Here is a 111,275-nt window from a genome sequence, read left to right as displayed (position 1 = left end):
CCCAAGGCCAAGAAGGGCAAGCTGAAGGTGCCGATCCACCCGATCTGCCACAAGACGATCCACGCCAACTTCACCAACAACGAACTGGCGCGGATCGGCGATGATGTGACGATCATTCGCGGCCATCCGGCGATCGCCAAATTCGTCGCCTGGATCGCGAACAAGCCCGCCGATTTCGACGCGCCGACGCGGTAAGTGCCTTAACTCTTTGATGGTAAGGGGCCATCATGGACCGAAATTCACTTCCGCGTATCCACGTGCTTGGCGCGCCGCTGGTTGAAGCGTCGATCGAATTGCTCGCCGATGATGGCACTGACCTTGCCGCGCAGCTGCGCGGGTGCACGCCGACGTTGGCGCTCGGTCGGAATGACCGGCAGTTCAGCATGGATTTCTGGCCACATCTCGAGGTGCAGGGTGATGGGCTCTTCACCTCGAACCAGCATGGAAATTGGCGGGCGCCGCAAGGGCACATCAGCCTTGGCGGACCCGCTTCGGCGATGCCATCCTTTATCAGCAGCTGGACCAGTACATCCGACCGCGTGACCATCGCGAGCGAGAACGAACTCCTGGTTTCGGTTGCGCTTCGGGACACGCCCTACGTCAGCGTAGAGGGCGGTTCGCTGTACCTTTCCGGCCGTGCTGTCGAAATCGCCTACGACTTTTCGGAGCATGGCCTGACGATCGGACTGTCTGCCCGGCTTTCAGCCAATGATCGCGTGCACAAGGGCAGCGTCGAGCTCGGCGCGCAGTTGCGGGTGCAATGCCTTGTGCCTGACAACGCGCTGCCGTTTCTTGGCTTTTCATCTCGCAAAGCGCAGGCGACTACGGTCGAGATCGAGGGCTGGCAGCCTCGCCAGACAAGCATCGGCGATCTTGCGACAACCGGCAGTGGGATCGCCGCGCGCGGCACCCTTGACTGGAATAACCCCCAAAGCCGGCATCCCAGCCCGACCGGCCCATGGGTGTCGTGTGGCATCGAGAAACACAGCATGTCGCTCAAGCCGGTCAAGCGGGTTGCCCGGCTGGCGACGGGCTTGGCGCGGTATGCGGGGGCAGAAGGTATTCTCGAATTGATGATCGGCGCGGCCCATTTCGAGGCTGCGCTGAACAACCGAGGCCGTGCGCGAATGGCCTTCACTGGCCCCGGCATCGGCTTTGTCGACGGGGTGACGACCTGGCCAATGGAACAGGGCGGGCCAAAACCCCAGGCATTCGAACGGCTGGTGATCGACCTGGAGAAGGCGGCTGCGGGCTTGCGCATCGTGGGCGAAGGCTTGGTCGGGCCGGGCGGTGATCTCGGAACCGACGTCCACTTTGACCTGATGATCCCCGCACTATGGCTGAGGCTCAAAGGCTATCGGTTCTAGATCCCGCTCGGCCCCGATGTCAGAAGGGGCCGCACTGCCCCTTCGCCGCCATCGCCAAGGCACCGATGCGCCAGGACAGCCTTACGCGTCCTGCATCCGGGCGACTTCGCCGCCAGCTGCGACATAATCGCGTTCCCACTGCTCGAACTCGCTGCGGCTCAGGAGATAGCGTTCGCGTGCTTCGTGGAAGCTGATCGCCTGTTCGCGCACCGCCCGCACGACATCGTCCTTCCGCGCCTTCGACCAGTGGACGCGGTGGCTCTGGGGCAAGCCGTAACGCTTGATCGCGTCGGCAATCGAGATGTCTCTGGGATAGGCCATTGCTCAGCTCCTCGTGTGTGCTCGTCATCGCCCCCGATGGGCTGAATCTTGACGGGCAGGCTTAACGAGGGGCTGAGGGACATGGTTAAATCAGCGTTGAGGACCTCTCCCGTGCGCTGCGCGCGACGAGTTGAGCGCAAAGTGTCGGCTTGTTTTACAGGTAGTTGCGTTGACTTTTGGCACTAACGCAAACGGGGCGATTCCCGCGAAGGAATCGCCCCGTCTGTGTGCCTTGCGGGCGCCTTTTCTAAAGGCGCGTCACTTGCTCCGGGCGTCCATCAGACGCTGCATCAGATAGATGAACTGGAGCGCCTGAAGCTTCGCGCGCTGGTCGTTGTCGACCCCGCCCGAATGGCCGCCGGTGGTATCCTCGAAGTAGTAATAGGGCTGGCCCAGTTCCTTGAGCCGTGCCGCCCCCTTGCGCGCGTGCGCGGGGTGGGTGCGGTCGTCGGCGGTCGAGGCCCACAGGAACGGCGCGGGATACTCAACCCCCGCGACGATCTTCTGGTAGGGCGAATAGCCCTCGATCCACTTGCGCTGTTCGGGAATGCGCGGATCGCCATATTCGCCGATCCACGAAGCCCCGCGCCCGATCAGGTGATAGCGCAGCATATCGAACAGCGGGATCTGGACGATCGCCGCGCCCAGCAGGTCGGGCCGCTGGGTGAAGAAGGTGCCGACCAGCAGCCCCCCTTGCGAGCCGCCCTGGATGCCGAGGTGCTGCGGCGAAGTGAAGCCGCGCTTGACCAGATCCTCGCCGACCGCGATGAAATCGTCCCAGGTGCGCTGCTTGTTCTCGCGGATCGCGGTCTGGTGCCAGTTCGGCCCGAACTCGCCGCCGCCGCGCAGGTTGGCGAGGACATAGGCGCCGCCCTTTTCGACCCACAGCTTGCCGGTCGAACCGAGATAGGCGGGCAGGCGGGGGACCTGGAAGCCGCCATAGCCGGTCAGCAGCGTGGCGGTGGAGCCATCGGCCTTCATCCCCTTGGGCTTGACGATGAAGTAGGGGATCTTGGTCCCGTCCTTGCTCACCGCCTCGTGCTGTTCGACATCCATGCCCGCCGGATCGAAATAGGCCGGGCTGGTCTTGAGTACCGCCGGCGCCGTCGTGCCATCGGTGTAATAGAGCGTGGTCGGCTCGAGGAAGCCGCTCACGGTGTACATGATCTGGTCGGTTTCGTCAGACGAGGCGGCGATGCCGATCGTCGCATTGTCGGGCAGCGGCACTTGCTTGGATGCCCACTTGCCATCGGCGAAGTTGAACTTCAGCACCTTGCCCACGACGTTGTCGAGCAGCGACACATAGAGCCCGCCTGCGGTAACCGTGCTGCCCTGCTTGGTCTGGCGGTAGCCCGGCGCCCACACCAGCGCCTTCTTGGCGCCGTTGGGGTCCTTCTTCCATTCCGCCAGATTGACCGCGACGAGGCTGTCGGCGGGGAAGGTCTGGTCGCCGACCGTCCAGTCGACATCGGGCGAGAACAGCATGTGCCCGTCGACGATGCCGACCGGGTTCGCCTTGGTGGGAAGCTCGAGCTGGAGCCACTGGCCGTCCTTCCAGACATACCACAGCCGCTCGTGGAAGCTGATCCCGCGATAGGCGATGCGCGCGTGGATCACGCTGTCATTGTCGCGCAGCAGCGCCGCGCCGGACGAGACGTCCTTGGCATCGCCGCGGAAGATTTCCGGCGCATCGGCAATGGCGGTGCCGCGCTTCCATTCGCGAGTGGTGAAGGGGTATTCGCTCTCGGTCAGCGTTCCTTCGCCGAAGTCGCGGCTGACGAGCAGGGTGTTCTCGTCCACCCACTCGATGCCGCCCTGGCTCTTGCTGCCCAGCACAAAGCCGCCTTCGACGAATTGCTTCTTCGCCATGTCGAATTCGCGCATGATGGTGGCATCCTCGCCGCCGTCCGAGAGCGCGATCATGCACTTGTTCATCGCCGGGGGCAGGCAGGACGAGCCCTGATAGACCCACTCCTTGCCCTCCGCCTTGGCGAGCGCATCGACATCGAGGATCACTTCCCATTCCGGCTTGTCGGTGCGGTAGCTTTCAAGCGTGGTGCGGCGCAGAATGCCCTTGGGGTTCGTCTTGTCCTGCCAGAAATTATACAGGCCGTCGGGGCGGAAGCTGACGAAGGGGATGCGGTCGTTGCTGTCGAAGATCGCCAGCGCTTCGGCCTTGAGCTGCGCGTAACGCGGATCGGCCTCGAACGCGGCGAGGGTGCGCGCGTTCTCCTTGGCCACCCAGTCGAGCGCCTCGGGGCTGCGGGCTTCTTCAAGGAAGATGTACGGATCCTGCTCGGGGCCGGGGACGCCGTCGCCGGGGGCTTCCTGCGCCGAAGCGCCGGTTGTTGATGCGATTGTCATTGCGAGAGCCAGTGCGAATGTGGAGACAAGTTTCAAGCGTCCTCTCCTCAAGGAAGTGCAGGCCGGTGTTGTGGCGAGCGGGACGCGGAAAGGGAAGGGGATTCAAACAAAAAGGGCGGACCAATGGCCCGCCCTCTTGTGTTTCTCATTGTCGAAAACGTCAGCCTTCGACGTGCTCGGCGAGCACGGTGAGGCCCTTTTCGTTGACCTCGGCAAAGCCGCCGCGCACCTGGATCACTTCCGGCGCGCCGGTGGCGCTGGTGTAGACCTGCACCGCACCGTCGCGGATGGTGCTCATGAAGGGCGCATGGCCTTCCAGCACGCCGAATTCGCCTTCGGTGCCGGGGACGACCACCATGTGGACGTCTTCCGAACGGACGAGCTTGGCAGGCGTGACGAGTTCGAAGTGGAGGGGCATGATGACTTAAGCCTCTTCAGCCATCTTCTTGGCCTTCTCGACCACCTGGTCGATCCCGCCGACCATGTAGAAGGCCTGCTCCGGCAGATGGTCGTATTCACCATCGACCACCGCCTTGAAGCTCTTCACGGTGTCTTCGATCTGCACGAAGCAGCCGGGGATGCCGGTGAACACTTCGGCGACGTGGAACGGCTGGCTGAGGAACTTCTGCAGCTTGCGCGCGCGGGCGACGGTCAGCTTGTCCTCTTCCGACAGTTCGTCCATCCCGAGAATGGCGATGATGTCCTGCAGCGACTTGTACTTCTGCAGGGTTTCCTGAACGCGGCGAGCGGTTTCGTAGTGCTCTGCACCCACGACGCGCGGTTCGAGAACGCGGCTGGTCGAGTCCAGCGGGTCCACCGCCGGGTAGATGCCGAGTTCCGAAATCGCACGGCTCAGCGTGGTCGTCGCGTCAAGGTGTGCGAACGAGGTCGCCGGCGCCGGGTCGGTAAGGTCGTCCGCGGGCACGTAGATCGCCTGCACCGAGGTAATCGAGCCCTTGGTGGTCGAGGTGATGCGCTCCTGCAGCTTGCCCATGTCGGTGGCGAGGGTCGGCTGGTAGCCCACCGCCGAAGGAATACGGCCGAGCAGCGCCGACACTTCCGAACCCGCTTGGGTGAAGCGGAAGATGTTGTCGACGAAGAACAGCACGTCCTGGCCTTCCACGTCGCGGAAGTATTCCGCCATGGTCAGGCCCGACAGAGCGACGCGGGCACGGGCGCCCGGGGGCTCGTTCATCTGGCCGAACACGAGCGCCACCTTGGAGCCTTCCGAGGTCGCATTGCCATCGGCGTCCTTGGCGATAACGCCGGCGTCGAGGAATTCGTGGTAAAGGTCGTTCCCCTCGCGGGTACGCTCACCCACGCCGGCGAACACCGACACGCCGCCGTGGCCCTTGGCGATGTTGTTGATCAGTTCCTGGATCAGCACGGTCTTGCCGACGCCCGCGCCGCCGAACAGGCCGATCTTGCCGCCCTTCGCGTAAGGCGCGAGGAGGTCGATCACCTTGATGCCGGTTACAAGGATCGCCGCTTCGGTCGACTGATCGACGAAGGCCGGAGCTTCGGCATGGATCGGGGCGGTGGTTTCCGCGCCGATCGGACCACGCTCGTCGATCGCTTCGCCGACGACGTTCATGATGCGGCCCAGAACCTTCGGGCCGACCGGCACCGAGATCTGCGCGCCGGTGTTGATCACTTCGCTACCGCGGGTCAGGCCCTCGGTCGCGTCCATCGCGATCGTGCGAACGGTGCTTTCGCCGAGGTGCTGGGCGACTTCGAGCACCAGCGTCTTGTCGCCGTTCTTGGTTTCAAGCGCGGTGAGGATCGCCGGCAGTTCGCCTTCGAACTGCACGTCGACGACGGCGCCGATGACCTGCGAAATGGTGCCGTTGGTGGTCTGGTTGAGCACCGGGGCAGGCGCCTTCTTGCGGGTGGTGGTCTTGGCTGCGGTTGCCATGTCTTGTTCCTTAGCCTTCGATTAGAGCGCTTCTGCGCCCGTGTTTAAGTTGTTGCTACAGCGCTTCCGCGCCAGCAATGATTTCAATGAGTTCGGTGGTGATCGCGGCCTGACGGCTGCGGTTGTACTGGATGGTCAGCTTCTGGATCAGCTCGCCCGCGTTGCGCGTGGCGTTGTCCATCGCGGTCATCGAGGCGCCCTGTTCGGAAGCCTCACGCTCGAGCAGCGCGCCGAACAGCTGGGTGCGCACGTAGCGCGGCAGCAGCTCTTCGAGGATTTCCTCTTCGCCCGGCTCGTAATCGACCACGGCATCGGCCGAAGCCGCCTTGTCGGGGGCGGGGACGGGGATCAGCTGATTGATCGTCGGATCCTGCGCCAGCGCCGACTTGAAGGTCGGGTAGATCAGGTGCGCAACGTCAAATTTGCCAGCCTCGAACATCGCGATGAGCTCGTTCGTGATCGCTTCGGCCTCGGTGAAACCCGGGGTCTTGACGGCGCTGGTGTCGAAGCCCTCGCCGATCAGGTTCGGGAATTCGCGCTTCAGCGGCGCGCGGCCCTTCTTGCCGACGAGGTAGAATTCGACCGTCTTGCCAGCCGCCTGCAACTCGCGCGCCTTGAGCTTGGCAGCCTTGACGAGGTTCGAGTTGAGACCGCCACACAGCCCCTTGTCGGTGTTGACCACGACGAGGAGGTTGCGCTTGTCACTGCCCGTACCGGCCAGCAGCTTGGGCGCGGAATCACCCGACACCTTGCTTGCCAGCGAGGCCATCACCGCAGCAAGGCGCGAGGCGTAGGGCCGGCCGGCCTCGGCCGCAGCCTGGGCACGGCGCAGCTTGGCCGCCGCGACCATCTGCTTGGCCTTGGTGATCTTCTGGGTCGACTTGACCGAGTTGATCCGGCCCTTGAGTTCCTTGAGTGAGGGCACGTCAGGGCGTCCTTACGCGAACTGCTTGGCGAAAGCTTCGAGCGCGGCCTTGGTCTTGTCAGCCACGTCGCCTTCGAACTTCTTCGAGGTGCGGATCTCGGCCAGCACGGCACCGTGTTCGCGGCGCATGTAGTCGAGCATCTGGCTCTCGTAGTCGTTGACGCGGTTGACCGGGATCGCGTCGAGGAAGCCGTTGGTGCCGGCATAGATCGACACGGTCTGCTCTTCGAACGGCATCGGCGAGAACTGCTTCTGCTTCAGCAGCTCGGTCAGGCGCGCACCGCGGTTGAGCAGCTTCTGCGTCGCGGCGTCGAGGTCCGAGCCGAACTGCGCGAAGGCCGCCATTTCGCGGTACTGAGCGAGGTCGAGCTTCATCGAACCCGAGACCTTCTTCATCGCCTTGGTCTGGGCGGCACCGCCGACGCGGCTCACCGAGAGACCGACGTTAATCGCCGGACGGATGCCCTGGTAGAACAGGCCGGTTTCGAGGAAGATCTGGCCGTCGGTGATCGAGATCACGTTGGTCGGAATATAGGCCGACACGTCGCCCGCCTGGGTTTCGATGATCGGCAGCGCGGTGAGCGAGCCGTGGCCGTTTTCCTCGTTCATTTTCGCAGCGCGCTCGAGCAGGCGGCTGTGGAGATAGAACACGTCGCCCGGGTAGGCTTCGCGGCCCGGAGGACGACGCAGCAGCAGCGACATCTGACGATAGGCGACGGCCTGCTTCGAAAGGTCGTCGTACACGATCACGGCGTGCATGCCGTTGTCGCGGAAGTATTCGCCCATCGCGCAGCCGGTGTAGGGCGCGAGGTACTGGAGCGGAGCGGGCTCCGAAGCGGTCGCGGCGACGACGATCGAATATTCCATCGCGCCGTTTTCTTCGAGCTGCTTCACGATCTGGGCAACGGTCGAACGCTTCTGGCCGACCGCGACGTAGACGCAGTAGAGCTTCTTCTTCTCGTCGTCGCCCGCGTTGACGTCCTTCTGGTTGATAAAGGTGTCGATGGCGACGGCGGTCTTGCCGGTCTGGCGGTCACCGATGATCAGCTCGCGCTGGCCGCGGCCGACGGGAACGAGCGCGTCAACCGCCTTGAGGCCGGTCTGCACGGGCTCCGACACGGATTCGCGCGGGATGATGCCCGGTGCCTTCACTTCGACGCGGCTGCGCTTTTCGGCGACGATCGGGCCCTTGCCGTCGATCGGGTTGCCGAGCGCGTCGACCACGCGGCCGAGCAGGCCCTTGCCGACCGGCACGTCCACGATGGTGCCGGTGCGCTTGACGACATCGCCTTCCTTGATTTCGGAGTCCGAGCCGAAGATCACGACGCCGACATTGTCGGCTTCGAGGTTGAGCGCCATGCCCTGCACCCCGTTGGCGAATTCGACCATTTCACCGGCCTGCACCTGATCGAGGCCGTGGATACGGGCGATCCCGTCACCCACCGACAGCACGGTGCCGGTTTCGCTGACTTCGGCCTCGGTGCCGAAATTGGCGATCTGGTCCTTGATGACCTTCGAGATTTCTGCGGCGCGGATTTCCATGGTTCTTCCTTTAAGCCTTCATGGCCTGGGCAAGCGAGTTGAGACGGGTGCGGATCGAGGCATCGATGCGGGTCGATCCGATGGTAACGACAAGGCCGCCGAGCAGGTCGGGATCGACCTTGGCGGAAAGCATGACCGTGCGCCCTTCGCGTGCGGTCAGCTTGGTCTTCAATGCGGCGATCTGGTCGTCGCTGAGCGGGTGCGCGCTGGTGACAGTGGCGGTCACTTCGCCGCGCTGGGCAGCGGCGATCGCCTTGAAGGCGGCGATGGTCGCCGGCAGCTTGGCAAGGCGGCGGTTGCTGGCCAGCACACCGAGGAAATTGGAAGTGAGGTCCGAAAGCTTGAGCTTCTTGGCCACGGCCGCCATCGCCTTGCCGGCAACGTCGCGGCCCAGCTGCGGATTGGTGGTCAGCGCCACAAGATCGCCCGATTCGTTCAGGGCAGCGCCCAGCGTCTCGAGGTCCTTTTCGACCGCGGTCACCTTGCCGGTTTCGGCAGCGAGATCGAACAGGGCCGAGGCATAGCGTCCAGCCAGGCTAGCCTTGATACCGGCGGAAATATCCACGCGCTTGCAATCCTCTCGGAAGCTAAAAAGGGTAATGCTTGGGCCTTGGGAGTGGGGCGAGCGCAAGGGCTGCCCTCAAGGTTGGCGCGCGCCTAGCAATTGATTCCCGCCAGCGCAAGCCGCTGGGCGGGATTTGTGCAGGTGCGAGAAGAAAGTCGGTCAGTGCCGGGCCGTGCTCGGCGCTTCCCGGGCGGCTTGCGAGGCCTGATAATCAAGATAGCGAAGCACCATCCGGCCACCGGCAAGCAGCACCAGCACCGCGGCGACCAGCACGAGCCACCTTTTAGCGCTCACCGCGCGTCGACCCTGGCAGAGCAGCTGTAGACCAGCCGTTCGTTGGGGCGATCGGGCAGGCCTGCGATCAGTGCCGATTGCTGCTCGCCCAGCGTGCGTGCACCATCGCTCACCCCGCAGGACGGCGGCGTGTAGGCGGCGCGGGCCTCGCGCGCGGCGGATAGAGCGGTCTGGCCCAACAGATAGCGGTCGGTGCGCAGGGTGCGGGTCTCGGGATCATAGGTGTTGACCGCGACCGCGGCATCATCCTGCGCGGCGAACACCCGCTGCCATTCGCCGCCTTGTCCAAGGCCATATTGCGTGCGCCCGTTGACGCAGCCGTCCGCCGTCCACTCGAAGGCGACATCATCGGTGCGGGCCGAAGTGACGCGGCTGCGTTCGGGCACCAGCGTGCAGATAAGCGCACCCTCGGCGGCGAGCGAGGGGTTGGCGCTGTCGGTGCTGCCCGGCGCTGCGCGGCCTTCGGCCTCGGCGACCGCGGCAGCAACCCGGTCCTCGATCGCGTCGAGGCCGGGGCGGGTGACCCAGAGAAGGATCGCCGCGAGCAGCGATATGCCCGCCAGCGCGGCGGCGATTCCGGCGTGCTTGCGGCGCTGCCTATCTCCGCGCCACACGGCAGCGGCATAGGCCCCGCCAACTGCGCCGAGCAGGGCGATCAGTGCGAGGGCCATCGCATTCTCACGCTCGCCCAGCACGTCCATCTGCGCCTTGAGTCGCGCGGTCTCGCGCACTTCGCGCAAGCTTTCGGCCCGTTCCGCCATGCGCTGGCGGGCGGCGCTCTGTTCGGCTTCGAGCCGCTGGCGTTCCTCGGCGTTCAACTCGTCGATCGAGCGGCAGGGCAGGGCGTTGGTGACGGGCTCCACCCCGTTGCTGCGCAGGAACGGCAGCAGTTCGCGCAAGGAGACGGCGAAGTAGAACTCCGCATCGCCGCTCGCCGAATCCGCGCTGAAGCTGTTGACCCCGATCACCCGTCCGCAGGGATCAAGCAGCGGCCCGCCCGAATTGCCGCGTGCAATGGGTGCGGTGTGGAGGATCGTGTCGAACTGCCGGCTGGGCCGCTCGCCCGACAGGAATCCGCGTGATTTTACAGGCGGCTGTGCGCGGAAAATATCATTGATACCAAGGCCTTGGGCAAGATCGACGTTCATCGGATAGCCCACGGCCGACACCTCGCCGAGATTTCCGCTCACCCCCGATGCGAGCGCCAGCGGCGGCAGGCGCAGGCTCCCCCGCGCAATCTCCAGCAGCGCCAGATCGTTGCGCGGGGACACTGCGATTACCCGCGCAAACGCCCCGCCATCACCTTCGCTCGGCACGATCCCGATCCGCAGCGTATCGTCCTGCAACGCCTCGGTGACGACATGGGCGTTGGTGACGATGCGGGTGGGGCTGACGGCAAAGCCGGTGCCGTGGCTGATCGGCGCAGGATCGCCGCCGTCCTCGCCGATGATCACCACCCGCACCACGCCGCGCGCGGCGGCCTCGACATCGCCGGGATCGGCGGCGGCGGGGGCGCTGGGTAAGGCGAGGACGATGAGGACGAGAGCAATGAGGCGACGCAACATGGCGCGGGTTATAACCACTTTTCGCGGCCATGCGACATTGAACGCAAACTCCGGGGGTGCAGGCTGGGGGCAGGTGTGGCAAATTGTTCCACGTGGAACATTTTCAGAACATCACCGATGACGATCGCTGGCGGATCGCACAGGCCAAGGACCGGCGGTTCGACGGCGCGTTTGTCACCGGCGTTCATTCGACCGGCATCTATTGTCGCCCCTCGTGCCCGGCGCGGATGCCGCTGCGCAAGAATGTGCGCTTCTACGCAACCTCGAAAGATGCTGAAGAAGCGGGATTAAGGCCTTGTAAACGCTGCTCTCCCAACACGCAAAGCGCCGAGGAGGCCTGCGTGCTCGCCGCGATTGCCGCGATCCGGGCCGAGGTGGAGGCGGGCGGCACGATGACGCTCGAGGCGCTGTCCGATCTCACCGGCTATGCCCCCACGCACTTCCAACGGCTGTTCAAACGCACGGTCGGCATGAGTCCCGCCGCCTTTGCCAGAGCACTGCGCGAAGAGCGGGTGCGCGAGGCGCTGAGCCGTGGCTTGAACGTGACCGAAGCCCTGTCTAGCGCGGGCTACGGGGGGTCTAAACAGTTCTACGAAAGCACGAAAGGCAGGCTGGGCATGAACCCGAGTGACTGGAGCAAAGGCGGCGCGGGCCGCGTGGTCAACTGGGCAGTGCTGCCGACCTCGCTCGGGCCGATGCTGGTCGCCGCGACCGACAAGGGCGTGTGCTGCCTCGCCTTCGGAGAGGGCGAGCCGGAACTCGCCGCACGCTTCCCCAAGGCGCAGCTGGTGCCCGCCGGCGAGGATTTCCGCGCGCTGTTCGCGGCGGTGGTGGAGGCAGTGGAACAACCCGGCCCGGGCAGCGCCGCGATCCCGCTCGACGTGAAGGGCACCGCCTTCCAGCAACGCGTATGGGAAGAACTCCGCCGCATCCCGCACGGCGAAACCAGGTCGTATGGCGAGTTGGCAGCGGCGCTCGGCAATCCCAAAGCGAGCCGCGCGGTAGGCGGGGCGAACGGGGCGAACAATGTCGCGGTGCTGATCCCCTGCCACAGGGTGATCGCGGCGGATGGCACGCTGGGCGGCTATGCCTACGGGCTGGAGATCAAGGCGGAGTTGTTGCGGCGGGAGGGGGTTTGAGGGGTAAGTTGCTTTGATCGCAAGGTCTTGGCATTACTGCTTGAATGACCGAAATCGAACGCAGCAAGTGGCCGCCGCCCGAAGATGATGCGATGTTGCCCTGGTATAAGGGCGTGTTCGATGCGGGCTTTATCGCGCTGCATCCCTTCTTCACGGTCGAGGGTCTTGACCCTTCCGCCTGTGTTCACGGCACGATGGTGTTCGCCCGCTCGGAGATGCCTGAAGGCGCAAGCCTTCTCGAATGGATGGACGAAGAGGGGGCTGCGCGGCGTGAGGGCAAGGAGGTGCAGAGCGGTTCCATGCCGGGTATTGCAAAAGGATTCGGCCGCCCGATCGGTTGGGGCAAAATCCTCGCCACGCTCGGGATGAATGATCACTGCATGCTCGATTGTGCATTGCGCACTGACATCAAGGGCCTGCGCAAGGAATTTGCAGATGAAGTCGCGGCCCGAAGGCTGACGGACTATTGTGCTCGTGAGAAGATTTTTCTCCCCACCGAAGGCGTGATCCAGCCGCTGATGGAAGCCTCGCTGATCGCCATGCTGCGCCGCGCAGGGATTAGCGAGGTGATCCTCTCTAACGAGTTTGGCGATGAAGAAAGGCTGATGCCACTTGACGCGCTGGAGGACGAGGAACCGTGGGATTTGCGGGATGACCTTCCCAAATGGGGCGTACGCCGGATCATCGCGCCCGACCGCTCGCTGCTGGTTTGGGTGCACTGGGACAGCTTTTATACCGCAATCTTCGGTACCCGGGCGCGGCTGGAAGCTGCGCGACCAGAAGAAGGCTTCGAGGGCTTCTGGTGCACGCCAGCCACGACGACCTATTGGCTGCTCGAGGAGGCTGTACCGCTGGCAGGCGGAAGGGTCTGAAGAAGCGGGACCCCGGGTCAAGCCCGGGGCGACGTTGTCAATCCAGCTTCGGCGGCATCCCCGGTTCGCATTTCGCCATTGCGGCCTGATAGGCGGGCCGTTCGCCGATGCGCTTCAGGTAGGCCTTGAGGTTCGGCAGGTGGTCGATGCTCATGCCGCTCATTGCGCGGCTGGTGGTGAGCTGGAAGCCCATCATGATGTCCGCCGTAGTGAGCTGCGAACCGCCGAAATAGTCCGCTTCGCCCAGCCGCTTTTCGACGATCGCCCAGCCTTTGGCCACACGGTCGGCGACGAAGGGCGGCAGTTCGGTCGCGCCCATGAACTGCGCCACCAGCGCCATCATGCCGTTGGTCATGAAGGTCGCGTTGGCCCAGTGGTAGTAGAACAGGTGGTCGGCAAAGTCGGGATGGTCCACTCCCGGCACCAGCGCCGTGCCGGGCGCATACTTCGCCACGATGTAATCCATGATCGCGCCGCTTTCGCCCAGCACCAGATCGCCATCGGTGATGACGGGCGCAATGCCCATCGGGTGCAGCGCCTTGTATTCATCAGGAGCCAGACGATTATCGGTGCGGCGGGTGTAGAGCTTGAGGTCGTATGCGATCCCCAGCTCCTCGGCGAGCCAGACGATGCGTTCGGATTGCGACAGGCGCAGGTGGTGGATGGTCAGCATGGCTCTCTCCCCTCAGTGTGTCGCGCCCATCCTTCACGCGCAGGCACGAGAGAGTCGAGGAATTTTTCGGCGCTTTCCAGATATTCACGCTGCTTGGCCGCGCCCATGCGGTCCCAGGTGGCATAGATGCGGCCGATGCGGTGGTTGCTTTCGAGCGCCAAGCGGTTGGCATCCATGAAGTGCCAGTAGAGCGGGTTGAAGGGGCAGGCGTTCGGCCCCGTCTTCTGCGCGACCTTGTAGCGGCAGCCGCCGCAGTAGTTCGACATCTTGTTGATGTAGTTGCCGGACGCCGCATAGGGCTTGGTCGCCAGCCGGCCGCCATCGGCATAGAGCACCATGCCCGCCACATTGGGCAGCTCGACCCATTCGAAGGCATCGGCGTACACCGCGAGATACCAGTCGGCGACTGCCCGCGGATCGATCCCGGCGATCAGGCAGAAATTGCCGAGTACCATCAGCCGCTGGATGTGGTGCGCGTGGGCATCCTCGCGGGTGGTGCGGATGCAATCGGCAAGGCAGCGCATGTCGGTCTCGCCGGTCCAGAAGAAGTCGGGCAGCGGGCGGTGGGCCTTGAGTTCATTGGCTTCGGCCAGTCCCGGCATCTGGTGCCAGTAGAACCCGCGCACATATTCGCGCCAGCCGATGATCTGGCGGATGAACCCCTCGACCGAATTCAAGGGTGCGCGGCCGGCGCGGTATTCGGCCTCGGCGCGTTGGCACAGTTCGAGCGGGGTGAGCAGACCGATATTGAGGCTGGTCGATAGCATCGAGTGGTAGAGGTCGTCCTCTCTATGCAGCATCGCGTCCTGATAGGGGCCGAACAGGGCGAGGCGTCGGGCGAAGAAGGCCTCGGCGGCCTCCAGCGCCTCGGCGCGGGTGACGGGCCAGCCGAAGGGTTCAAGATCGCCGAAGTGATCGGGGAAGCGCGCCCCCACCAGCGCGATCACTTCCTGCGTGATGGCATCGGGGGTGAACTTCGGCGTCGGCGGTGCCTTGAGGCCTTCCTTCGGCGGTTCGCGGTTTTCAGCATCGAGGTTCCACACGCCGCTGGTGGGCTTGTCGCCCTCCATCAGGAGGCCTGTCTTGCGGCGCATCTCGCGGTAGAAATACTCCATCGTCAGGTGCTTGCGCCCGTCGGCAAAGGCGCGGAAGTCGGCGTGGGTGGCGATGAAGCGGGTGTCAGCGAGGATGCTGACAGGGCAGGGGAAGCGGCCCTCCCATTCGCACATCGCCTGAGCAACACGCCATTCACCGCTTTCGGTGACGCGCACTTCGGACGGGGCATGGCGTTCCACCGCGCGGGCGACTTCACCGGTGAAGCTGCCGGTGTTAGCCGGATCGTCCAGCCGCACGTAATCGACCTGCCAGCCCTCGGCGCGCAGCTCTTCGGCGAAGTGGCGCATCGCGGCGAAGATCAGCACGATCTTTTGCTTGTGGTGCTTCACGTAAGTCGCCTCGTCCCACACCTCCATCATCAGGATGCGGGTGTTTTCGGGGGTGAGGCCGTCAAGGCTGGAGAGGCTGCGCGACAATTGATCGCCGAGGATCGGCACGAGAACGGGGCGGGTCATGGGTGGGTTACGCCGGGCACCCCGGTTTGGTTTCGTCAGACGAAGGAATAGGGATCGATATCCACGCCCACCCTTACGCCGGGGGCGAATTGCACAGCTCCGATCCAGTCGCGCAAGGCGGCTTGCAGATTGGCGCTGCGCTTGGCGTTGACGAGGAAGCGGTAGCGGTAGCGTCCGCGCAGCAGCGCCAGCGGGGCAGGGGCAGGGCCGAGGATCTGGACATCGGGCAGGCGCGGGCGCTTGTCGCCCAATCGTGCGGCAGCCTCGCGCGCTTCCTTCTCGTCCTCGGAGGAGAGGATGATCGCCGCCCAGCGCCCGAACGGCGGAGCATTGGCATCGCGGCGCGCGGCGGTTTCGGCTGCGTAGAACCCGTCGCGGTCACCATCCGCCAGCGCGGCGATCACGGGGGCATCGGGGTGGCGGGTCTGGATCAGCACCTCGCCCGGCTTGGCCCCGCGCCCCGCACGGCCCGCGACCTGCGCGATTTGCGAGAAGGTGCGCTCGCCCGCGCGCAGATCGCCGCCCTCGAGGCCCAGATCGGCATCGACCACGCCCACCAACGTGAGATCGGGGAAGTGGAAGCCCTTGGTCACCAGCTGCGTGCCGATGATGATGTCGATGGCTTTGCCTTCCGCCTGCGCGATGAACTCCGCCGCGCGGTCGGGGGTGTTTAGGGTGTCCGAGGTTGCCACCGCCACGCGCGCTTCGGGAAACAGCTCGGCGACTTCGGCCGCGATCCGTTCCACGCCGGGGCCGCAGGCCACCAGACAATCGCTCTCCCCGCATTCGGGGCAGGCATCGGGCACTCGCGTTTCGAACCCGCAATGATGGCAGGCGAGGCGGGCGGAGAGGCGATGCTCGACCAGCCATGCGCTGCACGAGGGGCATTTGAAGCGGTGCCCGCAATTCCTGCAAAGCGTCAGCGGCGCATAGCCGCGGCGATTGAGGAACAGCAGCGATTGCTCGCCCTTTTCCAGCCGGTCGCGCAGGGCATCGATCAGCGGCCCAGCGAGCCAGCGCTGGCTCCCCGGCTTTTCTTGCGTAAGGTTGATGAGCCGCACGCTCGGCAGGCTCGCCCCGCCGAAACGGCTCGGCAGGTCGAGCTTCTCGTAAACCCCCTGCGTCGCCATGTGCAGGCTTTCAAGCGCGGGGGTGGCGCTGGCGAGCACCACCGGCACGCCTTCGAACCGCGCGCGCATCACCGCCACGTCGCGGGCGTTGTAGCGCACCCCGTCATCCTGCTTGAAGCTGATCTCGTGCGCTTCATCGACCACGATCAGCCCGAGATTGTCATAGGGCAGGAACAGCGCCGAACGCGCGCCGACCACGACCTGCGCGGAACCATCGGCAATCGCCCGCCATGCGCGGCGGCGCTCGGTCGATTTCAATGAGGAATGCCACAGCACCGGCGCCGCCCCGAAGCGCGCGGCAAAGCGGCTGAGGAAGTTCTCGGTCAACGCGATTTCTGGGAGCAGGACGAGCACCTGTCGCCCCATCCTGAGAGCTTCAGCGACAGGCTCGAAATAGGTTTCGGTCTTGCCCGAACCGGTCACCCCGTCGAGCAGGAAGGGGGCAAAGGCGCGCGCCTCAACCGCCGCCACCAGCCGCGCGGCGACGGCGGATTGTTCGGGAGAGAGGCCGGGCTGGTCGTGATCGGGATCGGCGGACGGGTAGGGGCGATCGATGTTGACCGTCACCGGCTCGATTACCCCCTGATTGACGAGCCCGCGCAGCACCCCTTCGGAAACGCCCGCGATCCCCGACAGTTCGCGCATCGTGCCCTGTTCGCCCTCGAGCGCCTCGATTGCGGCAAGGCGCTGGGCGGTCATGCGTTCGGGGATGCCGCCCGAGAGGCGATATTCGGTCATCACCGCCGGGCCGCCCAAGGCTCCGCCGCTCGCCAGCGTCATGCGGGCAACGCTGGCGAGGGCTGCGCAGTAATAGTCGGCGGTCCATTCGATCAGGCGGCGCAGCGGGGCCGGGATCGGCGGCACGGGCAGCACTTCAAGGATCGGGCGCAGCCGCTCGAAGGCGATTTCCTCGCCCGGCAGGCGGCCCTCGTCCCACACGATGCCGGTCACCTTGCGCGGCCCCAGCGGGGCGATCACCACGCTTCCCGCAGGCGCGTCCACTCCCTCGGGCAGCCGGTAATCCAGCGGGCCGAGCGCGGCGTTGAGGACAAGCAGGCGGATGCGGTTCATCGTAGCGCCATATGGGGGGCGGCATGATGATCGGGCAAGCTTGGAGACCCCAAAAAGATGTCCGCAATCACCACCTTCACGCCCACCCGCCGCGCGCTGCTGACCGGAGCCGCAGGAGCGGCCACGCTGGCGTTGCTGCCCGGATGCGCGAGCACCGGCGGGTTCAGCATGGTCGAAGCGGTGCGCCGTCTGCTGCTGCGCGCCTCGGAAAACGCCTTTGCCCGCCTGACCGAACCCGGCGGGTTCTGGGACGAGCAGGTCGCGCGGATCGGGCTGGAGAATTTCCTCGGCGCGCGGGGCAACACACTCTCGCGCATCCTCACCTCCTCGCTGTTCAAGGACCGGCTGGAGGAGCGATTCGCTACCTTCGCGATTGATGCGAGCTATCGCGCCGCGCCGGTCGTGACCGAGGCGGTCGAGGTAATCGGCTTTGCCAACGCGCTCGAACTGGTGCGCGGCGGGCCTTCGGCAGCGAGCACCTTCCTGCGCGGGGAGATGGGCACGGCGCTGCTCGATGCGATGGTGCCGCAGCTGGGCGATGCGATCCGGTTGGCGGATGATCCGCTGGTCGGGCAGGCGATTGCGGCGCTCACCGGCGTCGATGTCTCCAGCGTCGCCAGCCGCATCGGGCGCGAGGTCGATGATGCGATCTGGGGCGAGATTGCCCGCGAGGAAGCCGCGATCCGCGCCGATCCGGGCAAGACCCGCGATCCGGTACTGATCGGGGTGTTCGGGCTGGGCAGCCGGGTCTGACGTGGCTTAGAAGCGGTAGGTCAGCACGGCTTGCGGCAGGTGGGTGTAACGCGCCGGTCGATCGCCGCGCGGAAACGCCAGCAGCCAGTAATTGGCCCCGATCTCGAGCTTGTCGTTGAGCTTGTAAGCCACGCCTGTGAGCGCGCGCCACTGGTCGGTCGATGCGCCCTGGCCATTGTTGCGCCCTTGCAGCGTCCCGAACCATTCGCCGCCCAGCGTCGCTCGCCAGCTTTCGCCGAGCGGCTGGGTATATTGCAGCCGTTGGCGTAGTCGCAGCTCGACCCGGTCGGCGCCGTCGAAGAAGCGCTCTTCCATCCGCGTGCGCGCCTCGAATCGGCCAAGCGTGACGATGATCTGCTGGTGCGGGCGAATTTCGGTGTCGCCCCCGGCATCAAGCACCATCGCCCCGCCGCCGATCCGCAGGTGCTTGGCCACGGTCTGATCGATATTGAAGCGGAAGGTCTGCTGCTCGTCGCCGCGGGCCTCCTCGCGCCAGCGCTGCGAGGCATCGATCGTCAGCCGCGTGCCGTCGGCGATATCGCCTGTCGCGTTCACCACCAGCCAGAATTGTGTGTCTTCGTCACTGGCCCGCGCTTTCGACGGTTGCCAAGCCGCAACGAGGGCGGCAAGCAGCAGCGCGAAACGCATCGACATTCGTGTCATGCTTGCCTCATGGCCATGTGCACCTGCGCTGGCTACCTGAAAAATACGGGAGTGAACCCATGAAATTCTTCGTCGACACCGCCGAGATCGAGCCGATCCGCGAACTCGCTGCCACCGGCCTGCTCGACGGGGTGACGACCAATCCCTCGCTGATCGCCAAGTCGGGGCGCGACTTCATGGAAGTGACGCGCGAAATCTGCGGGATCGTCGATGGACCGGTCAGCGCCGAAGTGGTCGCACTCGATCATGTCACGATGATGAAAGAGGCCGAAGTGCTCCGCAAGATCGCGGACAATGTCTGCATCAAGGTGCCGCTGACGGTCGATGGCCTCAAGACCTGCAAGGCGCTCACCAGCGATGGCACGATGGTCAATGTCACCCTGTGCTTCTCGGCCAACCAGGCGCTGCTCGCGGCCAAGGCGGGCGCGACCTTCATCTCGCCCTTCGTCGGCCGGCACGATGACAACGGCTTCGACGGGATGGACCTGATCGAGGACATTCGCCTGATCTACGACAACTACAACTTCGCCACCGAAATCCTCGTGGCGAGCGTGCGTCACACCACCCACGTGCTGCAAGCCGCCAAGATCGGCGCCGACGTGATGACCGCGCCGCCTGCCGTGATCCACGCGCTGTTCAAGCACGTGCTGACCGACAAGGGCATCGAAGGCTTCATGGCCGACTGGGCCAAGACCGGCCAGAGCATCCTTTAAGCCCGAGCTGGTGATCTCCTGCGCAAGCAGGAGTCCATGGATCGGGACCCCTCAATGCGCTCCTGCTTTCGCAGGAGCGCACAAGTTGCTAGCGAGAGCAGGTAATGGCCGACCAGTCCCCGCTCGATCTGTTCAAGCAGGCGCTTACCGGCGCATCGCGGGCGATTGCGCGCGATCCGGAGGTCGAGGTTGCGTGGAGCGCGGATGTGCCGGGGAGCGCGGGCAACCGCTTCCGCGTGCCGCTGCCGGGGCGCGATCTGCCCGCCGAACAGGTGACCGAGGCGCGCGGCTTTGCCGATTCGTTTGCGCTGAAGCTGCGGCACCACGACGCGGCGCTCCACGCCAAATCCGCGCCGCCCGAACCGATCGCGCGCGCCTGCTATGATGCGATCGAGCAGGTGCGTTACGAGGCGCTGGGCGCGAACCGCTTCGGCGGGATCAAGGCCAATCTCGACGCCGCGACCGAGATGCGCACCGCATCCGACAAGATCGTGCGGGCGCAGAATTCCTCCGAAGTGCCCTTGCAGACTGCGCTTGCCCTGCTGGTGCGCGAGGCGCTGACCGGCGAGGCCGTGCCGGCCCGCGCGCAGGGCGGGATCGAGCTGGTGCGCGACTTCCTGGAGGAGAAGGTCGGCGGCGATTTTGCGGGCCTTGCCGAGAAGATCGGCGATCAGGAAGCCTTCCAGAAGCTCGCGCTCGATATGCTGCGTGAACTCGATCTCACCCGCCCGACCGACGCGCCGGACGAAAGCGATTCCGACGACGCGGACGACGAGGAAGGCCCCGACGACAGCGAGGGCGAGGACGAAAACCAATCCGAAGGCGATCCGCAATCGGCCGAGATGGCGGGCGACATGGCCGAAGGCGAGGGCGAGGGCGAGCAATCCTCCGACACCCAGACCGACAGCGAAATGTCCGAAGGCGAACCGGGCGAGGACGGCGATGCCACCAACGCGCCCGTCCGTCCCAACCGCCCGCAGGCCGAAGTCCCCGCGAGCATCGACTACAAGGCCTTCACCACCCGCTTCGACGAGGAAGTCGCCGCGCCCGACCTGTGCGACGCGGAGGAACTCGATCGCCTGCGCGCCTATCTCGATAGCCAACTGACCGGCCTTCAGGGCGTGGTGACGCGCCTTGCCAACCGGCTCCAGCGCCGCCTGATGGCGCAGCAGAACCGCAGCTGGGATTTCGACCAGGAAGAAGGCGTGCTCGATGCCGCTCGGCTGGCCCGCGTGATCATCTCGCCCGGCACGGCGCTCTCCTACAAGGTCGAGCGCGACGTCGAGTTCAAGGACACGATCGTCACCCTGTTGATCGACAATTCGGGCTCAATGCGCGGGCGGCCGATCTCCATCGCCGCAATCAGCGCCGACATTCTCGCGCGCACGCTCGAACGCTGCGGCGTCAAGACCGAGATCCTCGGCTTCACCACCCGCGCGTGGAAGGGCGGGCAGAGCCGCGAGGCGTGGCTCGCCGATGGCAAGCCGCAGAACCCGGGGCGCCTCAACGACCTGCGCCACATCATCTACAAGCAGGCCGACGAGCCGTGGCGCCGCGCGCGCCGCAATCTCGGGTTGATGATGCGCGAGGGGCTGCTGAAGGAAAACATCGACGGCGAGGCGCTGATCTGGGCGCACAGCCGCCTGCTCTACCGCCCCGAGGAACGCCGCATTCTGATGGTGATCAGCGACGGCGCGCCGGTGGACGATTCGACTTTGTCGGTGAACTCGGCGGGTTATCTCGAGGCGCACCTGCGCAGCGTGATCGAGTGGATCGAAAAGGTCTCCCCCGTCCAGCTGGTCGCCATCGGCATCGGGCATGATGTGACGCGGTATTACCGCCGCGCGGTAACGATTATGGACGTGGAACAGCTTGGCGGTACGATCATGGAGCAGCTCGCCGAACTGTTCGAGGACGAGAAGGGCGTGAAGGCGAAGCGCTGATCCCCGATCGCCTTCGCATTAGCCATTGACGCGGGCGCGCACTTGGTTGAAATCCTGCGGCTAACAGCTCTGGAGGGGGTGTCGCTTGTTCTCATTGGCTCTGGCCTTGCTGTTGCAGCAGGCCCCCGCGACCGCTGCGGCGGACCAGGTTCCGCCGCCCGCTGAGGCTTTGGCCGAGACCGTCACCGCCACGCTCGATGCAGACGCGCCCGCCGCGCCTGTGCCCGCCATTACCCTGCCAGCCGCCACGTCGATCAAGATTGCTCTCGAAGCGCAGGTCGGATCGAAGGTCAGCCAGACCGGCCAGAGCTTCCCGATCCGCCTGGTCGAGCCAGTGGTGGTCGATGGCGTTGAAGTGCTGCCCGCCGGGCTCAAGGGCGAGGGGCAGGTGGTCCACGCCAAGAAAGGCGGGATGGCAGGTTCTGCCGGCGAGTTGGTGCTCGCCGCGCGTTACCTTGATTTCCACGGCCGCCGGATCGAACTTCGCAGCTTCAAGTTTCTCGAAGCGGAGGATCAGGCCTCCACCAAAGGCAAGGACAATGTGGGTCTCGCATCGGCGACCAACGCAGTGATCGGGCCGCTCGGCTTCCTGATCGGCGGAGGCAACACGCTGATCGAGCCGGGCACGATTGCCACGGCCAAAACGCGCAATGTCGAGGTCTTCACCCTGCCGGAAGGCGCAGCGGTTCAGGCTCCGGCGGCAGCAACAGTTCCTGAAGAACCCAAAGCAGGGGAGAGTATGCAATGAAGAAGTTTCTGGTCGCAGCGGCTGTCGCGATTGCCGCGCCGGTCGCCATGATGGGCACCGCGCCTGCTGCCCTCGCGCAGGCCGAAGGCGAGTACAAGATCCCGACCCCGCCCGCTGGTAAGGGCCAGGTGATCTTCTACCGCACCGGCGGCCTCAGCGGTGCGGCGCTCGGCTGTGCGGTGTTCGATGTCGGCGCGACCGACAAGCTCAGCTCGCTCGGCGCGGGCCGCTATTTCGTGCTGGTGTCCGATCCGGGTCCGCGCAGCTTCACCGTGAAGTCGCTCGAAACCAAGGACGCGCTCGCGCTCGAGATCGAAGAAGGTGAAACCCAGTTCGTGCGCTGCAAGATCAAGTCGGGCTTCATGTCGGGCCGCGCCGATATCGCGCCGAGCACCGAGGCCGAGTTCCGGGGCAAGTACAAGAGCCCCAAGCTGGTCGATGCCGATGACATGTCGGAAGCCGTGAAGGCCACCAACTACCCCTGACACCGCGCCACGCGCGATCAAAAAACTCGGGGCCGCTGGCGATTTTGTCGCTTGCGGCCCCGATGCTTTGGACGGCAAGACGTCGCCCACATTCCTTTTTGCAGAGATCCTCCCATGAACGTTACCGAAGCCGTCACCACCCGCCGCTCGATCCGCGCCTTTCTCGACACGCCGGTGGATCTCGAAACCATCACCCGCGTGATGGACAAGGCGCGCTGGGCAGCGTCGGGCTGCAATTACCAGCCGTGGGAAGCGAGCATCGTCACCGGCCAGCCGCTCAAGGACTTGCAGGCGAAGATCATCGCCAACGGCCCCGGTGCCGCCGAATATGACTGGGCCGCGCCCGGGCAGGAAGAGGCCTACAAGGCGCGGCTCGACGGGGTTTCGGCCGGCATGTTCGGCGCGATGGGCATTGCGCGCGATGACGGTGCGGGCCGCATGGCGGCGATGGCCAAGAACACCACCAGCTTCGATGCGCCCGCGGTGCTGTTCGTCTATTTCCCGCGCCTGATGAAGGAACCGCAGTGGTCCGATGTCGGCATGTGGCTCCAGACCGTCGCCCTGCTGCTGCGCGAAGAGGGACTGGATAGCTGCTTCCAGGAGTTCATGGCGCTCTACGCCAACACTATCCGCGACTTCCTCGGCCTCGATCACGAACGTTACATGTTCTTCTGCGGCATGGCGATCGGCTACCGCGATCCGGACGCGCCGGTGAACAACTTCGAACGCCAGCGTGTGCCGCTCGCCGAGCAGGTCAAGTTCATCGGGTTCGAGTGAGGCGGCTTGCGCTCGGGTGATGGATTGGGGCAAAGGCCCCGACCATGACTGACGCGCCTCTCAAACTGTTCAACTCGCTCACCCGCTCGCTCGAGGTGTTCGAGCCCGTCCATGCCGGCGAGGCGCGCGTCTACACCTGCGGGCCGACCGTCTATAACTACCCCCACATCGGCAATATGCGCGCCTATGTCTTCGCCGATGTGCTGGGGCGCACGTTGAGCTGGAAGGGCCTGAAGCTCACCCACGTGATCAACATCACCGATGTGGGCCACCTGACCGACGATGCCGATGCGGGTGAGGACAAGATGGAAAAGATGGCTGCCGAACGCGCGCAGTCGATCTGGGACATCGCCGAGCATTACAAGCAGGCCTACTGGGCCGACGTGAAGGCCCTCAACATCCGCCAGCCCGCGCAGTGGACGGTTGCCACCGACTACGTCCCGCAGATGATCACCTTTGCCAAGGGCATTGCCGACAAGCACTGCTACGAGCTTGAGAGCGGCCTCTATTTCGATGTCTCGACCGTGGCCGATTACGGCCGTTTGGCCCGCGCCAACACCGAAGAGGGTGAGGGGCGCATCGAGGCGGTCGAGGGCAAGCGCAACGCGGCCGACTTCGCGATCTGGCGCAAGACCCCGGCGGGCGAGACCCGGCAGATGGAATGGGACTCCCCGTGGGGCAAGGGCGCGCCCGGCTGGCATCTCGAATGCTCGGTGATGAGCGGCGAGGTGCTCGGCTTCCCGTTCGATATCCACACCGGCGGGATCGACCACCGCGAAATCCACCACCCCAACGAGATCGCGCAGAACCAGGCGCATTGCTGCACAAATGGCTTGGACGATCCGCGCAATTCGGGTGCGAAGATCTGGATGCACAACAACTTCCTCGTCGAACGATCGGGGAAGATGTCGAAGTCGTCGGGCGAGTTCCTGCGGCTGCAATTGCTGATCGACAAGGGCTACCACCCGCTGGCCTATCGCCTGATGTGCCTTCAGGCGCACTACCGCAGCGAGCTTGAGTTCTCGTGGGAGGGCTTGCAGGCAGCACTGACGCGGTTGAAGCGGATGGTGATGGCGGTTGAGAGTTCGGCTCGGACCCTTCAGCAAATCTCAGTCGATGAAATGCAGTTGCTTGGCCGGGAAGAATTGTTTGAAAGGCTTGAAGATCGAACGCGCCAGTGTCTCGAGCGTTTTGAAGCCGCAATCTCGGATGATCTTAACACGGCCGAGGCTTTGGTCGCCTTTGAGGCTGCGATTGGAATCAAGGGAGCAGCGTTTGTCGATACCATAGTAGCGTCGGCAATACTCATGGACTCCGTCCTCGGCCTCAACCTCCTGAGCCTCACCCGCGCCGACCTACGCATCCGCCCCAAGTCTGCCACCATCACCGAGGACGAAATCGAAGCCGCGCTCGCCCGCCGCAAGGGGGCACGGGCGGCCAAGGACTTCGCAGCCTCCGATGCGATCCGCGACGAACTCACCGCCCAAGGCGTCGAGGTGATGGACGGCGACCCGCTCGGCTGGGAGTGGAAGCTCGGCTAGCCCTTACGTCTCCCCGGGCTTGACCCGGGGCCCCGCTGCCTTCAACCGCAACACAAAAGAAGCGGGGCCCCGGATCAAGTCCGGGGTGACGATAAAGGGGGAAGTATCCATGACCATCCTCGCCATTTCCGGGCTGATCCGCCCGATGCTCGAAAGCCGTCTGCCGGAAGGGCTCGACGTGCGCTGGTTCATGACCCACGAGGAGGCGATGGAGGCCGTTGCCGAGGCCGAGATTGGCTGGTTCGACATGAACGACAAGGAGGCGATGGCCGAAACGCTGCGCGCCGCCAAGAAGCTCAAGTGGCTCAATTCGATCTACGCCGGCCTCGACTTCATGCCCATGGACGTGCTGATCGAGCGCGGGATCACCGTCACCAACGGCGCGGGGATCAATGCGATCACCATCGCCGAATATGTGGTGATGGGCATGCTCAACATCGCCAAGGGCTACCGCGATGTGGTGCGCGCGCAGGATCGCCGCGAGTGGTTGTTCGACAGCCCCGGCAAGGTCGAGCTCGCCGGAACAAAGGCGCTGCTCTTGGGCTATGGCGCGATCGGCAAGCTGATCGAGCCGCGCCTCAAGGCCTTCGATGTCGAGGTCAGCGTGGTGCGCCGTTCACCTGGCGACAACACGCTCGGCCCCGATGAATGGCGCGCGCGGCTGGGGGAGTTCGACTGGGTGATCCTCGCCGTGCCCGCCACGCCCGAGACGGAAGGCATGATCGGCGCGGCGGAACTGGCGGCGATGAAATCGGACGCCGTGATCGTCAACATCGCGCGCGGATCGGTGATCGATCAGCCCGCGTTGGTGGAGGCGCTCGAAAGGAAGGCGATCGGCGGGGCGTTTCTCGACGTCACCACGCCTGAGCCGCTCCCCGCCGACCACCCGCTGTGGGGCCTCGATAACGCGCATATCTCGATGCACCTGTCCGGCCGCGCGCAGAGCAAGATGTTCATCCGCTCCGGCGACCGCTTCCTCGACAATCTGGGCAAGTATCTGCGCGGGGAGCCGGTCGGCCCGGTGTTCGACCCACGACTGGGTTACTGAGCGCGGGGCGGGGAGAGGGCTTACCCCTCGTCGAGCAGCAGCAGCACCGCGGTCACCTCTAGCCGCTCCATCGCGCCGAAGCGGTGGTCGACCTTGGTCACGGTGGCATCGGCGACCAGCTGGCCGGGGATCGCGAATTCGTGATCGGGTAGGCGCTCGATCAGGGCCTCGCCGCCGGTGACCGCGTCAATCCCGCAGAACTCCAGCACGACCTCGTGGCGGGTGCCCGAGAAGGTGATCGAGGCCCAGGCCTTCTCTTCGTGCGAGAGCAACGTGCCGAACCCGCCCGTCAGCCCCATCAGCGCCGCGCGCACGCGGTCGGCAGTGGTGCGGCGCTGGCGGAAGGCGGCTCCGGCGGCGGACTTCACTTCGATCTGGTCGGAATCGGCGAACAGGTGGGCGAAGGGGTCGCGTAAAGACTCGGTCAGCATCATGCGGCCTCCTTCTGCGCGGCGGCATCGCGGTCGGCATAGCCCTGCATCCATGCGCGGGTGCGCAGCTCGGTATCGGGGCGGGGGATGCGCCCCATCCGGAGGTCGAGCACGAAGCGCGGGTCATGGGCAGCGAGCCGCCCGAATTTGGTGGCGGGCATGGCGTGGTCCCGCAGGAAGGTTTCGATCGTCCGAAGCAGCATGGTTTGCGTCCCTGTTGGTGCTCAAAGGATGGGCGGCGGTGGTATTCGGCATCGGGCGAATCGCCTGATGTTCCTGAAATGTTCCAGCTTTTTTCGAGCTTGTCTAGGAAAACTCCTTCGTGTAGGAAGTAACCATGAAGGAAACCCAACAGATGACGCTTGAAACCCTGTCCGGCCCGCGTGCGCGGCTGCTCGAATTGTCGCAGAAGCGGGGGGTGAGTCTCTCGGCGCTGTCCGATCTGCTCGGGCGTAACCCGTCCTATCTTCAGCAGTTCATCCGCAAGGGCAGCCCGCGCAAGCTGGAGGAGCAGGACCGCGCGACGCTTGCGCGCTTTTTCGGGGTGGGCGAGGAGGAACTGCGCGACGTTAAGGATAATTCCTATACTGCGCCGATTAAGCCGCGCGAATCGGGCGAGTGGGTCGATGTTCCGCGGCTCGATCTCGGCGCCTCGGCGGGGCCGGGGCGGGTGGCGGGGGATGAAGCCGCGTTCGACACCTTCCGCTTCTCGCGCCGCTGGCTCGCCGAACAGGGGCTGGAGCGCGCGCAGCTATCCGCGATCACGGTCGAGGGGGATTCGATGGAGCCGCTGCTCAACAATGGCGACGAAATCCTCGTCGATTGCAGCCCGCGCGCCTTCCGCGACGGCATCCACGTGGTGCGGCTCGGCGATACGCTGATGGTGAAGCGCGTCGCCAGCATGGGGGCAGGGCGGCTGGCGCTGCTATCCCAGAACCTCGCCTACCCGCCGGTGGAGGTGGCGGCCGAGGAAGTGGCGATCATCGGGCGGGTTGTGTGGAAGGGAGGGAGGATTTAAGCCCACCATCATGACCGACACCGCCACCCCCCAACTCCCCATGCGCGCCGCGATCATCCCGGTGACGCCCCTTCAGCAGAATTGCTCGCTGATCTGGTGCACCAAGACGATGAAAGGCGCGCTGGTCGATCCTGGCGGGGATCTCGACAAGCTTAAGGCGGGCGTCGCCAAGGCGGGCGTGACGCTCGAAAAGCTGCTCGTCACTCACGGGCATCTCGACCATTGCGGGCAGACGGGCATGCTGGCGGACGAGTTGGGCCTCCCCATCGAAGGCCCGCACGAGGATGACCGCTTCTGGATCGATCAGCTCGATGATGATGGCCCGCGCTATGGCATGGTCGCCAAGAGCTTCACCCCGACCCGCTGGCTCAAGCATGGCGACACGGTGACGGTGGGCGAACTCACGCTCGACGTGATCCACTGCCCCGGCCACACGCCGGGCCACGTGGTGTTCTACCACGCGCCCAGCCGCTTCGCGATTGTCGGCGACGTGCTGTTCCAGGGCAGCATCGGCCGCACCGACTTCCCGAAGGGCAATCACCAAGATTTGATCGATTCGATCACCCAGCGCCTCTGGCCTCTCGGCGAGGATGTGATGTTCATCCCCGGCCACGGGCCCACCAGCACCTTCGGCCGCGAGCGCAAGACCAATGCGTTCGTAAGCGACTACATTCTTTCCTGATTGCGAACGCGCCTCCGCGCGTTCGTCCTCGGTGCTGTTTCGATCCCTGCGGGATCGAACACCTGCGGCTCGGCCGCGTGGCCTCGCGGCCCGCCCGTTGGCGGGCCGAATAGCGCCATTGGTCTAAGGGTTACATCACCCCCGCAGCCACCAGCGCGGCGACAACCGCGAGGCCGAGCTGGGTGAGCATCGTCACGATCGTGCCGATCATCCGCCCGACCTGCGCCTTGCCGCCGTCCATGCCGAAGCCGTGGCCGATGCGGCCGAGGAAATAGACCGCCGCCACATAGGCCAGCCACCAGCTGCCTTTGCCGGCCAGCTCGATCGCGGCGATCAGGATCAGCACGAAGGCGGTGTTCTCGACGAAGTTGAGCTGCGCGCGCATCCGGCGCTGGAGCCGCTCGCTCCCGCCATCGCCGACGCTGATCTGGAGCGCGGTGCGCAATGCGCCGATGCGGATCCCCAGCCAGATGTTGAGCACGGCGGCAGCCGCCGCAGCGGCGAGCGTAACAGGAAGCACGGTCATGAATGAGATCCCCTCGTTTGTATGGCCCCATTGCTAGGGCCGCGCCGCGCGGGTTGCAACGCGCGAATTTTCCGCTATAGCGCGCGCCTTCCCGCCGCTGCTGGCCAAGGAATGCGCGCACCTGCTGCTGCTTGTGCGCTCCTCTTCCTTGCCGTAAGGGCGGCCTTCGAGAATCAAAGCGCCGGTGGCGCATGTCAGTTATTTGAGGAAATGGTGCCGCCATGGCTGTCCCCAAGAGAAAAGTATCGCCTTCCCGTCGCGGCATGCGTCGTTCGCACGATGCGCTGAAGGTTGAAGCCTTCGGTGAATGCTCGAACTGCGGTGAGCTGAAGCGCCCCCACAACATCTGCGGCCACTGCGGCCACTACAACGGGCGTCAGGTTGTTGCCGTCGGCTGATTGCCGGTGGCCCACTCGATAATCCGGAGAAGCGCATCATGAGCCTCCCGCGTATCGCCGTTGACGCGATGGGCGGCGATGAAGGCGTGCGCGTCATGATCGAAGGCGCGGCGCTGGCGCGGCGCGATCACGACAAGTTCAAGTTCCTGCTGGTTGGCGATAGCGCGCGGATCGAAGCCGCGCTTGAAAGCCATCCCAACCTCAGGGCGGCATCCGAAATCCTGCACTGCGACGATGTGGTGGGCGGCGACGAGCTGCCCAGCAAGGCGATCCGCCGTGCCAAGACCACCAGCATGGGCCTTGCGGTCAATGCGGTGAAGACCGGCGACGCCGGCGCGGCTGTCAGTGCAGGCAATACCGGCGCGCTGATGGCGATGAGCAAGCTGGCGCTGCGCACCATGCCGGGGATCGATCGCCCGGCGCTCGCTGCGATTATGCCGACCTTGCAAGCCCATGACGTCGTGATGCTCGACCTCGGCGCCAATACCGAGGCGGATGCGCGCAACCTCGTCCAGTATGCGGTGATGGGCGCGGCCTATTCGCGCATCGTCAACGGCTTCGACAGGCCGGTGGTGCGGCTGCTCAATATCGGCACCGAAGAGATCAAGGGCACCGAAGAGCTGCGCGATGCCGCCGCGATGCTCACCGCGGCCTCGGCCAATGGCGGGCTGGCGCTGCAATTCGACGGCTTCGTAGAAAGCGACAAGATCAACCGCGGCGAAACCCATGTGGTGGTGACCGACGGTTTTTCGGGCAATATCGCGCTCAAGGCGATCGAAGGCTCGGCGCGCTTTGTTACCGACCTGCTGCGTCAGGCCTTCACCTCCTCGCTGCGTTCGAAGATCGGGTTTCTGGTCTCACGCCCCGCGACCGAGCTGCTCAAGCACCACCTCGATCCGAACAATCACAACGGCGCAGTGTTCCTCGGCCTTAACGGCGTGGTGGTGAAGAGCCATGGCAGCGCCAATGCCAAGGGCGTCGCCCATGCCGTCGCGGTGACCGCGCGCCTGCTCGAAAACGAGCTGACCCAGCGGATCGCGCATGACCTTTCGCAGCTGGGCGCCGATACGCTCAAGCAGAACGGCCGCGCCAAGCCCGCGGAAGAACGCCGGGGCGGCCAAGTGAACGGATCGCGCATCATCGGCACGGGCTCGGCCCTGCCGCGCCGCATCGTCACCAATGACGAGCTGGCCAAAACGGTCGACACCTCGGACGAATGGATCATCGCGCGCACCGGCATCCGCCAGCGCCATATCGCCGGGCCGGACGAAACCACCGCGACGCTCGCCACCGCCGCCGCCCGCGCGGCGCTTGAAGATGCGGGAGTGGACGCGGCCTCGATCGGGCTGATCGTGCTCGCCACCGCTACGCCCGACAATACCTTCCCCGCCACGGCGACCAAGGTGCAGGCCGCGCTCGGCTGCACCGGCGGGATCGCCTTCGATGTCGCGGCGGTGTGTTCGGGCTTCCTCTATGCGCTCGCCACTGCCGATTCGCTGCTGCGGACCGGCATGGCCAAGCGCGCGCTGGTGATCGGCGCGGAAACCTTCAGCCGCATTCTCGACTGGGAAGACCGCACCACCTGCGTGCTGTTCGGCGACGGAGCCGGCGCGGTGGTGCTTGAAGCCCCCACAGGCGAGGCGAGCGGCAAGGATGCCCCCGGCATTCTCGGCACGCGCCTGCACGCCGATGGGACCTGCCATGATCTGCTCTATGTCGATGGCGGCCCATCGACCACGCAGACCGTCGGCCATGTACGGATGCGCGGGCAGGAAGTGTTCCGCCACGCGGTGGTCAATCTCGCCGACGTGCTCAAGGAAGTGCTTGAAGTCACCGGTGTCGCGGTCGAGGAGATCGACTGGGTGGTGCCGCATCAGGCCAATGCCCGCATCCTTGATGCGACCGCACGCAAGCTCGGCATTTCGCCCGACAAGGTGGTCGTCACCGTGCAGGACCACGCCAACACCTCGGCCGCATCTGTGCCGCTGGCGCTCGATATCGCGCGCAAGGACGGGCGGATCAAGGCGGGCGATCTGGTGATGCTGGAGGCGATGGGTGGCGGATTTACCTGGGGCGCGAGCCTGATCCGCCTGTGACACTTGCACCCCGCGCCTAACATAATTGCTTAAAACTCAACAATGCGGGTGGCATCGCATTGCAAAAGCGCCGGAAAATCGTAAGCTGAACGCCTTCGTACGGGTCGCACCGCGAAGGAGAAACCGCATGATGCGTTCGGTAGGCACACTGACCCGCGCTGATTTGGCAGAAACCATCAATCGAAAGATGGGCTTCAGCAGGGCAGAATCGCTCGAAATGGTGGAAGCCATTCTCGGCAAGATGAGTGACGCGCTCGCCCGGGGCGAGAATGTCAAGATTTCGGGCTTCGGCAGCTTCGTGCTGCGCGACAAGAACGAACGGATCGGCCGCAACCCGAAAACGGGTGTGGAAGTGCCGATCACCCCGCGCCGGGTGATGACGTTCCGCGCGAGCCAGCTGCTCAAGGAGCGGATCGCTAAAGGCTAACCAGCAAAGGTGAGGTTTGATGACCGGGTTCGATGACGGCAAGGACGAGGGCGCGCTGCGCACCATCGGCGAAGTCAGCGAGGCGCTCGGCATCAAACCTCACGTGCTGCGATACTGGGAAGCGCAGTTCCCGCTGCTGAAACCGCTCAAGCGCAGCGGCGGGCGGCGCTATTACCGCGCCAGCGACGTTGCGCTGGTGGAAACCATCGACCGGCTGGTGAACCGCGAAGGCTATACCCTCAAGGGCGCCGAGGCGGTGCTGCGCGCGGCAGCCAAATCCGATCTCGACCGGCGGCGGCTTGACCGGCGCAGCGGTGACCGCAGGGCGGACGCCGAAAGCGAAGGCCCAGGCGTGCGGTTGCTGGTGAACGACGGGCCGGACATGGCCGAAACCATCCAGGCTCTGAAAGCGATCCGCAGCCGGCTGGCCGCCGCGCTCGACGCCTGATCGCTACTCCGCGGCGAGCAGAGCCGCTTCACCCAGATCGACGCTGACAAGGCGCGAGACGCCGCGTTCGGCCATCGTCACCCCGAACAGGCGGTGCATCCGGCTCATCGTCACCGCGTTGTGGGTGACGATCAGGTAGCGGGTGGTGGTGGTGCGCACCATCGAATCGAGCAGATCGCAGAAGCGTTCGACGTTGGCATCGTCGAGCGGGGCGTCGACTTCGTCGAGCACGCAGATCGGCGCAGGATTTGTGAGGAACAGCGCGAAGATCAGCGCCGTCGCCGTCAGCGCCTGTTCGCCGCCCGATAGCAGCGAGAGCGATTGCAGCCGCTTGCCTGGCGGTTGGGCGTAGATTTCGAGACCGGCTTCGAGCGGATCGTCGCTGTCGACCAGCGCAAGGTGCGCTTGCCCGCCTTCGAACAGCCGGGTGAAAAGCACGCGGAAATGCCCGTCGACTTCCTCGAAGGCGGCACGCAGCCGTTCGCGCCCCTCGCGGTTCAGGCTGCCGATCGACCCGCGCAGCCGCGCAATCGCTTCGACCAGTTCGGCCTGTTCCTGCGCGCTGGTGCCGTGTTCGCCCTCGATCCGGGCGAGCTCGTCAGCCGCGACGAGGTTGACCGGCCCGATCCGTTCGCGCGCAGCGGTGAGGCGTTCAAGCTCGGCGGATTCGTCGCTGGCGAGGGCGAGGTCGCCTTCGTCAAAGCCGAACTTCTCGCCCAGCAGCGGCGGCGGGCACTGGAAGCGTTCGCCCGAAACGCGCGCCATTTCGGTGCGGCGCTGCTCCTCGTTCTCGGCCCGCGCGACCAGACTGGCGCGGCGTTCGCGGGCCTGGGCGAGGGTTTCGGTGCGGGCGGCGAGCGCGGCGTCGGCAGCGCGCTGGCGCGCCTCGGCCTCGCGCATCACACCTTCGGCTTCGGCAAGCTCGGCAGCAAGGCGGCTGCGGGTGGCCTCGCCCGCTTCGATTTCGGCGGTCAGCGCGGCGGGCTTGGCGGCGTGGATAGCGCGTTCTTCCTCGATTTCGGCGAGGCGGCGGCTGGTTTCGGCCATGCGGCGTTCGGCATCGCTCGATCGCGCCTGCCATCCGGCGTGGTCGGCGGACTGGGCGGCGAGCCGCTCGCGCGCCACGGCCAGCGCCTGATCCTGCGCGGCGAGTTCAGCGAGCGCAGCCTGCACCCCGGCGCGGGCGGCTTCGTTCTTGGCCTGCGCGGCCTCCAGCGACGCGCGCCCGGCATCGCGGGCAGGCAGACGTTCGCGGGCCTCGCGCGCGGCGGTGACATCACCGGCGGCGGCGGCGATCTGGGTCTCGATTTCCTCGCTGCTGGCGGCCAGTTCGGCGAGGCGGGCGGCCAGGCGTTCCTTCGCGGCTTCGGCCTGATCGAGCCGGCGCAGCGCCTGGCGTTCGGCCTCGATTGCGCCCGCGATGCTGCGTTCCTGCGCGATGAGCGCGGTTTGCAGCGCGGCAAGCTCCTCGCGCACGGCCTTGTCCTCGGCCTCGGCGCGGGCGGCGGCTTCGCGTAAGGGTGGAAGCGCGGCGTCGAGTTCGGCAAAGCGGTTCGCGGCTTCGAGCTGGGCGGCTTCCGCCGCACCTTCGCCGCGGGCGACGAACCCGTCCCAGCGGCGCAAGTGTCCGGCGCGGGTAACCAGCCATTCGCCGGGGGCGAGGGCGCGGCCATCATCCGTCTCGGCACAATGCACCAGCGCGAGGCGGGCAGCGAGTTCGGCGGGGCAATCCTTGAGGTGTGAAAGCAGACTGTCCGCGACTGGCTTGGGCGCGGCGGCCCCCGTCCAGAACCGCCCGTCCTGCGGGCTGGCAGGCGCACCGAGCGGTGACTTGCCATCGCGGCCCAGCACGGCGGCGAGCGCGCGTTCGTAACCCGGCGCGACGCTCACCTTGTCAAGCGCGGTCGCCATGCCCTGCCGCCCTGCTTCGCGTCGGCTGCGGGCCTCGCGGTCGCGGGCGAGGGCGGTGTGTTCGCGCTCGATCCCGGCCAGTTCGGCGCGGGCGGCGGCGAGCGCCGTGGCAGCCTCGTCACGCGCGGTCTGCAATTCGCCCTTGCGCGCCTGATCGGCGGCGAGCTTTTCGCGCAAACCGGAGAGCGTTTTCGCCGCATCATCAGCGGCGGTGCGCGCGGCGATGACTTCGGCCTCGGCATCGCCGCTTGCTGCAAGCTCTGCGCGGGCGCGGGCGAGGCGCGCGGCTTCGGCTTCGATCCGGGCGAGCCGCGCCTCGGCCTGTTCGACCGCTGCTTCGGCAACGCGCCATTCTGCTTCCACGCCGGCATGATCGGCGGTCGCCTTGGCGAGCGCGAGTTCGGCGGCGCGGTGCGCGCGTTCGCGGTCTTCGGCCTTTTCGGCAAGCGCAGGGCGCGCGGCTTCGGCGGTGCTGACCGCTTCGCGGCTGGCGGCCAGTTCGGTCGTCAACCGCGCCAGCGCCTCGACTGCGGCCGAGGTCAAGCGGTCGGCATCGGCGCGGTCTTCTTCCAGCCGCTGCTGTTGGCGCGCAAGATCGGTGAGGCGGGTTTCGGCGGCTTCCAGCTTTTCGGCGAGCGCGGCCATGCGGTGCCCGTGCGCGCTGGCATCGTCGCGGCGGTCGGCGAGTTCGTCGCGCGCATCGGCGAGCGCTTGCGCGGCGGCGGCCTGTTCGGCCTGCGCCTGAGCAACCTCGGCCTGGGTCGCGGCGACCTGTTCCTCGGCCGCACCGGCAGCGGCGCGCGCTTCCTTGGCGGCCGCCGCAGCCTCGCGCCAGCGGGCGAACAGCAGGCGGGCTTCGGCGCCCTGAATCTTGTGGGTGAGTTCGGTGTAGCGTTCGGCCTGCTTGGCCTGCCGCTTGAGCGTGGCGATCTGCGCGTCGAGCCCCGCCATCAGGTCTTCGAGCCGCGCAAGGTTCGCCTCGGCCCCGCGCAGCTTGCTCTCGGCATCCTTGCGGCGGACGTGAAGGCCCGCGATCCCGGCGGCTTCTTCGAGCATCGCGCGGCGTTCGGCGGGCTTGGCGGCGATCACCTGCGCGATCTTGCCCTGACTGACGAGCGCAGGCGAATGCGCGCCGGTTGCGGCATCGGCGAAGGTGAGTGCCACATCCTTGGCGCGCACGTCGCGCCCGTTGACGCGGTAGGCGCTGCCCGCGCCGCGCTCGATCCGGCGGGTGACGACCAGCTCCTCGCCGCCGTCATCCTCGGCGTGGAGCACGACTTCGGCAAAGTCGCGCGGGGGGCGGGTGGAGGTGCCCGCGAAGATCACATCCTCCATCCCGCCCGAGCGCATCGACTTGGCCGAGGTTTCCCCCATGACCCAGCGAATCGCTTCGAGCAGATTGGATTTGCCGCAGCCGTTGGGGCCGACGACGCCGGTCAGCCCCGGCTCGATACGCAAGTCCGCCGGTTCGACGAAGCTCTTGAAACCGCTGAGCTTGAGCCGGTGGATCTGCATCGGGTCGGGTATCCGCCCCCGTTACGCCTCAGCGCGCGCCGGCGCGCTGGAGCGCCGGCTCGAGCTGCGACCACGAACCGCCTTCGACCTTGCGCCCGTTGAGCATGAAGGTCGGCGTCTGGTTGATCCCATCGCTCGAATAGCCTTCCGACAGCTTGGCGAGGCGTTCCAGCGAAGCGAAGTCGGCCATGCAGGTGCGCGCCTGATCTTCGCTGATCCCGCGCGCGGCAAAGAATTCGTAGAGACCGGTCAGCTCGCCGAACTTCACGAAGCGTTCGTTTTCGGGCAGGCCGTTGGTGCTGGCGAGGGCGGCCTGATTGGCGAAAGCGCGGTCCTGGATCGGGCCGAGGTTGGCCCAGACCTGATCGGCCAGCGGCAGCGCGGCTTCGGGGGTCGAACAGCCGATCAGACGGGTCAGCGCCAGATCGAGCGGGCCGTGGATCAGGAAGCTGCGGAACTCGAAGCTCACGCGGCCCGAAGCGACATACTTCTCCATCAGCGGCGGCACGCCTTCTGCGGCAAAGCGCGCGCAGGCGGGGCAGGTGAGCGAGCCATATTCGACCAGCTTGAGCGGCGCATCGGGGTTGCCGACCAGATAGCCGCCTTCCTCGGTCGTGACGACTTTCTGGGTCCAGCTCGTCCCGGCCGGGGCAGCGACCATCGGCAGCGGCTCGCCGCGCGCGGTATCGCCGCTGGCGGCATCATCACCGCAAGCGGCCAGCGCCAGCGGGGCAAGGGCAAGCAGGGAAAGCTTTGTCAGGCGGGCAAAAGTCATCGATGCGGTTCCTTGGGGGGATTCAAGAGAGCGAAGATAGCCGCGCGCGCGCCGTTGCAGCAAGGGCGGCGCGGCGGCTGTGAACAACTGATCTACTGGGTGGTGCCGAGCGTCGGCGCGGCGGCGGCCTGGGCGAGTTTCTCGCTCAGCACCGGGTAGAGCGCTTCCCAGCTGTGAACCTCGCTGAGCAGCTTGCCGTCGAGCGCGAAGCTGGGGGTGCCGGGCACCCCGAAATCGGTGTAATCGGCGCGGCTATTGTCCATCAGCTTGCGCGCGGCGGCATCGTCGGAGACGCAGGCGTCAAGCTCGGCCTGCGATTGCCCGCGCTTGACCAGCATCTCGGTGAGGCCGAGCGCGCTGGCGACGTTCATCCGCGAAGCCTTGTCGCCGCGGCCCCAGATCGCGCGCTGGCTTTCGGGCGCGGCGCGGGCCTTGCCGAACCATTCGGCCTGAGTGAGCATCAGCGTCTGGTGGCGGCCCTTGAAGCCCGCCGGATCGCCGCAACCGGCGAGCAGCGACAGCGTGAGATCGAGCGCGTTGCGGATCACCGGGCGCACTTCGAGGCTGACCGTGCCGGGCATCAGCGCGGTCAGTTCCAGCGCCGGTTCGCCGCGCGCGGTGAAATCGGCACAGTGCGGGCAGGTGTAGCTGATGAACTCGATCAGCTTGCGGTCGGCATCGGGGTTGCCGATCAGATGCCCGCGCTCGGTGCGCGCAATCGTGGTCTGCCAGTTGCCGGGATTGTCCTTGGGCTTGAACGCGCTGCCGGGCGAGGCAAGGCTCTGCTGGCCGGATGCGGCTCCGGCACCCAGCGCGAGTGCGGCAGCGGCGGTGGCGGCAAGGATAAGCGGCTTGATCATGTGGGGTCGTCTTCCCGTCGGGGTTTTGATTCACTGTTGCCGAGGCTGCGGGCGAGCGATTCGAGCACGGTCCGCAGTTCGGGATCGCCGATATCGCGCAAGCTTTCGCCCAATTCCAGCGGGATCGGCTTCAAGGACGGCGGCGGTTTCGCAGGGCGATTATCCGCCGGTGCCTGAACCACGCCTTGCCGCAATTTGACGCGGGCGACGGCGTTGTAACCGAAGAAGCGGTTCACCCGCTCGATGATCTCGGGGATGACCTGGGTAATCAGCGGGGCATGGGCGGGCACGACCACCAGTTGCAGGATGCCCTCTGCCTTTTCGCCGGGGGGGAAGCGGATCGCCTCGGGGCTGCACACGCGGGCGTGCTGGGGGCCGACGATCTCGGGCCAGCGGGTGACGACCGAGGACTGCACGAAGCCGAAACGGCGGAAGGCGGTGCGCCCGATTTCGGGCATCAGATCACCGATCGCGCGCGCGCCCTTGCCGCGCGGGCGGGTATAAGGTTTCGGGGTCTTGGAGGTGTCGCTTCCCATATGTCCGCCCGCCATGCCATAGGCCGCGCGTGACTGCCAGCATCTCCGACCAATTGCTCACCTGGTACGACCAGCACGCCCGCGATCTGCCGTGGCGGCTGGCACCGGGCGCGGCGCTGCCCGAGGATCCGGCGTGGCCCTATCGCGTGTGGCTGTCCGAAGTGATGCTGCAACAGACCACCGTGGCGGCGGTGAAGCCCTATTTCGCCAAGTTCACCGAAACCTGGCCCACGGTCGAAGCGCTTGCCGCTGCGCCCGAGGATGCGATCATGGCGGCATGGGCGGGGCTGGGCTATTACTCGCGGGCGCGCAATCTGGTGAAATGCGCGAAGGCCGTGGCGGAGCGGGGCGGGTTTCCCTCCACCGAGGCAGAACTCCGCGCGCTTCCGGGGCTGGGCGATTACACCGCCGCCGCGATCGCCGCGATTGCCTTTGGCGAGCGGGCGGTGGTGGTCGATGCCAATGTCGAGCGGGTGGTGGCGCGCCTGTTCGCGATCGCCGAGCCTTTGCCGGGCGCGCGCAAGGCCATCCGTGCGGCTGCTGACACGATCACGCCGCAGCAGCGCGCGGGCGATTTCGCGCAGGCCATGATGGACTTGGGCGCGCAGATCTGCACCAGCCGCGCCCCGCGCTGCCTCATCTGCCCGCTCTCCGGGCCATGCGCGGGCCGCAAGGCAGGCGAGCCTGAACGCCTGCCGGTCAAGCCTGCCAAGAAGGCCGTGCCCGAGCGGCGCGGGACGGCGTTCTGGATCACGCGCGGATCGGAGGTCTGGCTTGTCACCCGTCCCGGCACCGGAATGCTCGGCGGAATGCGCGCGTTGCCCGATGACGGCTGGAGCGCGCGCGAAGACGGATCGGGCGAGGTGCCGCTGGCGGGCGAATGGCGCGAATTGGGCGCGGTGCGCCACGGCTTCACCCACGCCAGCCTGACCCTGCGGGTGATCGCGCTGGAAACAGCCGATGCGCCCGAGGGCGAGGGCCAGTGGTGGCCGGTCGAACGGATTGCCGAGGCGGGGCTGGCGACCCTGTTCCTCAAGGCCGCGCAGCTTGCGCTGGCGTCAGACTAGAAAAACCCGCCGCCGAGCATCAGCCGCACCGCAGCGATCAGCAGTACCACCAGACAGAAATTGCGCCCGCCGTCCTTCGACGACAGCGCCCCGATGATGACGCCGACCACGATCAGCGGCAGGGCAAACCAGTTGGCCCAGCCGAGCAGCGGGAGTTGTGCGGGGAAGACGATGACCAGGCTGACAAGGCCGATCAGATAGGCGAGCACGTTCAGCATGTGTGTTATATAAGTAGCACACCTGCATTTTGCAAGCGTTCAGGTGCTTGGCCCGATTGACCCTTGCGCGCGCCTGCCGCACACAACCGCGCGCACCATTCCGGAGATTCTGCCTCATGCCGACCACGACCGCCCTCGATATGTCCGTCCTTTCGCGCCGTGCGCTGCTGCGCGGCAGTGCGCTGCTGGCGGGCGGGGCTGCGCTTTCGGGCCTGCCGTTCGGGCAGATGCTGCGCGCACATTCGGTGGACGAAAGCTGGCCCCATGTCGCCGCGCTGGCCAACCGCTATCTGAGCGAACGTAAGGTCGCCAACCTGCTGATGACCTTCGGCTGGGGGCAGGAGGACATGGCGCACACCGTGGGCGGCGGCACCCTGTCGCTCGCGCGGCCCGCGCCGGTCGACATGGATTCGCTGTTCCGCATCTATTCGATGTCGAAGCCGATCACCGGCATGGCGACGATGATCCTGATCGACGAGGGCAAGCTCGGCCTCGATCAGCCGCTCGGCGATATCCTGCCCGCGTTCCGCCAGATGCAGGTGCTGGTCGATCCTGCCGGCTCGCTCGACGATACCGTGCCCGCCAACCAGCCGATCACCATTCGCCAGCTGCTCACCCACACCTCGGGGCTGGGCTACCAGATCATCAGCAAGGGCCCGCTCCAGCAGGCCTATAACGAGCTTGGCCTCGTCGGCGGACGGGTCAGCCGCATGCCGATCCCGGGCTTCCCCAAGGTGACCCCTGCACCGGGCCTCGCCGTCTGGGCCGACCGGCTGGCGACCTTGCCGCTTATGTATCAACCGGCGACCAAGTGGAGCTATTCCTGCTCGATCGACCTGCTTGGCCGGGTGATCGAAGTCGCCAGCGGGATGGAGTTCGAGGCGTTCCTCAAGGCGCGCATCTTTGACCCCTGCGGCATGACCAGCACGTGGTTCCAGGTCCCCTCTAGCGAGGCGCATCGCCTGACCGACAATTACGGCATCGTCGGTGGCAATCCCTTCCCGCTCGATCCCGGCCCCAGCTCGATCTACACCGATCCGCCCGAAGTGCCGGCCGGCGGCGGCGGGCTGGTGTCGAGCCCCAAGGACTACGACCGCTTCCTGCGAATGCTGCTCGGATATGGCCGGATCGACGGCAAGTTCGTGATGAGCGAGGAGGCCGTGCGCGTCGGCACGTCGAACCTGCTCCCGGCCAGCGTCGATACTTCGGGCAGCTGGATCGCGGGCGAAGGCCACGGCGCGGGCGGGCGTTCGACCGGCAGCACCTTCGGCTGGGGCGGCGCGGCGGGCACGCTGGCGGCGGTCGATTTCGACCTTGGGCTCAGAACCGGGCTCTTCACCCAGTATATGCCGGCCGAAGCCTACCCGATCCGCGATGAATTCCTCGCCGCGATCGACGCCGATCTCAAGGCTCTGCGCGACAAGAAGAAGGCGGCCTGATGCACGCCCCCGCCGCCACTGGGCCGGTGATGGCCTTCGCCGGATCGCCGCTCGACCGGGCGGATCATATCCGTGTCGATGACGAGGCTCTGGCGGGCCTGATGAACTGGCGCGCCAAGGTGCTGGTGCTCGACGGCCTGCTCCCCGGCGTGGACTATATGGGTGGCCTCGTCTGGGGCAGCCTTGCCGATGTGCCGGAGAATGCCGAGCTGGTGTTCCTTGGCATGATGGACGGCAAGGCGCATTTCGTCCCCGTTCCGGGCGAGGGCGCGGAAGGCCCGGCTTACGCCATGCCGCGCGCGTGGCAGCTGATGACCCAGCTTTCGCCGCCCGATCTCGCGATCTACGGCGGGGCGCGCAGCCTTGCCGACTGGCACGCGCGCCACCGCTTTTGCGCGCGCTGCGGATCGAAGACGAAGCTGGTCAAGGGCGGGTGGCAGCGGCATTGCGATGCGTGCGGCGCCGACCACTTCCCGCGCACCGATCCGGTGACGATCATGCTGGTCGAGCATGACGGCAAGCTGCTGCTTGGCCGCCAGCCGCGCTTTCCGCCCAAGATGTATTCTGCGCTCGCCGGCTTCGTCGAACCGGGCGAGACCATCGAGGAAGCCGTGGCCCGCGAGATCCACGAGGAAGCGGGCGTGCGGGTGCGCGATGTGAAATACATCGCCAGCCAGCCGTGGCCCTTCCCGAGCCAGCTGATGATCGGCTGCACCAGCGTGGCGGATGATCCGACGCTCAACATCGACACCACCGAACTGGAAGACGCGCGCTGGTTCACCCGCGAGGAGCTGGAAGCGGCGCGCGCGGCGGGCGAGGCGGGGACGGACCTGCTCTACTTCCCGCGCCCCTTCGCGATTGCGCATCACCTCGTGACATGGTGGCTCGACCGATGACCCAGAACCTCGCCATCGACATCTATTCCGATGTCATGTGCCCGTGGTGCCTGATCGGCTACGGCCAGCTGACCAAGGCATTGAAGGAGCTGGAAGGCGAGATTGCCGCCGAAATCCGCTGGCGTCCGTTCGAGCTGAACCCGCAAATGCCGCTGGAGGGCGAGGAGCAGGAAGCCCACCTCCAGCGCAAATATGGCCGCCCCGCAGAAGAAGGCGCGCGGATTCGCGGGCATATGAAGGCGATTGCCGATGGGGCGGGCGTTTCGCTGTCGTGGGAAGGTGAGGGCGAAGCTCCGCCTGCGATGATGTGGAACACGCGCGACTGCCACAAGCTGCTGACCTTCGCGCTGATCGAGGCCGGGCCGCAGGTGCAGACCGCCTTAAAGCTCGCGCTGTTCCGCGCGCACTTCAACGAACGCCGCAATCTGGGTGATCGCGCTGTGCTGCTCGATATCGCCGCCGGTGTCGGCCTGCACCGCGAGGCAGCCAAGGCGGCGCTTGATGATCCTGAACTCGAAGCCCGCGTGCTCGCCGAGGAGGCGCAGGCGTGGGACATGAACATCTCCGGCGTTCCCGCGATGATCGTGGAGAACAAGTTCCTGATTCCCGGCGCACAGTCACCCGAGGTCTACGTCAACGCGCTGCGGCGGGTGGCGGAAAAGACGCGGGCGGCGGGCTAAACCAGCCCCAGCCGCTCCAGCTTCATTGCCAACTTGCCGGGGAGCGCATCGCCGATATCCTCGCCCTCGGCCACATCCTTCGCAGCCTTTTCGTCGGTGAGGTAGCGCCAACCCTGATGGGCGCGCTTGGGGACCTGGTGGACGCGGATCAGGCGCGGCTCCAGCACGATGTCCCAGCGGCCGTCATCGGTCTTTTCGAACCCGAGGATGGTCGAGCGCGCGACAATCGCGTGGTTGATGATCCAGAACAGCGATCCGCCGACGCATTCCTCGTGCCGCGTCGGGCGGTTGCGGGTGGTGAGGCAGATGTCCCCGCGCCCCTCATACCATCCGGCCAATTGGTCATAGCTTTTCGCCCCGAAGGCGATCTTGGTCAGGTGAAGCGGCATGGCGCGGCTTTCCGGCACCCGCCTGCGAGAGTCAACGGCTGAGGTATTCGTCGAGCGTCAGATGCAGCTGCCGGATGCGGGCTTCCTGATAGTTCCCGAGTGTCTGCGCCCCTTTGCGCGAGGCCTTGGCCCCGTCGCGCTGGAGGGCGAGGTTGTCGGTATCCTGATCGAGGATCTCGGCGAGCGCGAAGCCGGGGACGGTGGTGTAGCTGTCCTCGATGCCAAGCCGGATCGGCGTGGCAGGGGCAGGGCGCTCGCCATTGGCGGGGAGCGGCTGGAGCACGAGGATTTCGTGAAGGCATTCGTCCGGCCCCAGCGGACGGAAGCGGTAGCACAGGCGGATGCCGATGCCGGGGAAGAAGAAGGCATTGGGGAAGAGGAAATACTCGATCGAATCCATCATCTCGGTGGTGGAAACGCCCGACAGATCGGTGCCGAAGGCCGCGCCCAGTTCCTCGCGCAGAAGGCGGGCGTGTTCGGCGCGGGCGTTGGCGCCTTCGGGCAGGGCGGCGGGATCGCGGCCGAGCTTGCCGAACAACGTGGCCTCGCTCACCTCCTGCCGGAGATGCGGGCTGGGAAAGCCGATTGCGTGGATGAAGCGCGACACGTGCTTGCCGAAAATGTCGTATTGCGCGTTGGCGTCAGCCGCGGTGTAGACCGCCTGCGCGTGGGTTTCGAGCACGTGGAAGGCCTCGAGGAAGGCCTCCATCGCCATCTTCCAGTTGGCGGGCAGCACCTTTTCGGTGTGCATCGCCACGTAGCGGTCATCCATCGGCCAGAGCTTGAAGTGTTCGGGGATGATTTCGAGCTGCTCGGCGAGCGGCGGGGGGTTTTCGCCCATGTGGATGAACACGAACCCGCCCCAGGTGTCGCAGGCGACTTCGTCGAGGCCGAAGGTCTCGTCGCTGATGTGGGGGAAGTCCCAGCGGCAGGGCACTTCGCGCAAAGTGCCGTCAAGGTTCCAGCTCATCCCGTGGAACGGGCAGCGGATATTGGCACGGCGCACCCCGCGCGAGCCTTCGGACGCGAACTTCATCCCCCGGTGCGGGCAGGAATTGACGAAGGCGCGGATTGCCATGTCCGCCCCGCGCACCACCAGCACCGAATGGTGGCCGACATCGTAGACGTAGCGGTCGCCCGGACCCGGAATATGCTCCTCGCGGCAGGCCCATTGCCATACGTTGGGCCACAGGCGCTCCATCTCCAGATCGTGGAACGCCGGATCGGTGTAGCGCGCGAAGGGCAGGTCTTCATCGCCGAGGAAGGTGTAGGCCTGCGCGCGCATCGGGGCAGGGGGATTGTCCCCGTCGGCATCGAGGATGTCCTGCATCGACGGGCCGGGGCAGCGTGCCTCTCCGGGGGCGAGTGCGGGATCGGCGGGGGCGGTCAGATCGGGCTTGCTCATGCTTGCATCGCCTTACGGTCATAGAGCGGGTCGGCGGGCTTGCGCTGGCCGAGGATGAAGGGCGCAGCCTCCAGCATCGCGTCGGATGCCGGATCATCGCGCAGCCAGTCGACCAGTTCGGAGCGGTAGGCGATCTTCCACACACCCCCGCGCCGTTCGTAGCGATCGACATAGCGGCCCGCGATCACGAGGTCGCGCGCCGCGCCCGCCTCGTCATGCACGCGGTGGTAGGCCTGATAATAGACCTCGCCATAGGCCTCGTCGTCCGAGGTGAAGTCGATCAGATGCTGGCCGAGCATGTGCTGGTTGCGGACATGATCCTTGAGCGCCGCCATACAGAAGTCGGCGAAGTCCGACGGACTGCCGCTGAAGATGCCATATTCGCACCGCGCCTCGGGCCAGAACTGGCTGACCAGCAGCTCGCCGTCCAGCCGGTCGAGCCCGCGCATGTAGAGCGCGGCGAGATCGATGATCGCGAAGCGGTCGTCCGCCCCCGCCATCACGCGATGCTCAAGCCGCCGTCGACGATGAACGGCGCGCCGGTGGCGAACTTGCTTTCGTCGCTGGCGAGATAGACCACCAGATGCGCGATATCATCGACTTCGCCCATCCGGCCGATGGGTTGCGCCACCGAGAAGGCGGCGCGGGTCGCATCGGGATCGGGCGTGCCGGCGATCACGCTTTCCACGTTGGGCGTCAGGATCGTGCCCGGCTGCACCGAATTGACCCGCACCCCGTTCTGCTCGCGCGCGCAATAGAGCGCGATGCTCTTGGTCAGCGTCACCACCGCCGCCTTGGCGCTGTTATAGGCGGCCAGATCGGGCGAGACCTTGTTGCCTGCCGCAGAGGAGAAGTTGACGATCGACCCGCCGCCGCTCTTCGCCATCAGCGGGATCGCTGCCTTGCAGCCCATGAAGATCGAATCGACATCGACCGTGTAGCAGCGCTTGAAATCTTCAGGGCTGATGTCGGCGATGGAGCCGAACACGGTGATCGCGGCATTGTTGACCAGCACGTCGAGCCGCCCGTGGGTGGCCTCGACCTCGGCGATCACCTCCTGCCAGCGCGCCCAGTCGGTCACGTCCTGGTGGATATAGCCGCAGCCGAGCTCTGCCGCCGTGGCGCGGCCCGCCGCTTCATCGATATCGGTGATGATGACAGTCGCACCCTCGGCCAGCAGCGCCTTGGTTGCCGCCTTGCCGAGGCCCATCGCCCCGCCGGTCAGCAACACCACCTTGCCCGAAACCCGTCCTGCCATCGCTCTCTCCCTTGTGTTTGGGAGAGGGCTATCAGCCGGTCAGACCCATCGCCACTGCCAAACCTAAGAAGGCAAAGAAGCCCATCGAATCCGTGATCATGGTCACGAACACGGATGAAGCCACTGCCGGGTCCTGATCCAGCCGTTCGAAGATTACCGGCACCAGCACGCCCGCGAGGCCCGCGACGGCAATGTTGATCACCATTGCCATGGCAATCACCACGCCCATCATCGGGCTGAACAGGAACCCAGCCGCAAGGCCGATCAGCAGGGCGACCGTGCCGCCATTGAGCAGCGCCACGCGGAACTCGCGCCACAGGATGCGGCGGGTGTTCGATCGGGTGAGCTGGTTGGTTGCGATCGCGCGTACGGCCACCGCCATGGTCTGCGTGCCGGCGTTGCCGCCAATGCTGGCGACGATCGGCATCAGCACGGCGAGTGCCACCAGCTCTTCGATCGCCGCCCCGAAGAAGGCGATGATCGAGGAGGCGACCACCGCCGTCCCCAGGTTTGCGATCAGCCAGCGCACGCGCGCGGTATAGGCTTCGCGGATCGGCTCGTTGATGTCGCCGTCGCCCGCGCCGGACAGCAGCAGCGCGTCCTCGCCCGCTTCTTCGGAGATAATGTGGACGATATCGTCCACCGTCATCTGCCCGACCAGCCGCCCGCTTTCGTCCACCACCGCAGCCGAGATCAGCGCGTATTTCTGGAACATCAGCGCCGCTTCTTCCTGATCCATCGTTACCGGGATCAGGGTCTGGTCGCGCTTCATCACGTCGGTCAGCTTGACGTTGCGCGGGGTCGTGAGGATCCACGACAGCGCGCAGGTGCCGACCGGATGGTGGCGCTCGTCGATCACGAAGACTTCGAAGAAATCGTGTTCGAGATCGCCTTCCTCGCGCAGGAAATCGATCAGATTGCCGACCGTCAGATGCTCGGGCACCGCGACGAAATGCCGGCTCATCAATCGGCCAGCGGTTTCTTCCGGATAGGCCAGCGCCGAGGCAACCGCCTCGCGGGTTTCGGGCTCCAGCTCGGCGATCACCGCGCGCTGGTCGGCCTCGTCCAAATCCTCGATCAGCTGCACCGCATCGTCGGTGTCGAGCTGTTCGGCGATGGTGGCGACGGCCTGCGCGGGCAGGGCCTCCATCAGATCTTCGCGGACGTAATCGTTGAGTTCGGCGATGACGTCGCTGGTCATCAGATCGCTGATCGCGCGGGCAAGCTGCGCGCGTTCGGAGCGTTCGAGCAGTTCGATCAGGTCGGCGATGTCGGCGGCGTGGAGCGGTTCGACAAGGTCGTAAACCGCGCCCTTGTCGCCCGCTTCCAGCGCATCGTGCACCGCGCTGACGAAGGACGGCTTGAGCCGGTTTTCCTCGTCGTGGCGTTCATCGTCGACGCGGTCATCCGGACGCACCTCGACCTCTGCCGCTTCGGCAGTCAGCAGGTCTTCATCGAGGATGCGATCGTCGGCCATGATGAGGCGTTTAGGCGGGGAGGGGTGAAAAGCAAGGCTGGAGGGTGACAGGCCTGCTTGGCACGCTATAGAACGCGCCAAATTCCCTCAGGAGATACACAAAATGGCCGAAACCCTCACCTTCACCCTCGATACCGGCGATGGCGAACCCAAGGACGTCGTGATCAAGCTGCGCCCGGACGTTGCCCCCGGCCACGTCGCGCGCATCACCGAGCTGGCGCAGGAAGGCTTCTACGACGGCGTGATCTTCCACCGCGTGATCGCCGGCTTCATGGCGCAGGGCGGCGATCCGACCGGCACCGGCATGGGCGGCAGCGACAAGCCCGACCTTGCAGCCGAATTCAACGCCGAGCCGCACGTCGAAGGCACCTGCTCGATGGCCCGCGCGCAGAACCCGAACAGCGCCAACTCGCAGTTTTTCATCTGCCTCGACGACGCGCGCTTCCTCGACAAGCAGTATACCGTGTGGGGCAATGTGATCAGCGGCATGGAACACGTCCACGCCATCCCCAAGGGCGAACCGCCGCGTGCACCGGGCAAGATCGTCAAGGCGACGGTGGCCTAATTTCTCAGGGGCCTAAATGCGTGATGTGGTGGTTTCTAGGCCGGTTCAGACCCGGCCTTGACCCCCTCTAGACCCCCCTTAGACCCCTGCTAGACCCCCTTTAGGCCAATGTTCCACGTGGAACATTGGCCTTTTCGCGCCCGCACAGGCCGATTGAATGCAGTTCCCAAGGGCGCTATGGGCGGCCCCCTCATGAAACCCTCCGCGCCTCCCCAAACCTATCGGGTCAAGAGCTTCGGCTGCCAGATGAACGTCTATGACGGCGAGCGCATGGCCGAGCTGCTGGGCGAGCGCGGCATCCAGCCTGCGCCGGAAGGTGAAGAGGCGGACCTCGTCATCCTCAACACCTGCCACATCCGCGAAAAGGCGGCGGAAAAGGTCTATTCGGACATCGGCCGGCTGGTCGCTGCGGGCAAGGAGAAGGGCAAGGCTCCGCTGATTGCCGTCGCCGGCTGCGTCGCGCAGGCCGAGGGCGAAGAGATCATGGCGCGCGCGCCTGCGGTGAGCATCGTGGTCGGCCCGCAGGCCTATCACCGCCTGCCGGAAATGCTTGATAAGGCAGCCAAAGGCGAGCGCGCGACCGATACCGACATGCCCGCCATTGCCAAGTTCGATGCGCTCCCCCAGCGCAAGAAGCGCGGGCCGAGCGCCTTCCTGACGGTGCAGGAAGGCTGCGACAAGTTCTGCACCTATTGCGTCGTCCCCTATACCCGCGGCGCGGAAATCTCGCGGCCTTTCAGCCATCTGTTGGCCGAGGCACACAAGCTGGTCGAAGCGGGCGCGAAGGAGATCACGCTGCTCGGCCAGAACGTCAATGCGTGGAGCGGCGAGGATGACAAGGGCCGCAAGACGGGCCTCGCGGGCCTCATCCATGCGCTCGCCAGGATCGATGGCCTTGCGCGCATCCGCTACACCACCAGCCACCCCAACGACATGGACGATGCCCTGATCGCCGCACATGGCGAGGTGGACAAGCTGATGCCTTACCTGCACCTGCCCGTGCAGGCCGGAAACGACCGTATTCTCAAGGCGATGAACCGCCAGCACACCGCGGACAGCTATCTGAAACTGATCGAAAAATTCCGCGCCGCGCGCCCCGATATCGCGCTGTCGGGCGACTTCATCGTCGGCTTCCCGGGCGAGACCGAGGCGGAGTTTCAGGACACCCTCAGCATCGTCGATGAAGTCCGCTACGCCGCGTGCTTCAGCTTCAAATACTCCCCGCGCCCAGGCACCCCGGCCGCGACCATGGACGGCCAGATCGCAGCCGAGGTTATGGACGATCGCCTCCGGCGTCTCCAGCAGCGCATCGGCCATCACCAATACGCCTTCAACCAGGCGAGCATCGGCAAGACCTGTCAGGTCCTCGTCGAACGCACCGGTCGCCACCCCGGCCAATGGCTCGGCAAATCGCCGTGGCTGCAATCGGTGTGGTTCGAAGCGCCTGCTGCAATCGGCGATCTGGTTGAGGTCACCCTCGCCGAGGCCGGCCCCAACTCGCTCAAGGGTCTGGTGCGCGAGACGATGACAGTCTGACGACTATCCACCGTCATTGCGTCGCACCCGGCTTGCTATCCGTCCCGCCCCGCTTACCTTCGCGACTCAAGGGCTAGGGATCGTCCTTCGGCCTGCAAGCAAAGGAACCTATGGGCCGACGACCCTCTCGTGCCGCACACCCGGCGCTCTCGCCCGATCCGCGTGGTATTCCCAACACCCGGCGCGCTCGTGTTGACCTGACGTTCGAGAACCAGGCCCTGCTCGGCCCCTTGTTCGGACAGTTCGACGCCAATCTGGTGCAGGTCGAGAACCGGCTCGGGGTATTCATCCACGCGCGTGGGCATCAGGTGGTGATCGAGGGGCCGGAAGACGACGTCGCCCGCGCCCGCGAAACCTTGAAGACCATGTACGACCGGCTCGCCCGCGGCGAAGCGCTCGATAGCGGGGCGGTCGAAAGCCTCATCGCCATGTCGGCCGAACCCACGCTCGAAGGGATCATCTCGGGCGACGAGGGCGCGCCGCCGATCATGATCCGCACGCGCAAGAAAACCATCGTCCCGCGCTCGGCGACGCAGATCGAATATATGCGCAGCCTGGCCAAGGATGACATCATTTTCGCGCTTGGCCCGGCTGGCACGGGCAAGACCTATATCGCGGTGGCGCAGGCGGTCAGCCAGCTCATCAGCGGCAGCGTGCAGCGCCTGATCCTCTCGCGTCCGGCGGTGGAAGCGGGGGAAAAGCTCGGCTTCCTACCCGGCGACATGAAAGAGAAGGTCGATCCCTATCTGCGCCCGCTCTATGACGCGCTCAACGACTGCATGCCGCCCGAGCAGGTCGAGCGGCGGCTGGCGAACGGCGAAATCGAGATCGCGCCGATTGCCTTCATGCGCGGGCGCACGCTGGCCGACAGCTTCATCATCCTCGACGAGGCACAGAACACCACGCGCGAGCAGATGAAGATGTTCCTCACGCGCTTCGGCCAGAACAGCCGGATGGTGATCTGCGGCGACCCGCGGCAGGTCGACATTCCTGGCGGGCCGAACATGAGTGGATTGAACGATGCCGTGCAGCGGTTGGAAGGTGTCGAAGGCTTCGGCACCATCCGCTTCACCGCCGCCGACGTGGTGCGCCACCCGATCGTGGGCCGGATCGTCGAGGCTTACGAGGGCGAGGGGGCATAAGTTCGGGCTGAGCCATGGGCATTTTCAGCAAATTGTTCGGAAAGAAGCCACATGATCCGGCGCAAGCTTTGATCGATTGGCTTGATACACATCCGCATGTCTGTCGCCGGACCGTGGCCAGCAATTTTGGAGCACAAGACCCGTTCGGCGCGCGCGTCCTAACATGGATCGTAACACGTCCCGATTGTGATCGCGGGACCGCGGCCGAAGCCTTCTGGAAGTCCATGGCGTTTGGCGCGGTCAAAGAAATGTCGAGTCACCGCGAGGATCCAGCAGCAGCGACCCCGTCGCTTGATTTGATTTCGCTGATTAGCGAGCATTGGCGACAAGGCCGCTATGGCCCCGCACAGTTTGGTTGCGAAACTGAAGACTATTGGCAGGAATTCTGCAAGGATCTCCGCAGGTTTCGCTGCAAAGCGAGGGATTTCGATCTGCCTGACGGGATACGTGACCCGATTTCCGGCGAACGATTTTATCAGCAGCGTCCCGTTGATCATCACGAAGGAGACATCTTGGATGATCTGGTCGGAGACGTCTGGGTTTGCGACCGAGCCATCCAGGTGCCCGAATATGGCCTGCCGGCACGAAAGGCGAGGTTGGGTTATTGACCGCAAGAGCTTGCATGGGCCGCAATCCGGGACCAAGCCACCCCTTATGCAACTCGATATCGACATCGAAGATTGGCCCGAAGGCGATTGGGACGCTTTGGCGACCCGCGCGGCGGCTGCGGCAGGGGAGGGCGAGCGGCTGCTCGCCAACCCGCGCCTCGTCGCCAGCGTGCTGTTCACCTCGGACGATGAAGTCCACGCGCTCAATCGCGAATGGCGGCAGCGCGACAAGCCGACCAATGTGCTCTCTTTCCCGATGCTGGAGCGCGAGGAACTCGAAGACCTCACTCCAGATGGCCCGCCCGAAATGCTCGGCGATATCGCGCTTGCCTATGCAACCTGCGCCCGCGAGGCGGCGGAAAAGGGCGTCACGCTTGAGGCCCATGCGACCCATCTGATCGTCCACGGGCTCCTCCACCTTGCCGGTCACGACCATGTCGACAGCGACGAACAGGCCGAGGCGATGGAGGCGCTGGAGACCGCGATACTTGCCAAACTGGGCATCGCTGACCCATATGGCGATGGAAACCACTAGGAGCCCAATCGAAGGCCATGGCCGATTCCCATTCCTCCGCGCCTCAATCGGGAGACGCGGACAGTAGCAGCGGGCTTTGGCCTGCCTTGCGCAAAATGCTCGGGCTCGAAGGGGCGCGCTCCCTTCGCGAACAGCTCGAGGAAGCCATCGACGAGCACGAGGACGAAAACAGCGCTTCGGGCAGCGAGGATAGCGCTGCGGCTGGCGGCGATCTGTCGCGGGCCGAGCGCGAGATGCTGCGCAATCTGCTCCATTTCTCCGAACATGATGCCGATGACGTGGCCGTGCCGCGCGGCGAGATCATCGCGGTCGAAGCCTCGATCAGCTGGGAGGAGATGGTCGCCGCCTTCTCCGAACACGGCCATTCGCGCATGCCGGTCTACCGCGAGACGCTCGATTCCGTGATCGGGATGATCCACATCAAGGATGTGTTCCCGTTCCTCGCCAATGGCACCCTGCCGCCCGAGGACTGGACGACACTGATGCGCCAGCCGCTCTACGTGCCGCAGGCGCGCGGTGCGCTCGATGTGCTGGCCGACATGCGCGCCAACCGCGTGCACCTTGCGATCGTCCTCGACGAATTTTCCGGCACTGACGGCCTCATCACGATCGAGGATTTGGTCGAAGAGATCGTCGGCGAGATCGAGGACGAGCATGACGAAGCCCCCGAAGCGCTGATCGTGCCGATCGGCGAGGGCATGTGGGATTGCGACGCGCGTGCTGAGCTCGACGACGTCGCCGAACTGGTCGATCCGCGCCTCGCCGAAGTCGAGGAAGCGGTCGATACGCTGGGCGGCCTGGCCTTTGTGCTGGCCGAGGCGGTGCCTGCGGTCGGCACGGTGCTCGAACACCCGAGCGGCTGGCGGATCGAAGTGACAGCGGGCGATGAAACCCACGTGACCCGCCTGCGTCTGCACCCGCCGACGCCGGAAGAGGACGTGCAGTAGCTGCAACGCCACAAGCAGGGGCGCATTTTTTCTTCGATTTTTTGCATCCAAAATGCTTTTGGCGCGTATCTCCCGCGACCAAGGAGTTTTGCCATGCCTGTTCGTCGCCTGCCCCCTCTGCGCGCGCTTGAAGCGTTCATGCGAACCGTGCGTCTCGGCTCGGCCCGCGCGGCGGCGGAGGAGATCGGCCTCAGCCCTTCGGCCCTGTCGCGGCGGATCAGCAATCTCGAAGAGTTCGTCGGTAAGAAGCTGTTCACCCGCGCCCGCCAGTCGATGCAACTGACCGACGAAGGGCAGGCGTTCTACGAAGCGGTGAACCCGCACATGGAGGCGCTCGCCCGCGCGGTGGAAAGCCAGTCGGACAATATCGCGCTGCTGCGCCTGCGCCTCGGCGTGCTGCCGATGTTCGGCAGCCAGCGCCTGTTTCCGCGTCTCGGCGAGCTGCGCAAGCGCCACCCGCTGCTGCACATCGATATCGACACTGCGCCGCATCTCGAAGACCGGGTGGGCGATACGCTCGACGCCGCGATCATCCTGTCACGCGGGCCGGCGAGCGGGCTGCATGCAGTGCGGCTCGACCACAATCTCGTCCACGCGATTTGTTCGAAGGACACGGCCCGCGCCATCGGCCCCGACATCACCCCAGAGGCGATGACCAAGCAGACCTTCCTGATCCACAACGAGCTGCCCGAAAGCTTCGTCGCCTGGAAGAAGGCCAATGGGCTCGAGCAGATGGACCCGGCGGCGATCGACCATTACGATTCGGGCGCACTGATGCTTGAAGCTGCCGCGCAGGGGCTGGGCATCGCGATCATGCACGATGATCACCTGCGCCGCGCCAACGACAACCGCCTCACCAATCTCCCCGGACCACCGGTGGAGAGCCCCTATAGCTACTGGTTCGTATGCAAGCCCGTCGCGCTGGAAAGCCGCCCGGTGCGGATCTTCCACGACTGGCTGGTGCGCGCTGGGCTTTAATCCGCCGCCTGATCCTCGACCTTGGGTTCGTAGCGCACCGGGCCAACGGCGTGCGCGAAGGGACGCAGCGGCTTGCCGAGGATCTCGACCAGCGCTTCCTCGATCCGGCGGCGCGATTCCTGGCCGATTTTCTTGCGGCCCGGAAACTCCTCGGGCGAGAAAGGCTCGAGGAAATGTAGCCGCAGCTTGAAGCTGCCCGGACGTGAAAGCACACGCTTGGCGTTGTTGATTCCGCTCTCGACCCCGATCCATCCGATCCATTCGGCCACGGGGCCGTAATCCAGGATCACCGGCTGCACCAGCACGCTCGGCGGGGGCGGTTCGAGCACCGAGAGCATCGAAGTCTTGAACGGCAGCAGCGATTGCCCGTCGGTGGTGGTGCCTTCTGGGAACACCGTCACCGACCAGTTATCGACCAGCGCATCCTTCAGCGCATTGATCTGCTCGGCCACGCCCATGCGGTGTTCGCGCTTGACGAAGACGGTGCGGTTGAGGCTTGCAAGCCAGCCGACCACCGGGGCATCGGCCAGTTCGGCCTTTGCGACAAAGGCGGTGCCGCTTGCGCCTGCCAGCGCGAGGATGTCGACCCACGAAAGGTGGTTGGCGACGTAAAACACATCGCGTTTCAGGTGCGTGCCGATCACCTCGACCCGCGCCCCGCAGACCCTCGCGGCATAGCGCAGGAACAGCATCGGGAAGGGCGAGCCATAGGCGAACACCCGGTAGAGGTAGTGCAGCGGCACGAAGATCGCGATCAGCGCCACCAGCGCCAGCGCCCGCGTGATCAGGTACGCCCATCCGATTGCGGTCAGCGGCGTGCTTTCGCCCCGCGCTGCTGCCTCGCGCAGTTCGGCGTCAGTCATTGCGCGACAGGCGCACGCCGTAGAGTTCCATGCGGTGATCGACCAGCCGGTAGCCCAGCCGCTCGGCAATCTGGCGTTGCAATGCCTCGACTTCCGGATCGACGAATTCGACGACCTTGCCGGTTTCGACATCGATCAGGTGATCGTGGTGCGCTTCGGGCACGGGTTCGTAGCGCGAGCGGCCATCGCCGAAATCGTGGCGATCGAGGATGCCGGCCTCTTCGAACAGGCGCACGGTGCGATAGACGGTCGCAATCGAGATGCGCGGGTCGACCGCAGCGGCACGGCTGTGCAGCAGTTCGACATCGGGGTGATCGTCGCTTTCCGACAGCACCTTCGCGATCACCCGGCGCTGTTCGGTGATCCTGAGGCCTTTCTCGGCGCAAAGTTGTTCGAGATCGATCTTCTGGGTCAAGGATAGCTCCATCGCCACACGCGCGCCCGCCACGGGATACGACGTCATTACAGCAAAGCAGCCTCATCCCTACAGGGACGAGGCTGCTTGCTCAAGCGGGCCGACCGCCCTCTCAACAGGCGAACGGCGCGCCGGGATCAGGCCTTCTTGGCGCGGCCCTTGCGGACGACGGTGCCGGGCTTGCGGCCCAGACCGATCTTCTTGGCAAGATCGCGGCGCGTTTCGGCGTAGTTGGGGGCAACCATCGGATAGTCGGCCGGCAGGCCCCAGCGGGCGCGGTAATCTTCGGGCGACATGTCGTAATTGGTGCGCAGGTAGCGCTTGAGCATCTTGAGCTTCTTGCCGTCTTCAAGGCACACGATGTAATCCGGCTTCACCGAATTGCGGATAGCCACCGCCGGCTGCGGCTTGGCTTCCTCGACCACGACCGTCTCGCCAAGATTGGCGAGGGCGTTGTAGACGTTGGTGATAAGGCCAGGAAGATCGGCGACTGCCACATCATTGTTGCTGACGTGCGCAGCGACAATATCGCTGGTCAGCGTAATAAGCGTTTCTTTCATTTCGAATTCCGGTTGTTGCATGCGAGCCTCGGTTTCGTCGTTCATTGTGCGACGGTTATTGGCCCTTGGGGCAAAGCCGGGGAAATGGCAACTCGTTTGCTTCGCAATGAACCAGTCGTGTGGCGACCGGTTTCAAATCAAATCGTGCGACCGAAAGTAATCGCATCGATTCTTTCGCCATTTTCCATGCGATAATAGTTACGCCGCTCGCCAATCGGTTCGAAGCCGAACTTCAGATAGAGGTGGATCGCCGGATTGCCGCGCCGCATTTCGAGGAAGATGCGGGTGATACCGCGGCCGCGCGCGGCGGCGAACAGGTGTTCGATCAGGGCTGCACCGATCCCGCGCCGCCGTGCCTCCGGGGCGACCGCGATGAGCAGCAACTCCTCTTCGTCGAGCACGTGGCGGCTGAGGACGAAGCCGGCCGGGATCGCTGCGGGGTCTTCATCGGGGATCAGACGGCCTTCGGCATCGATCACCAGTGCCTGCGTGCTGGGCATGGTCAACGCATCGCTGACCTGTCGCCGGTTCCACGCCTCGCCATAGGCCGGGTCAAAGGCGGCAGTCATCACCGCCATGATCCGGTCGATGGTGTCGGCGCGCGCTGTCATGCCTGGTTACGCTCGGCCATCGGGGTGGCATCGGCACCGCGGCCATAAATCGGCGCGAGGTCGCGGGTGAGAAGTTGCTCGGGCACCAGTCGCACCAGCGCGGCATCGGGAAGCAGCGCGATGGCTGTCCGGTCACCACCGAGCATTCCGGTAAATTCCTCCGCGCGGTTGCCGGCAATCACCGCCTGTGCTCCCGCGGTCTGCGCCTGTGCCGGGGTGAGCGAGCGCAGGGCGTTGCCGGGCTTCGCGTCCTCAAAATCCTGCACGAACCATTCGCCGTGGCCGCCGTTCATGCACACGGTGATCGCACTGGCGGGATGCTGCGCGCGGGCCATCGCCGCCACCAGATCAAGGGTCGGGTAGCCGAGCACCTCGGTGCCCCACGCAAAGCCGAGCGCGCGCGCCGTGGCTAGGCCGATCCGCACGCCGGTGAAGCTGCCCGGGCCGAGCGAGACCAGAATGCGATCCGCGCGTCCCTTCCCCGGCAGCGCGCCGATCATCGGCACCAGCGCCTCGGCATGGCCGCGACCGATCACGCGGTGATCATGCGCGATCAGCCCATTGCCCTCGACAAGGGCGATGCTGCACGCTTCGTAGGCGGTTTCGATGGCAAGGGTCCGCATCGCGTCCGCCCTGCCTCAGTGCGGGGGCGGGTGCAAGCGCGATGCGCGCGTCAGGCGATGCGGTTGAAGCGGTCGAAATCGGGGCGGGGCGAGCGATCGAAGATGCTCGCCGGATCACCATAGCCGACCGAGCAGATGAAATTGACCCGGTGGCGCGGCTCATCGGCAAAGAAGGCAGCGTTGACGGCGGCAGGATCAAAGCCCGACATCGGCCCGCAATCCAGCCCCAGCGCGCGCGCGGCGAGCATCAGATAGGCGCCTTGCAGCGAGGAGTTGCGGAACGCCCCTTCCTCACGCCCGGCTTCGTTGCCTTCGAACCAGCTCTTGGCATCGGTATGCGGGAACAGCCAGGGCAGTTCCTCGTGAAAATCGATGTCGTAGCCGATCACCGCGGTGACGGGCGCACCGAGCACCTTGGCCTTGTTGCCTTCCATGACGCAGGCGGCAAGCTTCGCCTTGGCGTCTGCCGATTTGACCCACACGATCCGCGCGGGCTGCATATTGGCCGAGGTCGGGGCCATCTTCACGAGGTTCCAGATGGCGTGCAGCTGTTCGTCCGACACCGGCTTGTCGAGCCAACCGTTGTAGCTGCGTGCCTCGGTGAACAGTTGCGCCAGCGCCTCGGGCGAGAGCGTGTGGTCATGAAATTGCATGGTCATGCGGCGCGCACTTCGGTCACTTCGGGGACGTAGTGCTTGAGCAGGCCTTCGATGCCGTGCTTGAGCGTGGCGGTGCTCGACGGGCAGCCCGAGCACGAGCCTTGCAGAGTCAGATAGACCACGCCGTCGCGGAAGCCGCGATAGGCGATATCACCGCCGTCACCCGCCACGGCAGGGCGTACGCGGGTTTCGAGCAATTCGTTGATCGCGGCGATGACTTCGGCGTCCTCGGGGCGTTCTTCGACCGCAAGGTCTTCCTCGGGCGGGGGAACGGCGATGCCGCTCGCGGTGCCGGGAGTGAACAGCGGCGCTTCGGAAACGAAGTGATCGAGCAGGATGGCGATCACCTGCGGCTTCAAGGCGCTCCAGTCGGCACCCGGCGCAGCGGTGACGCTGACGAAGTCCGCGCCGAAGAACACGTTCACGACCTCGCCCGTGTCGAAGATCGCCTGCGCGAGCGGGCTCGCTTCGGCTGCCTCGGGGGTGGCGAATTCGCGGGTGCCGGCGGCCATCACGGTCTGGCCCGGCAGGAACTTGAGCGCCGCAGGATTGGGCGTGGTTTCGGTTTCGATGAACATGACAGTCCATCTAGGGGTCGGGGACGCAAGCGACAAGGGCGCAATGCCTGCGCCCAACCATTCACTATCGCTTCAGACTTAGCCGCCCTATAAGCCGCGTTATGACGTTGTTCTCCCGCGCTGGCCGCACGCTCGTAGTCCTTCTCGCCCCTGCTGTGCTGCTGCAGCCGGTGCTCGCCCAGCAGGCGACAACGCCGAGGCCAGCGGCTGCCGCACCGGCAGAGGCACCGATCCCGACACCGCGTGCGCTGCAAAGCAAGGAAGAGGCCTGGCTCTATCGCGGCTCGGATGTTCCGGTCGATGAGCAATGGTTGTTCGGTCAGATGAAGAACGGCCTGCGCTACGCCGTGCGTCGCAACGGTGTGCCGCCGCGTCAGGTGGCGATCCGGGTGCGGATCGATGCCGGATCGATGTACGAAACCGACAGCGAACAGGGCTACGCGCACCTGCTCGAACATATGCTGTTCCGCGAGAGCAAGTATCTCGGGCAGGCCGAAGCGATTTCCGCGTGGCAGCGGCTCGGCGCCACGTTCGGTAGCGATGCCAATGCCGAGACCAGCCCGACCCACACCGTCTACAAGCTCGACATTCCCAATATCGACCGCGCCAAGCTGTCGGAGAGCTTCAAGCTGCTTTCAGGCATGATCCGCGAGCCGGTGATCAATGATTCCAATGTCGCTGCCGAACGCCCGATCGTGCTCGCTGAAAAGCGTGAGCGCGGCGGCGCGGGCGAGCGCATGGCGGATCTGACCCGCAAGACCTTCTTTGCCGGTCAGCGCCTTGCCGTGCGCAATCCGATCGGCACCGACGAGACGCTCAAGGCAGCGAGCGGCAAGGCGGTCAAGGCGTTTTACGATCGCTGGTATCGTCCGGAAAACACCGTGATTGTCGTCGCAGGCGATGCCGATCCGATGGTGCTGGCCGGCCTTGTCGAACAGTGGTTCGGCGACTGGAAGGGCACCGGCAAGCCCGGCGTTGCGCCCGGCTTCGGCGATCCCGTCGCCCCCGCTGGCGCGCCTGTTTCGGCTGGCCCTGCCGCACCGATTGGCGAGTTGGCGGTAGGGGTCGAAACCGATCTGCCGCGCAGCCTGACCTATGCGGTGATGCGCCCATGGCGGCCGGTCAATGATACGATTGCCTATAACGAGGGCTTGCTGATCGATGCGGTGGCGCAGGCGATCATCAACCGGCGGCTCGAATCCCGCGCCCGCGGCGGCGGCAGCTTCCTCTACGCGCAGGTCCAGCAGGATGATGTCTCGCGCTCGACCGATGCAACCTTCGTTACCTTTGCGCCGCTCACCGGCGACTGGCAGGCCGCGCTGGCCGATGTCCGCGCAGTGATTGCCGATGCGCTCGCCAACCCGCCGACGCAGGAGGAAATCGACCGCGAGGTGGCCGAGTTCGATGTCGTCTTCGCCAATCAGGTCGAACAGGAAAGCGTTCAGGCCGGCCCGACCCTTGCCGACAACCTCGTCAATGCGGTCGATATCCGCGAGACTGTTGCCGCGCCCGATGTGGTGCTCGGGGTGTTCCGGGGCATGAAGGGACGGCTCAATCCGAAGGAAGTGCTGGCCCGCACTCAGGTCCTGTTCGAAGGCACGGTGACGCGCGCGGTCTATGTCACGCCGACGGCGGGCGAGGCCGATGTGCCGGCGCTGCGGATGGCGCTGACCAAGGAGGCCGTGGTCGATGGCAGCGCCCGGCTTGCCGCGCAGAGCATTTCCTTTGCCGATCTTCCGCCCGTCGGTGCGCCCGGCACTGTTGCAGCGGCGCGGCCGATCGGCGTGCTCGAAGTCGAGCAGATCGAATTCGCCAACGGGGTGAAGGCGCTGCTGTGGGCCAATGACGCCGAGCCCGGCCGTGTCACCGTGCGCGTGCGCTTCGGCGCCGGCCACCGCGCGTTCGACAAGGACAATGCGGTCTACGCCCAGTTGGGCGAGGCGGCACTGGTCGGCTCGGGCATTGGCGAACTTGGCCAGAACGAGATCGACCGGCTGGCGACCGGGCGCAAGCTCGGCTTCGACTTCGGGATCGATGATGCGGTGTTCACGCTCACCGCGCAGACACGGTCGGAAGACGTCAACGATCAGCTCTACCTGTTCGCCGCCAAGCTCGGGATGCCGCGCTGGGACAAGGATCCGGTGCTGCGCGCCAAGGCCGCAGCCGAACTGGCCTACAAGACCTATTCGACCAGCCCCGGCGGGGTACTCAACCGCGATCTCGAATATCTCGTGACCGGCGGCGAGCAGCGCTTTGCCACGCCTGATCCGGCTGCGCTGGCCGCAGCGACGCCCGAAGGCTTCCGCCAGGCATGGGAACCGCTGCTCAAGCAAGGGCCGGTCGAGGTTCTGGTGTTCGGCGAATTCGACAAGGCAGCCGTGGCCGAACAGCTGCGCCTGACCTTCGGCGCGCTTGCCCCGCGCGAGCCGATCCCCTCGAAGATCGCCGCGCGCGTGCCCGGCTTTGCGCCTGCTGCTGACAAGCCTGCGGTGGTGACCCACCGCGGCGATGCCAACCAGGCCGCCGCCGTGGTCGCCTGGCCGAGCGGGGGCGGGGTCGCGAGCCTGCGGGAGAGCCGCCAACTCGAAATCCTCACGCAGCTGTTCAACAACCGCCTTCTCGATGCCCTGCGCGAGCGGGCCGGGGCAAGCTATTCGCCGCAGGTCTTCTCGAGCTGGCCGACCGATCTTGCCAGCGGCGGGCGCATCACGGCCCTCGCGCAGCTCGAGCCGGAATTCGTGCCGGTCTTCTTTGCCGAGGCGGACCGCATCGCAAAGGATCTCGCGGCCAATCCGCCGACGGCAGACGAGTTGGCGCGGGTGACCGAGCCATTGGCGCAGATGATCCGCCGCGCATCGACCGGCAACCAGTTCTGGCTCTATAACCTCGAAGGCGCGACCAGCGATCCGCAGCGTGTGGCGCTGCTGCGAACTCTGCTCGCGGACTATTCGCAGACCAGCCCGCAGGCGATGCAGCTTCTTGCCGATCGCTATTTCGCCAAGAGCGCGCCGTTCCGTCTGGCGGTCATTCCTGAAGGCCAGACCCTCGCGCAGTTGCCCAGCGGAGGGGCAGCCTCCATGCTTGGCGCAGGGCGGTGAACGCGACGGACTGATCGGCGCGGCCGCTGAGAGTGGCCGGGAAATAAAGTTGTGCTGCGCGGCATTGCCGCTTTACAATTCAATCGCGCCTCCTGTAGCGGGCGCCCCCGCGCCTTTCGCGCGCGGATCGTGGAATGAAAGAGTGTGATCGTGGCTGAGACCTGGACCCCGGAAAGCTGGAAGGCCTTCGAAGCGCGCCACCTGCCGCATTACGAGGATGCGGCCGAGCTGGCCGATGCCGAAAAGACCCTGTCCTCCTATCCGCCGCTCGTGTTCGCGGGCGAGGCGCGGGCGCTTAAGGCTGATCTGGCGGATGTCGCGAACGGCCACGGCTTCCTGCTCCAGGGCGGGGATTGCGCGGAAAGCTTTGCCGAATTCCACCCCAATAACATCCGCGATACCTTCCGCGTGATCCTGCAGATGGCGGTCGTGATGACCTTTGCCAGCAAGCGTCCGGTTGTGAAGGTCGGGCGGATGGCCGGCCAGTTCGCCAAGCCGCGCTCCTCGCCGACCGAGACCATCGGCGATGTCACCCTGCCGAGCTACCTGGGCGACAATATCAACGGGATCGAGTTCGATCCGGTCAGCCGTCGCAATGATCCGGCGCGGATGGTGCGCGCCTATTCGCAGGCTGCCGCGACGCTCAACCTGCTGCGCGCCTTTGCCGGCGGCGGCTATGCCAACCTGCGGCAGGTGCATCAGTGGACGCTCGACTTCATGGGCCGTACCCCGTGGGCCGAGAAGTTCAGCGAGATGGCCGACCGCATCGGCGAAGCGCTCGATTTCATGGAGGCCTGCGGGGTCGATCCCGGCACCGTGCCGCAGTTGAAGGGCACCAGCTTCTACACCAGCCACGAGAGCCTGCTCCTGCCCTACGAGCAGGCGATGACCCGTCGGGATTCGCTCACCGGCGATTGGTATGCGACCAGCGCCCACATGCTGTGGATCGGCGATCGCACCCGCTTCCTCGGCAGCGCGCATATCGAATTCGCGCGCGGGATCGGCAATCCGCTCGGCATGAAGTGCGGGCCGAGCCTCGAGCCGGACGCGCTGCTGCGGCTGCTCGACGACCTCAACCCGAATCGCGAGGCCGGGCGCATCACGCTCATCAGCCGCTACGGCCATGACAAGGTCGAGGACGGCCTGCCCAAGCTGGTGCGCGCGGTGCAGCGCGAAGGGCATCCGGTGGTGTGGAGCTGCGACCCGATGCACGGCAACGTCGTGAAGTCCGATACCGGCTTCAAGACGCGGCCGTTCGACCGCATCCTGCGCGAGGTGAAGGGCTTCTTTGCGGTCCACCGCGCCGAAGGCTCGCATCCCGGCGGCATCCATATCGAGATGACCGGGCAGGACGTGACCGAGTGCGTCGGCGGGGCTGTGGCGATTACCGAGGAGCGTCTTGGCGACCGCTATCACACCCATTGCGACCCGCGCCTCAATGCCGAACAGTCGCTCGAGCTGGCGTTCCTCGTGGCGGAAATGCTCAACGAGGCGGCTGGTGTCCGCGCCGACGAGGTCAAAGCCAACGCCGCGTGAATGGCGCGACTCGCGTTCCAGCCGGTTGATTTTTCGAAAGCGGGGCGCGCAGCAAACGTCTTTCCTGTGTAACGCCAGGCGGGCATTGTGCGAATGTCCGTCCGTGGCGGCGAGGGAGGGCGAACATGCATCGCAGCGAACAATACGAGCCGGAACGCCCTCGCAGTGCCGGCGGCTTGGCGGATAACTTTCGCAGCACCCGTGCGCTGACCGAAGCGCTCGTCGCCCCTCTCAGCGATGCGGACGCCACGCTGCAATCGATGGAGGACGCGAGTCCCGCCAAGTGGCATCTGGCGCACACCACGTGGTTCTGGGAAACCTTCCTGCTGCGCGAACACCTGCACGGCTACCGGCTGCATGATGACCGCTGGCCGTTCCTGTTCAATTCCTATTACGAGGCCGAGGGTGCACGCATCGCCAGAGCGTCGCGGGGTGTGCTGTCGCGCCCAAAGCTGGAAGAGGTGCTCGAATGGCGTGCGGCGGTCGATGACGCCATGACGCCGTTGCTCGATGATCCGGCGCTGGCGGGTCTCGTCGCGCTCGGCGTCGCGCATGAGCAGCAGCACATCGAATTGCTGCTGACCGATATCAAGCACGCGCTGTTCTGCAATCCGCTCGGTCCGGCGATGTGGGAGGGGCGTGCGCCTGCCCGGACCGCTCCGGCAGCGATGGGCTGGCACGCGCATCCCGGCGGGATTGCGCTGATCGGGCATGACAGCACCGGTTTCGCCTTCGACAATGAAGGTCCGCGCCACCGCGTATTGCTCGAACCCTTTGCGCTGGCAGACCGGCTGGTGACCAATGGCGAGTGGGAGGCTTTCATCGCCGATGGCGGGTATCGCAATCCGCGCCTGTGGCTTGCCGATGGCTGGGCCTGGGTGCAGCGCGAGGGGATCGACGCGCCGCTTTACTGGCGGGAGGGCGAGCATTTCACTCACCAGGGTTGGCAGGCGCGCGATCCGAACGTTCCTGTGGCCCATATTTCCTATTACGAAGCCGATGCTTACGCGACATGGGCTGGCGCGCGCCTACCGACCGAATTCGAGTGGGAAGCGATTGCGGCGAGCCATGATCCTGCGGCTGGCAATCAGCTTGATGGCGCTGCGCCGCCGCTTCCGCACGGCGGGACGGACCTATTCGGTGATTGCTGGCAATTCACCCGCTCGGCCTATCTTCCCTACCCCGGTTTCCGCGTCGCCGAGGGCGCGGTGGGCGAATATAATGGCAAGTTCATGAGCGGTCAGGTGGTGCTGCGCGGCGCGTCCTGCGCGACCGTGAGAGGCCACTCACGCCCCTCCTATAGGAACTTCTTCTATCCCAACCAGCGCTGGCAATTCACCGGCCTGCGGCTGGCCAAGGACGCCTGAAATGCCGTCTAACCCGGGTCTAAGGCTGGTCGAGAGGGACGCTAGCGGGGTCGACCTCGCATTTCGCGCTGATGTGCTGTTGGGCCTTTCGCAAATCCAAAAGGCGGTGCCTGCGCGCTGGTTCTACGATGATGCCGGATCGCGGCTGTTCGAGGATATTACCCGGCTCCCCGAATACTATCTGACCCGCGCCGAGACCGAGATCCTCAGCAGCCGCTCCGCCGAAATCGCCGATCTGATCGGACGGGGGCGCGCGGTGGTGGAGTTCGGTTCGGGATCGTCGGTCAAGACCCCGCTGCTGCTCTCGGCCATTGCGCCCTCGGCCTACGTTCCGCTCGATATCGCGGGCGATTTCCTGCGCGCCTCCTCGGCAGCGCTGGCGGCAAAGTTTCCCGGCCTGCCTGTCCATCCGGTCGAGGCTGATTTCATGCGGCGGGTCGAATTGCCTGGAGATGTCGCCGACCTGCCCAAGCTCGGCTTCTTCCCCGGCTCGACCATCGGCAACATGATCGCCGGCACCGCAACCGATCTGCTGCGCTCGATGCGCGCCACGCTGGGCGAGGGCGCGCTGCTGCTGATCGGGATGGATCAGGTCAAGGACGAGGGCATGCTGCTCGCCGCCTATGACGATGCCGAAGGCGTGACGGCGCAGTTCAACCTCAACTTGCTGGCGCGTATCAACCGCGAGCTTGATGGCGACATTCCGCTTGCCGCCTTCGCCCACGAGGCGCGCTGGAACGATGCCTTTGCGCGGATCGAGATGCATCTCGTCGCGCGTGAGGACATCGCCTTCAGCGTCGGCGGCGCGCGCTTTGCGATGCGTGCCGGCGAGAGCATCCACACCGAGAACAGCCACAAGTTCACCAAGCGCTCCGCCCAGCTGCTGCTGGCGGCAGGCGGATGGGAGCCACGCGCCCGCTGGACCGATGAGGCGCGCCAGTTCGCGGTCTATCTCGCCGAAGCGGCGCCTGTGCGCTCGGCGCCTTGAAACCTCTGCTTGCCCCGTGCGTTGGCGCGGGATGGACGGACAATACGACATTTGCATTATCGGCGGCGGCATGGCGGGGCTCTCCGCAGCGACTGCTCTCGCCCCCACCGGACAGCGCATTATCGTGCTCGACAAGGGCCGCGGTCCCGGCGGGCGCATGGCCGCAAGGCGGGTGGAGATCGCAGGACAGCAGGTGAGCTTCGATCACGGCGCGCAATACTTCACCGCGCGCGATCCCGCCTTCTGGGCGGAGGTTGCGCGATGGGAATCGGCGGGCGTTGCATCGCGCTGGTCGGCGGCGGGCGATGATGCATGGGTCGGCACGCCCGGGATGAACGCCTGCGTCAAGGCGATGGCCGGGGGCCTAGACGTGCGCTGGGGCCTGCGCGCCGAGCGGTTGGTGCGCGAAAGCGGGCGCTGGCGCATTGAAACGGGCGAAGAGAGCTTCACCGCCAGCACCGTGCTGGTCGCAGTCCCTGCCGAGCAGGCTGCCGTGCTGCTGGCCGATGCCGCGCCTGATCTCGCTTCGCTTGCGGGGAGTATCCAATCCGCGCCGTGCTGGGCGGTGATGGCGGGCTTTGCCGCACGCCTGCCGATTGCAGACACCTTCCGCCCCGAGAGCGGCCCCGTCAGCTGGGCGGCGCGCAATTCGGCCAAGCCGGGGCGTAGCGGCACGGAGACCTGGGTGATCCACGCCAGTCCGGCGCGCAGCCGCGAATTGATCGACCTGCCCAAGGAAGAAGCCGCGCAGGTGCTGCTGGCCGATTTCTTTGGTGCTACCGGCGCTGCGCCCGCAACGCCTGTGCACCTCGATGCGCACCGCTGGCTCTATGCCCAGCCTGTCGCCCACAGGGGCGAGGGCGCGCGGTTTGATGCGGCGCTCGGTATCGGGATCGCGGGTGATTACCTCCACAGCCCGCGGGTCGAGGGCGCGTGGCTCTCAGGTCAAGCGCTTGCTCAGGCCGTGCTTCAGGAGCGGCTTGCCAGCACGTCGTAGTGGTGTCCGCGCCCGTATTTGGTGAAGCAGGTGAAACCTGCGCCGCGGAGCAGCGCCTCGATTTCCGCTGCGCTCGCCCAGCGGTCGTCGACCTCGTAGAAGATCGCTTCGACCCGCGCGAAGTTCGCCGTCTTGGCGAGTTCGGCGATCACCACCGCCTCAAGCCCCTCGACATCGATCTTGACGAACATTGGAAGTTCGCCCGCCAGCAGCGGATCGAGCACGGGCGCGTCGATCGTGTGGATCGTCACCCCGCCGCTTGCCGCCTTGCCGCCCTCGCGTCCGGCGAGGGTCGCGGTGCCGGTGTGATCGGCAGCGACGTTGATCGTCACTTCGCCCACGCTGTCGGCGATAGCGAGCAGGTGGAGCGCAGTGCGCGCCGCCCCGCCATTCAGCGCCACGTTGGCTGCCAGCCGCGCATGGGTAGTGGGTACGGGCTCGAACGCGATGATCTGGCGGCAGTGCGGGTTCTGCGCCGCGATCAGGCTATAGAGCCCCTGATTGGCGCCGATATCGACGAACACAAAGTCGTCACGCCGCCGCAGCAGCAGATCGGACAGATCGCGGCCATAGGTGCCGAAGATGCAATAGCGGAAGGTGGTGTCCTGCCAGTTGGGCACCATCAGCACGCCATAGGCCGATCGCACCGCCGCCTCGCCGCGGCCTGCATAGACCGGCGAAAGCGCTGCCGCCTTGAGCTTGCGCGCGGTCTTCACCACGCCGTAACGCCAGAAATCTGCAAGACTAGCCAAGGGTGGCCCTTCCTTCGAGAAACGCGCTGATCGCATCGGCCGCCCGCTCGGCCGAGGGACGGTCCGAAATCGAGAAGGTGGCATCGATCAGCGCCTGCTGTGTGGGCGCATAGTCGGAATGTGCGGCGATGGCAGCATCAATCGCATCGAGCAGCCCGTCGGCGCTGGTCAGCACAGGGCCGGCGCGCCAGTGCAGGTAGTTGGGATCGTCCTGCCATTCGACGCCGTGGCTGTTGAGGAACAGGCACGGGCGCGGCGCGCGAAGGAATTCGTAGATCTGGCTGCTGACATCGCCGAGATAGATATCGGCGCGGTTGGTGTAGCTCATGTCGCTGCTGGCACCGCTGCCGGTATCGAAATGGATGCGCGGCTCGCCCGCGAATTCCGGCCCCGGCGGCGTGACCCGCGCGAGGCTCGGCGGATCGAGTGTCACCACCCATTTGCGTTCAAACAGCATCACGTGCGGCGCGAAGATCAGGTTGTAGCGATCCTGCTGACGGAACGCCTCCAGCACCGCCGCACCGTGCTTGAACCAGCTCGACAGCTTGGGCGAGGGGTGGGGGTTGTAGATTACCGTCGGCCGTTCGGGCGCGGGGAAGCGGTCGTCAAAGCGGTTGTCGGCGCATAGATCGAACTTCGGATAGCCCACCAACGCGATCTGATCGGGCTTGAGACCGGCCTCGGCGATCAGCCGATCGCGGATCTTGGGGCCGGAAACGAGCACCAGATCGAACAAGGCACTTTCGGGATTGAATCCGATCGCCCGGTCGCCCGCGCCGTGGCGGGTGTGGATCAGCTTGAGATTGTCGAGGCCATAACGGCTCTTGAGCAGCAGCGTGGTCTTTTCCGAAACCACCACGGCATCGAACCCGCGGAAGAAATCGAGGTTGTCGCGGTAGAGCAGCAGCTTGGAGGCCGGCACCAGTGCCTCGAGCGTGCCCGCCAGCATCTGCGAGAGGCCGCTTTTGAGGCCGAGTTTGACCAGTTCCACCTTCGCCAGCTGCGCAGGCTTGGCCTGCCGCTCGATCTCGGCGCGGATCGCGTCCTTGGCGTAGGCGAGCACGATGCGGTGCTCCCCGCGCTCCGCCAGCGCCAGCGCGATCGGCAGCGAGTGTGCCAGCTGGTGCGTCTGGTCGTGATTAAACAGGAAGCAGATGCGCTTCATGCCGCGCTCCAATCGACCTGCGACCAGCGTGGATCGGGCTTTGCATAGCGGCCCACCAGCACGCCGGTATCGGCAAAGTTCAGGATCGGCGCGTCGCTCGCGTGGTCGGTATAGGCGGTGAGGTGAACGTCGGCGCGGGCTAGGCCCTCGGCGGCAAGCCACGCTTCGATCCGGCCCACTTTGATGCTGCCGTAGTTGTTCTCGCCGTCGATCGCGCTGAGCAGGTGGCCCTCTGCGCTACGCTGGTGGCGGGTGGCGATGCAGGCGTGAAGGCCGAGCGCCTCTGCCATCGCTTCGGCATAGATTTCGGGCGCGGCGGTCACCAGCACCAGTGTCACTCCGGCCTCGCGGTCGGCCGCGATCTGCGCGCGTGCGCCCGGCTGGATGTTGCGGACAAGCTGGCGGGCGAGGAAGCGGTCGATCCGCGGTTGCAGCGCGGGGCTGCGGACCACGCGGCCCACCAGCAGGGTAAGGCCGAACTGCTTGAGCGGTTTGCGCCCATAGAGCTTCGCCTTGTAGCCGAGCATGGCGAGGATCCACAGCGGCACGCCCAGCAATCGCAGCGGATTGCCGCTCGCCGCCATGTGGACGAGGAACGGCGTGAAGGTCGGCGCGCGGGTCACCGTCCGGTCGAGATCGTAGAGGGCGATGCGCCGCACGTGGCTCAGCCTCGTTCCGCCAGCAGCCGTTCGGCCAGCGTATGATCCTCGGGCTTGTCGACATCGACACCCATGCGCCCGTCCGACAGCAGCACCGGCGCGACGCCCGCCCCGAGCTTTGCCCCGGCGGCGGCGAGCGCTGCACGAACGCTCATCCGCTTCAGCAGCAGCTTGACCATCAGCACCGGGCCAAAATGCGCGGCGAGGCGAAACACCGATTTGCGGTCTTGCTCGACCCGCTCCCAAAACTTGAGCGCATTGGCGGCGGCCGGGCCGGTGAGGGCGAAGAGGTTGGCTCCGGTGAAGGCACCGTCGCGGAAGGTCAGCCAAGTGCGGCGATTGGGGCCGACGGCCGCTTCCAGCCGCCCGCGTTCGACCAACGCGACGCTGACATCGCTGGCACCCGTTCCGGCGATGAATTCGCGGATCGTTGCGGGGGTGAGCATCACATTGTCGGCGGTCGTCACCAGCACCGGCAGGCCGACCGCCGGATCGTTGACGGCATCAAGCACCGATCCGCTGATGGTGCGCCCGGAAACCCGCGCGATGATCCGCGGGTCTGCGGTGGTCCATGCCAGCGCGGGATCGGCCAGCAGTGCGGGGGCATCCTGCGCCAGCACGATGATTCGTGCGATTTCCGGTGTATCGGCCAGCGCGCGCAGCACGCGGCCCAGCATCGGGGTGCCTGCGACCGGGATCAGCGCCTTGGCCTCGCGCCCGAAGTGCGCTGCGAGCCGGTCAACGCCGGGGCGCTGACCGGCCAGCACCAGCGCGGTCCAGCCGGGCGGAACATTGGTCATTGCGGAGCGAAACCTCGCAGGGCGGGACGGGGAGGGCGGGGCGCCCTCTGTCCCCATGCCGCCCCCGTTTGTCAAGAAAGCCCTGACGCGGTTACGCGGCCATCGGCGCGGGGCAATAGTGCTTCAGGTAATCGCCGTGACCCGGCATGTTCTGCACCATGAAGCGGATCGACTTTTCCATCTCGTCGATCTCCTGCCGCGTCTTGCCCGGCTCCAGCGTGTCGGCCATCGGGTTGTGGCCATCCATGTGGATGCCCTGACCCATCATCACTGCCGCCCAGCTGGTCTCGGTAAAGAGCTCGTCCTCCTCGCGGAAGATCTGGCCGTTGGCTTTGAAGATCTCGATCTTCTCGGTCAGCGTCACCGGCACTTCCATCGTGCGCACGTAATTCCAGAAATCGGAATCCGTGCGCTGTGTGGCGTTGTAGTGCAGGATCAGGAAGTCGCGGATGCGCGCATATTCGCGGCCCGTCAGGCGGTTGAAGGCATCTTCCTGCGCCTGCGTGATCCCGTCCAGCGACAGCAGCGACACGAGCTTGTCGATCCCGGTGTTGATGAGGTGGATCGAGGTCGATTCGAGCGGCTCCATGAACCCGGCGGCAAGGCCTAGCGCGACGACGTTCTTGTTCCAAAACTTCTTGCGGCGCCCGGTCACGAAGCGCAGGAAATTGGGCTCGGCCTGCGGCTTGCCGGCGATGTTGCCGAGCAGAATATCGAGCGCTTCCTGATCTTCCATGAAGCTTGAGCAGTAGACGTGGCCGTTGCCATTCCGGTGTTGCAGCGGCACCTGCCACTGCCAGCCGGCACGGTGCGCAGTGGCGCGGGTGAAAGGCGGGGGCGGGCTGCCATCCTCGCGCTGGCACGGCAAGGCGACCGCGCGGTTGCACGGCAGATAGTTGCTCCAGTCGTCATAGCCGGTCTTGAGCGCCTGTTCGATCAAGAGGCCGCGGAAGCCCGAGCAATCGATAAACAGATCGCCCGAGAACTCGCGCCCGTCGTCAAGCGTTACCCCGGTGACGAAGCCGCTCTCGCCATCGAGCGCGACGTCCTGCACCTTGCCTTCGTGGCGCACCACGCCGCGCGTTTCGGCATAGCGCCGCAGATAGGCGGCATAGCGCCCGGCATCGAGATGGTAGGCATAGTTGACCGGCGGCAGATCGGCGCCCTTGTAATCTTCGGTGCGGGCGAACTTGCCGAAATAAGCGGCCATCGTCTCGACGTTGAACACCTGGATCGGACGCTTGTCGCCCGCGCGTGCCATCGCATGCCAGATGTGGTGGAAGGAAATGCCGCCCATCGTGTAGCCATAGGCGCCGAAGGGGTGGATGTAGCTGTCGCCGATCTTGCCCCAGTTTTCGAACTGGATGCCGAGCTTGAAGGTGCCGCCGACCTCGGCAAGCATCTCGCGCTCGTTGATCCCGAGCAGTTGGTTGAAGCCGATGAAGGGGGGAATCGTCGCTTCGCCGACCCCGACCGTTCCGATCGCTTCGGATTCGATCAGGATGATTTCCACAGGCCTGCCGGTCTTGAGGCGCGACAATGCCGCTCCCGCCATCCACCCGGCCGTACCGCCGCCGACGATTACTATGCGTTGAATTGCCACGTTTTCCTCGATCCCTGCTGCGCCTGTTGCGGCGTCGTAAGCGGGATTTTCCAGTCCCGCCGAGTGTTGCCAGAATGCAATATGAACCGCAGATTACAAGTCTTGAGAACGCTCTCAAGATGAGTTACAACCCTGCTGGCACCCCTAGTGGACGGTAACAAAGTGCCATGGGGTCAGGGGAGGTTTGAAACATCATGAAATACGCAAGCGTTGCGCCGCGTCGGCGGCTGTTCGCTCTCGGTACCGCTTCGGCGATCGCCATTTCGGCGGCCACCGCGGCGCCCGCCTTCGCGCAGGACGCGCAGGCGGACGAGGATCAGGCTGCTGCGCCTGCTTCGGCCGAAGAGGAAATCGTCGTCACCGGCTTCCGCGCCTCGCTGCAGACGGCGCAGAGCATCAAGCGCCGGGCGGACACCGTCGTCGACGTGGTGACCGCTGAAGATATCGGCGCGCTGCCCGATCGTTCGGTTGCCGAGACGCTCCAGCGTATCCCCGGCGTCAACATCGGGCGCTTCGAAAAGACCTCTGACCCGACCCGCTTCTCGGTCGAGGGCACGGGTGTCATCATCCGCGGTTTGGACTATGTCAGCTCGCAGCTTAACGGGCGCGACATCTTCTCGGCCAATGGTGGTCGTGCGCTGAGCTTCGAAGACGTGTCGCCCGAACTCGTCGGCCGCGTCGAGACCTACAAGAACATCACCGCCGACCAGATCGAAGGCCACATCGCTGGTCTCGTCAACCTGGTCACGCGCAAGCCGCTCGACCGCCGCGGTTTCCGCATCGCGGGTTCGGTCGAAGCGAACTATGGCGATCTGCGTCAGGAATGGTCGCCTACCTATAACATCCTCGCGTCGGATACCTTTGAAACGGGGCAGGGCACTTTTGGCCTGCAGCTGAGCTATTCGAAGTCGAAGCTGAAGAGCCGCACCGATGCCTCGCAGCTGGTCGACTATTGCTATCGTCCGGCTGATCTGAGCGCCGGTTGCGCGCGTATTTTCAACCTTAACTCGGGCGGGTTCGGCGATGTGCCCAACTTCACGCCGGAGAACTTCCCGCCGCCGAACTCGGTCCTTGTGCCGCAATTCGCCAACGTGCGTTCGACCACGCTCGATCGTGATCGCGAGGCCTTCTCGGCCGTCGGTCAGTTCGAGACGCTCGATGGCAACCTTTTGATGACGGTCGAATATCTGCGTTCGGAAACGACGTTCGCCACCGAAGAGTTCGCGCTGCTCGGCCGTATCGACGATGGCGTTTCGACCAACCAGCCGCGCCCGGGCACGAGCTACGAGTTCGACGAGAACGGCAACTTCGTGAGCGGCATTCTGACGCAAAGCGTTGGCAATGCCTACGCCAACCCGTTCGGTCGCGGCGGTATCCCGATGGATACGCTGCGCTTCCTGCGCGAAGCCAATTCCGTCACGGAAGACATCTCGTTCGACGCGCAGATGAACTTCACCGATCGCTTCCGCGGCAAGATCGAGGTGCAGAGCCTCAACTCCAACCTGAGCCGCGATTCGGTGTTCGGTGCCATGAGCACCTGGGCCGACATCGCCATCGACCTGTCGGGCAATACGCCGGACATCGAGTTTCTGGCTCCGGTCGGCGCGCCTGCCGATTACTTCTCCAGCGGGTTTAGCACCTATTACTGGTTCGGCCTCGACAGCCGCGAGAAGAACGACGGTGAGCTGTTCAGCTTCTCCGGCAACCTCGAATACGACCTCAGCGACGAGGGCTTCTTCCGCAAGGTGGAAATCGGTGGCCGCTGGGCAAATCGCGACCGCGTCAACCGCAACACCAACTTCAGCACCTGGGGCAACCTTTCGGCGCCGTGGGCGGGCCGTGCAGGGTGCTTGCCCTGGGGCGAAGGTCCGGGCTGTTTCCAGGGGCCGGGGCCTTATGTTCCCGATTGGTCGGGTTTCACCCCCGGCCGGTTCTACACCGGTCTGCCGGGTCAGGAATTCGCGATCGCAGGCGGGGTGTTCACCGATGAAGTTCCGGGTGCGTCTGCCTATCGCACACCGTTTGCCGACAACTTCCAGCGCGGCGAAGCGGGCACCCCGATCGCGGGTGGTGGTGCTTGGTTCTACGGCGGCGATGACTTCCTTCAGGAATACCTGTCCGGCGTGACCGATCAGCAGTGGGACCAGATCACGGGCTTGGGCCTGTCGCCGGAACGCTTCAACCTCGGCGTCAACGGCCGCACCCGCACCCTGCTCGACGGTACGACCGTGCAGTGCGATCCGTTCTGCCCGGGAGAAATTTCGGACGTTACCGAGGTGACTTCGGCCGCCTATGCGCGTCTCGATTTCGGTACCGACTTCGGTGGTGGTGCCTCGCTCGCGGGGAACATCGGCCTGCGTTACGTCCGGACGACTGTCAGCAACAATTCGCTGGTGGCGTACCCTGACCCGGCACGGTTCGACGCGACGACCAACGGTGGTAACGGCGATGGCGTGGTGCAGGTGTCGGAAATCACGGCTGTCTGCCAAGCTCCGGGCGTCCCGCAACAGGTCTTCTGCGACCTTACCGGTGCGCGTCTTGCCGAATTTGCGGCTTTGCACACCGGCGAGCTCATCAACGACCGGCGCGACATCAACTTCGATCACTTCCTGCCGTCCTTCAACGTCCGTTACGACAATGGTAGCGGGATCGTTATTCGCGGTGCGGTGTCGAAGGGGATCAGCCGTCCCGACCTGAACCTGTTCAACGCAGGCGGGGTGCTGGGCTTCAGCGGCCGCGTGACCGATGGGCCGCTGTTGTCGATCGCCACTGGCAATCGCAACCTCAAGCCCGTCGAAGCGTGGAACTACGATCTCAGCTTCGAATGGTATTTCGCCAACGTTGGCCAGCTCAGCCTCGCGCTGTTTGCCAAGGATATCTCGGGGAGAATTACCAACGGGACCGGCTTGGTTAATTACACCACGCCCGGCGGCACCTCGCAGGATGTGATCATCAATGGTCCGGCCAACGACCTCTCGGGCACGCTCAAGGGCCTCGAGTTCGGTTATCAGCAGACCTATGACTTCCTGCCGGGCATGCTCAGCGGGCTCGGTACTGCGGTCACCTACACCTACATTGATGCCGGTGGTTTCCCGAACCCGAACATCTCGGGCATCGGTTCGCCGTCGGTCAATTCGACCGGCCGGCCGCTCAATAACGGTCCGTTCGCCGGTCAGCTGCCGCTCCAGGGCACGTCAAAGCACACGCTCAATGCGACCCTGTTCTATGAAAAGGGTCCGCTGTCGGTACGTGCAGCCTACAACTGGCGCAGCGCCTTCCTCGTGACGCAGCGGGACGACCTGTTCCCGTTCTCGCCGATCTTCCAGGAAGCCGGTGGTCAGCTTGACGGGACGATCTTCTACAACGTGACCCCCAACATCAAGCTGGGCGTGCAGGGCGTGAACCTGCTCGACGAAACTACCCAGCTGTCGACGGTGGTGGACTACGAGGGGACGCGCCCGATCAGCGCGGTGTTCCGCAACGATCGCCGCTACACCTTCATTGCCCGCTTCGCTTTCTAAGAGGGCAACAACATGACAATGGCAGGGCTGCTGTGGGCGGAAACGCTGACAGCGGCCCTGCTGCTTTATGGCGGGCGGCTGTCGCAAGAAAACAGCACCAAGGGGCTTGCCGCGGCAAATTTTCCCGCGCAATTCGCAATTGACTGGATGAGGGTTTATCGCTGCGGGAGCGATCCGGAAAAGGGTCGCGCTTGCATGCGCTGAACGGGACGGAATGGACGGGCAATGGCGCGGGTGCGCAAGACAGTCACGATCAGGGACGTGGCAGATGACGCGGGGGTTTCCCTCCAGACGGTAAGCCGGGTGGTGAACGGCGGCCCCAACGTGCGCCCGCAGGTGCGCGACAAGGTGCGCGCGTCGATCGAACGGCTGGGCTATGTTCCCTCGCTCGCCGCGCAACGGATGAGCGGATCGCGCTCCTATATCATCCTCGCCATCAACGACCGCGAACGCACGCTCGAAGACTGGCGTGAGCGGCGCGGCACAGACTGGGTCGACCAGATGCTGCTCGGCGGGATCCTAACCTGCAACAAGCACGGCTATCGCATGATGGTCGAATTGGTTGATACCCACTCCGATCACGTCGAGCGTGAATTAGGTGCCGCGATTTCGGCACTCCAGCCCGATGGGGTTATCCTGACCCCGCCGCACTCGGAAAACCGCCTGATCACGCAGCTGCTGGCCGACCGGGGCATTCCCTTCGCGCGGATCGGATCGAACGCGCCGGGGCCGGGGATCCCGCTCACGATGGGTGACGAGGGCGCGGCGCACTTGGCCACCAACCATCTGATCGCGCTTGGCCACCGGCGGATCGGGATGATTGCCGGGCCGGACCAATACAGCCTGAGCGGCTGGCGGATCGAGGGCTGGAAGCGCGCGATGGCCGAACATGGCCTGCCCACCGAAGGACTGCTCGAAAACGGAGATTTCGGTTACGATTCAGGTGCTAAGGCCGCACGCGCACTGCTGGATCTCCATCCGAAATGCACCGCGATTATCGCCAGCAGCGACCAGATGACGCTCGCGGCGCTCGAGGTGGCACGCGAGCGCGGTTTGAGGGTGCCCGAGGATCTCTCGCTGATCTCGTTCGATAACACGCCGATCGTGCGCTTCTCGCAGCCGCCGCTGACCGCGATAGACCAGCCGATTGCCGAAACCGTCTCGCGTGCGGTCGAGCATCTGATTGCGCGCGCCGAAGACGATAAGGGGCAGGCGGTAATCGAGGTGTCCGCTGGCCTGGTCGAACGCGCCTCCACGGCACCTGCACCGGCATCGGGCGCGGCTTGAACGGGGACGCGGCCGCACCGGCGGAGCCTCAGCCGGTCTGGTTCTTGGTGCTTTTCGCACTGGCCGCCGCCGGGGGCGCGGTCGCCTATGTGCCCCTGCTGACAGTGCTGATGCCCCAGCGGATCGTCCAGCTACAGGGCGGCGAGGATGTCGCAGCCTTGGCGCAGGTCACCTTCCTCGGTGCCGTCGCCGCGAGCCTCGCCAATATCGCTGCCGGCATACTCAGTGATCGCAGCAAGCGCCGCCGTCCGTGGATCGTGGCGGGCCTGATTGCGTCGTGCCTTCTGCTGCTGGCCGTGGGCGAGGCACGGTCGGTGAGCGAATTGGTGCTGCTGATCATGGCTTGGCAAGTGGCGCTCAACCTGATGCTCTCGCCGCTGATGGCATGGGCAGGAGATTGCTTCCCCGATAGCCAGAAGGGCGTGCTGGGCGGGGCTTTGGCGCTGGCACCGGCGCTGGGGGCGCTGGCGGGCTCGCTTGTGACCTTCGCGGGGCTAGTCAGTCCGCAAGCGCGGCTAGGGCTGGTGGCGCTGCTGGTGTGCGCGCTGGTGCTGCCTGCGGTTGTGTTCGGTGGAGGGCGCATACGCCCGGCGCTGATGCAGGCCACCGATCGCGCTGCAACTCCGGTGGCACGCCAGGACCGGGTGGTGATGCGGATGTGGGCGGCGCGCCTGCTGGTTCAGGTGGCCGAGGGGGGCATGTTTGCCTTCCTGCTCTACTGGCTGCGCTCGCTGGAACCGGGTTACCCGGAAAACGGCGCAGCCAATATCTTTAGCGCGGTGCTGGTCTGCGCGGTGCCGCTTTCGCTGCTGCTGGGGCGTTGGTCGGACCGGCATGGTCGTCCCGTGCAGCCGTTGACCGGTGCGGCGCTGCTATGTGCGGCGGGCTTGCTGACGATGGCGGCGGCGGGCTCGCTCGGCTGGGCGATTGCCGGCTATGTCCTGTTTGCAAGCGCAGCCGCGATCTTCCTGTCGCTCCATTCCGGCCAGACCCTGCGCGTCCTGCCCGCGCCGCAACACCGCGGGCGCGATCTTGGCGTGTTCAACCTCACCAACACCGTGCCGGGCATGGTGATGCCATGGCTGACGGTTATGCTTGTGCCCACGTTCGGCTATGCCGCACTGTTCGTGCTGTTCGCCGCGCTGTCGATTGCCAGCGCGGGTTTGCTGGCAAGTTCCGGGCGCCGCGTTTGAACTCTGCTAGGCGCTTGCCAAAGCGGGCGGGGAACGGCATAGTTGATAACGTTCTCAATAATACAGCAGCGATGGTCTTGGGAGGGACTGACCTGATGAAGCGACAATGGCTCGGGCGGCTGGCCTGTGGTGCTGGATTGGCTGCGTTGCTGGCGGGATGCGCCGCTACGCCTCCAGTGCAATCGGGAAGTGCCGCGCCGCTTGTCTCTCCAACGGCAAATTCGCCTGAGGCGCTGCTTGCGCGCATGAGCGTCGAGCGCAAGGTCGCGCAGATCATCCAGCCCGATATCGGTTCGATCACCCCGGCGGACGTGCGTGAATACCGGTTCGGTACGATCCTCAACGGCGGCAATTCCGGCCCCTTCGGCAATGACAAGGGCCCGGCAACCGACTGGCTCAAGCTGGCGGACGAATACTGGGAAGCCTCGACTACGCCGCTCGCCGATGGTGAGCCGGTGATCCCCGCGATCTGGGCGACCGATGCGGTCCACGGCCATGCCAATGTGCCGGGCGCGACTGTCTTCCCGCACAACATCGCGCTCGGCGCGACGGGGGATGCCGATCTCATCCGCCGTATCGGCGTGGCCACCGCGGTCGAGATCGAGGTGACCGGCCTTGATTGGACCTTCGCCCCGACCGTTGCTGTCGCCCGCGACGACCGCTGGGGCCGCACCTACGAGAGCTATTCGGAAAACCCCGCGCTGGTGACCAAGCTCGGCGCGGCCATGATCGAGGGGCTGCAAGGCCGGCCGGGCGAACCCGGCTATCTCGGCCCCGGTAAGGTGGCCGCCACCGCCAAGCACTATTTCGGCGACGGCGGCACGGCGCAGGGCGTTGATCAGGGCGACGTAAACGGCGACATCAAGGAGCTGATGTCCATTCACGCAGCACCCTATCCGGCCGCGATCGACGCCGGGGTGGTGAGCGTGATGGCGAGCTTCAATTCGATCAACGGGGTCAAGATGCACGGCAACAAGCCGCTGCTGACCGACGAGCTGCGCGGCAACCTCGGCTTCAAGGGCGTGGTCGTGGGCGACTGGAACGCGCATGGCCAGATCCCCGGGTGCAGCAATGGCGATTGCCCGCAAGCGCTGATGGCGGGGCTCGATATCTACATGGTGCCCGAGGACTGGAAGGCGCTCTACGCCTCGCTGGTACGCCAGGTGAAGGACGGCACGATCCCGATGGCCCGCCTCGACGAAGCGGTGCTGCGCGTGCTGCGGATGAAGCAGGCGCTGGGCATCCTCGATGGCGAGGTGAAGCCCTCGGCCCGCGCCAATGGTGGCAAGTGGAACCTGCTCGGCTCGCCCGAACACCGCGCGCTCGCCCGCGAGGCGGTGGCGAAATCGCAGGTCATCCTCAAGAACGCTGGCATCCTCCCGCTGAAGGCGGGCGCGCGGATCGAGGTGGCGGGGCGTGCTGCCGACAACATTCCGCAGCAGGCCGGCGGTTGGTCGGTTACCTGGCAGGGCGGCGGCGATCTGACTGCGGCCGATTTCCCCGGCGCAACCTCGATCTGGAGCGGCATTGCTGCGGCCGCCAAGGCAGCGGGCAGCGAAGCCGTGCTTGCGCCCGAGGGTAATGCAACGAGCAAGCCTGATGTCGCGATCGTTGTCTTCGGCGAGCAGCCCTATGCCGAATTCGTCGGCGACCGGAAGGATCTCGCCTTCCGTGACGAAGAGGGGCTGAACCTCCTCAAATCCTACCGCGCGCGCGGGGTGCCGACTGTGGCGGTGTTCCTTTCGGGCCGCCCGCTATGGGTCAACCGCGAGCTCAACGCTGCCGATGCCTTTGTCGCCTCATGGCTGCCGGGGAGCGAGGGGGCAGGGGTGGCCGACGTGCTGTTCGGCGCGGCGCAGCCGACCGGGCGCCTGTCCTTCAGCTGGCCCAAGACCTGCGAGGGCGCGCCGCTCAATGGGCCGGACGGGGCGCTGTTCCCGCTCGGATACGGCCTCGGCTTTGCCGCGCCCCGCATCGCCCTCCCGCCGCTCGACGAAACCTGCGCGGCGCTGACCCACGATACCGGCGCGGTGTGGTTTGCCAGCGGCAAGCTCGGCGCGCGAGTGCAGGCGGTGGCGGACAACGCGCTGCTCCCCGATCTGCGTGGCAACGGCAACGGCATCGTTGTCACCGGCGTTGACCGCAAGGCACAGGAAGACGCGCGTCGGATTGCCTTTGGTCCCGGCGCCAAGATCACCCTGAGCGGCCCGGAAAGCGGTGCCGCTTGGCGGATCGCCTATCAGGTCAATGCGCGGCCCGCAGGCCCCGTCTCCGTGACGGCAGGCGGCAAGGCGGTCGACATCACGCTGGGCCTCTCGGTCGCCGAGGGCAAGGGCTGGCGCGAAATGGTGCTCACGCCCGCGTGCCTTGGCAGCGCAGGCGGCAAGCTGACCTTTGCTTCGACCGCACCCTTCGCCTTTCAGATCAGCGAGATCACCCGCGACGAAGCCGCGGCGAGCGCGGAGTGCTCCTTCTAAGGCGTGACGATATCGAAGCCGTGCGGCAGCGGATCGAGGTTATCGACCAGCGTTTGCAGGGCGACCAGATCGCCCTCGATCGTGACGCCCGGCATCTTCGCCACGGTATCGACCGGCAGCTTGACGAACAGCAGCGCGAGCAGCGCACGGCGCGGACCGCGGATCGAGACGGCGGGCTTGGCGGGCAGCACACCCGCCCGCCCGATCATGACCTGTTCACCGACTTCGAGCGTTGCAGTCTCGCCTCGGTCGGGCAAATCGATGGCGATGCTGAAATTGCGCGCGCTGGCGCGTTCGGGTGCGAAGCGGGTCGCGGCGGAATCGAGCAGTTCCTGTGTCGATAGCGCGGCGATCATGTCGTTGCTCTGCGCTGCGTTGCGGTCCACCCGCCCGTTGCGCAGCTCGTAGGCCGCGGCAAGGAACTGATTGCGCCAGATCGCGCTTTCGGACTGATAGCCCTGCTGTTCGTAGGACTGGGCGAGCATCGCTTTGGCCTTGGCGTTGCCGGGTTCGGCAAAGACCAGCATCTGCAACAGGTCGGACGACCAGCGATAGTCGCCCCGGCTCAACGCATTCTCCGCCAGCGCGAGGGTGCGTTCGGTACCACCCATCGCCTCGACCAGTTTGGTCGCGCGCTCGACTGGCGGATAGGCGTGAAGATTCGCCGGCACGGCATCATACCAGCCGAGATAGAACTGGTAGATCGCCTTGGCGTTGTGGCTGATCGTCCCGTAATATCCGCGCGTCGACCATTCTTCGAAGTTGCCCGGAGGGGGTGACTTTTCGAGCGCCTCGGCAATCTCCGCCATCGTCTCGCCGCGGTTCATGCGCCGCACGGTTTGGTCGTGCAGCCAGCGGTAATTGTCGCGCTGGGCGGTGAGCCACGCGGTCCCCGCTTCGCGCCCGAACACCGGCCAGCAATGGCTCGAGATCACCGCGTCGCTCTGCGGGGCATAGCGGAGTGCTGCTTCATCGAGATAATGCGCCCAGGCCCGCGCATCGCGCACCTTGGCCCCGCGCGGGGTGAGGATGTTGTGCAAGCTACAGGTCGCGATCTCGGCGGCGAGGAAGGTCCTTTCCGGCTGAACGAAGACATTGAATTCGGCCGGGGCCTCGGTGCCAGAGACGATCTGGAATTCGAGTGTCACACCGTCCACGAGGCGCGTCTCGCCCGTGGCAGCGATAGTGTCTGTGGGCGGGATCAGTGACAGCGAGCCGGCAGAAAGCCCCATGCCAATGCCGCTGCCCATCTGTCCGGTTACCCCCGGGGTAAGACCGGTGCCGAACTGGTAGGCGGCACGCCGCATCATCGCGCCGCCCGCCATCACGTTTTCCGATGTCGCTTCTTCCATGAAGCCTTCTGGTGCGATCACTGCGACCTTGCCGGTCTTGACCGCCTCTTCATCGGTCACGCCCTTCACGCCGCCGAAATGGTCGCCGTGGCTGTGCGAATAGATTACCGCGCTGACCGGACGGGTGCCGAGCGTGGTGTTGACGAGATCCATCGCCGCCTTGGCTGCCTCGACACTGGTGAGCGGGTCGATCACGATCCAGCCCGTCGCGCCGCGGATCACCGTCATGTTCGACACGTCAAAGCCGCGCACCTGCCAGACGTTCTTCGTCACCTCGAACAACCCGTGGCGCTTCAGGTGGGTCATGTGCCGCCACAGACTGGGATTCACCGTATCGGGCGCAGGGCCAGTGACGAAGGCATAGGCATCGAGGTTCCAGACCGGCTTGCCGTTGGTGTCCTTGATCATCGGGTCTTTGCGGGTGGCGAGAAAGCCGCGCGCCGAATCGGCCGCATCGCGGGTGCCTTCTTGGGGCAGATTGCGTGAGGTGACGAGCTGTTCGAACCGGGTTGGCGCGCTCGCCGGATCCTGCGCAAGGGCAGCAGCACTGATCACAGCCAGCGCGGCGCTGGCACTCCATCGGGCCAATTTCATGATGTCTCTTCCCTCCGTCTCCCAAGGCAAGTGATGCCTCGCGAGGTGCAAGGTTGCAAGCACGGGCATGCGAACTGACGTGGCAAAATTGTCTGGATCTCACCCGGTGCAAATGGCCCTCCGCAGTCGGGAGGCGGGTCGTTCGCTTCTTGAAATCATGGTCCAGCTTGCCAAGCAAGCAGGCCAGAGGCAGAGCACGCCGCCATTAACGCTTGCAATGTGATTTGCGAAAAACGCAAAGCTCGGGAGCCTTTTGGTGTTTTTGCGCGTTGTGGTGATAAATGCGACCGCTTCCGGTCGGTCAGAAAGGGTCGATATATGCCAAGTCGCAAGATCGTCGCGAACGAACTGGCCCATGTACTGCGCCAGATTTCGCACCCTGATCGCATCCGGCTGTTGCTCAAGCTGCAGGCGGGCGAGCAGACGGTGAACGAGCTTGGCGACATGCTTGAGATCTCTCCCACCCGCGTCTCGCAACACCTTGGCGTGCTTCGCGCAATCGCGCTGGTGGAGACCCGCACCCTCGGACAAAAGCGCGTCTACCGCCTTGCACAGCCTGAACTGGCGATATGGCTGATCGAAGGGATCGATTTCATCGCCCATCGTCTCAGCCGGGCAAGCGCGGTCGATATCGAACAGGCCAAGCGCCTGTGGGTTGCCGAAGGGGCCGAACCGGCCATCTGAGCCGGAATTTAGCTGCCCTGATAAGGGATTTTCCTTAGGCCTCGTCGAAAGAGTTTCTCGCCTCCGCCGTGCGATCAGCACTGCCATTGCAGTGGTGACGAGAGCACGTTGGGGAATGTTGAAGCGCGTCGCAGTGTCTGACCTCCAGATCGGCATGTTCGTGCACAAGATGGAGGGTAACTGGTTTTCGCATCCGTTCTGGAAGGCGCGGTTCCTGATCGAGGATCACGAACGGCTTGTGGCGCTGCGTTCAAGCGCGCTCGATGGCGTGGTGATCGATGTGTCGAAGGGCGCCGACGTTGCCGCACCGCGCAAGCCAGCACAGCGCGAAACACATTCAGACGATCAAGGCACAGGCGAGGGCGATGCGCGTATCCGCAAGATCGCCGAACGCGTTGCAAGCCAGTGTGATCCGGTCACCGCCGACGTCGAAGTGCCCGCTGCCCAGGCTATCGCCGCGCGGGCAGGCAAGGTGCTGCAGAACACCTTTGTCGCTATGCGACTAGGCAAGGCGATCAATGTGCGGGCGGTGCAACCTGTGGTGGCCGACATTCTCGATTCGGTGCGCCGCAATCCGCAGGCCTTCAGCGGCTTGATGCGCTGCAAGCTCAGGAACGAGCTGATCTACCAGCACGCACTCGCGGTCAGCGCGTTGATGGTCGCGCTTGCCAGGCAGATGAAGCTGCCGCACGCCGAGGTAATGGATGCAGGGCTTGCGGGCTTGCTGCTCGATATCGGCACCAGCTACCTGCCCCAGCATCTCGAGACGGTTGGGGGCGATTATCGTACCCTCGAACCGCATGTCTGGCAGCAGCACGTGGTGCTGGGTTACCGCGCGCTCTACAATGACGGCACCTTGTCCGATGCCGTGGTCCGGGCCTGCCTCGAACATCACGAGCGGATCGACGGCGGAGGTTTTCCGAGCGGCCTGACAGGCGCGGAATTGTCGACAATGGGGCGCATGGCGGCGATCTCCGATACCTTCGACTTCATGCTCACCCGAAGCGGCACCACCGAGGCTCTCGATCCGGCGCGTGCGGTGCAGCGGATGAAGCAGATGGAGGGTGCATTCGATCCCGAGATCCTGCGCGCCTTCATTGAAGCGGTGGGGCTCTTCCCGGTTGGCTCATTCGTCGAGTTACGCAGCGGCAAGATCGCGATGGTCATCGATGAGGACCCGCACCATCCCGACAAGCCGGTTGTGCAGGCGTTCTTCTCGACGATCACCGGCGAGCGGATCAAGCCGCAACGGATCGAGCTCGCGCACGCGGGCGAACGCGAGACGATCATGGGGATTGCCGATTTGACGGGGTATAACCTGCCCGAGCCCGATCACCTGCGCGATCTGGTGTTCCTGTCGAGCTACAAGCTCGCCACCTGACGGGGGCAGCCAGACGTGGGCATTTTGCGGATGTCGGAAGAAATCTGGCTGGGGCGGAAGGATTCGAACCTTCGCATGGCGGTACCAAAAACCGCTGCCTTACCGCTTGGCTACGCCCCAGCAAGAGCCGCGCTCTATAGCGGCTGATTCCACCTTGTGAAGGGGGCGAACGCGCCGTCCGCGCCCCTTTTTTGTCTCCTCAGCCGAGCCGCTTGCCAGCGAAGTCCGCGGCCGAGTGGCGCTCTTTCAGCTGGGTGTCTTCATCGCCCCACACCTTGTTGACGATCCGTCCGCGCTGCACCGCCGGGCGCGCGTTGATTTCCGCGACCCAGCGCGCGACGTTCTGGTATTCGTCGATGCTGAGGAAGGTCTTGGCATCGTTGTAGATGTTCCCTTCGGTAAAGGGCGCAAGCCAGGGGAAGTTGGCGATATCGGCCAAAGTGTATTCGTCGCCTGCGAGGAAGCGTGACTGCGCGAGGCGCTGGTCGGCAACATCGAAAATGCGCTTGGTTTCCATCGCATAGCGGTTGATCGCATATTCGTATTTCTCGGGCGCATAGGCGTAGAAATGGCCGAACCCGCCGCCGATGAAGGGGCCGCTCGCGACCTGCCAGAACACCCAGCTCAGCACCTCTGCGCGCGCGGCTGGATCGGTGGGCAGGAACATCCCGAACTTTTCCGCCAGATGGACAAGGATCGCGCCGCTTTCGAACACGCGGAAGGGCGCCAGGCCGCTCTGGTCGAGCAGGGCGGGGATCTTCGAATTGGGGTTCACATCCACAAAGCCGCTGGTGAACTGCTCGCCCGCGCCGATGTTGATTGTCCAGGCATCATACTCCGCGCCCGTGTGCCCGGCTTCGATCAGTTCCTCGAGCATGATCGTCACCTTCACCCCGTTGGGCGTGGCGAGCGAATAGAGCTGGAAGGGATTTGCGCCCACCGGCAGCGCCTTCTCCTCGCGCGCGCCTGCGGTCGGACGGTTGATGGTGGCAAAGCGCCCGCCCGAAACGGTGTCGGCGCTCCAGACCTTCGGGGGCGTATAGGGGGCATCGGCCATTGGTGCAGCTCCGTGTGTGGTACTGTCATCAATTGGAGCCTTGCCAGCGCCCGCGCAAGCGCCGCGCGGGATGGAATGGCTAGGCCCCCGCCAAGCAGGACTTTTTCGGGCACTGCTAGGAACGGAAAGGATTAGCCGCTAGAGGCAATGCCAGAGCATCCCGGAGCGCGTAGCAAGCACCATGAGCGAGACATCGCATCCCTTCTACGACATGCACGAACACGGCTTCGTGCGCGTGGCGACCGCGACACCCGCGAGCCGCCCGGCCGATGTCGCCTTCAACACCGCAGGCGTGCTGGCCGAGGCGCACAAGGCGCACGCGGCAAACGTCGATCTGGTGGTCTTCCCCGAACTGACGCTGTCCTCCTATGCGATCGACGATCTGCTGCTCCAGAACGCGCTGATCGAGCGGGTCGAGCAGGCGCTCGCCGAAGTCGTGGCTGCTTCGGCAGAGCTTCATCCGGTGCTGGTTGTCGGGGCCCCGCTGCGCCGTGCGGACAAGCTTTACAATTGCGCGGTGGTGATCGCGCATGGGCAGATTCTGGGCGTCGTTCCCAAGAGCTTCCTGCCCAATTACCGCGAGTTCTACGAGAAGCGCCACTTCGCCCATGGGCGCGGGTGCACCGATCTGTGGATCGGCGTGGCGGGCGAGGAAGCGCCGTTCGGCACCGATCTCGTCTTTGCCGCTGCGAACCTGCCCGGCTTCCGCTTCGGGGTCGAACTCTGCGAGGATTTCTGGGCGCCGATCCCGCCGGGGATGACTGCCGCGCTCGCCGGTGCGCTGATCCTGTGTAACCTTTCCGCCTCGCCCGTCACCATCGGCCGCGCGGATGATCGCCACCTCCATTGCCGCTCATCTGCGGCGCGGGCGATTGCGGCTTACGTCTATTCGGCCAGCGGGCACGGGGAGAGCACCACCGATCTCGCATGGGACGGGCAGGGCGTGATCTACGAGATCGGCGATCTGATGGCCCAATCGGCGCGGTTCGACCGTACGGGCGAGCTGTGCGTGGTCGATATCGATACCGAACGCCTCGCTGCCGAGCGCCAGCGAAACCAGACCTTCGCTGATGCCGCCGAGTGGGCAGGGCGGCCGGAAGACAGCTACCGCAAGGTGGTGTTCGAACACGCCTACGCAGAAGGCGACATTGGCCTCGTCCGCCCGGTCGCGCGCTTCCCCTTCGTGCCTGACCGGCCCGAGAAGCTCGACGAGGATTGCTACGAAGCGTTCAACATCCAGGTCGATGCGCTGATGCGCCGGATCGAATCGACGCGGGCCAAGAGCCTCGTGATCGGCATTTCGGGAGGACTCGACAGCACCCATGCGCTGATCGTTGCGGCCAAGGCCTGCGACCGGCTCGGCCTGCCGCGCACCACCATCCGCGGCTACACCATGCCCGGTTTCGGCACTTCGGACGGCACGAAGAGCAACGCGCACAAGCTGATGGCCGCCATGGGCATTACCGCCGGCGAGATCGACATTCGTCCCGCCGCGCAAAAGATGCTCGAGGATATCGGCCATGCCTTCGCTGCGGGCGAGCCGGTGCATGATGTGACCTTCGAGAACGTGCAGGCCGGCCTCAGAACCGATTACCTGTTCCGCCTCGCCGGCCAGCATTCGGGCTTTGTGGTCGGCACGGGCGACCTTTCCGAGCTGGCGCTCGGCTGGTGCACCTATGGCGTGGGCGACCACATGAGCCATTACGGGGTCAATGCAGGCGTTCCCAAGACGCTGATCCAGTATCTGATCCGCTGGACCATCGCGACCGGCCAGTTCGACGAGGCTTGCGCCGAGGTGCTGGGGGCAATCCTCGATACCGAGATTTCGCCCGAGCTGGTGCCGCCGGGCGCCGACGGGCAGATGCAATCGACGGAGAGCCTCGTCGGCCCTTACGAGCTCAACGACTTCTTCCTCCACCACGTGATCCGCTACGGACAGCGCCCTTCCAAGGTCGCGTTTCTGGCGTGGCACGCATGGAAGGAAGCCTCGGCAGGGCTGTGGCCCGCAGGCTTCCCCGAGGCGAAGAAGAACGCCTACACGCTGGCGACAATCGCAGGCTGGCTCGACAAGTTCTGCGCGCGGTTCTTCGGCTTCTCGCAGTTCAAGCGCTCGGCGCTGCCCAACGGGCCAAAGGTCTCCTCGGCAGGCGCGCTCTCGCCGAGAGGTGATTGGCGCGCGCCCTCCGATGCGGTGGCGACCGTTTGGCGCGAGGAACTGCGCGAAAGCCTGCCTGACGAGGTTGTGCGCGATCTGTCTGTCTGATGCGCGGCGGGATACCTCTCTCCGCACTCGGGATCATGCTGTTCTGCAATGTCGCCTGGGCGATGAACGTCGTGGTCTCCAAGATCGCGGTGTCGAGCCTTGGCTTGCCACCGCTGTTCTACACCGTGCTGCGCTCGGCGATGGTGCTGGCGGTGCTGTTCCCGCTGCTGCGCCATTTGCCCGCGCGTCTGCCGCTGGTGCTGCTGATCGGGTTCGCGGTGACGGGCGGCAGCTTCGGCTTGCAATTTGAAGGCTTGCAGAGCGCCAGCCCCTCGGCGGTGGGGATCGTCAACCTCTCGGGCGCGCCGCTCACGGTGCTGTTCGCGGTGCTTTTCCTTGGCGAGGAGGTGCGCTGGCGGCGCCGGATCGGGATGGCGCTGGCGCTGGGCGGCGTGGGCCTTGCGATCGGTGCGCCTTCGGGGTCGAACGATCCAGTGGGGCTCGGCTTTGCCTTTGCGGGCGTGTTCATCGGCGCCTTTGCCTCGGTCTTCGTCAAGCGGCTGGAGGTGGGCGCGGTCGCGCTTCAGGCGTGGGCCGCACTGGCGACGCTGGCGGTGATGCTGCCGGGCACGATGCTGCTGGAAAGCGGGCAATTTGAAGCGGTTGAGGCGGCACCTCTGGCGGTGGCGGGGTGCGTGCTGTTTTCCGGCGTGATCGTTTCGGTCGGCGCGCATTCGGCCTATTTCCGGCTGTTCCAGCAGTATGACGCGAACCTGATCGTGCCGCTCACCCTGCTCACTCCGCTGCTCACGATTGCCTTCGGGACATGGCTGACGGGGGACCACATCGGCTGGTCGCTGATCGTTGGCGGAAGCCTTGCGCTGGTGGGTGTGGCGATCATCGTCATCCGCCCGAGCCGCACAATCTTCAAACCCTGGCTGGTCCGCGAGAACTGACCGGACGGCCATGTTCCACGTGGAACATCGCCGTCCGGCAGGCCTAAGGGGGGTCTAGAGGGGGTCTAAGGGGGGGCTAGCGAGGCCTCGATCGGCCCCTATGCTTGCCAGCCCAGCGCGATGCTGTAGACTTGGACCCCGCCGGCCAAGCCATTGGGGGGACTTGCTGGCGAGCCCGGGGGGGCTTCAGACATGGATCATGCGGCAGACAGCCGGGAGCCGCTTGTGCTCGAGCGCAGCCGCAAGCTGCGGCTCTTTACCCTGTTTATCCTCTATGTCGGGCAGGGGATGCCGATCGGGCTGTTCTGGTTCGCGATACCGGCATGGATGGCCGTCCATGGCGCGAGCGCGGCCGATGTCGGCTCGGTCGCCGCACTCACCGCGCTGCCGTGGTCACTGAAACTGGTGAACGGCTTCATCATGGATCGCTACACCTTCCTTGCGATGGGCCGCCGCCGCGCGTGGATCATCGGCGCGCAGGGCGTGATGATTGTCTGTCTGGTGACGGCCGCGCTCATCAACCCCTCCGTCACCGATGTCGCGATCCTCGGAGCGATCGGCTTCACTGTGAACCTTGCCACCACCTTCCAGGATGTCGGGGTCGATGGCCTCGCGGTCGACATCATGACCGAGGACGAGCGCGCGCGTGGTTCCGGCATGATGTTCGGCGGGCAATCGATTGGCATCGCTTCGGCAACCGCGCTGTGCGGCTTTGTGATCGAGGACTTTGGTGCGCCCGCCGCCTACCTTACCGTCGCCGCGATCTTGCTGGCGCTTTCAACCTATGTCGCCACGCTGCGCGAACGCGCGGGCGAGCGGCTTTTGCCGTGGAGCGCGGGCAGCGCCAATCCGCGCAATCTCGGTATCCAGATCGAGGCGTGGTGGCCGCTGCTGAAGGCGACCTTTATCTCGCTCACACGGCCCGCCAGCCTGCTGTTCCTGCCGGTGCTGTTCGGCAGCAGGGTGGCCTATGGCGGGTTTGCCGGGGCGACCCCGCTGATCGGGGCCAATTATGTGGGACTCGGCACGGCTGAAATCGCGTCGCACACGGCCATGGGCGGTCTGGTTGCCGGGGTGCTGTGCATGACACTGGGTGGATGGCTGGGCGACCGTTTCGGTGCCAAGCGGATTGCGATCATGTGGCTGGTGACCGGCCTTGCCATGTTCGCCGTGATGTATTGGGCTGAGCCCTACTGGAGCGACCCGCGCCTATTCACCGCCTTCGTGCTGGGCTGGATCACGCTCGACATGCTGATTACCGTCGCATCGCTGCCGATCCCGATGCGCCTGTGTGATCCCAAGGTCGCTGCCACACAATTCACGATCTACATGGCGGTTGCGAACTTCGGGGTCGCGTTCGGCGCCTTCATGCTCGGCAAGACGACGACGATGGGCGGATTGTCGTCGATCTTCGCGGTTGTCGGCGCGGGCTATGTGGTGGCGTTGCTGTTGCTGTTGACGGTGAAGTTTCCCCGCCGTCCGGAATTCTATGCCAAGCAGACACAAGCTGCGCTGGTGATGGACGGCGCCGGGGTGTCCAAACTGGCCCCCGGCGCCCCGATAGTGTGATGATCGCCTGAGCGCGCTTCAGCCGCGGTCGAGCGAGAAGCGGCCCGGGCCGAAGGCGGCGACCTGGAACATCCCGCCGGCAATCGCGAGGTTCTTGAGGAAGCTTGTCATCTGCGCCTGATCGGCAAAATCGGCATGGAAGATAATTCCGGCGAGAATAGTGAACAGTCCCAAGCCGATCGCCACCAGCCGAGTGCGATAGCCTGCGATCAGCAGCACCCCGCCGACAATCTCGAGCGCGATGGTGGCATAGCACACCGCCGCGGCCATCGGCAGGCCGACGCTGGCGATGTAGCCGGTGGTTGCCTCGATCGCGGCAAGCTTGCCGAGCCCGGCGAGCAGGAACAGCACCGCGAGCAACACGCGGGCGACAAGGGCGGTCCAATCCTTGGGCAGGATCGCGGTGGCGGCGGTTGTATCGAGAGTGGTGGTGGTCATATCGGGTCCTCCTGTTGCAATCGGTTTGCGGACGATCACGCGGTGAGTTTCAGCGCGGCGTCGTTGGCGGCGGCAATCTTGGCCTCGCCATCGATCCCCATGATTCCGTCAGCCGCGACGATCTGCACGTCGCTGATGCCGAGGAAGCCGAGGAAGAAGGTCAGCCAGCGGCTCATGAAATCGACATCGCTGCCCACCGGCGTGCCGCCGCTGGCGATGGCGAGATAGGCCTTCTTGCCCTTCAGAAGCCCCTCGGGGCCGGTGGCGGTGTACTGGAAGGTGGTTCCGGCACGCGCGACCAGATCGGCCCAGGCCTTGAGGCTGGCGGGCGGGCCGAAATTGTAGACCGGTGCGGCGATCACGATGGTGTCGGCGGCCAGCAGTTCAGCGATCAGCGTATCGGCGATGGCGGCGAGTTCGGTCTGTTCAGGGGTGCGCGCTTCGGCCGGGGTGAGGTTCGCGTCGAAGCGTTCGGCGCTCACATAGGGCAGATCATTGGCCGCCAGATCGCAGGTGGTGACAGCCGCGCCGGTCTTGGCGGCAAGGCCATCGACAATGCGCTGGCCGAGCCCGCGCGTCACGCTTTCGGCGTCGGAACGGATGCTGGCGGTGACATAGAGGATGTTGCTCATCAGGGTATTCCTTCGGCTTGAAAAAGGGGGGGAGCCGGCCGGCGCGGGGGAGAGGGAGAGAGAGCCGGCCGGCTCCTGGGGGTAAGGCTTACGCTGCGTCGACCAGCACGACTTCGCTGTCTTCCAGCGCGGTTATGGTGACTTCGGCAAGGTTGGTGATCGCCACGCCGTCACGGGCGTTGGCTTCCACGGTGTCGATCCGGATCTTGCCCGTCGCGGGGACGAGGTAGAGGTGGCGATCGGCGCTGCGCGGCGTGTAGGTCACGCTGGTGCCGGCCTTGATCGTCGCGCCGAGCACGCGGGCATCGGCGCGGATCGTCAGCGCGTCATTGTCGTTCGCCACGCCGCTGGCGAGCGGCACGAAGGCGCCCGAGCGTTCATCCTTGGGGAACTGGCGCGCACCCCAGCTCGGATCGCCGCCGCGCTCGTCGGGGATGATCCAGATCTGGAACAGCGTGGTTTCCTCGGTTTCGAGGTTGTATTCCGAATGGCGCACGCCGTTGCCGGCGCTCATCACCTGCACGTCGCCCGCTTCGGTGCGGCCCTTGTTGCCCATCGAGTCCGTGTGCGTGATCGCGCCGGTGCGGACATAGGTGATGATCTCCATGTCGCTGTGCGGATGGGTGGGAAAGCCGGTGCCGGGGGCAATCTTGTCATCGTTCCACACCCGCAGCGCGCCCCAGTGGACGCGGGCCGGATCGTGGTAGTTCGAAAACGAGAAGTGGTGATGCGCGTCAAGCCAGCCGTGGTTGGCGGCGCCGAGTGTGTTGAAGGGACGCAGTTCGATCATGGCGTGTCTCCTTGGGTTCGTTGTTGAGGCGGAGATAGGCCGGGTGGGTCATCCGGATAAGTGCGATAAAACTTGCAAAGATGTTCGGATTATCTGAACATATGCCTAATGAAACTCGGCGAACCCACGCTCGATCAATTGCGCATCTTCATCGCCGTGGCCGAACACGGCAGCTTTGGCGGCGCGGCCAAGGCGATGGGGCGCGCGGTTTCGGCTGTGTCTTACGGGATCGCCCAGCTTGAGGCGCAGCTCGCGCTCAGCCTGTTTGATCGAGAAGGCTCGCGCCGTCCGGTGCTGACCGCGGCGGGCGAGGGGCTGCTCGCCGAAGCGCGCGGGGTGGCTGACGGGGTCGATGCGCTGCTGGCGAAGACGCGCTCGCTCCACGCGGGGCAGGAGCCTTCGCTGACGCTCGTGGTCGACGTGATGGTGCCGGGCGAGATCACCGCGCATGTGCTCGGCGAATTCCGTCGGATGTTCCCGACCTGCGCGCTCACCTTGCGGATCGAAGGGCTGGGCGCGGTGGCGGCGTGCGTGATCAACGGCGGATCTGATCTTGCCATCGGCGGGCCGGTGATCGGCGACAGCCCCACACTCGAACGGCAGGCGGTGGGCGAGATCGAGCTGATCCCGGTCGCCGCGCCCACGCATCCCCTCGCACAGCCGGCCATCGTGCCGGGCGAGAGCCGCCGCCACCTGCAACTGGTGCTGACCGACCGTTCGCCGCTGACCGAGGGGCTGGAGTTCTCCGTCCTCAGCCCGTTGACCTGGCGGCTGGGGGACTTGGGCGCGAAGCACTCGCTGCTCAAGGAGGGGCTGGGCTGGGGCAATATGCCGCGCGCGATGGTGGCGGATGATCTGGCGAGCGGTGCGCTGGTGGAGCTCGATCTGCCCGAAAAGCCCGGCGCGCATTATCCCCTCAACGCGCTGTGGCGGCGCGACACGCGGCTGGGCCCGGCGGCGAGCTGGCTGGTCGATGCGTTCAAGGAAGGGTTGGCGGCGTGTCCGGATGCACCGCTTCGGACTTGATTGGTTGCGCTCGTCACCCCGTGCTTGACACGGGGCTTGGCTCACTTCGCGGCTCGCCAGAAATAGCCGAACCCCGTGTCAAGCACGGGGCGACGTTGGAATTTAGCGAGGTTCGAACAGCACCGGCGGATCGCCCGCCTGCCACGGCGCGAATTTGGGCATCACCGCCGCGAACAGATCGGAACCGAGGAGTGCATCCAGCCATCCCTGCAAACGTGGCAGAGGCTGCGCGGCAAACCATGCCGGATCGATCGCGGCAAACTGGCGGACGAAGGGGAACAGCGCGATATCGGCCAAAGCACGCCGCTTGCCGGTCAGGAACGGCGCGGCCTCCAGCTGTTCCTCCAGCGGTTCGAGCAGCGCGAGGGCTTCGGCGCGGTGATCGGTGCCGTCGTCATCGCCGTAGCGGCCGGGATACTTGGCGCGGTCGAGATGATGTTTGAACGGCCCGTCATTCACCGCGATCAGCGCCGGATGATCACCGCCGAGCCAGCCTTCGGGATCGCGCTGCGCCAAAGCCCAGCGCATGATGTCGAGGCTCTGGTCGATTACGCGTCCGTCCGCCAGCACCAGTACCGGCACGGTCGCCTTGGGCGAAACGGCGAGGAGTTCGGGCGGCTTGGCGGCGAGCTTCACCTCGCGCAATTCCGCCGCGATCCCCGCCACCCACAGCGCCATGCGCGCCCGCATCGCATAGGGGCAGCGGCGGAAGGAATAGAGGATCGGCGGCGGGCTCACGGTTTGGGCGGGCGCACCGCGCCGACGTGCAATTGCCCCCGCGCCTTGGCGAGCGCTTCCTGCCGCTGGCGTTCGGCGTAGCCGGCGCGCTGCTCGGGCGTGCGTTCGTGGATGCAGGCAGGACAGCTCACGCCGTCCTCATAATCCGGATGGGCGAGCGCGGCTTCGTCGAGCGGACGGCGGCAGGCGCGGCAGAGCTGGAATGTGCCCTGTTCAAGCCCGTGGCGCACCGTCACGCGTTCATCGAACACGAAGCATTCGCCCTGCCACAGGCTTTGTTCTTCAGGCACTTGTTCAAGATACTTCAGAATGCCGCCCTTGAGGTGATAGACCTCCTCGATCCCCTCGGCGCGCAGGAAGCTGGTCGATTTCTCGCAGCGGATGCCGCCGGTGCAGAACATCGCGACCTTCTTTTTCCCCGCGAGCAGTTCCTCGCGGTGTTCGCGGAACCAGGCGGGGAAATCGCGGAAGGAGGGCGTCTGCGGATCGACCGCGCCCGCAAATGTGCCGACGGCGACTTCGTAATCGTTGCGGGTATCGATCACGATGGTGTCAGGGTCCGCGATCAGCGCGTTCCAGTCATGCGGGTCGACATAGTGTCCCGCTGACAGGGTGGGGTCGATATCGGGCTCGCCCATGGTGACGATCTCGCGCTTCACGCGCACCTTCATGCGGTGGAACGGCATTGCGGGCGCGGCGGAGTATTTGACATCAAGGTCAGCGCACCCCGGCAGCGCGCGGATGTGGCCGAGCACCGCCTCCAGCCCCTCTGACGAGCCCGCAATCGTCCCGTTGATCCCCTCGCGCGCGAGCAGCAGCGTGCCCTTGATGCCCTGCGCTTCGCAGACGCCAAGCAGCGGTTCCTTCAGAGCCTCGGGATCATCGAACCGCGTGAACTGGTAGAGCGCGGCGACTTGGATTGGTTGTTTGTCCATCGCGGCGGCTCTAGCGGGGGCAGGGGACTTGAGCGAAGGTCAGTTTTTTTCCGCGCCGTTCAATCTGCACGGCGCCTCCGATGCGACAGCCGAAAAGTTGTTCCCTACCCGCCTGTAAGCGGTGAACCTTGCCATCTGCTGTTCTGACCCAAGCGCCGAGGCCCATTTTCCCGTCTGATCCGAAGCTGGTTAGCTGCCCTTCCTCATGAACAGGTTGGAACTGGCTTGCTATCCACTCAGAATAGAAAAACCAAGCAGTCAAAGCCGTTAGTGCCAGCATTGCAAGGTAGAACGGAAGGACGGCCCTCAGCGGATAGCGACCTGCCTTACGAAAGGGGGCGAGCTTTGGCCGGAACGGATCATCCACCGCTCAAACCCGCATCACCCAGCCGTGGGTGTCAGCAATCCGGCCGGTCTGGATGCCCACCAGCGTCTCTCGCAGTTTGGCAGTCGTCTGCCCGATGCCGCCTGCACCGATGGTGAACTCGCCATCCGGCCCCGCGACCTTGCCGACTGCGGTGACGACCGCTGCGGTGCCGCAGGCCATCACCTCGACGAGGCGGCCGCTCGCCGCGTCCTCGCGCCACTGGTCGATCGAGTAGGGGGCTTCGGAAACCTTGAGGCCCTGTTCGCGCAGCAGCTCCATCAGGCTGTTGCGGGTGATGCCGGGCAGGATCGTGCCGGTCAGCGGCGGGGTGATCACCGTGCCGTCGGCAAAGACGAAGAACAGGTTCATGCCGCCCAGTTCCTCGACCCACTTGCGTTCGACCGCATCGAGGAACAGCACCTGATCGTGGCCCATCGCAAAGGCCTGTCCGGTGGGCACGAGGCTGGCGGCGTAGTTGCCCCCGCACTTGGCCGCACCCGTCCCGCCGGGGGCGGCGCGGGTGTAGTCGGAAATCCAGATGCTCACCGCCTTGGCGCCCGACTTGAAGTAATTGCCGGCCGGCGAGGCGATGACGATGAACTTGTACTGCCTGGCCGGACGCACGCCGAGGAAGGCCTCGGTCGCGATCATGAAGGGGCGCAGGTAGAGCGATCCGCCTTCGACCGCCGGATACCAGTTGCCGTCCACGTCCAGCAGCGCGCGGATTGCGGCGATGAACAGCTCGGGCGGTACGTGCGGCATGGCGAGCCGGTCAGCCGAGGCGTTGAAGCGCGCGGCATTGGCTTCGGGCCGGAACAGGCCGAGGCTGCCATCGGGGTGACGATAGGCCTTGAGGCCTTCGAAGATTTCCTGCGCGTAATGCAGCACGCTCGCCGCCGGATCGAGCGGGATGGGCTGGCGCGGGCCGACAGTAGGGGTCTGCCAGCCGCCCAGCGCCTCGTCATAATCGATCACCACCATGTGATCGGTGAACACGGTGCCGAAGCCCGGATCGGCGATCAGCTGCTCACGGGTGGCATCAGGCGTGGGCGAGGGGTGGGGGAGGCGGGTGAATTGCATGGAATGCGCCTAATCCTGCGCGCCTCTCAGGGCAAGATCACTCTTTGGCGGGATTTCGGGCCGTAGGCCCGCGAGGCCACGCGGCCGAGCCGCAGGTGCTCCGGAGCGCAGCGAAGGAAACAGCACCGAGGATGTGCCCGCGGAGGCGGGCACACAAACAAGAGCGCAAATGAAAAGGGCAGCTTCGCCCGTCGGGAAGCTGCCCTTGACATGGTCAGCGGCCGGAAGTGCCGCTCACGAAGCCTTACTCAGACAAGAGGATTACCGAGTATGCTCCGTAGGGATCTTCACCGACCTCGCTACTGAACCATGAGACATCGGATCACCTCCTTTCGCGCTTGTGAGCCAGACCCGCCGCATCACCGGGGGCCGAGAGCCGCGTTCGCCGCTGGCCTCAAGGCACAATGTGATTCATCGCGGGGGCTTCCACAAGACTTGTATATTTCTTTTCCCGCGTCATAATCTTCGCTCGCTGCGTAATACCGCAAGCTGGCGCGCCTGAGGGGAACCTCGGGCGTTTTTCGTTTCGGGGGCGGGTGTGGACAGGCTGGGGATGCCCTGTGCATGGGCCTGTGGATATTAATGTATAGAATCGGTGGAGTCTTGGTGTTTCGCTCGCCCCTCCGGGCGAGCGTCCTCGGCGCTGTTTCCTTCGCTGCGCTCCGGAGCGCCTGCGGCTCGCGCGCGTGCGCTCGCGGGCCTGTGGCCCGAAGGCCCTTGACCATCAGTAGTAGGATCGGACCCGCAGGGTCCGCAAGGCCACGCGGCCGCCCCGCAGGCGCTCTGCCGCACAGCGGCAGAAACAGCGCCGAGGACGAACCCGCGGAGGCGGGTTCGCAAACCTAGGCTCTACAATCCTCCACCAACCGGCTGACTTCGGCGTGACTGGGAAGGATCAGCGTTTTTTCGCCTTCCACCTCGACCGCAAACCGCCCCTTGGAGAGCGCCATCGCATCGAGCAGCGGGTCGGAGGCCGGAACGCTTGCCGCGACCATCTGCGTCCCCAACTGCTCGGCAGTCAGGGTGCGCTGGGTAGTTTCGGTGCGGATCGTCATCGCCAGATAGCGCTTGGCCGGCCTGCCGGTGCGGCTGAGCAGCACTTTCATTCCGTCCAACCCCTTCGCACAGGAGAGGCTGAAGTAGAAGGTATCGTCCGGATCGGAAAACAGGCTGCGCCTGCCCGCGCCGGGGCCGAAGTTCTGATAGATCCATGCGCCGGCCGTATCATTGGCATCCATCCAGTCCGACGATGGCGGCGCAGGTGGCGGCGGGAGCGGCTTGGGGGCTTCAGGGGCCGGACGCGCGGCGGGGGTGGGGGCCGAGACAGGCGCCTTGGCCGCAGGGGCACAGGCCGCCAGCACCGCGAGCGCCAGAAGGGGTAGACCAGCTTTCATGCGGCCACATTGCGCGCTAGGAGCCGCTCTTGTCCATGCCTGAACGCCCGCCTCCCACACCCAAGCCGCAAAAGCGCCGTGTCGATCAGCTGCTGGTCGATCGCGGGCTGGCGGAGAGCCGCGCGCGGGCGCAGGCGCTGGTGATGGCGGGGCTGGTGTTTGCGGGCGAGACCAAGATCGACAAGCCGGGGCACCAGTTGCCCGAGGATGCGGCGCTGGATGTGCGCGGGCGCGATCATCCCTGGGTGAGCCGCGGCGGCATCAAGCTGGCGCACGCGATCGAACACTTCGGCCTCTCGCCCGAGGGTGCGGTGGCGATGGATATCGGTTCGTCGACCGGCGGCTTTACCGATGTGCTGCTCCAGAAGGGCGGGAGCCACGTGTTCTGCGTCGACAGCGGGACGAACCAGCTCGCATGGAAGCTGCGCGAAGATCCGCGCGTCACTGTGCTCGAACAGCTCTCGGCGCGCCTGCTCACCCGCGATCACATCGACCGGCCCTGCAACTGGGTGGTGTGCGATGCGAGCTTCATCAGCCTTGCCAAGGTGCTCGACGTGCCCCTGCAACTCGCCGCAACCCCTTGCCAGCTGGTGGCGCTCATCAAGCCGCAGTTCGAAGTGGGGCGCGAGGAGGTCGGCAAGGGCGGGGTGGTGCGCGATCCGGCGCTGCACGCGCGGGTGTGCGAGGAAGTGCGTAGCTGGGTCGAGGGGCTCGGCTGGCAGGTGCAGGGCATCACCGAAAGCCCGATCACCGGCCCGCAGGGCAATGTCGAATTTCTGATCGCGGCCTATCGTTCGTAAACCGCAAAAGAAAAGGCCGGCAGCAACCTTGCGGTTACCACCGGCCCAATTCTTTCCGTTCCCCAACCCTTAGGTCAGGGCCGGCAAGCCGTAAGGCTTACTCGGCAGCCGGAGCTTCTTCAGCCGGAGCGGCTTCAGCAGCAGCGGCGTCGGCCGGAGCAGCTTCTTCGGTCGCAGCAGCGTCAGCAGCCGGGGTTTCGGCAGCCATCGGCTCTTCAGCAACGGCGGTGGTGTCGGCTTCGGTGGCAGCTTCTTCAGCCGGCTTCGAGCAAGCGACGGTGGCGAGGGCGAGGCCGGCGACGGCGACGAGAGCGATCTTCTTCATGGTTTCAATTCCCCTAGGGACCGGCAAAAAGCCGACCCGTGATGAGCGTGAAGCGCGATGGGCTTTATATCCTGCCACAACCGCGCTTCTCGAATCACGGCAGGAATGTGGCAGCGTGTAGCAGAGAGTTTTGCCAGACCCCAAGCCTTTCGTGAAATTTCGTTGGAAAAGTGCCTCCGAATAGGAATGCTGCGCCGGATATGCCCCCTCACAGGCCAAGCGTTGCGTTGCGATTTGGCGCGGGCGCGCTGCTCTGTTATCGACCCCGCCGTTGGGGGCCGGCAGAATCGCTGCGCCGCGCCCGAGAGCCGGAGTCACGATGAACGTCATTGCTTCCAAAGCGCAATTGCGCGCCAGTTTCCTGCGTTGGGCCCTGTTCATGGTGCCGCTGGTGCTGCTCATCGGTTTTGCTGCGGGCCAGCTTGGCGGGCCCAACACGGCGTGGTTCGCGGGCCTCGAAAAGCCGGCCATCTATCCGCCGCCCGCCGCTTTCGGGATCGTGTGGACGATCCTCTTCACGCTGATCGGCCTGTCGCTGGCAATGGTGGCCAGCGCCTGGGGTGCGCCGGGCCGGGTCATGGCGCTGGTGGTATTCGCGGTCCATTTCCTCGGTACGCAGGCCTGGTCGGCGGTCTTCTTCGGAATGCAGGACATGCTCGGCGGGCTGATGGTGCTCGGCTACGGCATCGCCACGCTGCTGATCGCGCTGGCGCTGATCTGGCGGGTGCGCCGCGGCGCCGCGATGCTGCTACTGCCCTATCTGGCGTGGCTGTGCTTTGCCGCAGTGCTCAATTACCAGTTCATGATCGCCAACCCTGACGGCGGCCAGAGCGGCGGTGATGGCGCGGCCACGCGGGTGCAGCTCTAGCGCGCGCATACTGGACAAGGCGGACGGCAATCGCCACATAGCCGCTTATGCAAAGCCAGAACCCGATCATCGCCGACCTCGTCAAACTCGCCAACAGTGCTGCTGGCACCATGGCAGGCATGAGCCGCGAAGCCCGCCAGAGCGCGCGCGAGCGGATGCGCGAAGCCTTTGGCGGCATCGATTTCGTCAGCCGCGAAGAGTTCGAGACGGTCAAGGCGATGGCCCAGAAGGCCCGCGAACAGGCCGATGCGCTCGAAGCCAAGGTCGCGGCGCTGGAAGCCAAGCTCTCCAAGAAGTAACGCGGGCCGCAGGCATGAACCTGCGCAGCGCCGCCATTCTGCTTTCCGCGCGCGCGCAGGGTGAGACCGGGGCGATTGCGCGGCTGCTCACGCCTGATCACGGTCTGGTCGCCGGCTATGTCGCGGGCGGGCGGGGGCGGCAGATGAGGGCGGTGATGGTGCCGGGCAACCGCGTCGCGCTCGAACTCACAACCCGATCCGCCAGCCAGCTGCCTTTCGCCCGGCTCGAAATCGAGCATTCACGCGCCGCCTTGATGACCGAGCCGCTGCCCGCCGCCGCGATCCAGTGGGCCTGCGCGCTGACCGCCACTGCGCTGCCCGAACGCAATCCCTATCCCGGGCTTTACGAGGCGCTCGACGCGCTGCTCGCGGCGATTGCCTTTGCCCCCTCGGCGCGCGGCTGGGTGAGCGGTCTGATCGCCTACGAGACGATGCTGCTGCGCGAGCTTGGCTATGGGGGCGGACTGCCCCCTGATGCGCCAGACCTGCCCGCCCAGATCGCGGCGCTCGGCCGGCTGGAAGGGCAACTCGCGCACTACCTGCTTGCGGGGCGGCGCGGCGATGTTATGGCCGCGCGAAAGCTGCTGACCGAGCGGCTCGCACGAATGGTCTGAGAGTAACACAAGCATGAAAATCGCAGTCCTGCCCGGCGACGGGATCGGCCCGGAAGTGACCGCAGCGGCGGTCGCCGTGCTGAACGCGCTGGCGCTCCCCGGCCTCACCCTGTTCGAGGGCGACGTGGGCGGCATTGCCTACAAGCGCCACGGCCACCCCCTGCCGCCCGAAACGCTGGCGATGGCGCGCGAGGCCGATGCGGTGCTGTTCGGCGCGGTGGGCGATCCCTCGTGCGACAGTCTTGAGCGGCATCTGCGCCCCGAACAGGCGATCCTCGCCCTGCGCAAGGAGCTGGGCCTGTTTGCCAACCTGCGTCCGGCGCGGGTGTTTGCGGGGCTGGAACATCTCTCGCCGCTGCGCGCCGATATCGCGGCCAGCCTCGACATGCTGATCGTGCGCGAGCTGACCGGCGACGTCTATTTCGGCGCCAAGGGCCGCCGGGTGAGCGAGGCGGGCGAGCACGAGGGGTGGGACGCGATGTCCTATGCCGAACACGAAGTGCGCCGTATCGCCCATGTTGCCTTCCGCGCGGCGGAGGCAGCGGGCCTTCCGCTCACCAGCGTCGACAAGGCCAATGTGCTCGAAACCAGCCAGCTGTGGCGCGACGTGGTGATCGAAGTGGCGGCCGAGTATCCCGATGTCACGTTCGATCACATGTATGTCGATAATGCCGCGATGCAGGTGGTGAGTCATCCGGACCGCTTCGGCGTCATCCTGACCGGCAACCTGTTCGGCGATATCCTGTCCGATCTGGCGAGCGCGGCGGTCGGCTCGATCGGCCTGCTGCCGAGCGCCTCGCTGGGCGAGCGGGAGACCGCGTTCGGCACTTTCGGCCTTTACGAACCGATCCACGGCAGCGCGCCCGATATCGCCGGGCAGGGCAAGGCCAACCCGATGGCGACGATCCTGTCTGCGGCGATGATGCTGCGGCACTCCTTCGGGCTGGATGCAGAGGCTGCGCGGATCGAGAGCGCGGTGGCCGCAGCGCTGGCTGACGGGTTCCTCGGCGGCGATCTGGGCGGCAGCCACGGCACCGCAGCGATCGGCGAAGCGGTGCGCGCGCGCCTGTAACACCGTGCCGCTCGATCTTGCGATCATCCTGCCGACGCTCAACGAACGCGGCAATCTCGCGCCGCTGATTGCGCGGATCGATGCGGCGATCGGCGCCGGCTTCGGCTGGGAAGTGATCATCGTCGATGATGACAGCCGCGACGGCACCGCAGACGAAGCGCGCGCACTGGCGCTGGTCGACCCGCGCGTCCGCGTGATCCAGCGCATCGGGCGGCGCGGCCTTGCCAGTGCGGCGATCGAAGGCTTCTGCGCGACCCCTGCGCCCTTCGTCGCGGTGATGGACGCCGACCACCAGCACGATCCCGCGCTGCTCCCGGGGATGCTGGCGAGCCTCAAGGCGGGCGAGGCGGAGATCTGCGTTGCCAGCCGTTTTGCCGAAGGGGCAAGCACCGCCGACTGGGCCGAGCCCGGGCGCGAGAAGCTCTCGACCTACGCCAATGCCCTTGCGCGCAAGCTGACTGGAGTCGAGCTGACCGATCCGATGAGCGGCTATTTCATGCTGCCCGCCGCCACTGCCCGCGCACTGGTGCCGCGCCTGTCGGGGATCGGGTTCAAGATCCTGCTCGATCTGCTCGCCACGTCTGACACGCCGATGCGGGTCAAGGAGTTCCCCCTGCAATTCGCCGCCCGCCGGACAGGAGAAAGCAAGCTGGACCGCGCCATTCTGTTCGATTTCCTCGCCGGGCTTTATGACAAGACCCTCGGGCGGGTGATCCCCACGCGCTTTGCGCTTTTCGGCACGGTTGGCGCGCTGGGCGTCGTGGTGCACTTCGCGGTGCTGTCGGCGCTGTTGTTCCTGTTCGGCGAGGGCTTCGCACAGGCGCAGACTGCGGCGGTGCTGGTGGCGATGAGCTTCAACTTCTGGCTCAACAACTGGCTGACCTACCGTGACAAGCGGCTGGTGGGAGTAGGCGCTCTGCTGCGCGGTTGGTTGGGCTTTATCGCGACCTGCTCGGTCGGCGCCTTTGCCAACGTGGCGATTGCGACCTTCCTTGAAGGCGAAGGCATATTCTGGGCGCTCGCCGCGCTGGCGGGGATCGTGGTCGGTTCCGTCTGGAACTACGCCCTGTCGAGCCGCTTTGTGTGGGGACGGTTTTGATATCCCATCATCTCCACCCGGCAATCCACGTCCAGTTCGCAAAGCTCATCGCGCCTTCGAGCGGGGCGGCGGCGACGACCTTGTAGAATAGCGCGAACAGGCCGGCCGATACTGTCAGCGTGCCCCAGGCGAACCAGCGCCCGCGTGCGGTGTTTTTGAGGTCCGAAAGGGCCAGCGCCAGAGCTGCGAGCAGGAAGAAGCTCGGCACGAAATAGTGGTAATAGAACTGCACCGATTTGGGCGCGATCAGCCATAGGCCGAGGCTCGCGCCGTAACCGATCACCGCCGCGAGCTTCGCCCAGTCCCAGCGCCGCAGGCCGGTAGCGAGGCACCACGCCAGCGCGGGCAGGCCGATCAGCATGGTGAGCGGATTGCCGATCAAGAGAACCCCGCGCTGGGCTCCGTCGACCACCTCGTAGAGATACCAGATGCCGCGCGTGTTGAGCACCCATTGGCTCCATGTGCTCTGGTAGGAATGGGGGGCAAGTATCTGTTTTTGCAATGCGAGAATCTCGCCGTGAAAGCCGATCAGGCCCTTTTCGGCGAGCGGCGAGGGACGCAAGTACTCGCCCAACCAGTAGCCCGGAACGAAGGTCAGCGCATAGACCGCGAGCGGCACGATCCCGAGCCAAACGAAGGCCTCGACCAGCGTGATCCCCGGCACCGGCGCACCCCGGCGCGAAAGGAACAGGCGGCGGCGACCGGCAGATAGCCGCGCGGCGAAGAAGGCAAGGCCGGGCAGCACCGCGAGGGAAATGGCGTTCCACTTGGCCGCCATCGCGCAGCCCAGCGCCACGCCTGTCAGCGCCAGCCGCCAGCGGCCCGTTTCGGGCTGGCGGATGCTCGCGGCGAATTGCCATGCGGAAACCGCAAGCCCCGCGACCATGAACACATCGAGCATCGCGATGCGCGACTGGATGAAGAGGTGAAATCCAGTGGCGAGCAGCAGCCCGAAGGCGAGTGTGGCGAAGCGGTCCTCGCCCGCGTGCCACAGCGCGCGCATCGCCGCGAAGAGCGCCAATGTGCCGGCCAGCAGTGGCATGATCCGCCAGCCGAGCGGATTGTCCCCCAGCCACCAGATACCGAGCGCGATCAGCTCCTTGCCCAGCATCGGGTGCTCGGGATTGAGCAGCGGGCCGGTGCCGGTTGTCAGCAGGCTCACCAGCGCGCGCGCGGCGGGGAGGTAATGCACCTCGTCGAAAAATGGCTGCGAGGGCGTGCCGAGATTGATTGCAGCGAGCGCCGCGAAAGCGGCGGTCAGTGCAGCAACCCACACCAGCGGATCGCGCGGGCGCGGCCGGGGGACATTGTCGAGCGGAAGGGACACGGGCGCCTCGGCCATCGGCCAAGCGATTAGGCAGCGCCCGCTCCCCGCGCAAGAAGGATTATGCAGGCTTCGCGGCGGCTTGCTGCTCCAGCCAGAACAGCCGCGCGCACATCGCGAGGAGGCCGATGCTGGCGGTGGCGAGGATGAACAGCGTCCAGGGCAGCAGGTTCATCCCCTGCGCCCGGGCGCGCGGGGCGATCAGGAAGAAGGCGACCCCGAGCGAGAACAGCAGATCCCACCACACCTGCACGCCCCAGAGATTCGAAGTGTGGTTTAGGATCACCGGAAACACCCCCTCGCTGGCGATGGTGACGGCGGTGAATGCCATGAAGCCCGCTGAAAGCGTCGCCGCCAGCACGGAATTGCCCGCCGCGCCCGGGCGCATCAGGATCGCGATGATGGCGATGACGCCAACCACCAGCCCGCCACCGGCGAGGGCAAGAAAGGGGGTGAGCTCGGTTGGCATGGCACTGTGTCTCCCGTTATGTAGCAGTTGCTACGTCGGCTTGTAGCAAGGTGTAGCAGGCGCTACAAGCCTGCCATGGCCAGCGGTGTGAAAAAGCTCCCGATGTCAAAGCAGAGCCTGCTGCCGCTGCTCGCCGCGCATGTGCTGGCCGAGGGAATCGGGCAGGCGAGCCTTCGTCCGCTCGCCAAGGCAGCGGGCACGTCCGACCGGATGCTGCTTTACCACTTCGGCAGCAAGGAGGCGCTGATCGCCGATCTGCTCGGCTATATCGCCGGGGTCTATGCGGCGATGCTCGATGCGGCGCTTCCTGCTGACCGACCGGCGACACGCAGCGAAGTGCTGATGCGGATCCTCGCGCAGAACGATAACCCCGCGATGCAGCCGTTCATGGTGCTGTGGTGGGATATTGTCGCCGGTGCGGCGCGCGATCTGCCGGGATACCGCGATGCGGCGCGCGGGATGGTCGAACAATTACTCGGCTGGCTCGAAGGGCAGATGCCGGCGGGCGATTCCGATCCTGCGGGCGGGGCACGCCATTTGCTGACCGTGATCGAAGGCGCGGCGATGCTCGGCGCGCTGGGGCATGGCGATACCGCGCGTGAAGGTCTGCTTGCGGGCGGGCTGATCGCGTCCTAGAGACGCGCCCCATGAAGAAGACCACCGGAATGGACCGCGCCGCCACGGCCAATTGGCGCCCTGCAACCCGTGCGCTGCGCGGCGGCACATGGCGTTCGGAACACGGCGAGACCAGCGAGGCGCTGTTCCTCTCGTCGGGCTATACCTATGACGACGCGCAGACTGTCGCCGATCGCTTTGCCGGCACTGCGCAGGGTATGACCTATTCGCGCCTCCAGAACCCCACCGTCGCGATGCTCGAAGAACGCATTGCACTTATGGAGGGGGCCGAGGCTTGCCGCGCGCAGGCGAGCGGGATGGCGGCGATGACGGCAGCGCTGCTGTGCCAGCTTTCGGCAGGCGATCACGTGGTCGCCGCGCGCGCCGCCTTCGGTTCGTGCCGCTGGCTGGTCGATACGCTGCTGCCCAAGTTCGGGATCGAAACCACCGTCATCGACAGCGCCGACAACGCCGCGTGGGAGGCCGCGATCCGGCCCAACACCAAGGTGTTCTTCTTCGAGACCCCCGCCAACCCGACGCTCGACATCGTCGATCTCGCCTATGTCTGCGGACTGGCCAAGGCGCACGGGATCACCAGCGTGGTCGACAATGCCTTTGCCTCGCCGGTGCTTCAGCGTCCGATGGAATTTGGCGCGGATGTGGTCGCCTATTCCGCCACCAAGCTGATGGACGGGCAGGGCCGCGTGCTGGCGGGCGCGATCTGCGCGTCGAAGCAGTGGATCGACGAAGTGCTGATGCCGTTCCAGCGCAACACCGGCCCGACGCTCTCCGCCTTCAACGCCTGGGTGGTGCTGAAGGGGCTGGAAACGCTGCCCTTGCGCGCCTTCAAGCAGTCCGAACAGGCGGTGGCGCTGGGCCAGTTCCTCGAACCGCGCGTGACCGCCGCCGGGGGGCATCTGCTCCATCCGGGCCTGCCGAGCCACCCGCAGCACAATCTGGCGATGTCGCAGATGGACGCGACCGGGCCGATCTTCGCGCTCGATGTCGGCACCCGCGCGCGCGCCTTCGCGATCCTCGATGCGCTCAAGCTCGTCGATATCTCGAACAATATCGGCGATGCGCGCAGCCTGATGTGCCACCCGGCCTCGACCACCCATGCCGGTCTTACGGACGAGGCGCGCGCCGCCATGGGCGTTACCGAAGGGCTGCTGCGGATCAACGTGGGCCTCGAGGATATCGCCGATCTGACCGAGGACATGGACCAGGCGCTCGCGGCGGCGGGGATCTAGTCCGGAGCGCCGCGCGATGGCCGAAGGGTTCGATCCGTTCTGGCAGGCTGCTGCCGATCATGCCGCCGCCTTGGGCGCGCCCGCTGCGAGTATCTTTGCCCCGATCGGGTTCGAGCCGTTGCTTCCCGGCTGCCGCAACCTCGACAACCCGCCCGCAATTGCGGATTGTAACGTCGTCATCCTGCACAAGGGCAGGCTGGGCGAGGTGCCGGCCGATCTGTTGATCGGGGCGCTTGGTGCGATGCCGGTCAGCTTCGCCAACGAGGTGTTCCTTGTCCTGTCGCGCGGGGGCGATGACGGCGCGCGTGACAATCCCCATGTGATGCCTCGCGAGGCCGTGCTGGCGGAGGCCCTGCGCGCCAGCAAGCGCACGGCCTCCGCACCTGCGCAGAACCGCTCTGCGCGCATGCCGGCGACCTATATAGGGCAGGGCCGGGTGCTGCTGGAAACCGCGTTCGGCCATCTGATGCTGGTCGACGGGCGCGACACGGCGATTGTCCCGCACCTGATCCGTGACGGCTGGTTCGACCGCAATCTGACCACCGCAATCAGCGCCCGCCTCAAACCCGGCATGACCTTCGTGGATATCGGCGCCAATTTCGGCACATATACGCTGATCGGTGCGGGGCTTGTGGGCGAACAGGGGCGGGTGATCGCAATCGAGCCGGCGCCCGCGATTGCCGCGCTGCTGTTTGAAAGCATCACCATGAACGGCTTTGCCGCGCGCACCGATCTGCTGCGCTGTGCGGTGGGGGCGGACAATGGCACGGCCACCTTGCACGAATTCGCTACGCGGCAGGGTAGCAACACGTTGCTGCCCGCCATCGCGGATGCCGCGCACGCCGATTACGGCGAGACAATCACCGCGCGCGAGGTTCCCTGCCGCACGCTCGATGCGATCGTGGCCGATTTGACGCCGGAGCGCATCGATCTGGTCAAGATCGACGTCGAGGGGTTCGAGCACGCCGTGCTCACCGGCGCGCGCGACACACTGGCGCGTTTCCGTCCGACGCTGATCCTCGAATGGCACACCGGTTTCTTCGCCGGACGGGACGATGCTGCGCGGTCGCTGCATGATCTGTTGACCGGCGAACTCGGTTACCGCTTGCACCGGATCGAGGGCGATGGAACAACCCGTCCGGTAACGTTCGACGATCTGATGGCGCTCGGCCATTCCGATCTCGTCGCCGAACCGGCCGGATAAGGTGGAGGAATAATGGCGCACCGTGTGGAACTGCTGTTCGATTTCGTCAGCCCCAACGCCTATCTGGTGTGGTGGCCGCTGCGCGAACTGGTCAACCGCTACGAGGCGAGCCTCGATGTGGTGCCGGTGTTCCTCGGCGGGATGCACAAGCTCACCGGCAATGCCCCGCCGATGATCCGCGACGCCGAGGTGAAGGGCAAGAACGAATACGCGATGCTGGAGATGCAGCGCTTCATTACCAAGCACGGCCTCACCAAGTATCGCCTGCACCCGCAGTTCCCGTTCAATTCGATCCTGCTCCAGCGGATGCTGCTGGCCGCCGATCAGGACGGACGCGGGGTGCAATTCGCCGAAAGCCTGCTGCGCCCGATCTGGGAAGAGGGGCTCGACATTTCCTCGCCCGAGGCGATCGGCGCGGTGGTGAGCGCGGCCGGGTTTGACGCCGCCGACCTGTTCGCCCGCGCGCAAAGTGACGAGGTGAAGCAGGGTCTGGTCGCCAACACCGACGCCGCAGTGGCGCGCGGCGCCTTCGGCATCCCGACCATGTGGGTAGACGGCACCGAGATGTTCTTCGGCAAGGAACGCTTGGGCCAGATCGAGGAACTGCTCGCCAAGGGGTGAGGGTGGTTGGACAGCTGACAACCCCGGTTCCGTCACCCCGTGCCTGACACGGGGTTCGGCTCCCCTTTTCCGACCTTAGCCCAAAGGTAGCCAAGCCCCGTGTCAGGCACGGGGCGACGAGATAATGAGGGGGTGACCTAGCCCGCCGTCACATCCTCCAGCGGCACGTCCATGATCGGGTAGCTGCGCCACTCGGCCCAGTCATAGTGCCACCACTCGTTGGCGAGGCCGATAAAGCCCTCGGCGACCATCCAGCCTTCCAGCATCCGGCTGAGCGCCAGCGCCTCGGCAGGTGCGGCGGTGAAGCTGCGATAGGCGGCGGGGGTGAAATCGTCATAGGGGCTGGGCATCGCCACTTCGGTGCCATTGCGGTGCAGCGTGAGGTCGATCGAACACCCGCGGTTGTGGCGCGATCCCGCCGCCGGATCGGCGACGAATTCGCGCTTCTCGGGCGGCGTTTCGTCCCACATGTCCTTCGTGATGCGCCAGGGACGATAGGCATCGAAGATAAGCAGGCCATAGCCCGCTGCCTCGGCCCGCGTCTGCACCCGCGAAAGCGCCTCGGCGACCGGCCTTTGCGCCACCGCGCGCGCCACCGGATAGAGCACCCGGCCCATGAAGTTGGCGCTCGTGGCATAGCGGATTTCGAGCCTGAGGCGCGGATCGAAGCGGGCGAGGTCAACCAGATCGGGCGCGGCGCTCGCGGCAGGATCGACCGGCATGACGAGCGCGGGTGGCTGGCGCGCCGCGCAGCCTCCGGCAATCGCCGCCGCACCCAGCGCGCCAAGCCCGGCCAGCAAGCTGCGGCGGGTCATGGCGGGCGGCAGTGTGGGGCCGGGGGGCATCGGGATCATCGCGTCTGTCATCCTTGCGCCGAGGCGTATCACATCCGCGCCGCCGTGCCAGAGCCCTTCGCGCCCCACCGCAATTCCGCTTGCTATTCAATCGCCAAATCATAGGCTTGGCGAATCGCAGGGGATCATGGGGCGAAGGTCATGATGGGGATTATCCGGAGCGCAGCCGGATTGGCGCTGGTGATGGGCGCAGGGCTTGGTGCGGCCCAGCTTGCCGCGCAGGATGCCACCGCCGCGCCGGAACAACCTGCCGTCACGCCTGCGGCGGCCATGCCCGCGCCGGCACCCGCCCGCATCACCCGCGCTGCCGAACTGGTGACCGAACCCGACGCCGCCCGCCCCGAGCTGATCCCGGCCGAGCATTTCGCCGGGCGCAGCGCCTTCCGGATGTTCCAGATGTCGCCCAACGGCGCGCAGCTCGCGATGGTGCGCGACAATGCCGGCAAGACCGAGATCATGCTGCTCGACGCGGTCACCCGCGATCCGCTCAAGCTGTTTAGCCTGCGCGAAGGGCAGGGGCTCGATTGGCTGCGCTGGGCCGGAAACGACAAGCTGCTGATCTCGGTCAGCTTCCCCGCGACCGTTTACGACATCCCGATCCGGCTCAACCGCCTGATGGTACGCGATCTTGCCGCGGGCACGATGTTCGAACTGCCCGTGCCGAAATACGCGCTGTGGGGCGGGGATCTGGTGCATCTTGCCGAAGACGGCTCCTCGGCGCTGATTTCGGTGCAGGACGACTGGCGCGATTACCCTTCGGTCTATCGCTACGAGCTGCGCGCGGGCGGGGTGAAGGAAAAGATCGTCAAGCCCAGAGCCGGGGCGTGGAACTGGTATGCCGATGATGCCGGGGTCGTGCGGATCGGCATGGGCTGGGACAACCGGCGGCTGAAGGTGTGGTACCGCAAGGACGAGGCGAGCGAATTCGCGCTGGTCGGCAAGCTCAAGGCCGATGACGAGAAGAGCCGCTACTGGAGCGTGGTGCAGATCGTCTCCGGATCGGACAAGGGCTATGTGCTCGAAGAGGGCGAGAGCGGGCGCGTCGGCGTGCGCCTGTTCGATTATGCCACCGGCACCCCGCTCGAAACCTTCTACGAACATCCCGAGCGTGACGTCGAGGAGCTGTGGCTCAAGGACGACGGCACCCCGCTCGCCGCGCTCTACACAGATGATCGTGACCGGATCACATGGTTCGATCCGGCGCGTGCGCGGTTGAATGACAGTCTCGCCAAGGCGATGCAGTTGGAAGATGTGTCGATCCTCGCGCGGTCGCGTCAGGATGAGCGGATGGTGATCTGGGGCGGCAGCGAGGCCGATCCGGGCGCGCTGTTTGTCTTCACCCCCAAGGCGCGCCAGCTCGATCTGCTCGCCAATGCCCGGCCAGAGCTCGATTTCCGGCAATTGGTGAAGCCGCAACCGATCCGTTACCGCGCACGCGACGGGCTGGAAATCACCGCCTATCTCACCCTGCCGCGCGGGCGCACGGCGCGAGGCCTGCCGCTGATCATCATGCCCCACGGCGGCCCGTTCGGGGTGCGCGACAAGCTTCGCTATGATGACGAGGTGCAATTCCTCGCCAACCGCGGTTACGCCGTGCTGCAACCCAATTTCCGCGGCTCGGGCGGTTATGGCGATGCCTTTTACGAGGCCGGCATCGGCCAGGTCGGGCGCGGGATGCAGGACGATGTCGACGATGCGATGGACTGGGCGGTGAGCGAGGGCATCGCCGATCCCGCGCGGGTCTGCGTGGTCGGCGGCTCCTATGGCGGGTATGCCGCGCTGTGGGCGGTGCTGCGCAATCCCGAACGCTACCGCTGCGCGGCCAGCTGGGCCGGGGTGACCGATTGGGACAAGATGCTTGCCTACGACAAGCGCTATCTCACCAGCAAGGCGAGCAAATCGTGGCAGGAGCGCATCCGCGGCGAACAGACCTTCGATCTCGATGCGGTCTCCCCCTATCGCTTTGCCGCGCGGCTCTCGCGCCCGGTGCTGCTGGCGCAGGGCACAGCGGACGACAATGTGCCGATGCGGCAATACGAGCTGATGGTCGCTGCTGCCAAGCCGGCGCCGGTGCCGCTGACGACGCTGGTGATCGAGGGGGAAGGGCACTCCTTCTCCTCGGCCGAGTCCGAACAGAAATGGTACGATGCGCTCGATACCTTCCTCGCCAAGCACAACCCCGCCGATCAGGTCGCAGCCGATGGCAGCTTCACACCCCCGCGCGATCCGGCCAAGGCAGGGAACGGGGTGCCGATCGATCTCCCCGGCGCTGCGGGAGGCAAGTGAATCGCGCTCTTTCGGGATACGGCGTGGATTACGCGCGTTGACCACTTGTGACCCGGCGAAGAATCGCTAACTTTGGGGGCGACATGAAAGAATTCTTCCAGCACGCCGCCACCACCGACGGGGTCACTGTCAGGGTCGCAGTCAACTACCTGCCCGAGCAGTCGCACCCCGACGCCGGCAAGTGGTTCTGGGTCTATCACATCCGTATCGAAAACGCCTCGCACGAGCCGCTACGCCTGCGCACCCGGCACTGGCGCATTACGGACGGGCGCGGCGTGGTCAGCCATGTCGATGGCGAAGGCGTGGTGGGCGAACAGCCGCTGCTCGCCCCCGGGCAGAGCCACGACTATGTCTCGGGCTGCCCGCTGACGACGCCGTTCGGCTCGATGGAAGGCTTCTACACCTTCGAACGCGCAGACGGGGAACCGGCCGAGGTGCGGATCCCGTTCTTCCCGCTTGCCGCGCCAGAGACCGCCGAAGGTCGTTCGCCTCGCTGATACTTGCGGGCCGGGCCAAGCGCGCCTAATTCACCGCCCGTGAAGCGCACCCATCTGCCTCTCAATGCCTTGCGCGTGTTCGATGCCGCCGCGCGCCACCTCTCGTTCACCCGCGCCGCGGACGAACTGGCGGTGACGCCCGCCGCCGTCGGCCAGCAGATCCGCGCGCTCGAGGATGTGCTCGGCGTGGTGCTGTTCCGCCGCACCTCCAAGGGGCTGGAACTCACGCCCGAGGGCGAGGCGGGGCTCGATCCCTTGCGCGAAGGCTTCCTCAGCTTCGAGGAGAGCGTCGCCGCGATGCAGGCGGGCCAATCCTCCGACCGCTACACCATTGCCGTCCCGCGCGAGTTCTTCGCCGAGTGGTTCGCCCCCCGACTGGCGCGCTTCCAGGCCGATACGCCCAAAGGCTCTGGGGGCATCCAGTACATCCTCTCCGCCGACGAGCACGCCGATTTCACCGAGGCGAACCTCGATCTCGCGATCCGGCTGGTTGACGGGCCGGGCGAGTTGGAGGGCATCCCGCTTGCCCCCGCGATGCGCGTGACAGTCGCCGCGCCGCAGCACCGCGATGCGTGGATCGACTGGCCGGGCGCCCCGCTGCCCGATGGCACCAAGCCCTGCGTGAAGGCAGGCAGCCCCGGACAGGCGCTCGCCTCGGCGCTGGCAGGGATGGGCCGCACCGTCCTGCCGCTGGCACTGGCGGAGAGCGCGATTGATCGCGGCGCGCTCGAGGTGCTGGACGGCCCCGAACCGGCCCTGCGCGGCTACTGGCTCCTCGCCCCGCGCCCCCAATGGCGCAGCCGCAAGGTGCGGGCGCTGGTGGGGTTTTTGACTGCCGCTTGAGGCGCATAACTGGTGCGGCCCGTATTGCTCCCGCCTGCCCACCCTTGACCCTCCCGCTGATCCCGCCTAAGGGCGCGCATCTTCCGGGCCTGACCCGGATTGAGCTGAACATTGGCGGTGCGTCTCTCACGCAGGGGCAGCCGTCAAAGTAACCCGGTCTTTTCAGGCGGGTGGAGCGTTTTCGGCTCGCGACTGGTGGCTGTGACGGGGCATGATCCCCGCCGCGCGCGCATTCGCGATTCGCTTTCTCTTCACCGCTGGCATGGCCACAACGAAGGTGAAGAGTACCTCATGCCGACGATCAACCAGCTGGTCCGCAAGGGCCGCGTTCCGCAGAAGGCCAAGTCCAAGGTCCCTGCGATGGAGCAGAACCCGCAGAAGCGCGGCGTCTGCACCCGCGTCTATACGACGACCCCGAAGAAGCCGAACTCGGCGCTGCGCAAGGTGGCCAAGGTCCGCCTGACCAACCAGCGCGAAGTCATCAGCTACATCCCGGGCGAAGGCCACAACCTGCAGGAGCACTCTGTTGTGCTCATCCG

At 65.6% G+C, this 111,275-nt stretch carries 111 protein-coding genes, 1 tRNA gene and 1 pseudogene (2 of these 113 only partly in view); 60 read left to right on the top strand and 53 right to left on the bottom strand.

Annotation, left to right across the window (positions count from 1 at the left end; translation table 11 throughout):
• Together BG023_RS11930 and BG023_RS11925 are read left to right on the top strand one after the other, a co-directional pair.
• Positions 1-195, top strand: the 3' portion of a protein-coding gene (locus BG023_RS11930; RefSeq protein WP_083234677.1) for an HNH endonuclease. 81 nt of this gene lie to the left of the window's left edge; only the last 195 of its 276 coding nucleotides appear in the window; its start codon lies beyond the left edge, outside the window; its stop codon occupies positions 193-195.
• A 62-nt stretch (positions 196-257) separates the two neighbouring features.
• Positions 258-1,367, top strand: a complete 1,110-nt coding sequence (locus BG023_RS11925) for a hypothetical protein (RefSeq protein ID WP_069310652.1) — start codon at positions 258-260, stop codon at positions 1,365-1,367.
• Between the two features lie 81 nt (positions 1,368-1,448).
• Here the strand turns inward: BG023_RS11925 and BG023_RS11920 are convergent, their stop codons facing one another.
• The 9 genes from BG023_RS11920 to BG023_RS11885 all read right to left on the bottom strand — a co-directional run bounded on the left by BG023_RS11920 (position 1,449) and on the right by BG023_RS11885 (position 10,858).
• A complete protein-coding gene (locus BG023_RS11920; protein ID WP_069310651.1) occupies positions 1,449-1,688 on the bottom strand; it encodes a DUF1153 domain-containing protein in 240 nt (79 codons plus the stop codon).
• Between the two features lie 258 nt (positions 1,689-1,946).
• On the bottom strand, positions 1,947-4,052 hold the full coding sequence (locus BG023_RS11915) for a prolyl oligopeptidase family serine peptidase (protein WP_083234676.1): 2,106 nt from the start codon (positions 4,050-4,052) through the stop codon (positions 1,947-1,949).
• Positions 4,053-4,212: 160 nt separating this feature from the next.
• Positions 4,213-4,470 carry an ATP synthase F1 subunit epsilon gene (locus BG023_RS11910; protein ID WP_069310649.1) on the bottom strand — a complete coding sequence of 86 codons (258 nt, stop codon included), beginning with the start codon at positions 4,468-4,470 and terminating at the stop codon, positions 4,213-4,215.
• Positions 4,471-4,476: 6 nt separating this feature from the next.
• Positions 4,477-5,967 (bottom strand): F0F1 ATP synthase subunit beta, encoded by a 1,491-nt coding sequence (gene atpD, locus BG023_RS11905; protein ID WP_069310648.1) that lies wholly within the window; start codon positions 5,965-5,967, stop codon positions 4,477-4,479.
• Positions 5,968-6,022: 55 nt separating this feature from the next.
• Entirely contained in the window at positions 6,023-6,892 is an 870-nt protein-coding gene (locus BG023_RS11900) for a F0F1 ATP synthase subunit gamma (protein WP_069310647.1), read from the bottom strand.
• Between the two features lie 12 nt (positions 6,893-6,904).
• On the bottom strand, positions 6,905-8,434 hold the full coding sequence (gene atpA / locus BG023_RS11895) for a F0F1 ATP synthase subunit alpha (protein WP_069310646.1): 1,530 nt from the start codon (positions 8,432-8,434) through the stop codon (positions 6,905-6,907).
• Positions 8,435-8,444: 10 nt separating this feature from the next.
• Positions 8,445-8,999 carry a F0F1 ATP synthase subunit delta gene (locus BG023_RS11890; protein ID WP_069310645.1) on the bottom strand — a complete coding sequence of 185 codons (555 nt, stop codon included), beginning with the start codon at positions 8,997-8,999 and terminating at the stop codon, positions 8,445-8,447.
• A gap of 159 nt (positions 9,000-9,158) precedes the next feature.
• Entirely contained in the window at positions 9,159-9,293 is a 135-nt protein-coding gene (locus BG023_RS15130; RefSeq protein ID WP_257784898.1) for a hypothetical protein, read from the bottom strand.
• Complete coding sequence (locus BG023_RS11885; RefSeq protein WP_069310644.1) at positions 9,290-10,858, bottom strand: S1 family peptidase; 1,569 nt, start codon at positions 10,856-10,858, stop codon at positions 9,290-9,292. The genes BG023_RS15130 and BG023_RS11885 overlap by 4 nt, the downstream gene beginning before the upstream one ends.
• Before the next feature lie 92 nt (positions 10,859-10,950).
• Between BG023_RS11885 and ada the strand changes: the two genes are divergently transcribed.
• Positions 10,951-11,997 (top strand): bifunctional DNA-binding transcriptional regulator/O6-methylguanine-DNA methyltransferase Ada, encoded by a 1,047-nt coding sequence (gene ada, locus BG023_RS11880; protein WP_069310643.1) that lies wholly within the window; start codon positions 10,951-10,953, stop codon positions 11,995-11,997.
• Positions 11,998-12,041: 44 nt separating this feature from the next.
• Positions 12,042-12,869, top strand: coding sequence for a DUF2711 family protein (locus BG023_RS11875; RefSeq protein WP_069310642.1), 828 nt, complete (start codon positions 12,042-12,044; stop codon positions 12,867-12,869).
• Positions 12,870-12,906: 37 nt separating this feature from the next.
• Here the strand turns inward: BG023_RS11875 and BG023_RS11870 are convergent, their stop codons facing one another.
• From BG023_RS11870 to BG023_RS11860, 3 genes are read right to left on the bottom strand one after another with little or no spacing between them, the layout of a single operon-like run.
• Positions 12,907-13,542 (bottom strand): glutathione S-transferase family protein, encoded by a 636-nt coding sequence (locus BG023_RS11870; RefSeq protein ID WP_069310641.1) that lies wholly within the window; start codon positions 13,540-13,542, stop codon positions 12,907-12,909.
• On the bottom strand, positions 13,536-15,113 hold the full coding sequence (locus BG023_RS11865; RefSeq protein ID WP_069310640.1) for a cryptochrome/photolyase family protein: 1,578 nt from the start codon (positions 15,111-15,113) through the stop codon (positions 13,536-13,538). The genes BG023_RS11870 and BG023_RS11865 overlap by 7 nt, the downstream gene beginning before the upstream one ends.
• 35 nt (positions 15,114-15,148) lie before the next feature.
• Positions 15,149-17,314, bottom strand: coding sequence for a primosomal protein N' (locus BG023_RS11860; protein ID WP_069310639.1), 2,166 nt, complete (start codon positions 17,312-17,314; stop codon positions 15,149-15,151).
• Between the two features lie 57 nt (positions 17,315-17,371).
• Between BG023_RS11860 and BG023_RS11855 the strand changes: the two genes are divergently transcribed.
• Positions 17,372-18,067: a DUF4197 domain-containing protein gene (locus BG023_RS11855; protein WP_069310638.1), complete on the top strand. Its 696-nt coding sequence runs from the start codon at positions 17,372-17,374 to the stop codon at positions 18,065-18,067.
• Positions 18,068-18,073: 6 nt separating this feature from the next.
• Here the strand turns inward: BG023_RS11855 and BG023_RS11850 are convergent, their stop codons facing one another.
• Complete coding sequence (locus tag BG023_RS11850; RefSeq protein ID WP_069310637.1) at positions 18,074-18,721, bottom strand: DUF2490 domain-containing protein; 648 nt, start codon at positions 18,719-18,721, stop codon at positions 18,074-18,076.
• Positions 18,722-18,789: 68 nt separating this feature from the next.
• Between BG023_RS11850 and fsa the strand changes: the two genes are divergently transcribed.
• The 7 genes from fsa to BG023_RS11815 all read left to right on the top strand — a co-directional run bounded on the left by fsa (position 18,790) and on the right by BG023_RS11815 (position 25,985).
• Positions 18,790-19,443, top strand: coding sequence for a fructose-6-phosphate aldolase (gene fsa / locus BG023_RS11845; RefSeq protein ID WP_069310636.1), 654 nt, complete (start codon positions 18,790-18,792; stop codon positions 19,441-19,443).
• A gap of 104 nt (positions 19,444-19,547) precedes the next feature.
• Positions 19,548-21,386: a cobaltochelatase subunit CobT gene (gene cobT / locus BG023_RS11840; protein WP_069310635.1), complete on the top strand. Its 1,839-nt coding sequence runs from the start codon at positions 19,548-19,550 to the stop codon at positions 21,384-21,386.
• Positions 21,387-21,471: 85 nt separating this feature from the next.
• On the top strand, positions 21,472-22,134 hold the full coding sequence (locus tag BG023_RS11835; RefSeq protein ID WP_150122869.1) for a hypothetical protein: 663 nt from the start codon (positions 21,472-21,474) through the stop codon (positions 22,132-22,134).
• On the top strand, positions 22,131-22,619 hold the full coding sequence (locus BG023_RS11830) for a hypothetical protein (protein WP_069310633.1): 489 nt from the start codon (positions 22,131-22,133) through the stop codon (positions 22,617-22,619). The genes BG023_RS11835 and BG023_RS11830 overlap by 4 nt, the downstream gene beginning before the upstream one ends.
• A 114-nt stretch (positions 22,620-22,733) precedes the next feature.
• Positions 22,734-23,396, top strand: a complete 663-nt coding sequence (locus BG023_RS11825; RefSeq protein WP_069310632.1) for a nitroreductase — start codon at positions 22,734-22,736, stop codon at positions 23,394-23,396.
• A 44-nt stretch (positions 23,397-23,440) separates the two neighbouring features.
• Complete coding sequence (cysS, locus tag BG023_RS11820; protein ID WP_069310631.1) at positions 23,441-24,937, top strand: cysteine--tRNA ligase; 1,497 nt, start codon at positions 23,441-23,443, stop codon at positions 24,935-24,937.
• A 109-nt stretch (positions 24,938-25,046) separates the two neighbouring features.
• Positions 25,047-25,985, top strand: a complete 939-nt coding sequence (locus tag BG023_RS11815; protein WP_069310630.1) for a D-2-hydroxyacid dehydrogenase — start codon at positions 25,047-25,049, stop codon at positions 25,983-25,985.
• A gap of 20 nt (positions 25,986-26,005) precedes the next feature.
• Here BG023_RS11815 and BG023_RS11810 read toward each other — a convergent pair whose 3' ends face one another.
• Both BG023_RS11810 and BG023_RS11805 read right to left on the bottom strand, forming a co-directional pair.
• Positions 26,006-26,419, bottom strand: a complete 414-nt coding sequence (locus BG023_RS11810; protein WP_083234674.1) for a hypothetical protein — start codon at positions 26,417-26,419, stop codon at positions 26,006-26,008.
• Positions 26,416-26,619: a hypothetical protein gene (locus BG023_RS11805; RefSeq protein ID WP_069310629.1), complete on the bottom strand. Its 204-nt coding sequence runs from the start codon at positions 26,617-26,619 to the stop codon at positions 26,416-26,418. Before BG023_RS11805 ends, BG023_RS11810 begins: the two co-directional genes overlap by 4 nt.
• A gap of 134 nt (positions 26,620-26,753) precedes the next feature.
• On the opposite strand from BG023_RS11805, the gene BG023_RS11800 reads away from it, so the two are divergent.
• Both BG023_RS11800 and BG023_RS11795 read left to right on the top strand, forming a co-directional pair.
• Positions 26,754-27,434, top strand: coding sequence for a S24 family peptidase (locus tag BG023_RS11800; RefSeq protein ID WP_150122868.1), 681 nt, complete (start codon positions 26,754-26,756; stop codon positions 27,432-27,434).
• Positions 27,435-27,474: 40 nt separating this feature from the next.
• Positions 27,475-28,116: an MBL fold metallo-hydrolase gene (locus BG023_RS11795; RefSeq protein WP_069311295.1), complete on the top strand. Its 642-nt coding sequence runs from the start codon at positions 27,475-27,477 to the stop codon at positions 28,114-28,116.
• 130 nt (positions 28,117-28,246) lie between these two features.
• On the opposite strand, the gene BG023_RS11790 is transcribed toward BG023_RS11795, so the two are convergent.
• Entirely contained in the window at positions 28,247-28,642 is a 396-nt protein-coding gene (locus BG023_RS11790) for an MAPEG family protein (protein WP_069310628.1), read from the bottom strand.
• Positions 28,643-28,863: 221 nt separating this feature from the next.
• Between BG023_RS11790 and rpmF the strand changes: the two genes are divergently transcribed.
• The 5 genes and pseudogenes from rpmF to BG023_RS11765 all read left to right on the top strand — a co-directional run bounded on the left by rpmF (position 28,864) and on the right by BG023_RS11765 (position 32,011).
• On the top strand, positions 28,864-29,040 hold the full coding sequence (gene rpmF, locus BG023_RS11785) for a 50S ribosomal protein L32 (protein WP_069310627.1): 177 nt from the start codon (positions 28,864-28,866) through the stop codon (positions 29,038-29,040).
• A 38-nt stretch (positions 29,041-29,078) separates the two neighbouring features.
• Positions 29,079-30,125, top strand: a pseudogene (gene plsX, locus BG023_RS11780) (phosphate acyltransferase PlsX); the annotation flags it as partial.
• 36 nt (positions 30,126-30,161) lie between these two features.
• On the top strand, positions 30,162-31,136 hold the full coding sequence (locus BG023_RS11775) for a beta-ketoacyl-ACP synthase III (protein ID WP_069311294.1): 975 nt from the start codon (positions 30,162-30,164) through the stop codon (positions 31,134-31,136).
• 127 nt (positions 31,137-31,263) lie between these two features.
• Positions 31,264-31,563 carry an integration host factor subunit alpha gene (locus BG023_RS11770; RefSeq protein WP_190315765.1) on the top strand — a complete coding sequence of 100 codons (300 nt, stop codon included), beginning with the start codon at positions 31,264-31,266 and terminating at the stop codon, positions 31,561-31,563.
• Between the two features lie 19 nt (positions 31,564-31,582).
• The gene (locus BG023_RS11765) at positions 31,583-32,011 is read left to right on the top strand and encodes a MerR family transcriptional regulator (RefSeq protein ID WP_069310626.1); all 429 of its coding nucleotides are present in this window, start codon (positions 31,583-31,585) and stop codon (positions 32,009-32,011) included.
• Between the two features lie 3 nt (positions 32,012-32,014).
• Here the strand turns inward: BG023_RS11765 and smc are convergent, their stop codons facing one another.
• The 4 genes from smc to BG023_RS11745 form a co-directional block, all read right to left on the bottom strand.
• Positions 32,015-35,437 (bottom strand): chromosome segregation protein SMC, encoded by a 3,423-nt coding sequence (gene smc, locus BG023_RS11760; RefSeq protein ID WP_069310625.1) that lies wholly within the window; start codon positions 35,435-35,437, stop codon positions 32,015-32,017.
• Positions 35,438-35,465: 28 nt separating this feature from the next.
• The gene (locus BG023_RS11755) at positions 35,466-36,212 is read right to left on the bottom strand and encodes a DsbA family protein (protein ID WP_069310624.1); all 747 of its coding nucleotides are present in this window, start codon (positions 36,210-36,212) and stop codon (positions 35,466-35,468) included.
• 92 nt (positions 36,213-36,304) lie between these two features.
• Entirely contained in the window at positions 36,305-37,072 is a 768-nt protein-coding gene (locus BG023_RS11750) for a DsbA family protein (RefSeq protein WP_069310623.1), read from the bottom strand.
• On the bottom strand, positions 37,069-37,623 hold the full coding sequence (locus BG023_RS11745; RefSeq protein WP_069310622.1) for a DUF721 domain-containing protein: 555 nt from the start codon (positions 37,621-37,623) through the stop codon (positions 37,069-37,071). The genes BG023_RS11750 and BG023_RS11745 overlap by 4 nt, the downstream gene beginning before the upstream one ends.
• 14 nt (positions 37,624-37,637) lie before the next feature.
• Between BG023_RS11745 and BG023_RS11740 the strand changes: the two genes are divergently transcribed.
• Positions 37,638-38,675, top strand: coding sequence for an A/G-specific adenine glycosylase (locus BG023_RS11740; protein WP_069310621.1), 1,038 nt, complete (start codon positions 37,638-37,640; stop codon positions 38,673-38,675).
• Here BG023_RS11740 and BG023_RS11735 read toward each other — a convergent pair.
• The gene (locus BG023_RS11735) at positions 38,672-38,893 is read right to left on the bottom strand and encodes a hypothetical protein (RefSeq protein ID WP_069310620.1); all 222 of its coding nucleotides are present in this window, start codon (positions 38,891-38,893) and stop codon (positions 38,672-38,674) included. The two genes, BG023_RS11740 and BG023_RS11735, sit on opposite strands and share 4 nt — an antisense overlap.
• Positions 38,894-39,009: 116 nt before the next feature.
• On the opposite strand from BG023_RS11735, the gene BG023_RS11730 reads away from it, so the two are divergent.
• From BG023_RS11730 to BG023_RS11720, 3 genes are read left to right on the top strand one after another with little or no spacing between them, the layout of a single operon-like run.
• Positions 39,010-40,332: a serine hydrolase domain-containing protein gene (locus tag BG023_RS11730; RefSeq protein ID WP_233992998.1), complete on the top strand. Its 1,323-nt coding sequence runs from the start codon at positions 39,010-39,012 to the stop codon at positions 40,330-40,332.
• A complete protein-coding gene (gene nudC / locus BG023_RS11725; RefSeq protein WP_069310619.1) occupies positions 40,332-41,228 on the top strand; it encodes an NAD(+) diphosphatase in 897 nt (298 codons plus the stop codon). Before BG023_RS11730 ends, nudC begins: the two co-directional genes overlap by 1 nt.
• Positions 41,210-41,908 (top strand): DsbA family oxidoreductase, encoded by a 699-nt coding sequence (locus BG023_RS11720; RefSeq protein ID WP_233992997.1) that lies wholly within the window; start codon positions 41,210-41,212, stop codon positions 41,906-41,908. The genes nudC and BG023_RS11720 overlap by 19 nt, the downstream gene beginning before the upstream one ends.
• Here the strand turns inward: BG023_RS11720 and BG023_RS11715 are convergent.
• The 5 genes from BG023_RS11715 to mgtE are packed head-to-tail and all read right to left on the bottom strand — an operon-like array spanning position 41,905 to position 46,437.
• A complete protein-coding gene (locus BG023_RS11715; protein WP_069310617.1) occupies positions 41,905-42,297 on the bottom strand; it encodes a DUF1489 family protein in 393 nt (130 codons plus the stop codon). The two genes, BG023_RS11720 and BG023_RS11715, sit on opposite strands and share 4 nt — an antisense overlap.
• A 31-nt stretch (positions 42,298-42,328) precedes the next feature.
• The gene (locus BG023_RS11710) at positions 42,329-43,702 is read right to left on the bottom strand and encodes an aromatic ring-hydroxylating dioxygenase subunit alpha (protein WP_069310616.1); all 1,374 of its coding nucleotides are present in this window, start codon (positions 43,700-43,702) and stop codon (positions 42,329-42,331) included.
• Entirely contained in the window at positions 43,699-44,202 is a 504-nt protein-coding gene (locus BG023_RS11705; RefSeq protein WP_069310615.1) for a nuclear transport factor 2 family protein, read from the bottom strand. Before BG023_RS11705 ends, BG023_RS11710 begins: the two co-directional genes overlap by 4 nt.
• On the bottom strand, positions 44,202-44,960 hold the full coding sequence (locus BG023_RS11700) for a glucose 1-dehydrogenase (protein ID WP_069310614.1): 759 nt from the start codon (positions 44,958-44,960) through the stop codon (positions 44,202-44,204). The genes BG023_RS11705 and BG023_RS11700 overlap by 1 nt, the downstream gene beginning before the upstream one ends.
• A gap of 31 nt (positions 44,961-44,991) precedes the next feature.
• Positions 44,992-46,437, bottom strand: coding sequence for a magnesium transporter (mgtE, locus tag BG023_RS11695; protein WP_069310613.1), 1,446 nt, complete (start codon positions 46,435-46,437; stop codon positions 44,992-44,994).
• A gap of 103 nt (positions 46,438-46,540) precedes the next feature.
• On the opposite strand from mgtE, the gene BG023_RS11690 reads away from it, so the two are divergent.
• The 7 genes from BG023_RS11690 (at position 46,541) to BG023_RS11660 (ending at position 52,748) form a co-directional block, all read left to right on the top strand.
• Entirely contained in the window at positions 46,541-47,002 is a 462-nt protein-coding gene (locus tag BG023_RS11690) for a peptidylprolyl isomerase (RefSeq protein ID WP_069310612.1), read from the top strand.
• A gap of 192 nt (positions 47,003-47,194) precedes the next feature.
• On the top strand, positions 47,195-48,538 hold the full coding sequence (gene miaB / locus BG023_RS11685) for a tRNA (N6-isopentenyl adenosine(37)-C2)-methylthiotransferase MiaB (RefSeq protein ID WP_069311291.1): 1,344 nt from the start codon (positions 47,195-47,197) through the stop codon (positions 48,536-48,538).
• Positions 48,539-48,648: 110 nt separating this feature from the next.
• Entirely contained in the window at positions 48,649-49,680 is a 1,032-nt protein-coding gene (locus BG023_RS11680; protein ID WP_069310611.1) for a PhoH family protein, read from the top strand.
• A 14-nt stretch (positions 49,681-49,694) separates the two neighbouring features.
• Positions 49,695-50,288 (top strand): DUF4274 domain-containing protein, encoded by a 594-nt coding sequence (locus tag BG023_RS14770; protein ID WP_150122867.1) that lies wholly within the window; start codon positions 49,695-49,697, stop codon positions 50,286-50,288.
• Positions 50,289-50,334: 46 nt separating this feature from the next.
• Positions 50,335-50,823 (top strand): rRNA maturation RNase YbeY, encoded by a 489-nt coding sequence (ybeY, locus tag BG023_RS11670; RefSeq protein ID WP_069310609.1) that lies wholly within the window; start codon positions 50,335-50,337, stop codon positions 50,821-50,823.
• Positions 50,824-50,840: 17 nt separating this feature from the next.
• Complete coding sequence (locus tag BG023_RS11665; RefSeq protein ID WP_069310608.1) at positions 50,841-51,770, top strand: hemolysin family protein; 930 nt, start codon at positions 50,841-50,843, stop codon at positions 51,768-51,770.
• A 93-nt stretch (positions 51,771-51,863) separates the two neighbouring features.
• Positions 51,864-52,748, top strand: a complete 885-nt coding sequence (locus BG023_RS11660) for a LysR substrate-binding domain-containing protein (protein WP_083234673.1) — start codon at positions 51,864-51,866, stop codon at positions 52,746-52,748.
• Here the strand turns inward: BG023_RS11660 and BG023_RS11655 are convergent.
• From BG023_RS11655 to BG023_RS11625, 7 genes are all read right to left on the bottom strand, one after another.
• Complete coding sequence (locus tag BG023_RS11655; RefSeq protein ID WP_069310607.1) at positions 52,745-53,611, bottom strand: lysophospholipid acyltransferase family protein; 867 nt, start codon at positions 53,609-53,611, stop codon at positions 52,745-52,747. The genes BG023_RS11660 and BG023_RS11655 overlap by 4 nt on opposite strands.
• Positions 53,604-54,026: a Fur family transcriptional regulator gene (locus tag BG023_RS11650; RefSeq protein WP_069311290.1), complete on the bottom strand. Its 423-nt coding sequence runs from the start codon at positions 54,024-54,026 to the stop codon at positions 53,604-53,606. Before BG023_RS11650 ends, BG023_RS11655 begins: the two co-directional genes overlap by 8 nt.
• A gap of 137 nt (positions 54,027-54,163) precedes the next feature.
• Entirely contained in the window at positions 54,164-54,607 is a 444-nt protein-coding gene (locus BG023_RS11645; protein ID WP_069311288.1) for a MucR family transcriptional regulator, read from the bottom strand.
• A 116-nt stretch (positions 54,608-54,723) separates the two neighbouring features.
• Entirely contained in the window at positions 54,724-55,197 is a 474-nt protein-coding gene (locus BG023_RS11640) for a GNAT family N-acetyltransferase (protein ID WP_069310606.1), read from the bottom strand.
• Entirely contained in the window at positions 55,194-55,820 is a 627-nt protein-coding gene (gene tsaB / locus BG023_RS11635) for a tRNA (adenosine(37)-N6)-threonylcarbamoyltransferase complex dimerization subunit type 1 TsaB (RefSeq protein ID WP_069310605.1), read from the bottom strand. The genes BG023_RS11640 and tsaB overlap by 4 nt, the downstream gene beginning before the upstream one ends.
• 50 nt (positions 55,821-55,870) lie before the next feature.
• Positions 55,871-56,479 (bottom strand): malonic semialdehyde reductase, encoded by a 609-nt coding sequence (locus tag BG023_RS11630; RefSeq protein WP_069310604.1) that lies wholly within the window; start codon positions 56,477-56,479, stop codon positions 55,871-55,873.
• Positions 56,476-57,057: a NifU family protein gene (locus BG023_RS11625; RefSeq protein ID WP_069310603.1), complete on the bottom strand. Its 582-nt coding sequence runs from the start codon at positions 57,055-57,057 to the stop codon at positions 56,476-56,478. The genes BG023_RS11630 and BG023_RS11625 overlap by 4 nt, the downstream gene beginning before the upstream one ends.
• A 101-nt stretch (positions 57,058-57,158) precedes the next feature.
• On the opposite strand from BG023_RS11625, the gene BG023_RS11620 reads away from it, so the two are divergent.
• From BG023_RS11620 to BG023_RS11600, 5 genes are all read left to right on the top strand, one after another.
• Positions 57,159-60,155, top strand: coding sequence for a M16 family metallopeptidase (locus BG023_RS11620; RefSeq protein WP_069310602.1), 2,997 nt, complete (start codon positions 57,159-57,161; stop codon positions 60,153-60,155).
• 150 nt (positions 60,156-60,305) lie between these two features.
• Complete coding sequence (locus BG023_RS11615) at positions 60,306-61,691, top strand: class II 3-deoxy-7-phosphoheptulonate synthase (protein WP_069311287.1); 1,386 nt, start codon at positions 60,306-60,308, stop codon at positions 61,689-61,691.
• A gap of 125 nt (positions 61,692-61,816) precedes the next feature.
• Entirely contained in the window at positions 61,817-63,058 is a 1,242-nt protein-coding gene (gene egtB, locus BG023_RS11610) for an ergothioneine biosynthesis protein EgtB (protein WP_069310601.1), read from the top strand.
• Between the two features lies 1 nt (position 63,059).
• Positions 63,060-64,046: an L-histidine N(alpha)-methyltransferase gene (gene egtD / locus BG023_RS11605; protein WP_069310600.1), complete on the top strand. Its 987-nt coding sequence runs from the start codon at positions 63,060-63,062 to the stop codon at positions 64,044-64,046.
• Positions 64,047-64,077: 31 nt separating this feature from the next.
• The gene (locus tag BG023_RS11600) at positions 64,078-65,043 is read left to right on the top strand and encodes an NAD(P)/FAD-dependent oxidoreductase (RefSeq protein WP_069310599.1); all 966 of its coding nucleotides are present in this window, start codon (positions 64,078-64,080) and stop codon (positions 65,041-65,043) included.
• Here BG023_RS11600 and BG023_RS11595 read toward each other — a convergent pair.
• The 5 genes from BG023_RS11595 to BG023_RS11575 all read right to left on the bottom strand — a co-directional run bounded on the left by BG023_RS11595 (position 65,016) and on the right by BG023_RS11575 (position 70,022).
• Entirely contained in the window at positions 65,016-65,795 is a 780-nt protein-coding gene (locus BG023_RS11595; protein ID WP_190315764.1) for an FkbM family methyltransferase, read from the bottom strand. The genes BG023_RS11600 and BG023_RS11595 overlap by 28 nt on opposite strands.
• A complete protein-coding gene (locus tag BG023_RS11590; protein ID WP_069310597.1) occupies positions 65,788-66,960 on the bottom strand; it encodes a hypothetical protein in 1,173 nt (390 codons plus the stop codon). Before BG023_RS11590 ends, BG023_RS11595 begins: the two co-directional genes overlap by 8 nt.
• On the bottom strand, positions 66,957-67,619 hold the full coding sequence (locus tag BG023_RS14905) for an HAD family hydrolase (protein ID WP_069310596.1): 663 nt from the start codon (positions 67,617-67,619) through the stop codon (positions 66,957-66,959). The genes BG023_RS11590 and BG023_RS14905 overlap by 4 nt, the downstream gene beginning before the upstream one ends.
• Positions 67,620-67,624: 5 nt before the next feature.
• Positions 67,625-68,419 carry an NTP transferase domain-containing protein gene (locus BG023_RS11580; RefSeq protein WP_069310595.1) on the bottom strand — a complete coding sequence of 265 codons (795 nt, stop codon included), beginning with the start codon at positions 68,417-68,419 and terminating at the stop codon, positions 67,625-67,627.
• Positions 68,420-68,510: 91 nt separating this feature from the next.
• Positions 68,511-70,022, bottom strand: coding sequence for a tryptophan halogenase family protein (locus BG023_RS11575; protein WP_083234670.1), 1,512 nt, complete (start codon positions 70,020-70,022; stop codon positions 68,511-68,513).
• A gap of 194 nt (positions 70,023-70,216) precedes the next feature.
• Here BG023_RS11575 and BG023_RS11570 point away from each other — a divergent pair, with 194 nt between their 5' ends.
• The 5 genes from BG023_RS11570 (at position 70,217) to BG023_RS11550 (ending at position 78,500) form a co-directional block, all read left to right on the top strand.
• On the top strand, positions 70,217-73,543 hold the full coding sequence (locus BG023_RS11570; protein WP_069310593.1) for a TonB-dependent receptor: 3,327 nt from the start codon (positions 70,217-70,219) through the stop codon (positions 73,541-73,543).
• Between the two features lie 18 nt (positions 73,544-73,561).
• Positions 73,562-73,747 (top strand): hypothetical protein, encoded by a 186-nt coding sequence (locus BG023_RS11565; protein ID WP_069310592.1) that lies wholly within the window; start codon positions 73,562-73,564, stop codon positions 73,745-73,747.
• A 21-nt stretch (positions 73,748-73,768) separates the two neighbouring features.
• On the top strand, positions 73,769-74,830 hold the full coding sequence (locus BG023_RS11560; RefSeq protein ID WP_069310591.1) for a LacI family DNA-binding transcriptional regulator: 1,062 nt from the start codon (positions 73,769-73,771) through the stop codon (positions 74,828-74,830).
• 47 nt (positions 74,831-74,877) lie between these two features.
• Entirely contained in the window at positions 74,878-76,023 is a 1,146-nt protein-coding gene (locus BG023_RS11555; protein WP_233992996.1) for an MFS transporter, read from the top strand.
• A gap of 245 nt (positions 76,024-76,268) precedes the next feature.
• Positions 76,269-78,500: a glycoside hydrolase family 3 protein gene (locus tag BG023_RS11550; RefSeq protein WP_233992995.1), complete on the top strand. Its 2,232-nt coding sequence runs from the start codon at positions 76,269-76,271 to the stop codon at positions 78,498-78,500.
• Here BG023_RS11550 and BG023_RS11545 read toward each other — a convergent pair.
• Positions 78,497-80,446 carry an alkyl/aryl-sulfatase gene (locus BG023_RS11545; protein ID WP_069310588.1) on the bottom strand — a complete coding sequence of 650 codons (1,950 nt, stop codon included), beginning with the start codon at positions 80,444-80,446 and terminating at the stop codon, positions 78,497-78,499. The two genes, BG023_RS11550 and BG023_RS11545, sit on opposite strands and share 4 nt — an antisense overlap.
• Before the next feature lie 318 nt (positions 80,447-80,764).
• On the opposite strand from BG023_RS11545, the gene BG023_RS11540 reads away from it, so the two are divergent.
• Positions 80,765-81,130, top strand: coding sequence for an ArsR/SmtB family transcription factor (locus BG023_RS11540; protein ID WP_069310587.1), 366 nt, complete (start codon positions 80,765-80,767; stop codon positions 81,128-81,130).
• A gap of 115 nt (positions 81,131-81,245) precedes the next feature.
• Positions 81,246-82,511: an HD-GYP domain-containing protein gene (locus BG023_RS11535; protein WP_069310586.1), complete on the top strand. Its 1,266-nt coding sequence runs from the start codon at positions 81,246-81,248 to the stop codon at positions 82,509-82,511.
• A 45-nt stretch (positions 82,512-82,556) separates the two neighbouring features.
• Here the strand turns inward: BG023_RS11535 and BG023_RS11530 are convergent.
• Positions 82,557-82,631: transfer RNA gene (locus BG023_RS11530), tRNA-Gln, on the bottom strand.
• Between the two features lie 79 nt (positions 82,632-82,710).
• Positions 82,711-83,568, bottom strand: coding sequence for a glutathione-dependent disulfide-bond oxidoreductase (gene yghU / locus BG023_RS11525; protein WP_069310585.1), 858 nt, complete (start codon positions 83,566-83,568; stop codon positions 82,711-82,713).
• 181 nt (positions 83,569-83,749) lie between these two features.
• On the opposite strand from yghU, the gene BG023_RS11520 reads away from it, so the two are divergent.
• The 3 genes from BG023_RS11520 (at position 83,750) to BG023_RS11510 (ending at position 88,296) form a co-directional block, all read left to right on the top strand.
• Positions 83,750-85,831 (top strand): NAD(+) synthase, encoded by a 2,082-nt coding sequence (locus BG023_RS11520; RefSeq protein ID WP_069310584.1) that lies wholly within the window; start codon positions 83,750-83,752, stop codon positions 85,829-85,831.
• Positions 85,831-86,727, top strand: coding sequence for a DMT family transporter (locus BG023_RS11515; protein ID WP_069310583.1), 897 nt, complete (start codon positions 85,831-85,833; stop codon positions 86,725-86,727). Before BG023_RS11520 ends, BG023_RS11515 begins: the two co-directional genes overlap by 1 nt.
• Before the next feature lie 192 nt (positions 86,728-86,919).
• Positions 86,920-88,296, top strand: a complete 1,377-nt coding sequence (locus tag BG023_RS11510) for an MFS transporter (protein ID WP_069310582.1) — start codon at positions 86,920-86,922, stop codon at positions 88,294-88,296.
• 18 nt (positions 88,297-88,314) lie between these two features.
• On the opposite strand, the gene BG023_RS11505 is transcribed toward BG023_RS11510, so the two are convergent.
• From BG023_RS11505 to BG023_RS11495, 3 genes are all read right to left on the bottom strand, one after another.
• Entirely contained in the window at positions 88,315-88,734 is a 420-nt protein-coding gene (locus BG023_RS11505; RefSeq protein WP_069310581.1) for a DoxX family protein, read from the bottom strand.
• A gap of 35 nt (positions 88,735-88,769) precedes the next feature.
• Entirely contained in the window at positions 88,770-89,366 is a 597-nt protein-coding gene (locus tag BG023_RS11500) for an FMN-dependent NADH-azoreductase (protein WP_069310580.1), read from the bottom strand.
• An 88-nt stretch (positions 89,367-89,454) separates the two neighbouring features.
• On the bottom strand, positions 89,455-90,156 hold the full coding sequence (locus tag BG023_RS11495) for a pirin family protein (RefSeq protein WP_069310579.1): 702 nt from the start codon (positions 90,154-90,156) through the stop codon (positions 89,455-89,457).
• 108 nt (positions 90,157-90,264) lie between these two features.
• Between BG023_RS11495 and BG023_RS11490 the strand changes: the two genes are divergently transcribed.
• Positions 90,265-91,182, top strand: a complete 918-nt coding sequence (locus BG023_RS11490; RefSeq protein ID WP_069310578.1) for a LysR family transcriptional regulator — start codon at positions 90,265-90,267, stop codon at positions 91,180-91,182.
• Positions 91,183-91,284: 102 nt separating this feature from the next.
• Here BG023_RS11490 and BG023_RS11485 read toward each other — a convergent pair whose 3' ends face one another.
• The 5 genes from BG023_RS11485 to BG023_RS11470 form a co-directional block, all read right to left on the bottom strand.
• Positions 91,285-91,920, bottom strand: coding sequence for a glutathione S-transferase (locus tag BG023_RS11485; RefSeq protein WP_069310577.1), 636 nt, complete (start codon positions 91,918-91,920; stop codon positions 91,285-91,287).
• Entirely contained in the window at positions 91,917-92,855 is a 939-nt protein-coding gene (gene trhO / locus BG023_RS11480) for an oxygen-dependent tRNA uridine(34) hydroxylase TrhO (protein WP_069310576.1), read from the bottom strand. Before trhO ends, BG023_RS11485 begins: the two co-directional genes overlap by 4 nt.
• Before the next feature lie 10 nt (positions 92,856-92,865).
• On the bottom strand, positions 92,866-93,222 hold the full coding sequence (locus BG023_RS14765; RefSeq protein ID WP_150122866.1) for a hypothetical protein: 357 nt from the start codon (positions 93,220-93,222) through the stop codon (positions 92,866-92,868).
• Positions 93,223-93,225: 3 nt separating this feature from the next.
• Positions 93,226-94,302, bottom strand: a complete 1,077-nt coding sequence (locus tag BG023_RS11475; protein ID WP_069310575.1) for a branched-chain amino acid aminotransferase — start codon at positions 94,300-94,302, stop codon at positions 93,226-93,228.
• Between the two features lie 842 nt (positions 94,303-95,144).
• Positions 95,145-95,696, bottom strand: a complete 552-nt coding sequence (locus BG023_RS11470; RefSeq protein WP_069310574.1) for a hypothetical protein — start codon at positions 95,694-95,696, stop codon at positions 95,145-95,147.
• A gap of 35 nt (positions 95,697-95,731) precedes the next feature.
• On the opposite strand from BG023_RS11470, the gene BG023_RS11465 reads away from it, so the two are divergent.
• Positions 95,732-96,496 carry a TlyA family RNA methyltransferase gene (locus BG023_RS11465; protein WP_069310573.1) on the top strand — a complete coding sequence of 255 codons (765 nt, stop codon included), beginning with the start codon at positions 95,732-95,734 and terminating at the stop codon, positions 96,494-96,496.
• Between the two features lie 97 nt (positions 96,497-96,593).
• On the opposite strand, the gene BG023_RS11460 is transcribed toward BG023_RS11465, so the two are convergent.
• Complete coding sequence (locus BG023_RS11460; RefSeq protein WP_069310572.1) at positions 96,594-96,821, bottom strand: hypothetical protein; 228 nt, start codon at positions 96,819-96,821, stop codon at positions 96,594-96,596.
• A 319-nt stretch (positions 96,822-97,140) separates the two neighbouring features.
• Between BG023_RS11460 and BG023_RS11455 the strand changes: the two genes are divergently transcribed.
• The 5 genes from BG023_RS11455 to BG023_RS11440 are packed head-to-tail and all read left to right on the top strand — an operon-like array spanning position 97,141 to position 100,773.
• The gene (locus BG023_RS11455) at positions 97,141-97,689 is read left to right on the top strand and encodes a TspO/MBR family protein (protein WP_069310571.1); all 549 of its coding nucleotides are present in this window, start codon (positions 97,141-97,143) and stop codon (positions 97,687-97,689) included.
• Positions 97,690-97,736: 47 nt separating this feature from the next.
• Entirely contained in the window at positions 97,737-97,988 is a 252-nt protein-coding gene (locus BG023_RS11450; protein WP_069310570.1) for an accessory factor UbiK family protein, read from the top strand.
• A 14-nt stretch (positions 97,989-98,002) separates the two neighbouring features.
• Positions 98,003-98,602, top strand: coding sequence for a DNA repair protein RecO (gene recO / locus BG023_RS11445; protein WP_069310569.1), 600 nt, complete (start codon positions 98,003-98,005; stop codon positions 98,600-98,602).
• Positions 98,603-98,615: 13 nt separating this feature from the next.
• Entirely contained in the window at positions 98,616-99,674 is a 1,059-nt protein-coding gene (gene leuB / locus BG023_RS14575) for a 3-isopropylmalate dehydrogenase (protein ID WP_083234668.1), read from the top strand.
• Positions 99,675-99,678: 4 nt separating this feature from the next.
• Positions 99,679-100,773: a glycosyltransferase family 2 protein gene (locus BG023_RS11440; protein WP_233992994.1), complete on the top strand. Its 1,095-nt coding sequence runs from the start codon at positions 99,679-99,681 to the stop codon at positions 100,771-100,773.
• A gap of 7 nt (positions 100,774-100,780) precedes the next feature.
• Here BG023_RS11440 and BG023_RS11435 read toward each other — a convergent pair whose 3' ends face one another.
• Together BG023_RS11435 and BG023_RS11430 are read right to left on the bottom strand one after the other, a co-directional pair.
• Complete coding sequence (locus tag BG023_RS11435; protein WP_069310567.1) at positions 100,781-102,115, bottom strand: phospholipid carrier-dependent glycosyltransferase; 1,335 nt, start codon at positions 102,113-102,115, stop codon at positions 100,781-100,783.
• A 43-nt stretch (positions 102,116-102,158) separates the two neighbouring features.
• On the bottom strand, positions 102,159-102,566 hold the full coding sequence (locus BG023_RS11430) for a hypothetical protein (RefSeq protein ID WP_069310566.1): 408 nt from the start codon (positions 102,564-102,566) through the stop codon (positions 102,159-102,161).
• Between the two features lie 75 nt (positions 102,567-102,641).
• Here BG023_RS11430 and BG023_RS11425 point away from each other — a divergent pair, with 75 nt between their 5' ends.
• Genes BG023_RS11425 through BG023_RS11410 form a run of 4 tightly spaced genes read left to right on the top strand, consistent with a single transcriptional unit; the run spans position 102,642 to position 106,256 of the window.
• Entirely contained in the window at positions 102,642-103,202 is a 561-nt protein-coding gene (locus BG023_RS11425) for a TetR/AcrR family transcriptional regulator (protein ID WP_233992993.1), read from the top strand.
• An 11-nt stretch (positions 103,203-103,213) separates the two neighbouring features.
• A complete protein-coding gene (locus BG023_RS11420) occupies positions 103,214-104,431 on the top strand; it encodes a trans-sulfuration enzyme family protein (protein ID WP_069310565.1) in 1,218 nt (405 codons plus the stop codon).
• Positions 104,432-104,447: 16 nt separating this feature from the next.
• Positions 104,448-105,635 carry an FkbM family methyltransferase gene (locus BG023_RS11415; protein WP_069310564.1) on the top strand — a complete coding sequence of 396 codons (1,188 nt, stop codon included), beginning with the start codon at positions 104,448-104,450 and terminating at the stop codon, positions 105,633-105,635.
• A 12-nt stretch (positions 105,636-105,647) separates the two neighbouring features.
• Entirely contained in the window at positions 105,648-106,256 is a 609-nt protein-coding gene (locus BG023_RS11410) for a 2-hydroxychromene-2-carboxylate isomerase (protein ID WP_069310563.1), read from the top strand.
• A gap of 137 nt (positions 106,257-106,393) precedes the next feature.
• Here BG023_RS11410 and BG023_RS11405 read toward each other — a convergent pair whose 3' ends face one another.
• Positions 106,394-107,110, bottom strand: a complete 717-nt coding sequence (locus tag BG023_RS11405; RefSeq protein ID WP_190315763.1) for a M15 family metallopeptidase — start codon at positions 107,108-107,110, stop codon at positions 106,394-106,396.
• 141 nt (positions 107,111-107,251) lie between these two features.
• Here BG023_RS11405 and BG023_RS11400 point away from each other — a divergent pair, with 141 nt between their 5' ends.
• The 4 genes from BG023_RS11400 to rpsL all read left to right on the top strand — a co-directional run.
• Positions 107,252-109,396: an alpha/beta hydrolase family protein gene (locus BG023_RS11400; protein WP_069310561.1), complete on the top strand. Its 2,145-nt coding sequence runs from the start codon at positions 107,252-107,254 to the stop codon at positions 109,394-109,396.
• An 83-nt stretch (positions 109,397-109,479) separates the two neighbouring features.
• Complete coding sequence (gene apaG, locus BG023_RS11395; protein ID WP_069310560.1) at positions 109,480-109,893, top strand: Co2+/Mg2+ efflux protein ApaG; 414 nt, start codon at positions 109,480-109,482, stop codon at positions 109,891-109,893.
• Positions 109,894-109,932: 39 nt separating this feature from the next.
• Positions 109,933-110,736: a LysR family transcriptional regulator gene (locus BG023_RS11390; RefSeq protein WP_069310559.1), complete on the top strand. Its 804-nt coding sequence runs from the start codon at positions 109,933-109,935 to the stop codon at positions 110,734-110,736.
• 291 nt (positions 110,737-111,027) lie between these two features.
• Positions 111,028-111,275, top strand: the 5' portion of a protein-coding gene (gene rpsL, locus BG023_RS11385) for a 30S ribosomal protein S12 (RefSeq protein ID WP_006831873.1). Its footprint extends 124 nt past the window's final position; only the first 248 of its 372 coding nucleotides appear in the window; its start codon is at positions 111,028-111,030; its stop codon lies off the right edge, out of view.

The sequence above is a fragment of the Porphyrobacter sp. LM 6 genome (genome assembly GCF_001720465.1).
GTDB lineage: Bacteria > Pseudomonadota > Alphaproteobacteria > Sphingomonadales > Sphingomonadaceae > Erythrobacter.
This window is presented reverse-complemented; position numbering and strand designations above follow the sequence as displayed.

Bases quoted from the DNA above. Each gene is read 5' to 3' on its own strand.
- BG023_RS11920 (WP_069310651.1), bottom strand. From the start codon at position 1,688: ATGGCCTATCCCAGAGACATCTCGATTGCCGACGCGATCAAGCGTTAC.
- BG023_RS11915 (WP_083234676.1), bottom strand. From the start codon at position 4,052: ATGACAATCGCATCAACAACCGGCGCTTCGGCGCAGGAAGCCCCCGGC.
- BG023_RS11910 (WP_069310649.1), bottom strand. From the start codon at position 4,470: ATGCCCCTCCACTTCGAACTCGTCACGCCTGCCAAGCTCGTCCGTTCG.
- atpD (WP_069310648.1), bottom strand. From the start codon at position 5,967: ATGGCAACCGCAGCCAAGACCACCACCCGCAAGAAGGCGCCTGCCCCG.
- atpA (WP_069310646.1), bottom strand. From the start codon at position 8,434: ATGGAAATCCGCGCCGCAGAAATCTCGAAGGTCATCAAGGACCAGATC.
- BG023_RS11885 (WP_069310644.1), bottom strand. From the start codon at position 10,858: ATGTTGCGTCGCCTCATTGCTCTCGTCCTCATCGTCCTCGCCTTACCC.
- BG023_RS11875 (WP_069310642.1), top strand. From the start codon at position 12,042: ATGACCGAAATCGAACGCAGCAAGTGGCCGCCGCCCGAAGATGATGCG.
- BG023_RS11870 (WP_069310641.1), bottom strand. From the start codon at position 13,542: ATGCTGACCATCCACCACCTGCGCCTGTCGCAATCCGAACGCATCGTC.
- BG023_RS11865 (WP_069310640.1), bottom strand. From the start codon at position 15,113: ATGACCCGCCCCGTTCTCGTGCCGATCCTCGGCGATCAATTGTCGCGC.
- BG023_RS11860 (WP_069310639.1), bottom strand. From the start codon at position 17,314: ATGAACCGCATCCGCCTGCTTGTCCTCAACGCCGCGCTCGGCCCGCTG.
- BG023_RS11855 (WP_069310638.1), top strand. From the start codon at position 17,372: ATGTCCGCAATCACCACCTTCACGCCCACCCGCCGCGCGCTGCTGACC.
- BG023_RS11850 (WP_069310637.1), bottom strand. From the start codon at position 18,721: ATGTCGATGCGTTTCGCGCTGCTGCTTGCCGCCCTCGTTGCGGCTTGG.
- fsa (WP_069310636.1), top strand. From the start codon at position 18,790: ATGAAATTCTTCGTCGACACCGCCGAGATCGAGCCGATCCGCGAACTC.
- cobT (WP_069310635.1), top strand. From the start codon at position 19,548: ATGGCCGACCAGTCCCCGCTCGATCTGTTCAAGCAGGCGCTTACCGGC.
- BG023_RS11830 (WP_069310633.1), top strand. From the start codon at position 22,131: ATGAAGAAGTTTCTGGTCGCAGCGGCTGTCGCGATTGCCGCGCCGGTC.
- BG023_RS11825 (WP_069310632.1), top strand. From the start codon at position 22,734: ATGAACGTTACCGAAGCCGTCACCACCCGCCGCTCGATCCGCGCCTTT.
- cysS (WP_069310631.1), top strand. From the start codon at position 23,441: ATGACTGACGCGCCTCTCAAACTGTTCAACTCGCTCACCCGCTCGCTC.
- BG023_RS11815 (WP_069310630.1), top strand. From the start codon at position 25,047: ATGACCATCCTCGCCATTTCCGGGCTGATCCGCCCGATGCTCGAAAGC.
- BG023_RS11810 (WP_083234674.1), bottom strand. From the start codon at position 26,419: ATGATGCTGACCGAGTCTTTACGCGACCCCTTCGCCCACCTGTTCGCC.
- BG023_RS11805 (WP_069310629.1), bottom strand. From the start codon at position 26,619: ATGCTGCTTCGGACGATCGAAACCTTCCTGCGGGACCACGCCATGCCC.
- BG023_RS11800 (WP_150122868.1), top strand. From the start codon at position 26,754: ATGAAGGAAACCCAACAGATGACGCTTGAAACCCTGTCCGGCCCGCGT.
- BG023_RS11795 (WP_069311295.1), top strand. From the start codon at position 27,475: ATGCGCGCCGCGATCATCCCGGTGACGCCCCTTCAGCAGAATTGCTCG.
- BG023_RS11790 (WP_069310628.1), bottom strand. From the start codon at position 28,642: ATGACCGTGCTTCCTGTTACGCTCGCCGCTGCGGCGGCTGCCGCCGTG.
- rpmF (WP_069310627.1), top strand. From the start codon at position 28,864: ATGGCTGTCCCCAAGAGAAAAGTATCGCCTTCCCGTCGCGGCATGCGT.
- BG023_RS11770 (WP_190315765.1), top strand. From the start codon at position 31,264: ATGATGCGTTCGGTAGGCACACTGACCCGCGCTGATTTGGCAGAAACC.
- BG023_RS11765 (WP_069310626.1), top strand. From the start codon at position 31,583: ATGACCGGGTTCGATGACGGCAAGGACGAGGGCGCGCTGCGCACCATC.
- smc (WP_069310625.1), bottom strand. From the start codon at position 35,437: ATGCAGATCCACCGGCTCAAGCTCAGCGGTTTCAAGAGCTTCGTCGAA.
- BG023_RS11755 (WP_069310624.1), bottom strand. From the start codon at position 36,212: ATGACTTTTGCCCGCCTGACAAAGCTTTCCCTGCTTGCCCTTGCCCCG.
- BG023_RS11750 (WP_069310623.1), bottom strand. From the start codon at position 37,072: ATGATCAAGCCGCTTATCCTTGCCGCCACCGCCGCTGCCGCACTCGCG.
- BG023_RS11745 (WP_069310622.1), bottom strand. From the start codon at position 37,623: ATGGCGGGCGGACATATGGGAAGCGACACCTCCAAGACCCCGAAACCT.
- BG023_RS11735 (WP_069310620.1), bottom strand. From the start codon at position 38,893: ATGCTGAACGTGCTCGCCTATCTGATCGGCCTTGTCAGCCTGGTCATC.
- BG023_RS11730 (WP_233992998.1), top strand. From the start codon at position 39,010: ATGCCGACCACGACCGCCCTCGATATGTCCGTCCTTTCGCGCCGTGCG.
- nudC (WP_069310619.1), top strand. From the start codon at position 40,332: ATGCACGCCCCCGCCGCCACTGGGCCGGTGATGGCCTTCGCCGGATCG.
- BG023_RS11720 (WP_233992997.1), top strand. From the start codon at position 41,210: ATGGTGGCTCGACCGATGACCCAGAACCTCGCCATCGACATCTATTCC.
- BG023_RS11715 (WP_069310617.1), bottom strand. From the start codon at position 42,297: ATGCCGCTTCACCTGACCAAGATCGCCTTCGGGGCGAAAAGCTATGAC.
- BG023_RS11710 (WP_069310616.1), bottom strand. From the start codon at position 43,702: ATGAGCAAGCCCGATCTGACCGCCCCCGCCGATCCCGCACTCGCCCCC.
- BG023_RS11705 (WP_069310615.1), bottom strand. From the start codon at position 44,202: ATGGCGGGGGCGGACGACCGCTTCGCGATCATCGATCTCGCCGCGCTC.
- BG023_RS11700 (WP_069310614.1), bottom strand. From the start codon at position 44,960: ATGGCAGGACGGGTTTCGGGCAAGGTGGTGTTGCTGACCGGCGGGGCG.
- mgtE (WP_069310613.1), bottom strand. From the start codon at position 46,437: ATGGCCGACGATCGCATCCTCGATGAAGACCTGCTGACTGCCGAAGCG.
- BG023_RS11690 (WP_069310612.1), top strand. From the start codon at position 46,541: ATGGCCGAAACCCTCACCTTCACCCTCGATACCGGCGATGGCGAACCC.
- miaB (WP_069311291.1), top strand. From the start codon at position 47,195: ATGAAACCCTCCGCGCCTCCCCAAACCTATCGGGTCAAGAGCTTCGGC.
- BG023_RS11680 (WP_069310611.1), top strand. From the start codon at position 48,649: ATGGGCCGACGACCCTCTCGTGCCGCACACCCGGCGCTCTCGCCCGAT.
- BG023_RS14770 (WP_150122867.1), top strand. From the start codon at position 49,695: ATGGGCATTTTCAGCAAATTGTTCGGAAAGAAGCCACATGATCCGGCG.
- ybeY (WP_069310609.1), top strand. From the start codon at position 50,335: ATGCAACTCGATATCGACATCGAAGATTGGCCCGAAGGCGATTGGGAC.
- BG023_RS11665 (WP_069310608.1), top strand. From the start codon at position 50,841: ATGGCCGATTCCCATTCCTCCGCGCCTCAATCGGGAGACGCGGACAGT.
- BG023_RS11660 (WP_083234673.1), top strand. From the start codon at position 51,864: ATGCCTGTTCGTCGCCTGCCCCCTCTGCGCGCGCTTGAAGCGTTCATG.
- BG023_RS11655 (WP_069310607.1), bottom strand. From the start codon at position 53,611: ATGACTGACGCCGAACTGCGCGAGGCAGCAGCGCGGGGCGAAAGCACG.
- BG023_RS11645 (WP_069311288.1), bottom strand. From the start codon at position 54,607: ATGCAACAACCGGAATTCGAAATGAAAGAAACGCTTATTACGCTGACC.
- BG023_RS11640 (WP_069310606.1), bottom strand. From the start codon at position 55,197: ATGACAGCGCGCGCCGACACCATCGACCGGATCATGGCGGTGATGACT.
- tsaB (WP_069310605.1), bottom strand. From the start codon at position 55,820: ATGCGGACCCTTGCCATCGAAACCGCCTACGAAGCGTGCAGCATCGCC.
- BG023_RS11630 (WP_069310604.1), bottom strand. From the start codon at position 56,479: ATGACCATGCAATTTCATGACCACACGCTCTCGCCCGAGGCGCTGGCG.
- BG023_RS11625 (WP_069310603.1), bottom strand. From the start codon at position 57,057: ATGTTCATCGAAACCGAAACCACGCCCAATCCTGCGGCGCTCAAGTTC.
- BG023_RS11620 (WP_069310602.1), top strand. From the start codon at position 57,159: ATGACGTTGTTCTCCCGCGCTGGCCGCACGCTCGTAGTCCTTCTCGCC.
- egtB (WP_069310601.1), top strand. From the start codon at position 61,817: ATGCATCGCAGCGAACAATACGAGCCGGAACGCCCTCGCAGTGCCGGC.
- egtD (WP_069310600.1), top strand. From the start codon at position 63,060: ATGCCGTCTAACCCGGGTCTAAGGCTGGTCGAGAGGGACGCTAGCGGG.
- BG023_RS11600 (WP_069310599.1), top strand. From the start codon at position 64,078: ATGGACGGACAATACGACATTTGCATTATCGGCGGCGGCATGGCGGGG.
- BG023_RS11590 (WP_069310597.1), bottom strand. From the start codon at position 66,960: ATGAAGCGCATCTGCTTCCTGTTTAATCACGACCAGACGCACCAGCTG.
- BG023_RS11580 (WP_069310595.1), bottom strand. From the start codon at position 68,419: ATGACCAATGTTCCGCCCGGCTGGACCGCGCTGGTGCTGGCCGGTCAG.
- BG023_RS11570 (WP_069310593.1), top strand. From the start codon at position 70,217: ATGAAATACGCAAGCGTTGCGCCGCGTCGGCGGCTGTTCGCTCTCGGT.
- BG023_RS11565 (WP_069310592.1), top strand. From the start codon at position 73,562: ATGGCAGGGCTGCTGTGGGCGGAAACGCTGACAGCGGCCCTGCTGCTT.
- BG023_RS11560 (WP_069310591.1), top strand. From the start codon at position 73,769: ATGGCGCGGGTGCGCAAGACAGTCACGATCAGGGACGTGGCAGATGAC.
- BG023_RS11550 (WP_233992995.1), top strand. From the start codon at position 76,269: ATGAGCGTCGAGCGCAAGGTCGCGCAGATCATCCAGCCCGATATCGGT.
- BG023_RS11545 (WP_069310588.1), bottom strand. From the start codon at position 80,446: ATGAAATTGGCCCGATGGAGTGCCAGCGCCGCGCTGGCTGTGATCAGT.
- BG023_RS11540 (WP_069310587.1), top strand. From the start codon at position 80,765: ATGCCAAGTCGCAAGATCGTCGCGAACGAACTGGCCCATGTACTGCGC.
- BG023_RS11535 (WP_069310586.1), top strand. From the start codon at position 81,246: ATGTTGAAGCGCGTCGCAGTGTCTGACCTCCAGATCGGCATGTTCGTG.
- yghU (WP_069310585.1), bottom strand. From the start codon at position 83,568: ATGGCCGATGCCCCCTATACGCCCCCGAAGGTCTGGAGCGCCGACACC.
- BG023_RS11520 (WP_069310584.1), top strand. From the start codon at position 83,750: ATGAGCGAGACATCGCATCCCTTCTACGACATGCACGAACACGGCTTC.
- BG023_RS11515 (WP_069310583.1), top strand. From the start codon at position 85,831: ATGCGCGGCGGGATACCTCTCTCCGCACTCGGGATCATGCTGTTCTGC.
- BG023_RS11510 (WP_069310582.1), top strand. From the start codon at position 86,920: ATGGATCATGCGGCAGACAGCCGGGAGCCGCTTGTGCTCGAGCGCAGC.
- BG023_RS11505 (WP_069310581.1), bottom strand. From the start codon at position 88,734: ATGACCACCACCACTCTCGATACAACCGCCGCCACCGCGATCCTGCCC.
- BG023_RS11500 (WP_069310580.1), bottom strand. From the start codon at position 89,366: ATGAGCAACATCCTCTATGTCACCGCCAGCATCCGTTCCGACGCCGAA.
- BG023_RS11495 (WP_069310579.1), bottom strand. From the start codon at position 90,156: ATGATCGAACTGCGTCCCTTCAACACACTCGGCGCCGCCAACCACGGC.
- BG023_RS11490 (WP_069310578.1), top strand. From the start codon at position 90,265: ATGAAACTCGGCGAACCCACGCTCGATCAATTGCGCATCTTCATCGCC.
- trhO (WP_069310576.1), bottom strand. From the start codon at position 92,855: ATGGACAAACAACCAATCCAAGTCGCCGCGCTCTACCAGTTCACGCGG.
- BG023_RS11475 (WP_069310575.1), bottom strand. From the start codon at position 94,302: ATGCAATTCACCCGCCTCCCCCACCCCTCGCCCACGCCTGATGCCACC.
- BG023_RS11470 (WP_069310574.1), bottom strand. From the start codon at position 95,696: ATGAAAGCTGGTCTACCCCTTCTGGCGCTCGCGGTGCTGGCGGCCTGT.
- BG023_RS11465 (WP_069310573.1), top strand. From the start codon at position 95,732: ATGCCTGAACGCCCGCCTCCCACACCCAAGCCGCAAAAGCGCCGTGTC.
- BG023_RS11460 (WP_069310572.1), bottom strand. From the start codon at position 96,821: ATGAAGAAGATCGCTCTCGTCGCCGTCGCCGGCCTCGCCCTCGCCACC.
- BG023_RS11455 (WP_069310571.1), top strand. From the start codon at position 97,141: ATGAACGTCATTGCTTCCAAAGCGCAATTGCGCGCCAGTTTCCTGCGT.
- BG023_RS11450 (WP_069310570.1), top strand. From the start codon at position 97,737: ATGCAAAGCCAGAACCCGATCATCGCCGACCTCGTCAAACTCGCCAAC.
- recO (WP_069310569.1), top strand. From the start codon at position 98,003: ATGAACCTGCGCAGCGCCGCCATTCTGCTTTCCGCGCGCGCGCAGGGT.
- leuB (WP_083234668.1), top strand. From the start codon at position 98,616: ATGAAAATCGCAGTCCTGCCCGGCGACGGGATCGGCCCGGAAGTGACC.
- BG023_RS11435 (WP_069310567.1), bottom strand. From the start codon at position 102,115: ATGGCCGAGGCGCCCGTGTCCCTTCCGCTCGACAATGTCCCCCGGCCG.
- BG023_RS11430 (WP_069310566.1), bottom strand. From the start codon at position 102,566: ATGCCAACCGAGCTCACCCCCTTTCTTGCCCTCGCCGGTGGCGGGCTG.
- BG023_RS11425 (WP_233992993.1), top strand. From the start codon at position 102,642: ATGGCCAGCGGTGTGAAAAAGCTCCCGATGTCAAAGCAGAGCCTGCTG.
- BG023_RS11420 (WP_069310565.1), top strand. From the start codon at position 103,214: ATGAAGAAGACCACCGGAATGGACCGCGCCGCCACGGCCAATTGGCGC.
- BG023_RS11415 (WP_069310564.1), top strand. From the start codon at position 104,448: ATGGCCGAAGGGTTCGATCCGTTCTGGCAGGCTGCTGCCGATCATGCC.
- BG023_RS11410 (WP_069310563.1), top strand. From the start codon at position 105,648: ATGGCGCACCGTGTGGAACTGCTGTTCGATTTCGTCAGCCCCAACGCC.
- BG023_RS11405 (WP_190315763.1), bottom strand. From the start codon at position 107,110: ATGATCCCGATGCCCCCCGGCCCCACACTGCCGCCCGCCATGACCCGC.
- BG023_RS11400 (WP_069310561.1), top strand. From the start codon at position 107,252: ATGATGGGGATTATCCGGAGCGCAGCCGGATTGGCGCTGGTGATGGGC.
- apaG (WP_069310560.1), top strand. From the start codon at position 109,480: ATGAAAGAATTCTTCCAGCACGCCGCCACCACCGACGGGGTCACTGTC.